Origin of the sequence: Streptococcus sp. 27098_8_66, from assembly GCF_041431945.1 — a bacterium.
Lineage (GTDB): Bacteria > Bacillota > Bacilli > Lactobacillales > Streptococcaceae > Streptococcus > Streptococcus dentalis.
In genome coordinates this window covers 230,687-346,029 of record NZ_JAPVYS010000001.1, presented here as the reverse complement: position 1 = coordinate 346,029, position 115,343 = coordinate 230,687, and the positions used below count along the sequence as shown (strand labels likewise).

Here is a 115,343-nt window from a genome sequence, read left to right as displayed (position 1 = left end):
TCATCGTAAGTTAAATGATGGCGTTGGAAATAGTGATGACACAGATGAAGACTACAGGTAAAAAAGTATCCATTATTCGTAATCGCAAGCGTCAAAGTGAAGAGGTTTTTCAGCAGTTGCGCTATAAGCTTCGAAAAAATAATTTTATTTTGACGGAGAAGCATCCGGATATTGTGATTTCAATTGGTGGTGATGGGATGTTGCTATCAGCCTTTCACAAGTATGAACAGCAGTTGGATCGCGTGCGCTTCATCGGCGTCCATACTGGACACTTAGGATTTTATACGGATTACTTAGACAGTGAAATCGATAAGCTGGTTGAGAATTTAAAATATGATACAGGTGCCAAGGTTTCTTACCCTATTTTGAATGTTAAAATTACTTTTGATAATGGGGAAACCCGTACTATGAGAGCGTTGAACGAAGCGACGATTAAGAGAAGCGACCGGACCATGGTTGCCGATCTCACGATTAATGGAGTGGATTTTGAGCGCTTCAGAGGAGACGGGATTACCGTTTCGACTCCTACAGGAAGTACGGCTTACAACAAATCCTTAGGAGGAGCAGTCCTTCACCCAACTATTGAGGCGCTGCAGATTGCTGAGATCGCCAGTCTCAACAACCGTGTCTATCGTACCTTGGGTTCTTCTGTCATTGTCCCTAAAAAGGATAAGATCCAGATTACACCGACGAGACCTGACTTCCACATTATCTCTGTCGACAATTCAACCTATTCTTACCGCAATATTGCAAAGGTAGAATACCAGATTGACAACCATAAGATTAATTTTGTGGCAAGCTCCAGTCATACCAGTTTCTGGAATCGGGTCAAGGATGCCTTTATCGGAGATGATAGAGAATGAGATTTGAATTCATTGTCGATGAGCATGTCAAGGTCAAGACCTTCCTGAAAAAGCATGAGGTTTCTAAGGGTCTCTTAGCAAAGATTAAGTTTCGTGGTGGCCAGATCCTTGTCAATGGACGTCCGGAGAATGCAATTTATTTATTGGATATTGGGGATCGCTTGGTCATTGATATTCCAGCAGAAGAAGGGTTCGAAACTCTGAAACCCATGGATCGATCTTTGGATATTTTGTTTGAAGATGATCATTTTTTGATCTTAAACAAACCCTTTGGGATTGCTTCTATTCCAAGTGCGATTCATTCCAATACCTTAGCCAATTTTGTAAAAGGCTATTATGTGAAACAAGGCTACGAGAACCAGCAGGTTCACATTATCACTCGCTTGGACAAGGATACAAGTGGCGTCATGCTCTTTGCCAAACATGGCTATGCCCATGCCCGCTTGGATAAGCAATTGCAGTCTAAAACGATTCAGAAACGCTATTATGCCTTGGTCAAGGGATCTGGGAAGCTTGATCCTGTCGGAGAGATTATTGCTCCGATTGCGCGTGATGAAGATTCAATTATCACCCGAAAGGTAGCTAAAGGTGGCAAGTATGCTCATACAAGCTACCAGGTTGTTCAATCTTTTGGTGATATCCACCTTGTGGATATTCAGTTACACACAGGTCGAACCCATCAGATCCGCGTTCATTTTTCCCATATTGGTTTTCCGCTCTTGGGAGATGATCTCTATGGCGGCAGTTTAGAAGACGGCATTGAGCGCCAAGCCCTTCATTGTCATCGTCTATCCTATTATCATCCATTTCTAGAGGAAGAATTGGTCATAGAAAGTCCACTACCTCCAGATTTCCAAGCTGTATTAACACAGCTTCAAACAAGTTATTAATTATTAAAAGGAGTAAGACTCATGGAAGTTTTCGAAAATCTCAAAGCCAACCTCGTTGGTAAGAATGCACGTATTGTATTACCAGAAGGTGAAGAACCTCGTATTCTCCAAGCGACAAAACGTATTGTAAACGAGACAGAGGTAACCCCTGTCTTGCTTGGTAATCCGGATAAAATTAGGATTTATCTTGAAATTGAAGGGGTTTTGGATGGATATGAAGTCATCGATCCTCATTCTTATCCAGGTTTTGAAGAAATGGTAGCTTCCTTGGTAGAACGTCGTAAGGGCAAAATGACAGAAGAAGAAGCGCGTCAAGTCTTGAAAGACGACGTTAACTATTTCGGTGTGATGATGGTTCACATGGGAATCGTTGATGGGATGGTATCTGGTGCGATTCATTCGACTGCCGCAACTGTTCGTCCGGCCTTGCAAATTATCAAAACTCGTCCAAATGTCAAACGGACTTCAGGGGCTTTCCTCATGGTTCGTGGATCTGAACGCTACTTGTTCGGGGACTGTGCCATCAACATCAATCCAGATACTGAAGGCTTGGCTGAAATTGCTATCAACTCTGCTATCACAGCCAAGATGTTTGGGATTGATCCTAAAATCGCCATGTTGAGCTATTCAACAAAAGGTTCTGGTTTCGGTGAAAGTGTTGATAAAGTAGTGGAAGCGACTAAACTCGCTCATGAACTTCGTCCAGACCTTGAAATTGATGGGGAATTGCAATTTGATGCAGCCTTTGTCCCAGCAACTGCAGCCTTGAAGGCTCCAGGAAGCAAGGTGGCAGGACAAGCCAATGTCTTTATCTTCCCTGGTATTGAGGCAGGTAACATTGGATACAAGATGGCAGAACGTCTTGGTGGCTTTGCGGCGGTAGGTCCAGTTTTGCAAGGTTTGAACAAACCAGTCAACGACCTTTCTCGTGGATGTAATGCAGATGACGTTTACAAATTGACCCTGATTACAGCAGCTCAAGCTGTGGAACAATAAGAAATACATTTAGAGCGTGGGACAGAAATCGGTAATTCGTTAGAATTCGATTTCGTCGTCCCACCTCCGCACAGTTGAGTAGGGCTGTAAAAGCTGATAAAATCAGCGTAGTAGAGCCCACTCAACCACTGCATCTTGCTCGACAATCTAAAAATAATTGAGAGGCTAGGACTTTTGTCCCAGCCTCTTTTTCTTTATAAAAACAGAATTTCTAAACTCTAACTCATTATATAGTATACTAGGAATATGTTAGATTTAAAAGATTACGGGATTACCATGTGGGAGGAGGAAAAAATCGCCTCTTTCCGAGAAAAGTTATTAGCCTGGTATGATGCCCATAAACGGAATCTCCCCTGGAGAAGGACCCAGGATCCTTATAAAATTTGGATCTCAGAAATTATGCTCCAGCAGACACGTGTCGATACGGTTATTCCTTATTATGATCGCTTTTTAGATTGGTTTCCGACGGTCGCTGATTTGGCTCAAGCCCCTGAAGAAAAACTCTTAAAAGCTTGGGAAGGCTTGGGGTATTACTCACGTGTCCGAAATATGCAGAAAGCTGCCCAGCAGATAATGGAAAATCACGGAGGAGTGTTTCCATCAAGCTATGAAGCTATTTCTCAACTGAAGGGAATTGGGCCTTATACAGCTGGTGCCATTGCTAGTATTGCCTTTGGATTAGCAGAGCCAGCAGTAGATGGCAATGTCATGCGTGTTCTAGCCCGCTTGTTTGAGGTGGACTACGATATCGGAGTTCCAACTAATCGCAAGATTTTTCAAGCCATGATGGAAATCTTGATCGATCCGGTTCGTCCTGGTGATTTCAATCAGGCTTTGATGGATTTGGGCTCCGATATTGAATCACCAGTCAATCCACGTCCCGAAGAGAGTCCTGTTAAGGAATTTAGCGCGGCTTACCAACATGGGACCATGGATCGCTATCCCATTAAGGCTCCTAAGAAGAAACCGCTACCTGTCTATCTCACAGCCTTTATTATCAAGGATAGTCAAGGGCGCTATTTGCTGGAGAAAAATGAGAGAGAAGGGCTTTTATCAGGTTTCTGGCATTTCCCCTTGATCGAAGTGGATAGCCTGTCTGAGAACCTAGGCCAATTATCTCTATTGGATGGGAAGGGGGAAGCAGAGAGTAACCCAGAAATTATTTCTTTTGAACAGGACTATGACTTGGCCATTGATTGGCAGGATAGATCTTATCCTATCGTCCAGCATGTCTTTTCGCATCGCAAGTGGCAGGTTCAGATTCGATACGGTCTAGTAAAAGAAGGAGAGCAGCCAGCAAGTGAATCGACTATTTGGTTAACACCAGAAGAATTTTCGGACTATCCGTTTGCTAAACCCCAGCAGAAGATTTGGACGACTTTTTCGGAAAATGAAAATTGAGAGTGGGACAGAAATCGGTAATTCGTTAGAATTCGATTTCGTCGTCCCACCTCCTCACAGTTGAGTAGGGCTGTAAAAGCTGATGAAATCAGCGTAGTAGAGCCCACTCAACCACTGCGTCTTGCTCGACAATCCAAAAACAATTGAGAGGCTAGGACTTTTGTCCCAGCCTCAATTTTTTTATAAATGAGCGAATGCTTTGATTTCTTCTTTAGACATGGATGAGTCGCAACGAACAGTGACTTCACCGGATTCGATATGTAAAAATCCAGGGACAGTTGGAATACCGTAAGTTGAGCGGAAGGCTTGTAATGTATCTAGCTGACTTGGTTCTTCACTATTGATGAAGTAGATATGAGCTTTTGTTTCAGCTACGACAGTTGCTAACTTAGCAGCAAACTTCCGGCAGTAAGGACAAGTCTTGCGTCCGATAAAGAAGGTTGCTGTTTCTTTTTGATCGATCGCTTCTTGCGCACGCGCGACAGTTGTCACTTCAAGATCTTTAATATCTTCTAAAAATTGTTCCATGAGATTACCTCGCTTTCTTCTATGTCTAGTATGCCATATTTTCTATAAAATCGCTGGTATTTGCTACGAAAGAAAGAGAGAGTGGGACAGAAATCGGTTATTCGTTAGAATTCGATTTTGTCGTCCCACCTCCGCACAGTTGAGTAGGGCTGTAAAAGCTGATGAAATCAGCGTAGTAGAGCCCACTCAACCACTGCGTCTTGCTCAACAATCAAAAAAATAATTGAGAGGCTAGGACTTTTGTCCCAGCCTCGTGTTTTAGCCTACAAATGCATTAATTTCTGCTTCGATATTCGCAATTTTTTCTTTAGCATCTGCTTCAGATTCACCAACTGTAGCGATGTAGAATTTGATTTTTGGTTCTGTACCTGAAGGACGAACGGCAAACCATGAATCATCAGCCAAGATGTATTTAAGCACGTTGCTTGGAGGAGTTGTCAATTTTTCAACGCCGTCAGCAGTAGTAGCTGTTTGTTCCAAGAAGTCTTCTGTCTTAGCAATGTCTGTCTTGTTAAATTGTTTAGGAGCATTGCCACGGAATTTATCCATGATTTTCTTGATTTCAGCAGCTCCGTCCACACCTGAAAGGGTAACAGAGATTGTTTTTTCTGCGAAGTAGCCGTATTGTTTGTAAATTTCTTCGATACCATCTGCCAAAGTCATGCCACGTGAGCGGTAGTAAGCTGCGATTTCAGCAACGATAAGAACAGCTTGGATAGCGTCTTTGTCACGTACGAATGGTTTGATGAGGTAACCGAAGCTTTCTTCGAAACCAAGCATGTAAGTGTGGTTGTGTTGTGTTTCAAATTCATGAATTTTTTCACCGATAAATTTGAAACCAGTCAAGACGTTAAACATGGTTGCGCCGTAGCTTTCTGCAATCTTAGTCACCAACTCAGTTGATACGATTGATTTACAGAGGGCAGCATTTGCAGGAAGGGTACCAGCTGTTTTGTGAGCTTCAAGAATATATTTAGCAATGATCGCTCCGATTTGGTTACCAGAAAGGTTGAGGTAAGAACCATCTGGTTGGCGGATTTCAACACCAAGGCGGTCAGCATCTGGGTCAGTTGCAACCAATACATCAGCGTCTACTTTACGACCAAGCTCTTCAGCAAGAGCAAAGGCAGCTTGGTTTTCAGGGTTTGGAGATTTAACAGTTGAGAAGTCAGCATCTGGAACAGCTTGAGCTTCAACAACTTGAACAGCTTCAAATCCAGCTTGGGCAAGAGCACGACGAGCCAACATTTCACCAGTACCATGAAGTGGAGTGTAGACAATCTTCATGTCGCGTCCGTATTCATTGATCAAGTCTTGGTTGATGTTAACGCCTTTCACTTCTTTCAAGTATTCAGCGTCGACGTTTTCACCGATAACTTCAATCAAGCCGTTAGCTTTGCTTTCTTCAAGGTCAGCCAATTGTACAGTGAAAGGATTTTCGATAGCACGGATGTAATCTGTCAATGCATCAGCATCTGCTGGAGGCATTTGTCCACCGTCTTCACCGTATACTTTGTATCCGTTAAATGGAGCTGGGTTGTGGCTAGCTGTTACCATGATCCCAGCAAATGTGTGGAGGTGACGAACAGCAAATGACAATTCAGGTGTTGGACGAAGGCTTTCAAATACATAAGATTTGATGCCATGAGCAGCCAAAACTTGAGCTGATTCAAAAGCAAACTCAGGAGAGAAGTGACGGCTGTCGTAGGCGATCGCAACACCGCGTTTCTTCGCTTCCTCACCTTTTGAGTCGATTAATTGGGCCAATCCTTCAGTTGCTTGGCGAACAACATAGATATTAATACGGTTGGTACCAGCACCGATTAATCCACGCATACCAGCTGTACCGAATTCAAGGTTAGTATAGAAGGCATCTTCTTTCGTTTTTTCATCCATTGCGACCAACTCATCACGAAGGTAAGCTGGTAATTCAGCAAAGTCGAGCCATTTTTGGTAGTTTTCTTGATAGGTCATGCAAGCGTCTCCTTTTTGCTTATAATTTAATCGCTTACATTATAGCAAATTTTTTCAGAAAATTCTAGCGATAATTGTAAATCTTTTCAAAAAAATAGAGCTAATTCACCATCAAAAAAAGCCAAGATAAATTGGTCTTGGCTTGAAAGGTTATTTTAATTTTTCAAGAGATGGAACGACTGCACTGGTAATGAGTACTGTCGCAATGACTTCGATGAGAGAGTTAGTAGAGACAATCAAGGCTAGGAAATGTTGAATCCCCCCTCCAAAACTGTTACCAAAGAAGAAGTAAATCCCACTTAGAACGAAAATAGTATTGGTCATAGAGCCAACAATTCCAGCGATCACAAGTCCTGTACGATTGCGGATCCAGCGATAGACGAAATAAGGGGTTACTCCGATGAGAATCCGAGGAACTATGGCAATGAGAAGGGAGTAGAGGTTCCCGTGAGGGACAAAGGGACTAAAGAGATAGCTGGCGGGTGTTATAACCAGGGTATTCATGGTGAGACTAAAGAGTCCCATGAGGAGTCCTAAGATAGCTCCAGTCCGTGGACCGTATATGATAGAGGCGATCACGACAGGAATATGAACCAAGGTTGGTTGAATTCCTGAAGGAACAAATTGCAGAATGAAGGACGTCACAAAGTGAATGGTAATCATCACCGCAAAAAAGATGGCAATTCGTGAAATAGAAGATGATTTTCTCATAAACAATTCTCCTTAACAGTTTCTACAATAGTTTCTACAGGCGCTAGAGCTCCAGCACCTTTGTCCCCACAAGCAAGAACAGCATCACGAGGTTGGATCATCTGGTAACCATAGTCTTGTAAGAGCTTTAGATTTCGTTGGGTAGCGGGATGTTCTAGCATTTTTGTATTCATAGCAGGGGCCAGTAATTTTTTTGTCCTTTGAGGCAAGGCTAGAGCTGTGCTTGTGACCATATTATCTGCAAGTCCCATAGCCAATTTAGCAATGGTATTGGCACTGGCCGGCGCTACAAGAAAGAGGTCAGTTTCTTTCCCAATGTCGATGTGCTCGATCCGCTGTGGATCGTCTTCCATCATAACATCAAGCCCCACTTGATTCTTTGAAAGAACTTGCAAGGTTAAAGGGGTAATAAATTTTTGGGCTGAAGGAGTCATGAGGACCTTCACTTCAAAGCCCAATTTGGTTAGTTGGCTGGTAATATCAGCAGCTTTATAGGCGGAAATACTACCGGTAACCGCTAAAGTAATGTGTGTCATATGTTCCTTTTTATTTGATATAACGTAGGATAGCCTCTGCGATTTCTGTTTTCGTAGAAGCTTCTAGGACCTGATCATCTGTCACTAGATAGGCTTGATGCTGACCATTCTGAATCTTGGTCATATCATTGGCAACGATCATGCTGGCATGATTTTTAACCAGGCTTTCACGCGCTACCTGGATCAACTCTTCAGAAGAAACGTCGACTAATAGCTTAAAGCCGATCAGTTGAATAGCAGGGTTCCATTCTTTGACGAGCGAGATAATCTTGGGATTTTTCTTTAGAAAGAGCACTTGGTATTCTTCTTTGGAAGAGATTTTCGCTTCCTGATTTTCGCGATGGATAAAGGTATGAAGGTCTTGAGCCTTCTCAACTTCCTCAAGGCCTGTCATGTAAACAGGTGTGTAGTCTGAAACAGCCATAGCGTGAATCAAAACCTGATGTTGAGGGACTTCCGTTTTCATTTGTGTGAGAAGTTCTTCGACATTCTTGACCAATAGAAGACGAAGGTGTGGGTGAGGATCGGGTTTAAGCGCAGTAGGCGTTGTGATCAAGGTCACCTGATATCCCTTTGCAAGAGCCGTTTCTGCAAGAATTTTCCCTAGGTTCCCGGTGGAATGATTGGTGATCGAACGAACGCTATCAATGGCTTCCCTCGTCCCGCCAGATGTAATTAAAATATGCATATGCTTATTTTACACAAAAAAGATACGTAAGTAAAGTTCTGAAGCTATTAGGATTAGCTATGTGTAGCCATAAAATTTAGATAAAAAACGAACGTTCGATTCAAAAGGTGGAAAAACTATGTTATTTTCGCGAATTTTAGGTATAATAGATCTATCAAATATAAAGGAGTCCCTTATGAAAACAGATATCGAAATTGCTCAAAGCATTGAACTCCGACCGATTGTGGACGTTGTGAAGAAGATTGGTTTGGTTGACGATGATCTTGAATTGTATGGAAAATACAAGGCGAAATTGAGCTTTGATAAGATTCGTGAAGTTGAGAAAAATCCAGTAGGAAAACTTATCTTAGTCACTGCGATCAACCCAACTCCAGCTGGAGAAGGGAAATCAACCATTACCATTGGTCTAGCAGATGCTTTGAATAAAATCGGTAAAAAAACCATGATTGCCATTCGCGAACCTTCTTTAGGTCCAGTTATGGGGATTAAAGGTGGTGCTGCTGGTGGTGGCTATGCCCAAGTTCTACCGATGGAAGACATCAACCTTCATTTCACAGGGGATATGCATGCGATCACAACGGCTAATAACGCTCTCTCGGCATTGATTGATAATCATTTGCACCAAGGAAATGAGCTAGGAATTGACCAACGTCGGATTATCTGGAAACGGGTAGTGGACTTGAATGACCGCGCTCTTCGTCATGTTTCTGTCGGTCTTGGCGGTCCTTTAAATGGGATTCCGCGTGAAGACGGTTTTGATATTACCGTTGCTTCTGAGATCATGGCTATCCTTTGCTTAGCGACAGATATTGAAGATTTGAAACGTCGTTTGGCCAACATCGTGATCGGTTACCGTTATGATCGTAGCCCAGTCTATGTCCGTGATTTGGAAGTGGAAGGGGCACTTGCCTTGATCCTCAAAGATGCGATTAAGCCAAACTTGGTTCAAACCATCTATGGAACGCCTGCCTTTGTTCACGGTGGTCCATTTGCCAATATTGCCCATGGATGTAACTCTGTGTTGGCAACGACGACAGCTCTTCATTTAGCTGATTATACGATTACAGAAGCTGGTTTTGGGGCTGATCTTGGTGCTGAAAAATTCCTTGATATTAAAACTCCAAACTTGCCTACATCACCAGATGCGGTTGTGATTGTAGCGACTCTCCGTGCTCTTAAGATGAACGGTGGAGTGACCAAGGATGCTTTGACTGAAGAGAATGTAGAAGCTGTTCGTGCTGGTTTTGCCAACTTGAAACGTCACGTTGAAAATATCCGTAAGTTTGGCATTCCTGCAGTGGTTGCCATCAATGAATTTATCACTGATACAGAAGCAGAAATTGCTGCTTTGAAAGAATTGTGTGCTGAAATTGAGGTGCCAGTTGAGCTTGCGAGTGTATGGGCGAATGGTGCGGACGGTGGAGTTGACCTTGCTGAAACCTTGGTTAAAACCATCGAAACAAGTCCAGCTAACTACACACGCTTGTATGATAACAACCTTTCTGTTGAAGAAAAAATTGAAAAGATTGTTACAGAAATTTACCGCGGTACGAAGGTGAATTTTGAGAAGAAAGCTAAGACACAAATTGCTCAAATCGTGAAAAATGGTTGGGATAAGTTGCCAATCTGTATGGCTAAAACACAATATAGCTTCTCTGATAATCCAAATGCTTTGGGAGCTCCTGAAAACTTTGAAATCACTATTCGTGAAGTGGTTCCAAAATTGGGAGCAGGCTTTATTGTCGCTTTGACTGGGGATGTGATGACCATGCCTGGTTTACCAAAACGTCCAGCTGCTTTAAATATGGATGTTGGTGCTGATGGAACAGCTATTGGTTTGTTCTAATCATAAAAATACAAAAAACTTCTGTTCAAATGAGCAGAAGTTCTTTTGTTATGGACTCGTCGAGGTTGATGATGCAAGAAGTTGATGACTGGCTTTATGATAGGTAAACCATAGTTGAAGGGTCATAGGAACCCAAATCAAGGGCTCACACAGAATGACTCCTATATAGCCTGTATGTGGAATAATCAGGAGAACAAAGAGAATTTTTCCTGTTAACTCGATAAAGCTCGAAATCAAAGGGGTTAATTTTCGGCCGATGCCTTGGAGGGAATTCCCTAGAATCAAGAGACATCCTAAGACCGGATAGAAGCAGGAGCTGATTTGCAGATAAAGACTGGCATTTGCAATCAAGTTAGGATTGGTTGATCCAGAAATCAGGCTCGTTAAGAATGGGCTTGCAAAGAAGAGGAGGATGGCAACAAAGACAGACCAAAGGAGGGAGAGCAGACAAGCCTGTTTGACGCCTTGTTGAATCCGTCGGAATTGCTTGGCACCAAAGTTTTGAGAGGTGAAAGTGGTCATACTAGAAGAAATAGCGGTCATTGGCAGGAGGGCAAAGGACATGATCCGACGAGCTGAGATTTGGGCACTAATGATGGCCATTCCAAGCTTATTAATAGCTGATTGTAAGATGACGGTTCCGATAGAGACGATCGAAGACATGAGACCCATGGTCAGTCCTTGACTGATCAAGTCCTGATAGAGCTTTTGATCCCACACAAAATCGGTGCGACTGGGTAGAAGAAAAGGCACTTTTTTACGGATATAAAAGAAACAAAGAAGGGCGGAAAAACTTTGCGCAATAATGGTCGCGATTCCAGCGGATTGGACTCCAAGATGAAGTTGGGTAATAAAATAAAGATCGAGAAGAATATTGAGAATAGCGGCGATAATCAAGAAATAGAGGGCCGCTAGGCTATCGCCAACCGCTCGAAGAAGTCCGGCACAAAGATTATAGGCAAAGGTCACAGCCACACCATTAACAATGGTAGCGATATAGAGATAAGACTGAGACACAATTGCTGATGGGGTCCCTAAAAACTGGAGCAGGGGATAAAGTCCGACAGCGCCAATGAAGATCATGAAGAGACTGAGGATGCCACCAATAATAGCAGTTGCGGCGACTGATTTTCGTAATTGATCTTCGTTTTTGGCTCCATAATTTCTCGCGATAATAATCCCCATCCCATTGCCAACACCGACAGCAAATCCAACGATCAAATCAAATATAGCAGAGGTTGCTCCAACGGCAGCCAATGATTTTTGACCTAAAAAACGCCCAACAATCATAACATCCGAGGTATTGTAGAGTTGTTGAAAGATATTGGACAAAAGAATAGGAAAGGCGAAACTCAAAAGAGCAGGTAAAATAGGACCATCTATGAGGTCCACACGTTGAATTCTTTTCATAGTGCCATTATACCAACTTCAGGAACCAGCGACAAGCGTCGATAGTTGAAGGCCCTTACATTTTTTGGTATAATCAGGGCAGAAAAGGAGGCTTTTATGAGCTTAACCAGCCAATTAATCACTGAAACGTTCCCAGATCTGGACAAGGTCGATAGGCTGAATATCGAGGCATTTCCGGAAGAAGAGCGAGTTCCTTTGTCGGAATTCCTGCGTTACACAGACAATGACGATGCTAATTTTTTTGCTTTTTATAACGAAGAAGAATTTGTAGGATTTGCTTTTTCTATCTATAATCAGAAAGCTTTTTATGTTAGCTTCTTTGCCATTATGCCCCACCTACGTAGCCACGGTTATGGTCAAGAAATCATTGAAAAATTGGTAGAATTTTACCAAAGAACCATGATACTTGAAGTGGAACGTTTAGATGAAGAATGTGACAATCTAGAGCAACGTCAGTCTCGGATGGATTTCTATAAGCGAAATGGATTTAAAACTGCAAATGCCTTTTTAGAATACGAAGGACTGAGCTTTGAAATTCTCTATCGGGGTGATCACTTTGATGAAGAGGCTTATCGCGATATTTTCCGTAAATTGCAGGAAGAAAATTATTTTGACTTCCGTATTAAATATAGACGCTTTAGTGACCACTAGACAAGAAATGGAGTGGGAAAGAACTCTTAGGAATTAAAAAAGGTTGAAAAGGTTCCCCAAACCTTTTCAATTTTCCCACCCCTGCATAGCTTCAACAGTCTGGGAGACTGTTGAAGGTTGCGGATAAAGGAAACGTTGTTTCCCTCATTAGGTCATCTTTGTAGCTTGAAAAGCGAACAAAGATGCCAATCAATCACTGCGTCATATAGTTACTTCCATCAAGCATAGAAGGCTGGACAGTTTTTGCCCAGCCTCTTTTAGTTTAGATATTTAATGAAGAACTCAATCAGTTTCATGATTTGTGTAAAGATCCAAGGCAGAAACAGAAGAGCTAGGAAGGTAACATGCCATTTCCAATAGAGTGAAACCAAGCCAACGGTTTCTCGAATCCAAGCGGATGGGAGATAGTAAAAGGCTGTTTTCGAACCGATACTTCGACCAGGTATTTTCAATCGTCTCATAAAGACACCTGCACGGAGCGCGTGAAAAGAATTGGTTACCACAAGGACTCGCTTGCCAAGACCCTCTTCTTCAAGGATACGCTTGCTAAAGGTCAGGTTTTCAAAAGTAGTACGAGAGCGATTCTCGATGAGAATGGCGTCTTCTGGAACCCCGTGTTCTATCAAGTATCCGGCCATAGCTTCCGCCTCAGCGATCAGCTCATCTGACCCTTGACCACCAGAAACAATCAGCTTTGGTCGTCTCTCAAACTGCTCATAGATGGCCTTTCCCTTCTCAAGACGCTGGGCCAAGAGTGGGGGAACCTTGTCTCCGATCAAACCTGAGCCAAGGATGATGATAGCGTCTGGCTCTTTGCGAACTGGAAAGAGATTGCAAAAAGTCCCATAGGATACATAAGAGAGGTAGAGAAAGGTCATGTAAAACAGGGTGAAGTCAGTCAGATAAATGAGGATGTCATTCCCTGGGAAATAGGGTAGAAAATGTAGTGCCAAAGCTCCGATAATAAACAGTCCATAAAGCAGAGAGAGGAGGTTGGCCAGTCTTTTTCCTTCAAAAAGCATCATTTGACGGCCGTTAAAAAGGAGAAAGATAGATGAGAAAATAATGCTGAGAAAAACGAGTATGGAAATCACTACAAAGACAATCATTGCAATTTGTTGATTAAACCATAGCTCAGTTCGAACGACTAGTAGAAATGCAGAAATCAGTAGAAGAAGCCCCAGGTTTATCGAAAAGAGATAAGCATTGAAAAGCCTTCTGCGATCACTCATAAAGAACAATAAAAAAATAAGAGCTGGAAATAACCAGAATAGATATAGATACATGTTTTGCACCTCGTAAAATCTTACATCCATTGTACCATAATGACTGATAGAAATAGCGGATTGTTCATGCAAATAAGTTGCATTCTTCAAATGAATTTGATAAAGTTAAGATTATCGTTTTTTTAAGGAGATAGTATGTTACGAAAAGGTTCCCTGACAGGTTTATTACTGTTCGGTATTTTTTTTGGTGCTGGAAACCTGATTTTCCCACCGGCTCTTGGTGCTTTATCGGGTAATCAATTTTGGCCAGCTATTGCTGGGTTTGTTCTTTCAGGCGTGGGAATTGCCATTGTGACCTTGATTATCGGGACACTCAATCCCAAAGGATATATTCATGAGATTTCTCGTAAGATTTCACCTGTTTTTGCGATAGTATACTTAGTTGCGCTGTATCTTTCGATTGGTCCTTTCTTTGCCATTCCAAGAACGGCGACGGTATCTTTCGAAGTGGGGACAGCCCCCTTATTAGGTGGAATGAATGCCAGTTTAGCACTTTTCATTTTTACCCTGGTCTACTTTTTGCTAGCCTTTCTGATTGCCTTGAATCCATCTAAGATTCTAGATCGGATCGGTCGTATATTGACCCCGATCTTTGCGATTCTCATTTTGATCTTGGTCGTTCTTGGGGCTCTGAAATACAGTGGACATGCTCCAATAGTGGCCACAAAAGCCTATCAGGCATCTGCCTTTGGGCAAGGATTTTTAGAGGGCTACAATACCTTGGATGCCTTGGCTTCTGTTGCCTTTAGTGTGATCGCAGTGACTACCCTGAATCAACTTGGATTTTCAAGTAAGAAAGAATATATAAAGACCATTTGGTTGGTTGGGATTGTCGTAGCGCTTGGTTTTAGTGTGCTGTATATCGGTTTAGGATATCTGGGGAATCATTTTCCAATTCCTGCTTCTGTTATGGCATCTGATACCAATAAAGGGGTGTATGTATTATCAGAAGCGACTAAAGCGATCTTTGGTCCGACTGCTCAGATTTTCCTAGCAGGAATGGTGACGGTAACTTGCTTTACCACAACTGCTGGTTTAATCGTCTCTACCAGTGAATTTTTCCATAGCACCTTCCCTAAGGTTACTTACAAGGTCTATGCAAGTGTCTTCACTTTGATTGGTTTTGCGATTGCCAACCTAGGCTTGAATGCCATTATTGCCTTCTCATTGCCAGTCTTGATGATTCTTTACCCAATCACCATTACCATTGTATTGATTGTGATAGTGAATAAATTTGTGGCTCTTTCAAAACCAGGAATGCAACTGACTATTTTCTTGGCCAGCGTGGTCTCTCTTGCAAGTGTTCTGGCAAGTACCTTTAAAATTTCACTAGTAGAAAAGGGGATTGCTTTGCTTCCATTTGCAGCTCAATCTCTTCCATGGTTGGTTCCAGTAGTTATCGGGATTCTTTTATCGCTCGTATTACCAAATAAACAAACGGCAGAAGAATAAGTTATATTAAAAACTCTAAAGTTTTGTGCTTTAGGGTTTTTCTTTTGAAACTAGTATCTAAATCCAAACTTTAGTAAAAAAACGTAGCAGAAATTTTTATTTTAGGTCAGTCAATGTTATACTGAATGTAGCATATCAATATACGGAGTGAACTATGAATCCAATCATTTTTTCATTGACAGTTTTTCTTGCGGGTATTCTGTCTTTCTTTTCTCCCTGTGTCTTTCCTTTGCTACCGGTTTATATTGGAATCTTACTAGGAAGTGATCAGGAAAAGGCTATCCGATTGTTCGGGAAAAAAATTCGCTGGCATGGCTTGCTGAAAACCCTTTGTTTTATTGCAGGTATTTCTGTTATTTTCCTCCTCATTGGTTTTGGAGCGGGCTTGCTTGGAAAGATCATGTACACCAATTGGTTTCGTTATCTGATGGGAGCCCTCATCATTATCCTTGGTCTTCATCAAATGGAAGTCTTTCATTTTCATTTCCTTGAAAAGCAAAAATCAGTAGATTTTGGAGCCAACAAACAGAAGAATGAATTGTTTTCAGCTTTTCTCCTTGGTCTTGGCTTTAGTTTTGGTTGGACGCCTTGTATTGGTCCGGTATTAGGATCAGTTCTTGCTTTAGCAGCATCAGATGGACAAGATGCTCTTATGGGAGCTATTTATCTCCTTGTTTATACCTTGGGAATGGCTCTTCCGTTTTTACTGTTGGCCTTAGCATCTAGTCTGGTCCTACCTTACTTTAATCGTCTCAAACCCCATTTGTTATTGCTGAAGAAAATCGGCGGAGCCATCATTATTCTGATGGGAATTCTCTTACTTTTGGGACAATTGAACAGTTTGTCATCTATCTTTTCATAAAATAATCCGGAGGTTTAACGCATGATGAAAGGTTTTAAATACGCTTGTTTCTCAGTTCTCTCTTTAGCTTTGCTGTCAGCTTGTTCCATGAATCAATCCAGTGAGAGTAGTATGGACAATCAGCCAACAATGAATACAACAACGAATAAGAATCCTTTGGTAGGAAAAGACGCTAGTGACTTTGAACTAAAGGATATGAAGGGGAATACGGTCAAACTTTCAGACTATAGAGGCAAAAAAGTCTATTTGAAATTTTGGGCAACCTGGTGTGGCCCTTGCCGGCAAAGTATGCCTGAATTAGAGAAATTGGTCAAGGATTCGGATAGAGACTTTGAAATTCTAACCATTATGGCACCAGGACTCCAAGGTGAAAAAACAGAAGAAGAATTCGTTAAATGGTTTGATCAACAAGATTACAAGTCCGTACCGGTCTTGTACAATCCAGACGGTTCTGCATTTGCAGATTATCAGGTTCGCTCTATTCCTACAGAAGTCTTTATAGACAGTCATGGGAAAATTGGACATGTCCAATTAGGGGTTATTTCAAACGACGATGCTAAGAAGATCATTAAAGAGTTACAATAAAAAAATGAAGCACGAAGCTTCATTTTTTTCTAGTTTCTTAGTTGCTTGCACCAGATGTAGCATCAGCAGCTCCATCACTGTGTCCTCCAGCATCGGAAGCACCTGAAGTTGCATCTGCATCACCATGACCACCAGCAGGAGCAAATGGTCCGCTTCCGCCAACTAGACGTTGTCCTGTTGTTTGTAGGTACCAGTCCAACCATGGTTTGAAGTTGAAGACAATCTCATTGATACCAGCGTATGAACCATCTTCATAGTACATAGCTTGGTAGTTGTGAGTATTGATCACGCCTTCAGGAGACCCTGGAACAATGGTCCGAACATAGTCTTGGTTACCGTTACGAAGGGTACCAATCACCCATTCCACGTTTTTCATACGTGCTGGTGGTAGGGAGCCATGAACGGTTGACATCCGGCTACCTGATTGAGGTGGCACGCGTTTCGCAAACATGGTATCTGGATCTTGGTGGGCATTGTTGTAGTAGAGGAATTGGTTGTTGTCATCAGCGTACGTCAATTCGAAAGGCATAGCCTTTAAGAACATATCAATTTGGTTAACGGTTAGGATACCGTGGTCGAGTTTGACATAGGTATCGCCAGAAACAGCACCGGTGATTTCAGCTACCTTTTCTACCCAATCTGGATCGTCAGGATCGACTTCAGTAACAGTTGTAGCGATTGGATGATTACAATCCAAGTCTTCTGGTTCAATTGGTTTTGGTTTTTTCAATTTAGACACAACCTCAACGTATTTTATAAAATTATCCAAGCAGGTTTCGAGGAATTTGACGGTTCCCTCGTTGATGATATTGCCGTCTTCGTCAAAAGCTTCTTTCGCTTTTCCAAGAAGGAATTCATTTCCTGGAAGAGTATAAGCATTGACACCTGGAGCATCGAGGATCTTACGGAGGTGAACTTGTGCACGTGAAGTCCCTTGATCGTAGTAAGAAGCACCAACGATCATAACGGGTTTATTTTCAAATGGATGCACCTCGAAAGATAGCCATTCAAGAACAGACTTGAGAGCAGCAGAGATCGTATGGTTGTGCTCTGGAGTGGCAATGATGACACCATCTGCACGAGTGATTTTGTTATATAAGAGACGTAATTGGAAACTTTCGTCCCATTTTTCATCTTGGTTAAACATTGGAACTTCGTCGATTTCAAGAACTTCCAATTCAAATTTGATCTTAAATTGGCGGCGAATGAATTCCAAAAGTTTACGGTTATATGATTGATCGTAGTTCGATCCTACAAGTCCAACAAATTTCATTCTTTTCTGTCTCCTATCTTACAAGTTTTCCCAGTCAAATTCTTCAGCGTCTTTGCGAAGCAATTCTTGGGCGTTGCGCAATTTGTCTGTGATTTTTACAAACACACGGAAATCATTAAAGACGGCATCTAATTTTTGAATAACATCCAAATCTACCAAGTCTCCATTTTGATCAAAGGCTTGCAATGAATGAGAGAGCAAGAATTCATCTGGCAAGACATTCGCTTTGATTTCTGGAGCATTTAAGATTTGGCGAAGTTGAAGTTGGGCGCGTGAAGATCCCAACGTACCGTATGATGCCCCAGTAATCATGACCGGTTTGTTCAACAATGGGAAGACTCCGTATGAGAGCCAAGCGAGTGCACTCATCAAGACTGCTGGAATAGAGTGGTCGTATTCTGGAGTTCCAATAATGACCCCATCAGCTTCTTCAATTTTTGCAACAATCTCTAAGACAGCTTCAGGCACTTGTTTGTCAGCTGGTTTGTTAAAGACAGGGATATCTTTAATTTCGACCAATTCGATCTCAGCCTTATCAGCAAAATGTTTTTGCATGTATTGAAGCAGTTGACGGTTTGTTGAACGTTTGGAGTTTGTTCCAACGATCGCAATAAGTTTTGTCATGGAAAATTCCTTTCTGATAGGAGAATTATAAATAAGATTGAAGCCCACTTGTATAGGCAATCTTGCCTGATTGAGAAACCAATAAGGTGTCTATACCAGGAAGTGATTCAACAGTGTTGAGGATAGAAGCAGGAGCTTCCCCGAACAAGCGGGTAGTCCATATCTCCCCGTCTACGGATCGATCAGATATGATGGTGATACTGGCTAAGTCTGTCTCGACCGGATAGCCCGTCGCGCTATCAAAGATGTGATGAAAAGACTGGCCGTCAACTTCTAAATGACGCTCGTAGATACCAGAGGTGACAACAGATTTATCCTTGACTGAGAGGACCAGTAGGTGCTGGCCTCTTTTTTCGACTGGATTTTGAATACCAATCCGCCAAGGCTGTTGTTTGATGGGGTGTTGACCGACAGTGAGGATATTGCCTCCCAGATCAATCAAGGCATCTGTTACTCCCTGGCTCTTTAAAAAGGTCGCAATACAGTCCGCACTATAGCCCTTAGCCAAGGCTCCTAAATCAATCTTCATTCCAGGACGCATCAGAAAGACCGTATGGTTTTCAGGGACTAGCTGGATTTGGTGAGGATCGATCTTGGTCAGAGCTTGATCAATTTCCCCTTGCTGGGGACGTCTAGCATCTGAAAATCCAATTCGCCAGGTCTGTACAAGAGGACCAATGGCAATGTTTAAATGGCTGTTTTGAGCTTGACTATGTAAGGTTCCTAAAGCAATCAGTTCAAAAAGATCTGGATGCACCTGAACTGGCGCAATACCAGCTTGGTGATTGACCTCCATGAGTTCAGAACTTGCATCATTGGCACTGAAGCGATGTTCGTAGGAGCGAAGAAGTTCAAAGCAGCGGGCTAAGAGTTCATTCGCTTGTGGGTGACAGATTGAAACAGTGATGGTTGTTCCCATCAAACGTTCGGATCGACTACTTAGGTCCACTAAAAATCTATCCTTTCCTATTTTCACTTATTTATAGTATATCAGAAAGAGACCGTTTTCACAATCCTTTCAGTCAAATTATTTGACATTTTTTGAAACATGTGAAATGTGATTTTCTGGAAAATTGAAAAAAAGATCACAAATTCTGAGCAAAATAATTGTAACCGATATCATTTTTATGATATACTCAAGAAGTAAATTAAATTAAAGGTAGGATTTATTCTATGAGTAAAATCGTTGTTGTAGGGGCAAACCATGCCGGAACAGCTTGTATCAACACTATGTTAGATAATTTTGGAAATGAAAATGAAATTGTGGTTTTTGACCAAAACTCAAACATTTCATTCCTTGGATGTGGGATGGCGCTTTGGATCGGTGAACAAATCGATGGTCCTGAAGGTCTTTTCTACTCTGACAAAGAAAAATTGGAAGCAAAAGGTGCGAAAGTCTACATGAACTCTCCTGTTCTTTCAATTGACTATGACAACAAAGTGGTGACTGCGGAAGTTGATGGGAAAGAACACAAAGAATCTTACGAAAAATTGATCTTTGCGACTGGATCAACACCAATCATTCCTCCAATTAAAGGAGTTGAAATCGTACCTGGTAACCGCGAATTCAAAGCAACTCTTGAAAATCTTCAATTCGTTAAATTGTACCAAAACGCTGAAGAAGTGATCGAAAAATTGAAAGATAACAGCAAACACTTGAACCGTATCGCCGTAGTTGGTGGTGGTTACATCGGTGTTGAACTTGCTGAAGCTTTCGAACGTCTTGGTAAAGATGTTGTCTTGGTGGATATCGTGGACACTGTCTTGAATGGTTACTACGACAAAGACTTCACAGACATCATGGCGAAAAACTTGGAAGACCACAACATCCGTTTGGCACTTGGACAAACGGTTCAAGCGGTTGAAGGAGATGGTAAGGTAGAACGTCTCGTAACTGATAAAGAAACCTTTGATGTAGATATGGTCATCTTGGCTGTTGGTTTCCGTCCTAATACAGCTCTTGCTGATGGTAAGATCGAACTCTTCCGCAACGGTGCTTTCCTTGTTGATAAGAAACAAGAAACTTCACTTCCAGGTGTATACGCAGTTGGTGACTGTGCGACTATCTTTGATAACGCTCGTAACGAAATGAGCTACATCGCTCTTGCATCTAATGCGGTTCGTTCAGGTATTGTCGGTGCCTACAATGCGACTGGTCATGAATTAGAAGGAATCGGTGTTCAAGGTTCTAACGGTATCTCTATCTACGGCCTTCACATGGTTTCAACTGGTTTGACGCTTGAAAAAGCGAAAGCTGCAGGCTTCAATGCCACTGAAACTGGCTTCAATGACCTTCAAAAACCTGAATTTATCAAACACGATAACTACGAAGTTGGTATCAAGATCGTCTATGATAAAGACACTCGTCAAATCCTTGGAGCTCAAATGGTATCACGTGATAGCGCCATTTCAATGGCTATCCACATGTTCTCACTTGCGATTCAAGAACATGTGACGATTGATAAATTGGCTTTGACGGACTTGTTCTTCTTGCCACACTTCAACAAACCATACAACTACATCACAATGGCAGCTTTAACTGCTGAATAATAGCTAAAGTTCTATTAAAAACTTTCCTTAGGTGAGTACGGACGTCAGCGAACTTCATAGAAGTTCCATGACTAATTATTGAGCCTAAGGTCTCAATAATTCCGAGTGCCTGAAACAATACAGTTTCAGGCACTTTTCTCACAGCGGAAAGTCTTGACTTTTCTTTATTCGTTCCATAAATAGAACATATTTATATTTCTATGTAGAATTTCTTAACTTATTTTACTTGATAAAATGGTTTGTCTACATTCTAAACAAAACTAACAAGGGGAGTTTTGTTTTTTTCTGTCTTTCCATGTATTCAGAGGCAGTGAAATAAGGTATAATGAATAGGATAATAGTTTGAAGGAGTTAGGGAATGTCTGCTAAAGAAGAATCTTTTAAAAATGAATTTCAATTTGCCTCTAGTTCAATTGTGGCCCATATTGTCAGAGGTGTTCTGGTTGGGATCGTTGTGGGCTGCATCGTCTCGAGTTTTCGTTTTTTGATCGAACATATTTTTCATTTTGTTCAAGGCGTTTACAAGGAGATGCCAACTCAACCACTTTATTTGCTGGCGATGCTGTTAGGGTATGCTTTAATTGTTCTGATTGCTGGTCGCCTCATTCGCACCAATCGGGATATCAAGGGATCAGGAATTCCACAAGTCGAAGCGGAACTTAAGGGCCTCTTGGCGGTGAGCTGGTGGGATACCTTGTGGAAGAAGTATATTCTAGGTGTCTTGGCCATCGGAAGTGGCTTGATGCTTGGTCGTGAAGGTCCTAGTATTCAATTAGGGGCAATGGGTGGAAAAGGAGTGGCCCGTCATTTGAAGGTCAGCCCGGTTGAGGAGCGGTCTTTGATTGCGAGTGGGGCTGCTGCTGGCCTTGCTGCTGCCTTTAATGCACCTATAGCGGGGCTCTTATTTGTGGTTGAAGAGGTCTACCATCATTTTTCACGTTTCTTTTGGATTTCGACCTTGGCTGCTAGTTTGACGGCTAATTTTATTTCACTCAATGTCTTTGGTCAAACACCAGTGCTTCATATGCCACAAAATATTCCACCGCTCCATCTGTCTCAGTACTGGATTTACCTTTTTCTTGGAGTCTTTTTAGGGGCAGCGGGTTATGTCTACGAAATAGTGGTCCTCAATATCGGTCGCCTGTATCGTTTGCTAGAGAAGATTTTCCATGTTCCTTCTCATTATTCTTCTTTATTTGCCTTTGTCTTGATTCTTCCAATCGGCTATTTCCTTCCTCAAATTCTTGGTGGTGGGAATCAATTGGTCTTGGATTTGGCTCGAGTACCATATCCAGTGCTGACTATCCTTCTCTATTTTGCAATCCGTTTCATCTGGAGTATGTTGAGCTATGGTAGTGGCTTGCCAGGTGGCATCTTCCTGCCCATACTAGCATTAGGGTCACTTTTAGGGGCCATCGTTGGAACCTTCCTCCAAAACATTGGCTTTATCTCTCAAAATCAGCTGCCTCTTTTCATCATTTTAGGAATGAGTGGGTATTTTGGGGCTATTTCAAAAGCGCCTTTAACAGCAATGATCTTGGTAACAGAGATGGTCGGTGATATTCGTAGTTTAATGCCACTAGGCATGGTTACCTTGCTAGCTTATATGATCATGGATCTCTTCCATGGAGCGCCAGTCTATGAAGCCATGTTAGAGCAATTGTTGCCGGATAAGGCGCAAGAAGAAGGAGAGTTGACTTTAATTGAGATCCCTGTATCAGAAAAGATCGCAGGAAAGCAAGTCCATGAACTGCACCTCCCTCAAGATATCTTGATCACCACGCAAATGCGAAGTGGTAAGAGCTATACGGTCAATGGCGCAACCCGCTTGTATCTAGGTGATAGTATCTTTGTGGTGGTTAAAGAATCTGAAATCGGACGAGTCAAAGATATTCTTTTGTAAAAGACTGATTCTCAGAAAAGTTTTTCTATTATTAAATTTTCAGACAATTATTGAAAAATGAGAAAATATCTGGTAAAATAAGGGCAAGAACAAATGAGGAGAAGTCTTTCATGAAAAAATATAGTCTACTCTTATTAAGTGTTGCTCTTTTAGCAGGGTGTGCAAATTCTACTAGCAAACAGTCCAGTCAGAAGACGCAAACTAGCTCAACAGTGCAGTTGTCAAAGGCTGACCAGAAGACCTTGGATAATGCGACAGCTGAATACAAAGACTTTGTTGAAATGCAAATTGACCAATTGCTCAAGGATACAGAAGGATTCCGAGCTACGTTAAAAGACGGGAATTTGGAAGAAGCAAAAAAGCAATACCCCTTGATCCGCATGGCCTATGAACGTTCTGAACCGATTGCTGAAACCTTCGGGGAATCGGATGTCAAAATCGACTACCGCTTGGTGGATTATGTGGATGAAAATAAATCAGAAGATGGCTGGTCAGGTTTCCACCGGATTGAGCGTATCCTTTGGGAAAACAATACCACAGATGGAACAGACAAATACGCTGACCAACTGGTGAACGATATCAAGGAGTTGAAAGCTAAAATTGCTACAGTAGAAGTAACACCGGATATCATGTTGACTGGAGCTGTCGATTTGCTCAATGAAGTGGCAACGCAAAAGATTACGGGTGAAGAAGAAGTCTTCTCTCATACAGATCTTTACGACTTCCGTGCCAATATTGAAGGGGCTGAAAAGATCTTCTCTCTCTTTAAACCCTTGATTGAGAAAAATGATGCCAAATTGGTTAAAACCTTGGAATCAGAATTCAAGAATGTTAATGCTTTATTGGACAAACATATGACAGATGATTCAAATTATAAGTCTTACACAGATTTATCCAAGGAAGATACCAAGGAATTGGCAGAAGCTGTGACCAAACTTGGTGAACCTTTGTCTCAAATGGGTGTGATTTTAGATGGGAAATAAGAAAAATGGCTGACGACAAATTTTTAGATAAAAAAATGGACCGTCGTGAATTTCTTAAAAAAGCAGGTATTGGAGGGGCTGGTCTAGCGCTGGGCCTCTCTGGTGCATCTGCTTTTTTCGCTAATCAAGACAGTTCCAGCAAAAAAGCTTATGATGGAGATGAAGATATCTCCTTTTATGGCAAGCACCAAGCAGGGATTACAACGCCCATGCAGAAGGCTTGTTACTTGGTTGTGTTAGATCTTCACACGACGGACAAAAAAGAAGTCATCCAGCTCTTTAAAGATTGGACTGATTATAGTAGTAAATTAGTCGAAGGAGAGTTGGTCAAAAAAGATGGGGCCAATGCCCTCTTGCCACCAACAGATACAGGTGAAACAGTGGGACTCAACCCCTATCGCTTGAGCCTGACTTTTGGGGTTTCGGCTTCCTTTCTAAAGAAACTGGGCTTGGAGGCCAAACGTCCGAAACTCTTTCGTGATTTGCCTCCATTTCCAAAGGAGCAGTTGCAGGACAAATACACAGGTGGCGATATCGTCATTCAGGCCTGTGCAGATGATGAGCAAGTAGCCTTTCATGCGGTGCGAAATCTGATTCGTAAGGGTCGCAATACCATTACCATGAAGTGGAGTAAATCAGGATTTGCAGCTATTGGTGACCGAAAAGAAACGCCCCGCAACCTCTTTGGTTTCAAGGATGGTACAGCAAATGTCACGACTGAGAAGGATTTTGACAAGGTCGTCTGGACTGACAGCAAGGACTGGATGAAGGGTGGTTCTTATATGGCTCTTCGCCTAGTGCAAATGCACTTGGAAACTTGGGACCGAACCAATTTGCAGGAGCAAGAAAACACCTTTGGTCGCTACAAGGAGTCCGGTGCTCCATTTGGTAAAACCAACGAATTTGATGAAGTAGATTTATCTAAACTACCAGTTGATTCACATGTCCGTTTGGCCAAAGAAGTCGATCGACCGATTTTACGCCGGTCATATTCCTATTCGGATGGCATCAATGAACAGACTGGGCAATTTGATGCTGGCTTGATCTTTATCGCCTTTCAAAAGAATCCGAACAGCTTTGTCAAAATCCAAACCAACTTGGGCGCAGTAGACAAAATGAACGAGTATATCACCCATATCGGAAGTGGACTATTTGCTTGCTTTGCAGGCGTTGAGAAAGGAGGGTATCTTGGTCAAGCACTCTTTGAATAAATTCTTGATCTTGTTAGGCCTTCTTGCCTTGTTCTGGACTCATCCAGTAGCTGCGGAATCTTATAGCGATCTCTTTATCAAGATCACAGATGCAACAACTGCTGTAGAAAATAAGAATCAGGATAAGGCCAAGGAATTGATCGCTGAGATTCAGGCTGATTTTGAATCCAAAGACCACCATGATTCCAAGGCAGGGAAAAAAGTTAGCCAAGCCCTGGCTATAAAAGGGGAGGCAACCAAAGAGGATCTCACCAAGATCTCATCAGCCTTGCTCGCTTTTGAAAAAGAGCAAAATCCGGTCGATTTAGAGGCGGAAAAAGACAAACTCGTGAGTCGGCTCGCACCTTCTTTTAAGAACCTACAAAATGCCATTACAGCTAAGGATCTGGATAAAACCCGTCAAACCTATGCCGATCTCAATAATACCTGGACGCGAAACGAAGCAGTGGTAAGAGATCACAGCACAGCCTACTATGGCAAAATCGAGACGGCCATTTCCCTCTTGCGCAGTAGTATTGAAACAGAACCTACCGATTTTACCAACATCCAGTCCTCTTATGACGACCTCAAAAATGGGATTGATGCCTTTGTAAAAGGAGAGGCCATTAGCAGTGCCAGTACGGATTTGACGCTGAACGATGGGATCAAGCTTTTGGAGAAGGCGCAAAGCCAATTCCAATCCGGAGACGATAAGTCTGCTGCAGCGACTATGAAGCAGTTCATCACGATCTGGCCAACTATCGAAGGGGATGTTAGCACGACCAATCCCAGTCTCTACACGCGCGTAGAAAGCGAATCCCCGGTTATTATGGTCAAGGGGAAAGAAAAGGCTTATCAAGAGAAATTACAAGCCTTGATCAAGGACCTGTCTGCGATCGATACGACAGCTTCTTACAACGTCTTTGATGCCATGTTGATTCTTCTGCGTGAAGGAGTAGAAGCCCTTCTGATCGTCATGGCGCTTGTGACGACCCTTAAGGCTGCTAAGATGAGGAAAGGTCTCAAATGGGTCTACGGAGGGGCTGTTGCTGGTGTTCTTGCCAGTGCAGCGATCGCTCTTGTTTTGCAAGTAGCATTTCCAGCCGTTATTTCGGGCTCTAACCGGGAAATCATTGAAGGTGGCGTTGGGATTTTCGCTGTGGTCATGATGATCCTCATCGGAATTTGGCTCCACAGTAAGTCCTCTGTCAAACAGTGGAATGCCTTTATGGACCGTCAAATGAAGACAGTGACAGCTACAGAAAGCTTTGTCTCTATGTTTGCCCTCAGTTTCTTAGCAGTCTTTCGTGAAGGGGCTGAGACCATTCTCTTTTATGTCGGGATCATTCCGCGGATTACAACCGCGAATTTCTTACTGGGAATCGGGCTTGCTATAGCTATTCTCATCATCATTGCAGTGGCTATGACCAAGGCTAGTCAAGCTATCCAACCTCATCGAATCTTTTTCATTCTGACTTGGTTGATTTACGCCTTGGCCTTCAAGATGCTCGGTGTCAGCATTCACGCCCTTCAGTTGACCAATATCCTCCCTAGCCATTTGGTCAATGGACTTCCAACCATCGATTGGGCGGGGATCTATCCAAGCTGGGAAGTTCTTCTTCCTCAGTTAATGTTTGTGGCTCTGATTGCTCTCGTTACGGTGAGACAACATGGCAAAGAGTAGAGCAGATGAAATGACCTTTGTCGAGCACTTGGTCGAATTTCGAAAACGATTGATCGCAGTGGTCTTGTGTTATATTATCGTCTTTCTGGTGGCTTTTGTATTTGGTGGAGAACTCTACCAAGCCTTGACGGCTAGCCTCCATCAAAAACTGCTGGTATTGGGGCCGAATGATATCCTCTGGATCTATGTATCGCTGGCTAATCTCACAGCTTTTAGCCTGACCTTGCCCTTTATTGTCTACCAGATTTGGCAGTTTGTAAGGCCGGCTCTGAAGGAGAAGGAGGCGCGTGCAGTTTTTGCCTACATCCCAGCTAGCTTTATTTGCTTTGTGCTGGGGCTTGCATTTGGTTATTTCTTTGTCAGCCCAGCTATTTTAGAGGTCTTGATGCGGTTGGGAGATGGGCTGTTTGATACCCAATTGACGGCACAAAATTATTTAACCTTCTTATGGCACACCACCTTGCCTTTAGGGGTTTTGTTCGAGTTACCAGTTTTGGTCGCTTTTCTGACTTCGATTGGACTTTTGACACCACAGTTTTTAATAACCTACCGACGTTACGCTTACTTTGTTCTGCTGGTCTTAGCTGTCGTGCTAACCCCTGCAGACTTTATCAGTGACTTGGCCATGACACTCCCTTTGATCCTCTTATTTGAAGTCAGTGTCGCCATCAGTAAAGTCATCTATTCAAGAAAAAGGAGAAACTAATGGGAATTTTACGTGATATTGGAGCACCAGGTTTGATCATCATCATCCTGGGCGCCCTCTTGATTTTTGGACCAAAACGCCTGCCAGAGTTGGGTCAGTCCATCGGCAAAATGTTTGCTGAATTTAAGACTGCTGTCAATAAAGGCAGTGAAGAAGCCGATCAAGACGCCAAAGAAGCTAAAGAAGAAAAAGAATAATCAGACAATTTTCAAAATTCTATTGAGTTCGATTGCATAAAAAGGTATAATAAGACAAGTACTTGCAATCGACGAAGGAGGAAACCATGATTATTACGATTTTGTCACTCATTTTCTATTTCAGCTATATCGGATTCTTATGCTGGTTGGTCGTAAAAATTGTCGAAAAATTGTTCAATTTCTTGTTGAACCGTTAATAAAGAAACAATCCATTTCACCCTGTGTGAGTGGATTTTTTGTATCTAATTCAGTCAGAAAGATTAAAACAAAGAGGCCTTAACGGTCTCAGATTGAAGATAAAGTCATATAAAAAACTTTCCTTAAGTGAGTACGGACGTCAAGATACAAAGGGCGTCTGCAGATGAAGTCAAAATGGGAATTTAGAAAGCAAGTGAAACAACACAACAAAACAAAACCATCGTTTTACTGACTGTTTTGTTTATTGCTATGCTTTCCATTTCAATGCTTTTATATCTTTCAACTTCTAGTATTTCTGGTTACTAGTGATGGACTATATCGTTTGTTTTTCTTATCTATTTTATAAGAAAGTTAAGCTTAATAGAAATATAGTAATTACAATTTCTGTTATAGCTTTATGTGGCATGGGTATAAATTGATATGACTTTTATTATCTATGGTATAATGAGATAAATTTGGAGTTGTAGAGGTGAGCATTTGGAAGAACATAGACCTGATTTTAGAGATATAAAATCATTTGAAGAATTTAACAGATACTACTGGTATCGAGAAGAGCTTTCACAAATTTGTAAGTACCTTGGATTAGAATACAGATGTACAAAAAAAGAATTAAATCATATTATAGAACAATATTTTAAGGGAAATAGAGTAGAAAAATTTTTGAGGAAAAGAAACAAAAATCAAACTGAAATAATAACCCTAAATACATCATTACTTGAATGTGGGTTTTCCTTTAATCAGAAATTTCGTGATTATTTTTCAGCTGTAACAGGTGTTAATCCGTTTAAGTTTAATGCTGATATGGCAACTGCTTGGCGAAAAGTAAAACGGGACAACAACATAAATTTTACAATCCAAGATATGATTAAAATATACTATGGAGAGTCAGACTACGCCAAGTATGATAATTCAACTTGCCAATGGAATCAATTTCTAAAAGACTTTTGTGCAGATGAATTTAGCAATCATTACTCCAACAAGTTAAAAGTTGCGGCTATCCTTTGGAAAGAAGTTAGAGATTCAAAAAATAAAAAAATTTATTCACGGGGACTTCTAAAAGAATATAGCTACAAAATAGAGGAGTACTGTAAGTAAACAACTTCAAGTTTGTCGAATCAGGCATACCAGGAAGCAGGTCTGGATGTTGATTTCTCCTATTTACCTGAGATTCAACAGAATCTTCATGTGATTACAAAAAGCAATCTTGAGAGCTACTTAGAAATGTATAAAGAAGATTGGCTGAAGGTGACGGTTGAAGAATTGATCGAAATGATCAAACGCTCAATGGATTGTGAGGACTTACATTCAGAGATTATTTTTGAAGGAAAAGGTTTACTCCCGAATCTTTTAATCGATTTTGATAAAGAGGAGTTTTATTCAAACCATCTGGGAATGAAAAACTACGAAAGATATGTGCCGAACGGATGGAAGATTTTTTCAGGGAAATTCGATCATTTGATCCCCAAAGAGGAGCAATATTGGATTGAAAAGACTAGCGCGAACCAATTAAGGAATTAATTATAAAATATAAAGGAAGAGACAAAATACATGCAGTTTTATTTTATCGGTGGCCTAGGTAGCAATAGCTACTATCTGGCTCCACTTATTGATGAGCTAGGCTTTCCTGTGACCTTTCTAGATCCCTATAGGGAAATGATTCAGAAAGAAAACGATCTTCGTGCTTGGTTTCAAGGTCAGATCAGCCAGGCGAATGAAATCTGTTTATTGGGGCATTCCTTGGGTGGAGATTTGGCCCGTTATCTGGCTGCAGAGTTTCCTCAGATTCTAGCTCTGATTCTCTTGGATGGGGGCTACCTGGATATGGAAAAGATTCTGCCTTTGGAGGAAGAACTCGAGGGCACATCGTCCTTCATGCAGCAGCAAGTCTTTGCAACTTTAGAAGAAGCTGTGTTATCAGAACTTGGAGACGGAGCAGATCCTACTCCTATAGCTCGAAAAGCAGTAGAGGCTAGCTATCGCTGGAATCCAGCAAGTGAACGATATGAATTAAATCTGGATCTCGAAAAGGTCTTGACCTTATTGCGTCTACGGCGTCAGATCAAGACTTACCAGATTCCACTGGCAGACCTGCCTGTCCTCTTTATCGGGCCTCGATACCAAGAAGAACCTGAATGGAGAAAAGATGCTCTGAAGCAACTAGATCCCCAGATCAAGCAAGTCTTGCTAGAAGGTTTGGGGCACGAACTGTATACAGAGGCGCCTGAAATTGTAGCTAGAGAAGTGAACAATTGGCTCCAAAATGTTCATAAATAAAACCTGTTTCTCTTTTTGAAACGGGTTTTATTCTTGTAATTTCCGAACGTTATTTCCTATAAAATCATTCCCATTGCATTAGGTCCGTATCTTTGGTATAATCTATCAAGGAAACGTCAAGAGACGTAGCGATGCGCTTGCGCATAGGTAGGTCAGTTTTTAGAAAAGAGATTTTTCAATCTATGTTAAATGAATTTCCTATTTTTGACTATGAAGATATTCAGTTGATTCCCAACAAATGTATCATCAATAGCCGCTCAGAAGCAGACACAACCGTCCAATTTGGAAAGCATACCTTCAAACTTCCTGTTGTACCTGCCAATATGCAGACGATCTTGGATGAGAATGTAGCAGAGCAGTTGGCGCGTGGTGGTTACTTCTACATCATGCACCGTTTCGATGAAGCGGGTCGGATTCCTTTTGTCAAACGCATGCATGATCAAGGTTTGATCGCTTCCATTTCGGTTGGTGTTAAGGAATACGAATACGACTTTGTGAGTCAATTAAAGGCAGATGCGCCTGAGTACATCACTATTGATATCGCACACGGTCACGCAGATAGTGTCATTCGGATGATTCAACACATCAAGAAAGAACTACCAGATACCTTTGTCATTGCTGGAAATGTTGGAACTCCTGAAGCTGTTCGTGAATTGGAAAATGCAGGAGCTGATGCGACTAAGGTCGGGATCGGCCCTGGTAAGGTTTGTATCACCAAAGTGAAGACTGGATTTGGTACAGGTGGTTGGCAATTGGCTGCGCTTCGCTGGTGCTCAAAAGCAGCGCGTAAGCCAATCATTGCGGACGGTGGTATTCGGACACATGGTGATATTGCCAAATCGATTCGTTTCGGGGCATCTATGGTCATGATCGGTTCTCTCTTTGCAGGACATATCGAAAGTCCTGGTAAAACAATAGAGATTGATGGAGAGTCTTTCAAAGAGTACTATGGATCTGCTTCAGAGTACCAAAAAGGCGCTTATAAGAACGTCGAAGGTAAGAAGATTTTATTGCCTGCCAAGGGTCATTTGCAAGACACCTTAACAGAAATGGAACAAGATTTGCAAAGTTCGATCTCTTATGCAGGAGGCCGAAAATTAGCAGATTTGAAACATGTTGACTATGTGATCGTTAAGAATTCTATCTGGAATGGCGATGCACACTAATTGAATTACTTATTTATTTCACGAATGGGCGTGATGTTTCTACAAGGTGCCGGAACACCTAACAATAAGTAAGTCGGGATTATTTCTCTTTCTAGAGAGATTTCAAGGCTTGCTTAGCAGGCCTTTTTGTGTTTTATGCATGAAGTAGAGGATTTTTTAAAAAGTAGGAGGAAGTATGAAATTACTTGAAGAACGCATCTTAAAAGATGGTAACGTTTTAGGTGAGAATATCCTCAAGGTGGATTCCTTTTTGACCCACCAAGTGGATTTTAAATTGATGAAAGAAATTGGTCAGACTTTTGCGGAGCGGTTCAAAGATGCTGGTGTGACGAAAGTCGTGACCATTGAAGCATCTGGGATTGCACCAGCCCTTTATGTAGCTGAAGCCTTGGATGTTCCCATGATCTTTGCTAAGAAGGCGAAAAACATCACGATGAATGAGGGCATCTTGACGGCTGAGGTTTATTCCTTTACCAAGCAAGTGACCAGCACCGTTTCGATTGCGGGTAAATTTTTGGATCCATCAGATAAGGTTTTGATCATTGACGATTTTCTCGCAAATGGTCAAGCAGCCAAAGGATTGATTCAAATCATCGAACAAGCTGGTGCTCAAGTGGAAGCGATTGGGATCGTGATTGAAAAATCCTTCCAAGATGGACGGGGATTGTTAGAAGAGTTGGGATATCCAGTTGTATCCCTCGCACGTTTGGACCGTTTTGAAAATGGTCAGGTTGTATTTAAGGAGGCAGACATCTAATGCAAAAACAAGAAAGCCATTCACAGGCGGCCATTCTAGGCTTGCAACACCTTTTAGCCATGTATTCGGGATCTATTTTGGTGCCGATCATGATCGCAGGAGCTTTGGGCTATAATGCTCATCAACTAACCTATCTCATCTCTACAGATATCTTCATGTGCGGGGTAGCAACTTTCCTTCAAGTGCAGCTCAATAAATACTTTGGGATCGGACTTCCGGTAGTCCTTGGGGTTGCCTTCCAGTCTGTGGCACCTCTCAGCATGATCGGGGCTAGCCATGGTAGTGGTGCCATGTTTGGTGCCTTGATTGTCTCAGGGATTTATGTCATCCTTGTCTCTGGTTTCTTCTCTAAGATTGCCAATCTCTTCCCATCTATTGTAACGGGATCTGTTATTACAACCATTGGTTTGACTTTGATTCCAGTAGCGATTGGAAATATGGGAAATAATGCGCCAAAACCAACCGTTCAAAGCTTGATTTTGGCTGTGGTGACCATTCTCATCATTTTAGTTGTTAATATCTATACGACTGGGTTTATTAAATCCATTTCAATTTTGATTGGTTTGATCGTAGGTACTGCTATTGCGGCTTCTATGGGTTTGGTTGACTTCACACCTGTGGCTCAAGCACCAGTCGTTCACGTTCCAACACCTTTCTTCTTTGGAGCTCCTAAGTTTGAAATCACCTCAATCGTCATGATGTGTATCATCGCGACAGTTTCTATGGTTGAATCAACAGGTGTCTATCTTGCACTTTCTGATATTACTAAAGATCCAATTAATAGCACGCGCCTTCGCAATGGTTACCGTGCTGAAGGGTTGGCTGTTCTCCTCGGTGGTATCTTTAATACCTTCCCTTACACTGGATTCTCACAAAACGTTGGCTTGGTGAAATTGTCTGGTATCAAGACTCGTCTTCCAATCTACTATGCGGCTGGTTTCCTTGTTCTTCTTGGTCTCCTTCCTAAGTTTGGAGCTTTAGCACAAATCATTCCAAGTCCAGTTCTTGGGGGAGCGATGCTAGTGATGTTTGGTTTTGTATCGATTCAAGGGATGCAGATTCTTGCGCGTGTTGATTTTGAACACAATGAGCACAACTTCTTGATCGCTGCTGTATCGATTGCTGCAGGGGTTGGTTTGAACAACAGCACCCTCTTCAATGGCCTTCCAACAGGATTCCAAATGTTCTTTGCGAACGGAATTGTCGTTGCAAGTGTCTTAGCGATCGTTCTCAACGCTATTTTAAACCGCAATAAACACTAATTACAGATGCACCGGAGGTCCTTGGATCTTCGGTTTTTTTGACTTTTAAGGAAACATATAGTAGAGTGGAAGAGGAGAAAATCTTATTTCTTATTTGATGAGAAGAGAGTTAGAATCATGTATGTAACCTATCACTTTAAAGAGCGCTTGCGCTTGTTTTTGAGTCTATTTTTGCCGATTTTAATCTACCAATTGGCCAATTATTCAGCCAGTTTCGTCGATACAGCCATGACTGGTCAGTACCGAACCCTTGATTTGGCTGGTGTTTCTACAGCTACCAGTCTGTGGAATCCATTTTTTACTTTCCTGACAGGGATTGTCTCTGCGCTGACACCGATTGTTGGGCATCATTTAGGCAAGGGAAATAAAGAACGGATTGCTGGCGATTTTTACCAATTCCTCTATATGTCATTTGGTATGGCCATTCTCTTAATAGGCTTTGTTTGGGGGATTGCGCCCATGATTCTCAAGCAGATAGGTTTAGAAAACGTTGTTTCCCAAATAGCTATTCGCTATTTATATTTCCTTTCTCTGGGAATCTTACCCTTGTTGCTCTTTAGTATCGTGCGGACCTTCCTCGATACCTTGGGCATGACGCGTCTATCCATGTACTTGATGCTCTTGCTTTTGCCTCTCAATGCTTGTTTTAACTATATCCTGATCTATGGGGCATTTGGTTTTCCTGAGATGGGAGGAGCAGGAGCGGGACTTGGAACCTCTCTGGCCTACTGGGTCCTGCTGGTGATTGCAGTTTTGATCTTGTGCAAACACCCTAAGGTAGCACCTTTCCAATTGTGGAAGCCGCAACCTTATGATTTTAAAGGGATGAAAGAAGTATTGCGACTTGGGCTTCCAATCGGTGGAATTGTCTTTGCAGAAGTTATCATCTTTTCGCTCGTTGGTTTGTTAATGGCAAAATTCCCATCACTTACCATCGCGAGCCACCAATCGGCCATGAATTTTTCTACCCTGATGTATGCTTTCCCGGTTAGTATCTCTAGTACCATGGCGATTATCGTATCTTACGAACTGGGAGCAGGAAGACCAGAAGTCGTCAAACAATACTGCCGTTTGGGCCGGCTGACAGCATTTGGTTTTGCGATTGTCACCCTCGTCTTTCTCTATACATTCCGCTTCCAACTGGCAGGACTATATGGCAAGGATCCAATCTTTGTGCAACAAACAGCGATTTTCATGACCTATAGCCTCTTTTTCCAAGTAGCTGATACTTTTGCGGCACCCCTACAAGGGATTTTGCGAGGCTATAAGGATACAACCGTTCCATTCTTATTAGGTGTCTTTAGTTATTGGTGTATCTCTATCCCACTAGGGATTTTCCTTGATCATGTGACCAACTTGGGTCCCTATGCTTATTGGATAGGCCTTATTTCTAGCCTTGTCGTGAGTGGAATTTGTTACCAGCTTCGGCTCTGGCAGATCGAAAAAAAGCAAACAAACTAAAAAGAAGTCTGGGAAACCAGGCTTTTTATGTACCGTGAATATTATAAATTTTCTGAAAGTTCTTGACAATTGATGTCAAAGTGGTAAGATTAGGAGGTAGAAATGAAGAACTAGAAGGAGAACAAGATGAGAAGTGATATGATCAAAATGGGGATCGACCGAGCACCAGCGCGTGGTCTCCTCTATGCGACAGGGCAAGTAAAATCAGCAAAGGATATGCAAAAGCCCTTTATTGCTATTTGTAACTCCTATATTGATATCGTTCCAGGGCATGTTCACCTGCGTGAGTTAGCAGATGTTGCTAAGGAAGCTATCCGCGAGGCTGGTGGGATTCCTTTTGAATTTAATACCATCGGGGTAGATGATGGAATTGCTATGGGCCATATCGGGATGCGTTATAGTTTGCCATCTCGCGAGTTGATCGCAGATGCTGCTGAAACAGTCATCAATGCCCACTGGTTTGATGGTGTTTTCTATATTCCAAACTGTGATAAGATTACACCAGGAATGATTTTAGCTGCCATGCGGACCAATGTGCCTGCCGTATTTTGTTCTGGTGGACCCATGAAGGGTGGCGTTGACATGACGGGGCATCAAGCGACGCTCTCAAGTTTGTTTGAAGCTGTAGGTACTTATCAAGCTGGTGATATGAGCATGGATGAGCTCGATTTCTTGGAAAAAAATGCCTGCCCAACCTGTGGCTCTTGCTCTGGTATGTTTACTGCCAATTCCATGAACTGTTTGATGGAAGTATTAGGCCTTGCTCTTCCTGGAAATGGTACCATCCTAGCGGTTTCAGATGAACGTCGTGAATTGGTTCGCCAAGCGGCTAAACAATTGGTAGAGAATATTAAAAAGGATATCCGTCCACGGGATATTGTGACCAAAGAAGCCATCGACGATGCGTTTGCGCTCGATATGGCCATGGGTGGTTCTACCAATACGGTGCTTCATACGCTCGCTATTGCGCGTGAAGCAGGGATTGACTATGATCTCAAAGATATCAACGAGATTGCCAAGAAGACACCTTATCTTTCTAAAATTGCACCTTCAAGTGTTTACACCATGCATGATGTGCATGAAGCTGGTGGTGTTCCAGCCATTATCAATCAGTTGATCAAAAAAGGTGCCATTAAGGGTGATCGTATTACAGTTACTGGTAAAACCTTGAAAGAAAACGTAGCTGGTGCCGAAATTAAAAATGAAGAAATTATCCATCCAATTGAGCATCCTATTTCACCTGTAGGTGGTTTGTCGATCCTTTACGGAAATATTGCTCAGGATGGAGCTGTTATCAAGGTCGGTGGGGTAGATCCATCTGTGACCACATTCCGTGGGAAGGCCATCTGCTGCGATTCACAAGATCAAGCCCTTGAGTTGATTGACAATGGAACAGTCAAGAAGGGACATGTCGTTGTTATTCGTTACGAGGGTCCTCAGGGTGGACCTGGTATGCCAGAAATGTTGGCACCAACCTCTAAGATTGTCGGACGCGGTCTTGGTAAGGATGTGGCACTGATTACGGATGGTCGTTTCTCAGGAGCTACTCGTGGGATTGCTATTGGTCACGTTTCTCCAGAAGCAGCAGAAGGTGGGAATATCGCCTTAATTGAAGATGGGGATGAAATCGTGATTGACCTACCAAATCGTACCCTTGATCTACTTGTCGATGATGCAACTCTTGCAGAACGTCGCAAACATTTGAAACCTTTCAAATCAAAAATTTCCAGCGGTTGGTTGCGTCGCTATACAGCCTTTGCTAAATCAGCTAATGTCGGCGGAACCTTGATGAGTGACGAAGAATTCGAAGAACGGAAAGCAGAACGTCAAGCCCAAGAAAAATAAGAAAAACCTTTCCTGCTATGTGATATCACAAGCAAGAAAGGCTTTTTTAGTGGAACCATTATTTGGTGCGCATTTCACCTTGAGGGAAGTAGGTTCCTTCAGGCATATCATTAATAATAACGTGAACAGCTGACTGAGGAGCGCCAGTATTGCGGACAACAGCTTCGGTTACTTCCTTGGCCAAGGCTTTCTTTTGTTCCAAGGTGCGTCCTTCAAAAAGGTCAATTCGTACAAATGGCATATGGCCACCTCCTAAATTTTTTATAGGACTATTTTATCACATTTTGGGATACAAAGCTTAGCAAAATTATGGTAAAATGATAATGAAACACATTTTAGAGAGAACAGAAGGAAAATGGCACAATTATATTATAAATATGGGACCATGAACTCGGGGAAAACCATTGAGATTTTGAAGGTAGCCCATAATTATGAAGAGCAAGGCAAGAGCGTTGTCATCATGACCTCAGCAATCGACACCAGAGATGGAGTAGGAGTGGTTTCTAGCCGGATCGGTATGAAACGGGAAGCTGTTGCGATTGAAGACGATACGGATATCTTTGGCTTTATTAAAAACCAAACAATCAAACCTTACTGTGTCTTAATCGATGAAGCTCAGTTTTTGAAACGCCACCATGTCTATGATTTAGCAAGGGTCGTGGATGAACTGGATGTGCCGGTGATGGCTTTTGGCCTCAAAAATGATTTCCGAAATGAACTATTTGAAGGTTCCAAACATCTCCTCTTGTTAGCCGACAAGATCGAGGAGATCAAAACCATCTGCCAATACTGTTCCCGGAAGGCGACCATGGTCTTGCGTACCCAAGCGGGTAAACCTGTCTATGATGGAGAGCAGATCCAGATCGGTGGACACGAGACCTATATCTCTGTTTGCCGCAAGCATTATTTTAATCCAGACATACCAACCGAAAGCGTCTAGAACGTTTTAGAGAGGATAATAATGTCTATTTGTTTAAAAGATATTACGATAGAGAATTATTTTGACGTTTTAAATCTAGAAGTTCATCCAAATCAAAGGAATTTTATTGCATCCAATTCCATTAGCTTAGCTGAAGCCTATGTATATGATAAAAATGGTGATTTTATAGCTCCCTTAGCAGTTTATGATAAGGAAGTATTAGTTGGTTTTGTTATTATTGCCTATGACCAGAAAATTGGGATCAGCAAGGGAAATTACTTGTTATTTCGCTTTATGATCGATAAACGATTTCAAGGTTTAGGCTATTTTAAACCGACTATGGATGCAGTCATTGACTTTGTTCGAACAGAGCCAGCTGGAAAAGCAACAAGTCTTTGGCTATCTTATGAACCGGAAAATAATCAAGCGAGATCTTGCTATCTCCATTATGGATTTAAAGAAACTGGCGAAGTCATAGAAAACGAAATTGTAGCAATCTATGATCTAACAACCAAGAATTAAGGAGCAAACATGAATATCTATGATCAACTACAAGCTGTAGAAGACCGTTATGAAGAGTTAGGAGAGTTATTGAGTGACCCAGATGTGGTCTCTGATACCAAACGCTTTATGGAGCTTTCAAAAGAAGAGGCTTCCACTCGTGATACGGTGACAGCATACCGAGAGTACAAGCAAGTCCTTCAAAACATTGTTGACGCTGAGGAAATGATTAAGGAAGCAGGCGGCGATGCGGACTTGGAAGAAATGGCCAAGCAAGAACTTAAGGATGCTAAGGCTGAAAAAGAAGAGTACGAAGAAAAACTGAAGATCTTACTTCTTCCAAAAGATCCAAACGATGACAAGAACATTATCTTGGAAATCCGTGGAGCAGCTGGAGGAGACGAAGCCCAGTTGTTTGCTGGCGACCTCTTACAAATGTACCAAAAATACTCGGAAAGCCAAGGCTGGCGCTTTGAAGTCATGGAAGCTTCCTACAATGGCGTTGGTGGGATCAAAGAAGTCGTAGCCATGGTTTCTGGTCAATCAGTTTATTCAAAACTCAAGTATGAATCTGGTGCCCACCGGGTTCAACGGGTTCCTGTGACAGAAAGCCAAGGTCGTGTTCATACCTCTACAGCAACCGTTCTGGTCATGCCAGAAATCGAAGAAGTCGAGTACGACATTGATCCAAAAGACCTTCGGATTGACATCTATCACGCATCTGGTGCGGGTGGACAGAACGTCAACAAGGTCGCAACAGCTGTTCGTATCGTCCACTTACCAACCAATATCAAGGTCGAGATGCAAGAAGAACGGACCCAACAGAAGAACCGCGAAAAAGCCATGAAGATCATCCGTGCGCGTGTGGCTGACCACTTTGCTCAGATTGCCCAAGACGAGCAAGACGCTGAACGGAAGTCAACCATCGGTACTGGTGATCGTTCAGAGCGGATCCGGACTTATAACTTCCCTCAAAACCGTGTGACTGATCACCGGATTGGCTTGACCCTTCAAAAACTGGATACCATCTTATCTGGTAAATTGGACGAAGTGGTCGATGCTTTGGTCTTGTATGATCAAACACAAAAACTAGAAGAGTTGAACAAATAATGTTGTTGGGACCATTATTAGCTCAGTATGAAGAAGCATTAATAGCCGTTGGAGAGGAAGCAGAAAGCCTCTCCTTCGCGTATCGAGCTTTAAAAAACTGGACCTTTACAGACTTTGTCCTTGCCTTGCAAAAAGAAGTGGAAGTAGAGGATCAGGCCTTGCTTCTATCCATCTTTGAGCGGTTGAAACATCACGTCCCTGCCCAATATATTATTGGGAGTGCGGAATTCTATGGCCATGTTTTTACAGTTGATGAGCGCGTGCTGATCCCACGACCTGAAACGGAAGAATTGGTTGCTCTTATTCTGGAAGAAAATGATGGGGAGACCTTACGAGTTCTGGATATTGGAACAGGAAGTGGGGCCATTGCCATTAGCCTAGCCCTCACTAGACCTACCTGGCAGGTTCAAGCTAGTGATGTCTCAGAAGAGGCTTTAGCCCTGGCTCAAGAAAATGCCAAGCAATTAGAAGCTGTCCTTGAATTCAAGTCGTCAGATGTACTGGACGAACTAGAAGGTCCTTATGACCTGATAGTGTCCAACCCTCCCTATATCTCTCGGGATGATGTAGAAGAGGTTGGAGCCAATGTTTTAGCCTCTGAACCCCACTTAGCTCTTTTTGCGGAACGTGATGGATATGCCATCTACGAAAAGATTGCCCAGCAAGCACCAAGTGTTTTAACACCAGACGGAAAGATCTATCTAGAAATTGGCTATAAGCAAGGAAATAAAGTAAAAGAGCTCTTTCAAGAGGCATTTCCCGACAAACGCGTTCACGTTCTGAAAGACCAATTTGGACAAGATAGAATGGTAGTAGTAGACAATGGATCACATTGAGAAAGAATTAGAAGCAGGACGTGCGGTTATTTTGCCAACTGAAACAGTCTATGGTATTTTTGCCAAAGCTTTGGATCAAGAGTCAGTTGATTATATATACGAGTTAAAACGTAGACCTAGAGACAAGGCTCTGAATTTAAATGTAGCCGGCGAAGAAGATATACGACTTTATTCGAAAAGTCAACCTAACTATTTAACAAAACTGATTGATTCATTTTTACCAGGGCCTCTCACTATTATTCTTCAGGCGAATGACAAGGTACCTGGCTGGATTCATTCAGGATTGGACACAGTTGGCTTCCGTATTCCGGCTCACCCAAAAACATTGGAATTAATTCGTAAATACGGTCCTTTGGTTGGTCCTTCGGCTAATCTTTCAGGTCATGCAAGTGGAATAAAGTATAAGGCTATTGTAAGCGAGTTTGATCAAGTGGTTCCTGGTATAGAGGATGATGACTTCTTGACTGGACAAGATTCAACTATTTTGGATATCTCTGGTTCCAAGGCCAGGATTTTGCGGCAAGGTTCTATAACGAAAGCTGACTTGCTTGCACAAGTTCCAGAGCTTACTTTTGAGGAAGATGAACTTCCTCAGTGATAATGTACATAAATAATTTTTTATAAAGGAGTAGACCGATGATTTTTGATAAAGAAGATTACAAAGCCTATGATGCAGACCTATGGAATGCGATCGCTAAAGAAGAAGAGCGTCAACAAAACAATATTGAGTTGATTGCTTCTGAAAATGTTGTCTCTAAGGCAGTGATGGCTGCTCAAGGGTCTATTCTGACCAATAAATATGCCGAAGGCTACCCTGGCCGTCGTTACTATGGAGGGACAGATGTGGTCGATGTGGTCGAAAGTCTGGCCATCGAACGCGCTAAGGAAATTTTTGGGGCTGAGTTTGCCAATGTTCAACCCCACTCAGGTAGTCAGGCCAACTGTGCTGCCTATATGGCCTTGATTGAACCTGGTGACACTGTCATGGGGATGGATCTAGCTGCCGGTGGGCATTTGACGCACGGAGCTTCTGTGAGTTTCTCTGGTCAAACCTATAACTTTGTGTCCTATAGTGTAGATCCGGAAACAGAACTCTTGAATTTTGATGCCATCTTAAAACAAGCCCAAGAAGTCAAACCAAAACTCATTGTTGCTGGTGCCTCAGCATACTCTCACATCATTGATTTCTCAAAATTCCGTGAAATTGCAGATGCAGTAGGAGCCAAGCTCATGGTTGATATGGCCCATATTGCTGGTCTCGTGGCAGCAGGTCTTCACCCAAGTCCAGTTCCTTATGCCCATATCACGACAACAACGACTCACAAGACCCTTCGTGGCCCTCGTGGAGGCCTGATCTTGACTAATGATGAGGAGTTAGCTAAGAAAATTAACTCTGCTATTTTCCCTGGTATTCAAGGAGGACCGTTGGAGCATGTCGTTGCAGCCAAAGCTGTCGCATTCAAAGAAGCGCTGGATCCTGCCTTTAAAGAGTATGCAGCTAACGTGATTAAGAACAGTCAGGCCATGGCTGATGTCTTCTTGCAAGATCCTGATTTCCGCGTCATCTCAGGCGGAACAGAGAACCACCTTTTCCTTGTCGACGTCACTAAAGTCGTTGAAAACGGAAAAGTGGCGCAAAACTTGTTGGATGAAGTCAATATTACCCTCAACAAGAACTCTATTCCTTATGAAACCTTGTCTCCATTTAAGACAAGTGGGATTCGGATTGGTGCAGCAGCTATCACCGCTCGTGGTTTTGGTGAAAAAGAAAGTCGCACCGTTGCTGAACTCATGATCAAAGCGCTGAAAAATGCGGACAAGCAAGAAGTATTAGACGAAGTGCGTAGCCAAGTCAAAGCCTTGACAGACGCCTTTCCACTTTACGAGGACTAAACCATCTTATGGATATTTACGTAAAAAAAGCCATCATTCATCAATTTAGCCCAGACGATACCGATCTCTATCTGGCAGATAAATTTCTCAATATCACGCCTAAAATCGAGGAATACTTGCGTAAGAAGATTGAAAGGGTTTATTCTGATGAAGCCAGGACTGGTATTTTCGAAGAGGACAATCCTTTTCTTGAGTTGATTTCAGATGACCTATTAGAAACTTCAGTCGCAGTAGCGAATCGTTGGAAGGAAGAATTTGTCGTCTCTGAGAATCAAAAGACCAATGATTTGGTGTTCATTCAATTCTCAAAAGAAGGGGTGGACCATTTTGCCTTTCTTCGGATCGCTTTACGAGAAACCTTGACGCATCTTGGCGGTGAAGTGGACAATCCGATTAAGCTGACGCAAAATAATCTGCCTGGTTTTGGGACTGGTGCAGATGAAGCTTTGGTTATCAATCTTCAAAGTCGCAAATACCACTTGATTGAAAAACGGATCAAGTACAATGGGACGTTCTTGAACTATTTTTCTGAGAATTTGTTGCAGGCGCAACCCAAGATCTCTCCTAAAAAATCGATCAAGGCACTAGAAAAAACAGCCCAAAAGATTGCGGAAAGCTTTAATACAGATGATTTTCAATTTCAATCAAAGGTTAAATCAGCTATTTTTAACCATATTGAGGAAGAAAATAAACTCTCTCCAGAGAAATTAGCGGATGATCTCTTCGACGACAATCTGACAGCTCGCCTCAGTTTTATTGACCAAGTCAAAGAAGCTGTACCAGAGCCTGTCACCTTTGAAGAGATTGATGCAAGTCGCCAGTTGAAGAAGTTCGAAAATCAGAAATTGTCATTGTCAAATGGAATTGAACTGATCGTTCCGAATAATGTCTATGAAGATGCCGAATCTGTTGAATTTATTCTAAACGAGAACGGAACCTATTCTATTTTGATCAAAAATATTGAGGATATACAGAGTAAATAATGATTAAACGTATAGTGAAGATCTTCTTATTCATCTTACTAATATTTGGAATCTACAAGGGAATTCAGATCCATCATGACGTCAAACAAGTCATGCAGTACCGCTCCCTAGTTAGAGAAGTCCTTGCTGAAGAGGACACCACGGCCAATGAAAATCTCATTCTTGCTATGATCTATACGGAGACCAAAGGCCGTGAGGACGATGTCATGCAGGCGAGTGAGAGTGCAAGTGGTGAGACCAATACTATTAGTGATAATAAGGCCAGCATTCGCCAAGGAATTCAAACTCTTTCAGATGAGTTAAAAGAAGCCAAGAAAAAAGGCGTTGATGGCTGGACTGCGGTTCAAGCCTATAATTTCGGGAAAGACTACATTGATTACGTCGCCAAACACGGTGGAACAAATTCCCTAGAGTTGGCCCGCGCTTATTCACGGGATGTAGTAGCACCAAGTCTTGGCAATGTAACCGGTGAAACTTATCTTTACCTCCACCCTATCTCTCTTTTGAACGGGATGGAACTCTACATTAATGGGGGGAACATTTATTATTCTCGTTTAGTAGAAACCAATATGACGATTATGAAGTTATTTTCATGGTTTTAATCAATCAATTCAGAGGTCGGACAAGTAGTCCGGCCTCTTATCTTTCTCCTTAGTCGTACGATCTTTTGTGTATTTTGGCTCTTTCATTCTCAATATTTTGAAATCATTGAATAGCTATGATAAAATACTAGTTAGTTTTAAATTATCTTGAGGAGTTCCTATTGAACAAAAAATCATTCTACGGACTGCTTTTGGGGTTGATTCTCCTATGTATCGCATTTTTTGGGAAGTATCAACAAAAAACGCAGCTGGACCACACGAATTACCTACAAAGTAGTCGTCCTACCTTATTTTTTCATGGTTATGGATCGAGTGCCAATGCAGAAAAACACATGACAGATGCGGCAAAAAAAGCAGGGGTGACACAAACCGTCATCACTGCAAACGTGGCTGATGATGGGCAGGTAAGGCTGACAGGGACCATTCCAAAAGGCGCAGTCAATCCAATAATCAAAGTGGAATACCAAAACAATCGCACGCCAGATCCAAAAGTCATCAGCAATTATGCCTATCAGGTGGTCAAAAAGCTTCAAGAGACCTATCATTTTAAAGAGATGAACCTTGTCGCTCATTCTATGGGAAATATGTCTGTCTTATATTATCTTCTGGAACATGGAAGTGATGAGAATTTACCAAAAATTATTAAGCAGGTCGCCATTGCAAACCATGTTGCTGGAATCGAAGGGATGAACCTACCCCAGGGGTTGACTCTAGATACGCAAACTGGTAAACCCTCCGCAATGAATGAGCAGTACCAGCATCTTTTAGCTCTTCGGGAAGTCTATCCTGAAAATCAAATCGATGTGCTGAATATCTATGGTGATATCGGTGGAGAGACGGATGGATCGGTTCTCAATGTTTCTTCGAAAGCCCTTCGTTACCTAGTAGCAGAGCGCGCAAAAAGCTACCGTGAAGAAAAGATTGATGGCAAAGGTGCCCAGCACAGCCAACTTCATGAAAATCCAATAGTAGATAAGCTGTTGATCCAGTTTCTTTGGGGAAAATAAAAATGTCATGCATTCTTAAAAAAACTGTAAGCTAGTTTTAAGAAATCAACTGTATAATGAAAATCGAAGTGGGTAATCTCTTTATTTACTTCTTTTTTCATCCCTAATGAGGTGAGAAAGGTAATAAGAGATGCCCAGAGTTTATTTGAATTAGAAAGAAGAAAAAGATGAAATTAAAGAAGATTGCATTGTTTGTAACGACGACTTTGGCCTTGTTTACAGCTATCCCACTTGTTTTTGCAGATAGCAATGTGCAGAAAGTCATTGATGAAACCTATGTCAAGCCAGACTATGTTTTGGGCTATTCGCTGGACCAAAGTCAAATCGAACAAACCTTGAGTCTCTTGAACTACGATGGTTCAAAAGATAAAGAGGAATGGAAGACCATGACACCAGAGGTTTATTCTTCGATTATGAACGTTGCCAACGATGATAGTTTGGAACTTTATTCCTCTGTTAAAATTCAAAAATTAGGTAAAAATAAGCCACTAGAAGTCAATATCGTGACACCTCAAAACATCACCAAGGTCACTGCAGATATGTATCGTAATGCAGCCGTTACACTTGGATTAGAGCATGCTCAAATTACAGTAGCTTCTCCTATACAGGTGACTGGTGAAAGTGCCTTGGCTGGTATGTATTATTCGCTTGAGAAAAATGGTGCTAAAGTTTCTCAAGAAAGCAAAAATCTGGCCCAAGAAGAGTTAACGACTCTATCCGGGATCAATGAAGAGAACGCGGGAAAGAAAAACTTCGATGCGGATAAGTTAAACGTCGCATTGACAGACATTAAAACAGCAGTAGCCAATGCCAAACAGAACAATCAGGATTTAAGCAAAGATGATATTCGAAAGATCGTCGAAGAAACCCTGAAAAATTATAAGCTGGATACAACTATGACGGGTAACCAGATCAATTTAATCGTGAATTTCGCAGTGAACCTTTCAAAGAGTAGCGTTATCAGTAGCAAAAGCTTTACCAAAACCTTGTCGGATCTGAAAGATAGTATCGTAGATAAGGCAGGCGATACCTTTAACAATATCAATCTGAATTTTCATACCAATGCTATTTTAAAAGATAGTGGTAACTTCTTTACAAATGCGTGGAATGCCATTGCCGGCTTCTTCGGAGCCATCTGGAATGCCATTGTCAAATTCTTTAGTGGTTTAGTTGGCTAAAAATAGCAGGAAAGCACTCCTGACAAGAAGTCAGAGTGCTTTTTTTGTGTGGTTTCCTATTTTTATACTCAATTAGAAATTTTATGTTAAGCTCATAAAAAAAGGTCCACTGGACCTTTTTTTTATTCCCACTCTACAGTTGCAGGTGGTTTACTTGTGATATCGTAGACGATGCGGTTGACGTGGTCAACTTCATTTACGATACGAACTGAGATTTTTTGGAGAACTTCCCAAGGAATCTTAGCGAAGTCAGCTGTCATTCCATCGATAGAAGTGATAGCACGGATGGCGATTGTGTAGTCGTAGGTACGGCCATCTCCCATAACACCCACGGAACGAACGCCTGTGTTGACTGTGAAGTATTGCCAGATATCACGGTCAAGACCAGCTTTGGCGATTTCTTCACGGAGGATAGCGTCTGATTCACGAACGGTTTCGAGTTTTTCTTCAGTGATTTCTCCCATAACACGGATGGCAAGACCTGGGCCTGGGAATGGTTGGCGCCATACGATGTGGTCTGGCATACCAAGCTCAGTACCAAGCGCACGAACTTCATCTTTATAAAGAGTGTTCAGTGGCTCGATCAGTTCAAACTGCATATCTTCTGGAAGTCCACCAACGTTGTGGTGAGACTTGATGGTTTGAGCAGTATCCGTACCAGACTCGATCACGTCAGTGTAGAGAGTTCCTTGTGCCAAGAATTTCACATCTTTGAGCTTACTTGCTTCGTCATCAAAGACATAAACAAACTCGTTACCGATGATCTTCCGTTTTTTCTCAGGATCAGATACACCAGCTAACTTATCAAGGAAACGTTTTGCAGCATCTGCTTTAACGATGTTCAAACCAAACTTACCACCAAGCATATCCATCACTTGATCAGCTTCGCCTTTACGAAGAAGACCGTGGTCTACAAAGATACAGATCAATTGATCGCCGATGGCTTTTTGAAGGAGAACCCCAACAACGGAAGAGTCAACACCACCTGAAAGACCAAGAAGGACACGTTTGTCTCCGACGGTTTCACGGATTTTTTTGATCTGCATGTCAATGAAGTTGTCCATGGTCCAGTCACCTTTAGCCCCACAGATGTTCAAGGCAAAGTTACGCAAGATGTCATAACCGTGAACAGAGTGACGAACCTCAGGGTGGAATTGGATTCCGTAGATTTTCTTGTCTGGATTTTCAATCGATGCAAATGGACAGTCAGCAGAAGTACCAGTGCGGATAAAGTCAGCCGGAATTTCTGTAACAGCATCCCCGTGGCTCATCAAGACCAATTGTTTGTCTGGTGTGCCGGCAAAAAGAGCAGAAGATTCTGTCAAAGTCAGTTCAGATTGACCATATTCGCGGTTACCAGCATCACCTGCAGGAACGACCTTCCCACCCAATTTATGGGTTAACAATTGCATCCCGTAACAGATTCCAAGGATTGGAATACCGAGTTCAAAAATTTCAGGATCGATATCAAAAGAACCTTCCTCGTATACAGAGTTTGGTCCACCTGAAAGAACGATCCCAACTGGATTGATTGCACGAACTTCATCAGCAGAAATCTTGTGGCTCTTCAACTCTGAGAAGACTCCAATTTCACGAATCCGACGTGAAATAAGCTGATTGTATTGGCTACCGTAGTCAAGCACGATGATTTTTTCAACATCATGCAAATCAGTTGATAGGTTTGTCATCTTATCCCCTTCTTAAAGAAATTTACTTTCCTCTATTCTAACACAAAAGCCTTGTCTTTACCAATCTCTGATTGAAGAATTAGGAATTTTACGCTACAATAGAGATAACACAGAGAAAGAGCAAGGTTATGATTCCAGCTTACATTCAAATTCATGATCAGATTAAGTCTGAGATTGATCAAAAAATATGGAAAATCGGGGAGCGTCTTCCCAGCGAACGCGATCTAGCGGAGAAATTTCAGGTGAGTCGGATGACTCTTAGACAGGCCATTACCCTTCTGGTTGAAGAAGGAGTGCTTGAAAGACGGGTAGGAAGTGGCACCTTTATCACTAGCACGCGCGTCCAAGAAAAAATGCGGGGAACAACCAGTTTTACAGAAATTATGAAATCGCAAGGCAAGGAACCTTCTAGCCAAGTGATTTCTTATCGGAAAACCATTCCTAGCCTCCAAGAAGTGGACAAATTGGGCATTGATAAGACAGAGACCATCATTCGGATGGAACGGGTCCGGTATGCTGATGGGATCCCTGTTGTTTATGAAGTGGCCTCTATTCCACAGAAATTTATTAAGAATTTCAATCGCGAAGAGGTTACCAGCCATTTCTTCCAAACCTTGGAGCGTCATGGTTATAAGATTGGAAAGTCGCACCAGATCATCTATGCACGATTGGCCAAAGATAAGATTGCGGACTATTTACAGATTTCAAAAGGACAAGCTATTTTAGGTCTGACACAGGTTTCCTATTTTGAAGATGGAACGGCTTTTGAGTATGTAAAAAGTCAGTATGTCGGCGAGCGGTTCGAATTTTATTTGGAAAATAACTAAGCTCGCAAATCGTAAAATAAAAATAGAAAACTCTTCAAATGTTTGAGAGACTCAATCTCTTTGGCATTTGGGAGCTTTTTTAGGTTGAAGACATTCTTTCTAAATAGTGATAGTAAAGGCAACATTGAAAATTTAAAAAAATTAAAAAAAATTTTATTTTTTCTTCAATTTTTGATTTTTTTTACGAATTAATCGATAGAAGCAGGTTTTAAAGCTTAAATTAAGAGATATAAGGCAGGAATAAATGAAAAAAATTAAAATCGATGTGGTAGCTGTTCCCTTGAGCGGGCATCTGTACCCAACTTTAAATCTCGTTAAACCCTTGTTAGATGATCCTTCGATGGAGATCCGGGTTTTCACGGGACCTCAGAAAAAGACCGTTGCAGAAAGTCTTGGCTTCACTGTCGTTCCAATTCTAGAGGACAAAGTAGAAGAGTTTGAACGTGCGGCGAATAACGATAAAAAACTCAATCTATTTTCAGCTTATCGGCAATTGTCCAAGAGTCTCGATTTGATTAATCATGTGTCAGATCAATTGCTAGAGGAGTGGCGCGTCAATCGTCCGGATATTGTCATTGCTGATTTTATCACTCTATCAGCGGGCTTTGTAGCAGAAGAGTTAGAAATCCCTTGGATCACCACCATGGCAACCCAATTTGCAATCGAAACTCCTTATGGCTCTCCTTGCTTCTTCGGAGGGATGGGAATCGCGCGCACGAAGAAGGAAGAGAAGATCCAAGCACTATGTCGTAAACTGACACGTATTGGGAAATACTGCGTGGCTTTCCTCTTACGCAAACGCTTAAAACGTTACAATTTCAAGTTGTACAATCAAAATGGAGTAGAATCTATTTACTCTCCTTATGCCATCTTTGGAATTGGTATGATGGAGCTAGAGTTGAAGACACATTTCCCTCATCAATATGCTTGGATGGGCCCTTTAGGAACCTCTCTTGAGAAAGCTGAAGATTATCCAGTAGATCTCAGTCCTTACGAGGACAAGACAAAGGTCCTTGTGACTTGTGGAACCCAGTTGCCTTGGGCAAAAGAGAACTTGCTAGAGCAAACTAAACAATTGGCCAAAGAGCATCCAGAATGTCACTTTTTTGTTACTCTAGGAGATGGGGCAAAGGAATTCTCTGAAGAAGAAGTAGCACCAAATGTGACGGTCGTTTCTTATCTGCCATACAAGGAATACATTCCACAGATGGACTATGTTATTCACCATGGAGGAGCTGGAATCTTTTATCAGTGTATCGAATTTAAGAAACCAGCCTTGATCTTGCCACATGATTATGACCAATTTGACTATGCGATTCGAGGAGTAGAAGCAGGAATTGCTTTTCAAGCACATCGCAATCGCACTGAAGAGATTCAAGCAGGTTTTAATGCCCTATTAGAAAAAGAATCTTGGGAAAAGTTAGAAAGACTAAACAAACTTTCAAAAACCTACAAGCCGTTGGATACCTTGGAGTTTGAGATTCAACGATTATTAAGACGTGGAACGGATGGGAAACTATGAAAATTCTTGTAACAGGTGCGACTGGCTTCCTTGGAAAATATGTGATCGATGAGTTGTTGGCTCACGATTATTCCATTGTAGCCTTTGGCCGAAAAGAAAAAATCGGGAAGGCTCTGGAAGGTGAGCGCGTCCAATTTATCAAAGGGGATTTGAGCTCTATTGTGGAATTAAGACAAGCCTTTCAGTCTGTTGATGCTGTAGTTCATGCAGGAGCTTTATCCACTGCCTGGGGACCTTGGAAAGCCTTCTATCAGGCGAATGTAGTTGGCACTCAAAATGTCCTTGAATTGTGCCGTGAATATGCGGTAAAACGCTTGGTTTACGTATCTTCTCCCAGTATTTACGCAGCTGGAAAAGACCAATTAAACATCAAGGAAAGCGATGCTCCCAAAAAAAATCACCTCAACAATTACATCCGAAGTAAATTGGCGTCTGAAAAACTTTTTTCTGACTATTCAGATGTGCCAAGTATCATCTTGCGTCCTAGAGGATTATTTGGTGTGGGGGATACCAGTATTTTGCCTCGTGTCTTACGCCTCAGTCGAAAAATTGGAATTCCTTTGATTCGAGGAGGAGAGCAGCTCATGGATATGACCTGTGTGGAAAATGTTGCCCTAGCCATTCGCTTGGCTCTGGAAGCAAAAGAAGCTCACGGACAAGTTTATAATATTACAAATGGGGAACCAAAGACCTTTAAGTATTTGATCGAAACAACATTAAAGGGATTGGGAGAACCGATTCGCTATCGGAAAATTCCGGCAGGTCTTGTAGCAGGTGCTGCCTATAGCCTTGAAGGAGTGTATCGATTATTCCATCTGAAAGCTGAGCCCCCCTTGACTCGCTACACCTATTATCTCCTTCGATATAGCCAAACCCTCGATATCCAAAAGGCTCAAACCGAACTTGGCTACTATCCAAAAATGACCATTGAAGAAGGGATTGACAACTATGTCCAACATGATCAAGCGCATTGATTATTTTCCAGCTGGCTATTGTAGCAGTCATTCTGGTCTCTTATTCAAAGGGATTCCGAATGAAAAAATGCAATTTCCAGCAGGTGTCTTTTTGATTCACCACCGTGAAAAAGGCTATATTTTGTACGATACCGGCTATCACTACGAGATTAAGAAAAGAGCTCGGTATTTCTGGTACCGTCTAGCCACACCAATGCAGATGAAAAAAGAAGACCAGATCGATTATTTATTGCAAGAGCGTGGGATTGATCCTGCAGAGATTACTTATGTCATTCTTTCGCATCTGCACCCTGACCATCTCGGCGGAGCAGCACTCTTCCCAAATGCTCATTTCTTTGTCACACAGGAAGTCTATGAGGTGTACCAAAAACCGAAATTAAAAGATCTGATTTTTAAAGAGTTTCTTCCAGCTGATTTCAAAGATCGGGTGACTTGTCTCAAAGCAGATCGAATACATCCTGCCTTTTCTTACCGCCCAACTGCTGATCTATTTGAGGATGGGAGCATTCTTGTTTCGTCCATCGATGGGCATGCGAGAGGGCAAGGTTGTCTTTATCTGGATGAGTTCAAACTCTTTATCGGAGCAGATCTTTCTTGGGGAGTAGACCTCTTGCCTTACACAGGGCAAATGCGTCTCATTCCTTCCTTGGTTCAGGATGATAAGAAGGCTTATTTAAAAGGAGCTGATTTGCTGGAAACACTCTTGCAAGATGGCATTCAAGTTGTGGTCAGCCACGACCCGCAAGATCGGATTGAAAGGATTTTAAATGAAAAAAACAGTCTTTCTGAAAACCTTTATTGAAACCAGATGGTGTCACCGATTCCGTTCAAAAGAGGCCTTGAAGCGATACCAAGATAAGCATTTGGCACGCTACCATGCTTTTATCACTTCTCAGTCCCCCTATTTTCAAACCCATTCTCCCGAATCCTTTGGGACCATGGATAAAACCTTCATGATGACACATTTCAATGAGCTCAATACCCTAGGGGTGGATCGTGATCAGGCTTTAGAGATGGCGATTCGCGGAGAACAGACGCGAGATTTTACTGAGATGAATGGAGAAGTAGCAGTAGGCTTATCTTCTGGAACTTCCGGCCACCGAGGAGTCTTTGTCACCACAGAAAAAGAGAGAAGTATGTGGGCTGCAGCGATTCTAGCCAAGATGCTACCGAAAGGAAAACTGTTTGGTCATCGCATTGCATTTTTCTTACGAGCGGACAATGAACTTTATCAAACCATTAATTCAGGCCTTATTCGCTTGGAATATTTTGATATTTTCAAGGATAGCAAGGAGCATTTAGAGCGTCTCAAAGACTATCAACCAACCATTGTGGTCGCACCAGCTTCGACCTTGATTGAGTTAGCCAACTATGTCAGCAATCAGCAACTTGCGATCCAACCTGTCAAGGTTGTTTCTGTCGCAGAGATTCTAGAAGATCGAGATGCACAGACTATCGCCAAAGCTTTTCAACTAGACAAGGTTGATCAGGTCTACCAAGCGACAGAGGGATTTTTAGCTTGTACCTGTTCAGAAGGCAATCTACATCTCAACGAAGATATTTTGTATGTCGAAAAAGAGTATCTTGATGATAGCCGCTTTTATCCGATTATTACGGATTTCAAACGGACCAGTCAACCGATCTATCGCTACCGACTCAATGATATTTTGGTGGAAGAAAAGTCTCCTTGCCCTTGTGGTTCGATCTTTACTCGAATCGCAAAGATCGAAGGACGATCAGATGATATCTTTTATTTCAAAAAAGAAGATGGCAGTAGCCAGATGATCTATCCGGATTTTATTCGACGGTGCATTCTCTTTGTCGAAAATATTCAGGACTATCAAGTAACTCAGTTGGCAGATGGATCCATTACCATTGCCTTGAGTCACCGGACAGAGTCTATGGAGCAAGCGATTTTTGCTCAATTTAAACTCTTAGCTCAGCAAAAACAATTCATTCTCCCAAGTATTCAATTTATCGATTACCAATGGGACCCAACACGTAAATTAAAACGTGTTCAACGACTTCAATAAAAGGAGAATCCTATGACTACTGTAAAAAGACATTTGCAAATTAAAGGCTATGGAACAGCGCTCCCAGCTCATACCGTAACTTTCAAAGACCAGACTCGTTACCGCGTGAAAGAAGGAGAAGAAACACAGATTGATCTAGCAGCGCGTGCGATTGAAGCGGCTTTAAACCATGCGGGGCTTGAAATGGCAGACATCGACTGCCTCGTTTCGGCTAGTGCAGTTGGTGTTCAGCCCATTCCTTGTACAGCAGCTTTGATCCATGAGCGCGTGGCCAAGGGACTAACGCTTCCTGCTATGGATATCAATACCACCTGTACCAGTTTTGTATCTGCTTTGAGCACTGTTTCTTATCTGATTGAAGGTGGAGAATACCGTCGGGTTCTGATTGTATCTAGTGAAGTAGGAAGTCTAGGGCTGAATCCCAAACAAAAAGAAAGCTTTGAATTGTTTAGTGATGGAGCTGCAGCCTTTATCTTTGAAGCAACAAAGGAAGATAAAGGAATCATTGCTAGCATGCAACGTACCTGGTCTGAGGGGGCCCATGATACCGAGATTCGTGGTGGTTTGACAGCATATCATCCGAAATTGTACTCTGAAGCAACCAAGACTGATTTCATGTTTGATATGAAAGGGAAGAAGATTCTTTTGCTTTCTGCCCGTGTTATTCCAGAAATGTTCCAAGAATTCCAAGAGAAATCAGGCATTTCTAAAGATGCTGTAGACTATATTATTCCTCACCAAGCAAGCCGTGCCTTACCACTTGTCATGGACAAATTGGGCGTTGGCAAAGACAAGTACCTCAATATTGTCAGTGATTATGGAAATATGGTTTCGGTAGCCGTGCCTTTCGGCCTAGCCTATGCACTGGATCATGGCTATGTGAAGGAAGGAGATACCATCTTTTTGATGGGAACTGCAGCAGGGATGACGGTCAATATGTTGGCACTTAAACTCTAATGATAGATACTCTTATTTCAAGCTCAAAAAGCATCAAGTCCCGCTAGTCTTTAGCGGGCTTTTTTGATATAATGAAAGGTATGGAAATTGAGAAAACCAACCGAATGAATGCGCTCTTTGAGTTTTATGCAGCGCTCTTGACGGACAAGCAGATGAACTACATCGAGCTCTACTACGCAGATGACTACAGCTTGGCTGAGATTGCAGAAGAGTTTGGAGTGAGCCGTCAAGCGGTCTATGACAATATTAAACGTACAGAAAAGATTTTGGAAGATTACGAAATGAAACTCCATATGTATTCCGATTACATTGTACGCAGCCAGATTTTTGATCAGATTTTAGAACGCTATCCGGAAGATACTTTTCTACAAGAGCAGGTTGAAATTTTATCAAGCATTGACAATCGGGAGTGATTATGGGCAGTCTCGTCATTTATCAAGGAATACCTTGCAAACTATTAGTCGCAGAGGAAGTATTTCCTACTCGACTACAGATTATCTCGCCCAATGATATCTCCAAAGCTATGCAAATAGGTTTTAGCTGTTGGGGATATCCAAATGAAATCATGAAAGAAGTCACACCCGAAGAACTAGAATGTTTGCAACATTTCGGACGATATCCACTGAATTGAAAAAATAGGAGAAAATAATGGCATTTGAAAGTTTAACCGAACGTTTACAAAACGTCTTTAAAAATCTTCGTAAGAAAGGGAAAATCTCTGAAGCGGATGTCCAAGAGGCAACCAAAGAGATTCGTCTTGCCCTCTTAGAGGCCGACGTTGCCCTTCCTGTTGTAAAAGACTTCATCAAACGGGTCCGCGAACGGGCTGTAGGTCATGAAGTCATCGAAACCTTGAACCCTGCCCAACAAATCGTGAAGATTGTTGATGAAGAATTGACAGCGATTTTGGGTTCAGAAACAGCAGAAATTATCAAATCTCCAAAGATTCCAACCATTATCATGATGGTCGGTCTTCAAGGGGCTGGTAAAACAACTTTTGCGGGTAAATTGGCCAACAAATTGGTCAAGGAAGAAAACGCACGTCCTTTGATGATTGCGGCCGATATCTATCGTCCAGCAGCCATTGACCAGTTGAAGACTCTTGGTCAGCAGATCAATGTCCCTGTCTTCTCACTTGGTACAGAAGTCCCTGCAGTAGAGATCGTTCGTCAAGGTTTGGAGCAGGCGAGAGCCAACCACAATGACTATGTCTTGATCGATACAGCCGGTCGTCTGCAAATCGATGAAAAACTCATGGCTGAGTTGCGTGATGTCAAAGCCCTTGCTGAGCCAAATGAAATCCTCTTGGTTGTCGATGCTATGATTGGTCAAGAAGCAGCCAATGTGGCGCGTGAGTTTAACGAACAACTCGAAGTGACCGGGGTCATCTTAACCAAGATCGATGGGGATACCCGTGGTGGTGCGGCCCTTTCTGTTCGTCAGATTACTGGGAAGCCAATCAAGTTCACTGGTACTGGTGAAAAAATCACTGATATCGAAACCTTCCACCCAGACCGTATGTCTGGTCGGATCCTCGGTATGGGGGATATGCTGACACTGATTGAGAAGGCTTCTCAAGAATACGATGAGAAACGCTCCCTTGAACTCGCTGAGAAAATGCGGGAAAATACCTTCGATTTCAACGATTTCATTGATCAATTAGACCAAGTACAAAATATGGGACCAATGGAAGATCTGCTCAAGATGCTTCCAGGGATGGCCAACAACCCAGCTATGAAGAACCTCAAGGTCGACGAACGAGAAATTGCTCGCAAACGTGCGATCGTATCATCCATGACACCAGCTGAACGGGAAAATCCAGATCTCTTGAATCCAAGCCGTCGTCGTCGGATTGCTGCTGGATCAGGGAACACCTTTGTCGAAGTCAACAAATTCATCAAGGACTTTAACCAAGCCAAACAGATGATGCAAGGTGTCCTCTCTGGCGATATGAACAAGATGATGAAACAAATGGGGCTTAATCCAAATAATTTGCCGAAAAACATGCCTGGTGGAATGCCTGATATGTCTGCCCTCGAAGGCATGATGGGACAAGGTGGCATGCCTGACTTGTCAGCTCTTGGTGGAGGCGCTGGAATGCCTGATATGAGCCAAATGTTTGGTGGTGGTCTCAAAGGAAAAGCCGGAGAATTTATGATGAAACGGGCAATGAACAAGATGGCTAAACAAATGCGCAAAAATAAGAAAAAACGGAAATAATCGTTTCTAAGAGGGCCTGGAACACACTGTTCTGGGTTCTTTTAGAAACTACTACTAGAGGAAAGATGTTAAAAAAACTATTTCAACAAGTCATTCGTTTCTTTGCAAGATTGTTTTCTTCGCACAGCAAGCCCTTTGAATTTCCAAAAGGGTCGAAGAAACCACCGATCAGACCGATTATCTTTGTACCTGGAAGTTCAGCCAGTATCCAGCGATTCAACGGAACCATCCGCATGCTCCATCGATTTTCTAGAAAAAAGCAAAGTCTTTTAAAAATAAAAGTTAACAAAGATGATTCTATAGAGATGGAGGGAAGACTGAATACGAAAGAGCCGAATCCGATGATTGTGATTGGCTTCGAGAACAATCGAGACGGCTACAGCAATATCAAGCAGCAAATCGAATCCCTTAAGATCGCCATCACCTACCTCCTTGATCACTATTATTTTACAGAGTTCAAGGCAGTCGGGCACTCCAATGGTGGACTAGTTTTGACTGGCTTATTGGAAAGTGGCTTTTTAGAAAAGAAAAAACTGACCGTAAGCAAGCTCGCTATTATTGGCAGTCCTTACCAATTCAATCAAGAGATGTATGATGATTTTCAAACATGGAAGCATCGCCTAGGAAAAGAAGTAGAGGTTCTTAACTTTGTCGGTAGCTTTGCTGGAAAATCAGACGGAATCGTCCCCCTTTCTAGTGCCCAAGCAGCACAATCTATTTTTGAGAAACAAGCCTATACAGAAGTAAATTTAAAAGGACGCAAGGCTCATCATTCAGCTTTACCCACTAATCCAGATCTAGTGAAACAATTAAGTCTATTTTTGAATCTATAAGTAAATTACATAATTTCGGTTATGTAATTTTTATTTGTCTCTTGCAATCCTTAAGTAAATATGGTACATTTTTGGTAGCGATTACACATACTTAAGGAGGATTTTATGAAAGATCCCAAATTATTAGAAACAATGAAAGATTACAAGGGACGGGATGAGCTTCCAGCAGATTTTGATAGCTTTTGGAATCAAGCCCTAGCAAAGATGACTGAACTGCCTGAATATAAGCTCGAAGAACGAGATTTCAGCATTCCAAATGTTCGATGTTATGAATTAACCTTTAAAGGAACACGAGATGGGCTTGTTTATTCAAGAATGATCCTTCCAAAAACGGATCAAAAGGTTCCAGTTATTTTCCATTTTCATGGCTATATGGGCCGTTGTTGGGATTGGTCTGACATGCTGCCTTATACAGTAGCCGGCTATGGTGTTGTGACTATGGATGTAAGAGGTCAGTCAGGCTTTTCAACCGACGGAGATCGTTCACCACTTGGAAATACTGTTAAAGGACAGATTATCCGCGGAGCCGTGGAAGGTCCAGATGAGCTCTTTTATAAGGATATCTACTTAGATCTTTACCAGTTAATTGAAATTGTAGCCAAACTTCCTCAAGTAGATGACAGCAAACTTGCCAGCTACGGAGCATCTCAAGGCGGTGCCCTTGCTCTGGTTGCTGCTGGATTGAATTCCCGAATCCAACGAACGGTAGCCATTTATCCATTCTTATCGGATTTTAGACGGGTATTAGAGATCGGGAACACCAGCGAGGCCTATGACGAGCTTTTCCGTTATTTCAAGTTCCATGATCCATTTCATAAAACCGAGGATCGTTTGATGCAGACTTTGGCCTATATTGATGTGAAAAATTTCGCCCATCGTATTAAAGGACAGGTTCACATGATTACTGGGCTAGATGATGATGTCTGTTATCCTGAAACGCAGTTTGCCATTTATAATCGATTAGAATGTCCAAAAGAGCATTTAATCATGCCAGAATATGCTCATGAAGCTATGAACGTTCAGGTCAATGATCGAGTCTATAATTGGCTCTGTGGTAGCAAGATTCCATTTCGATATGTAGAAAAATAAGTCACAGAAGAAAACAATCAGTAGATCCATGAGATTTGCTGATTTTATTGTGTTTAAAAGGGATCTAGTATAGAAAGAGATACAAAAAAAACTAAAATTTTTTGTACTTTACCCTAGACAGTGGATAAACCCTTGACACGACTGAGTTTAAGGCGTAATGTACACTTTTTGAAAAATGTACTTTATAATCGAAATGTACTTTATTTTAATGCTGGATAAAGTACATTTTTTGATTGAGTAGCTTAGATGCGTAATGCATCAAAATAGTCCCTTTTAACCCCCTTGTAGGTCTAGAAACTTTGATTTAATCAGTTTTTTGAATTTAGTAAAGTACATTTTCACTAAAATTCAGGTTTGAAAATTTTCCAGTTTTCACTTTTATAAAGTATAAAATTGACTATTTTCTTGATGAAAAAAATTTCCAGTTATAGGTACCAGACCTATATAACCCCTATGACATCTTTCCGAAAAACTATAATTTTCTTGAAAAATACATCTGGCTATGTTATACTACTAGTATAGAAAGATTTGGAGAAAAAGATGAAACGCGAGATCTTATTAGAACGGATTGATAAACTCAAACAAGTCATGCCCTGGTATGTATTGGAATATTATCAATCGAAACTGGCCGTTCCCTACAGTTTTACGACCTTGTACGAATACTTAAAGGAATACGATCGATTTTTCACCTGGGTTTTGGAATCTGGGATATCGGATGCTGACACCATAGCCGAGATCCCTTTAGACGTTCTGGAGCATATGACCAAGAAAGATATGGAATCCTTTATTCTTTACTTACGTGAACGTCCTCTGCTCAATGCCAATACAACGAAAAACGGGGTTTCCCAAACAACGATTAACCGTACCCTTTCTGCACTGTCTAGTCTTTATAAGTATTTGACTGAGGAGGTTGAAAATGAGCAAGGGGAACCTTATTTCTACCGTAATGTCATGAAGAAGGTTGCTACCAAGAAAAAGAAAGAAACCTTGGCTGCTCGAGCTGAGAATATCAAACAAAAGCTCTTTTTAGGCGATGAAACAGAAGGTTTTCTTAACTATATCGACCAGGAGTACCCTCAAACACTCTCAAATCGCGCCTTATCCTCCTTTAATAAGAATAAAGAGCGAGATTTAGCCATTATCGCACTCCTTCTTGCCTCTGGTGTCCGTCTCTCTGAAGCCGTTAACCTAGATCTTCGTGACCTCAATCTTAAGATGATGGTCATTGACGTCACCCGAAAAGGTGGAAAACGTGACTCGGTCAATGTTGCTGCCTTTGCGAAGCCTTATCTGGAGCAATATCTTGCTATAAGAGACAAACGTTACAAGACAGAAAAAACTGATACAGCCCTCTTTCTGACCTTGTATCGAGGTGTTCCAAATCGGATTGATGCTTCTAGCGTTGAAAAGATGGTGGCCAAGTATTCAGAAGACTTCAAAGTCCGCGTGACACCCCACAAGCTTCGCCATACATTAGCAACGCGTCTCTATGATGCAACCAAATCACAGGTTTTGGTTAGCCATCAGCTGGGACATGCTAGCACACAAGTTACCGACTTGTATACGCATATCGTTAATGATGAACAGAAAAATGCCTTGGATAGTTTGTGATATTACATAACGTAAATTATGTAAATGATTTTTGTGTTAGAAAAAGAGCGTAGATTTTTATATGGAATCTTACGCTCTTTTATTCTTTCTATAAAAATTCAATCCAATAATTACGGTGTGGCTCAATAATGACTGGTTTTCCCCAAAATGATTTTAGATAAGCCAGATTTGCTGGGGTGACCGGTCTTTTTTCACCATTATACTTTTCTGCACTTTCTTCCGTTAAAAAGCATTTCACTGCTTCATATGGTGTTCCGTCACTTGCTATTCGATCAATACCCATATAAGCAATTTCATCACCTGCTTTTGGAAAATCTGTAAATAGTTTACCAATAAAATAAACCGTCTTATCTTTCATTAATTCATAAGCCTTACTATTTTCCAGTCTGTTATTCGCTGCAGCGTACATAATACAAAAACTATCCACGATATCTTTCAAAGGCATTAATTCTTCTTTGCTAACGATAATTTCGTCAGGAGCAAGACCTCCAATGATTAAGTTTTCATAATGAGGTTGCTGGATGACGTTATCTAAAGCCATTCCTAATGGTAGTTGGACAGCTTGATAGCCTAATGGTTCTAGCTCCTGCTTTTTCTGGTCAACATGTTCTTGTGTAATACTGACATACAAATCATAAGGACTTGAAGATTGTTGCTTTCTAAAAAAAGCCACTACTATACGATCTAACTGTTCAAATAGACCAAGATTTTCCACTGGAACTTTCATCATCGAATATGATCCCCTTTTTTGTTCAGATTTCCTCTATATTGTACACTCATGGTTTTCGAATATCAAGTTTAAGATAAAAGATATCCATGTTAAATGGATATCTTTTACTTTATTCCACCACTGCTTCAGCAATTTCTTCTGCAGTGATACCTGCGAAGTAACGCCCTAGGTTAATGGTTTGAAGGGCTTTGAGGACGTCTTCACGTTCGTATTTGACACCACGAAGAACCTCTTCTACTGCTGCAACGTCCTCGATACCGAAGAAGTCACCGTAGATCTTGATGTCTTGGATTTTTGATTCAATGACATTAGCGAAGATTTCCACCTTACCGCTTGGGAATTTTGTGCCACGACGTACATTGTATTCAGGAGACTTTCCATAGTTCCAATCCCAGGTACCGAACTTGGTTTCCTTGATACGATTGATTTCAGCCAATTCTTCATCCGAGAAGACATATTCTGTCATCTCAGGGTATTCTTTCTTCATGTAGTCCAAAAGTAGGTCCCAGAACTCTTCAACCGTGATTTTTTCTGGCAACTCATCGATGATATTGGTCACACGTGCACGAACCGATTTAACCCCTTTAGACTCAAACTTGTCTTTAGAGACCTTGAGAGCATTAGCAAGGACAGACAAATCAACGTCAAAGAGAAGGCAACCATGGTGCATGATCCGACCATTGATATAAGCTTGGGCATTTCCACAGAATTTCTTGCCATCAATCTCTAAGTCGTTACGTCCTGTAAATTCAGCCTTAACCCCAAGTTGAGCCAAGGTGTTGATCACGGGAGTTGAAAAGCTCTTAAAGTCAAAGGCCTTGTTTTCATCTTCTTTTGAAATGATGGTGTAGTTGAGGTTGTTTAAATCATGGTAAACAGCCCCACCACCACTGATCCGACGAACCACTTCAATCCCATGCTCTCGAACATAGTCACGGTTGATTTCTTCGATGGTATTTTGGTGACGACCAACGATAATCGAAGGTTTGTTAATCCAAAGAAGGAAGATTTGATCCTCATCTAAAAGGTGTTTAAAGGCATATTCTTCCAAAGCAATATTAAAAGCAGTATCATTTGAATAATTAATAATGTATTTCATAAGGTTCCTTTATATACGATAGAGACTGGTCCAGCATTTGCTGTCCAGCCATTCTATCATTTCAAATATTATTTCTTCTTAGGTGAGTGAACTGCCAAGCCTAGTACATCCGCAAAGGCTTCGTACATCACTTCTGAGAAGGTTGGGTGACCATGAATGGTCTTGAGCATTTCTTCCACAGTGATTTCCATCTCAATGATGGTTGAAGCTTCGTTGATCAATTCAGCTGCTGCCGGACCAATGATATGAACCCCAAGAACTTCACCGTATTTCTTGTCTGCAATAACCTTAACAAAACCTTGAGCTGCATCTGATGCAATCGCACGTCCGTTCGCCGCAAAGTTAAACTTACCAATTTGAACATCGTATTTCTCACGAGCTTGTTCTTCGGTCAAACCAACAGCCGCCACTTCTGGAAGTGTGTAGATGGCTGCAGGCGTCAAATTCAATTTGGCAACAGCATGATTTCCCTTAAGGGCATTTTCAGCTGCCACTTCACCCATACGGAAGGCAGCGTGGGCCAACATCTTAGTACCGTTGATATCACCTGGCGCATAGATACCTGGAACAGACGTTTCCATGTATTCATTAACCTTGATCCGACCACGATCCAATTCAAACTCAACTTCACCGATTCCTTCAAGATCTGGAACACGACCGATTGATAGAAGGGCTTTGTTGGCGATGATATCATCTTTTCCTTCAACCTTGATACGGAGTTTGCCATCTTCTTCAATGATTTCTTGCAGTTTTGTATCCGTCAAGATGGTCATCCCTTTACGTTCAAGGATCAAGCGAAGGTTCTTAGATACTTCCGCATCCATAGCTGGAACGATGCGATCCATCATTTCGATGACTGTTACTTTTGAACCAAAGGTCATGAAGGCTTGACCAAGTTCAATACCGACAACACCACCACCAATGATCACAAGGCTTTCTGGTACTTCGTTCATTTCAAGGATGTCATCACTGGTCATGACAAGGGATGATTCCATACCAGGAACGTTAATCTTGCTGACTTTAGAACCACCAGCAAGGATGATTTTCTTGGTTTCAAGCAATTCAGAACCATTGACCAAGACATTCTTATCCTTAGTGATAGTACCGATACCCTTATGAACATCCACTCCGTAGCTACGAAGAAGTCCTGCAACTCCACCGACGAGGGTATTTACGACCTTGTTCTTGGTTTCAAGAACTTTATCCATATCTACTGAGAAACTTGGATTTTCAATGATAATACCACGGTTTGCCGCATGACCAATATTTTCGATAATTTCAGCGTTGTGGAGGTAAGTCTTAGTTGGGATACATCCGCGGTTCAAGCACGTTCCACCAAGTTCAGATTTCTCAACAAGAGCAACCTTACCACCTAATTGAGCTGCCTTAATAGCAGATACGTAACCAGCAGGACCCCCACCGATCACTACGATATCATAAGCGTCATCACTCTTATTGTCATCGTTTGAAGCACTTGCTGCAGCTGGTGCTGGACTTGCTTCTGGTGTTGCTGCTCCAGCTGTAGGGATGTTTTCCCCTTCTTCACCAAGATAACCGATTACTTCTGTTACAGGAACAGTTTCTCCATCCCCTTTCAGGATAGCGATCAAGTAGCCATCTTCTTCCGCTTCCAACTCCATGCTGACTTTGTCTGTCATGATTTCAAGGAGAACTTCTCCTTCTTTTACAAATTCGCCGACTTTCTTATTCCACTGAACGATTTGTCCTTCGGTCATATCTACGCCGGCTTTTGGCATAATTACTTCTAAGGCCATTTTATTTCCCTCATTTTCTTGTTTCTATTCTCTCGTTGATTAGACCAACATTGAAATCGGGTCTTCAATCAAGGCTTTCAAGTCTTTCATGAATTTGGCACCAGCCATTCCATCGACAACGCGGTGGTCAATGGTCAAGCCCAAGCTCATGATTGGACGAATGACAATTTCACCATTCACAACAACTGGTTTTTCAACCGTTGAACTAACCCCTAGGATAGCAGAGTTTGGTTGGTTGATAATCGGTCCAAATGATTGAACGCCAAACATCCCCAAGTTACTGATGGTAAAGGTTGAATTTTGCAATTCACTTGGAGCAAGCTTACCATCCAAGGTACGTCCGATAACGTCCTTGAAGGCTACGACCAACTCTGACAAGGTCATCTTTTCAGCATTATAGACAACCGGGGTCATGAGACCATTGTCCATCCCAACTGCCATTGCCAAATTGACATAGTTGTGAGTGATGATGGTTTTGCCATCATCTGTCAATGACGCATTGATGTATGGATGTTTCATCAAGGTCTTAACCACTGCTAGAGAAAGCAAATCAGTTACAGTGACTTTCTTGCCAGTTGCTTCCATGATTGGATCCAATACCTTCTTACGAAGTGTCAACATTTGAGACATATCAACGTCATAGTTCAAAGTAAAGGTTGGTGCTGTCAAGTAAGATTCTACCATCCGTTGAGCAATCACCTTACGCATTGGTGTCATCGGAATTCGCTCGATTTCACCATAAGGTGTTACATTATCAGGAGCCTCTTCTACCTTCTCAATTTGAGCAGGTGACTTAATGGTATCCTTCTCAATATTCTCAGGAAGGAAAGCAAGGACATCCTTCTTCATGATCTTACCACGATGACCAGTTCCTTGGATTTCTTGCCAAGCAATATTGTGTTCTAAAGCAATTCGTTTTGCAAGTGGTGAAATGCGAACCACATTTGTGTCTTTATATGTTTCCACGTCTTCTTTGTGGACACGACCGTTTGCGCCTGAACCAGAAACATCATAGAGGTTGATCCCTAGATCATCCGCTAATTTTCTAGCCGCAGGAGTCGCTCTTAGCTTATCATCAGCCATGACCTCTCCTATTCTATACTAAGATATCAAGGACGTAGAGGACAAAGAAAAAATAGGAGATTGACGATGTGTTCGATAAACACAAGGAAATCTATCTTTTTTTCACAGGCCTCCGTCCGGATTCAATTATAAGATACTAAGGGCGTCAAAAGTCAAAGTGAAAATAGGAAACTTGACGAAGAAACTTTAGTTTCTAGGTAAGTTTATCTTTTTCACACAGACTTTAGCCCGTGCTCTAATCTAAGATATTAAGGACGCAGAGAACTTTGTACCTAAAAAGATACAAAGTTTCCTCGTCTAATTCAAATGACATTACATAATTTATGTTATGTATTATTCTTTGTTATATGTTTTACGAATGGCATCTTTGATGCTTTCAACTGTTGGAATCATTGCATTTTCAAGGTTTTGTGCGTAAGGCATTGGCACATCTTCCCCCGCACAACGACGGATGGGTGCATCCAAGTAATCAAATGCTTCTGATTCAGAAATAATAGCTGAAATTTCACCAATATAGCCACTTGTTTTGTGGGCATCATTGACAAGGACTACTTTTCCTGTTTTCTTGACAGAGTTAATGATGATCTCTTTATCGAGTGGAACCAAGGTCCGTGGATCTACTACTTCTACTGAGATGCCTTCTTCTGCTAATTCTTCAGCAGCTTGCATCACGCGACGAAGCATTTTTCCGTAGGTTACGACAGTGACGTCAGTTCCTTCACGTTTGATTTCTCCGACACCAAGTGGAATCGTGTAGTCTGGATCAACTGGCACTTCCCCTTTTTGGTTGAATTCTGATTTATATTCGAGAATGATAACGGGATTGTTGTCGCGAATAGAAGACTTAAGCAGTCCCTTCATATCCGCTGGGGTTCCAGGAGCAACAACTTTCAAACCAGGAATATGAGTAAACCATGATTCCAAAGATTGGGAGTGTTGAGCTGCAGATCCAACTCCATTACCAGCAGCACAGCGAATGGTCATCGGTACTTGCCCTTTACCACCAAACATGTAGCGAGTTTTAGCAGCTTGGTTGACAATAGCATCCATGGCAATTACTGAGAAATCCATGAAGGTCATATCAACGATTGGGCGAAGTCCGGTCATGGCTGCACCTGCTGCTGCACCTGAAATTGCAGCCTCAGAAATCGGACAGTCACGGACACGTTCTGGACCGAATTCCTCAAGCATTCCTACTGAAGTTCCGAAGTCTCCACCGAAAACTCCGACATCTTCCCCCATCAACAATACATTTTCGTCGCGACGCATTTCCTCAGACATAGCAAGGATAATGGTATCGCGGAAAGACATTAATTTTGTTTCCATAATTCTCTACTCCCCCTTAGTCTGCGTAAATATCTTCGAAAGCTGATTCGAGTGGAGGGAATGGGCTTTCTTCCGCAAATTTCACTGAAGCTTCAACGGCTTCTTTCACTTCTTCTTGAATCTGATCCAATTCTTCTGCGCTCGCAATTTCATTTTCAAGGAGATACTTGCGAAGATTTTCAATCGGATCTTTCTTCTTCCACTCTTCGACTTCTTCACGAGTCCGGTATTTACCAGGGTCAGATGAAGAGTGACCAAGCCAACGATAGGTGACACTTTCGATCAAGACAGGACCTTTTCCAGAGCGGACGTGTTCAACAGCTTTTTGGAATCCTTCATAGACATCAATGACGTTGTTACCATCAGGAATAAACATTCCTGGAATGCCATAAGCAGCACTACGCTCATGAATGTGCTGGATATTGGTCATTTTCTTGATGTCAGCAGAGATTCCATAACCATTATTAATACAGTAGAAAATTACTGGTAGGTTCCAGATGGAAGCCATATTGACCGCTTCGTGGAAGACACCTTCATTGGTTGCACCATCCCCAAAGAAGCAGACAACAATCTTACCAGTCTTATGCATTTGTTGAGTAAGGGCAGCCCCTACAGCAATCCCCATACCACCACCAACGATCCCATTGGCACCGAGGTTACCAGCATCAAGGTCAGCGATATGCATAGAGCCTCCCTTCCCTTTACAAGTACCAGTATACTTGCCAAGGATTTCAGCCATCATACCATTCAGGTCGATCCCTTTAGCGATCGCTTGACCGTGACCACGGTGGTTAGATGTCAGCAAATCGTCATCATTTAAAGCTAGCATCGCTCCAACGTTTGCTGCTTCTTCCCCAACAGAAAAGTGCGTCATTCCTGGCACTTTCCCTTTTTTTACTAACTGTGCAATTTTTAAGTCCATGCGACGGATTTCTTCCATTTTACGGAACATTTCCAATAAGAGACTTTTATCCAATGTTGCCATCTTTTCGCCTTTCTTAACATTTATTCATACTCTTTTATTATAGCCAAAAATGAAAGCACTGTCAAAAATAATGCTCAAATGATTTCACAAACTTTATTCCTTGGGAGAGGGTTTTATAAGCTTTTTTTAATATAAATTCAATATTTCACAAACTTATTTCTCACAGTTTTGCTATACATATAAAAAAACCGATAGGATCCTATCCTACCGGTCGTCATCTTATGATTGGCGTTGACCAAAGTCGTGAATCATTTGTTCTAACTCTTCACGACTAGGTGTTGTAAGCATATAGAGGAAATCTCCCTGAAGTTCTGCAAAAGCAGCAGGCATGTCTTTCTTGACACGGAATTGATCACGGTATTTAGCCAGAACTTCTTCCTCTGAAAGGACATAGGCTGCATTGGCACGGCGAGAAGTTGCCAAGCAATAAAGGGGCTCAAACTCAGAAGCTGGAAAAGGTTCTCCTGCTACGATGGCAGCATAGCCACGGTACAAATCAATCGAGTGAGCGTAGTTGTAGACATCGATGGTAAAGCCACCTGCAGGGCGATTATTGTACTCGATCGCAATATAGTCATCCCCATCGCGGAAGAACTCAATGTGGAAGAAACGTTCCTTCATGCCAAAGGCTTTGACAATCGCTTCCCCGTATTGACGCAATTTTGGATCCATCTCTTTGAGGACATAATAAGAGTTGTCCATCTTGTAGAGCATCAAATCGAGTGGCGTATAAGCATAGTCAAATGTAGTGGAGAAGACAATGTTGCCATCACGATCAACCAGACCATCAAAGGTACAAATCTCACTAGAAGTGACAAATTTCTCAAAGAAATACTCGGTATGGCCATCCCATTCTGCCTTGAAATGGTCCACATCTTCTGGCGTTTCGATCTTGAAGGTCGCTGCTGCTCCTACCCCATTGTCAGGCTTAGCAATCAAAGGCAACCCAATCTTCTTCACAGCTTTATCAATGTCTTTTTCTGTTTTAACCACAGCACCCGGAACAACTGGGACTCCAGCTTTCTTAAAGAGTTTCTTCATTTCAGATTTGAACTTGGTTTTCTTCAGATCTTTTGGTTTGGCACCAAAGACATTGAATTGCTCACGAAGTGCAGCATCCAATTCCAACCAGTACTCATTGTGGGATTCGATACGATCGATTGGACCATGTTTGTAAAAGAGAAAGGCTACCGCACGCTTCACTTCATCCAGATTTTCCAAATTTTCAACACGGAAATATTCTGTTAAGCTGTTGCGCAAAGGGTCATCTAACTGTTCATATGGCTCTTGACCAATTCCTAAAACAGTGATCCCTTTATTAGCTAGTTCGATTGTAAATTGTTGGAAGTTTTGTGGGTAATATGGTGAAATAACGATATAATTCATTGAGGTCTCCTCCCTTTTTACTTATAAATGCATTTGGCCTAGGAAATAGGGCATTTGTTTGCGCCACCATTCCCAATCGTGGGCTACATCATGTCCCCATTCAGCGAACCATGCAGGAATATTTTTGTGATCAAAGGCTTCTTTCAGTTTGTAGAAAGATGGAAGTCCATCTTGTTCCCAAGCTCCTAAACCAGTACAAATAACGATTTCGGCCTGACGGTAACGATCGATAAACCAGCCATCATTTTGGTTCCAAATATAGTCAGATGGAGAGTTTTGATAAATGGCTTCATCGCCTCCAAAATCACCAACAAAGAAACGAGCGTCATAGACACCACTCAAGGCAATCACTTTGTTGAAGACATCTGGATGTTGCAAGAAGAAATTGAGCGCGTGGTAGGCTCCCATAGAGCAACCAGTTGTCATCATCGGATCAAACCAGCCTGTTTTATGTTTGATAAAAGGAATGGCTTCTTCAATCACATAGCGTTCATAAGCTCGGTGCATTTCTGCTCGATCGTGAGGATTCTTCCAATTACAAAGCCAGCTATCACTATCCACACTAGAAAGGGTGAAGAATTGAACCCGACCTTCTTCGATAAACTGAGCACAAGCATCAATCATACCAAAGTCATAGTACTCGTTATGGCTCCCACCTGATGAAGCAAAGACCACAACAGGAATCCCTGCATGTCCATAGCGGTTCAAATACATTTCACGGTTGAGTTGGCCACTCCAGTGGCTTAGATGTTCAATATTCATAGGTTCCCTCTTTCTCTCTATTGATTTGTTCTGAGTCCATTAATCCCAATTTTCTGCCAAAAAACGAAGGCATTCTGGTAAATGTTCAGCCCAAGCTTCTTCGTGGTGAATAGCTCCAGATTGAATCCGAATGGCAATATGATTGAGATCCACCCCTTGTTGGATGACGTCATGATAATAACGAAGAGATGAATCAATATAGGCTTGCTTGATGTTCCCTGCCATTAGGGTTTTATCCGTTTCATCAGCTTCTTCAGTTCCCACATAAATGTAGATCCGTTGGTCTGCATATAATTTTTTGCGTTCAATATAGTGATTGAAGGCATCTTGGTGTAGCCAGTTAGCGGATGAAAAGACCCCTAAACAACCGATTTGATCTTGGTACTCTAAGCCCAAAAATTGGGTAATATTTCCCCCCAAGGAAGAACCAATCATGGCCGTATGTTCTCTGTCAGCAAAGGTCCGGTATTCTTGATCGATAAAAGGTTTCACTACCTCCATAACAAATTCGCCGTACTCAACTCCCTTGCCACCAAATTGCATTCCAGGAATATTAGATTCCTTGTATTTCCAGGCAGAGTATTCATTCATGCGTTGGAAACCATCATTATCGATCGCAACGACAATCATGCGACTAATATCGGGATTCCGCTTAATGGCTGGAATGACTTTCCAGGAATGACCCGCATAAGCTTCCTTGCTGTACAAAACGTTTTGTCCATCGTGGAAATAAACCACAGGGTAACGTCTATCTGTATCCGTTTCATAATTCTTAGGTAATAAGACTCGCACACGACGGAGTTTTCCGGTATAAGGCACTTTCAACTCGTGTGTCTTCATATCTAAATAAAAATAGGATTTGTTCATTGTCAGAAAACTCTCTATATTCTAAATTTTATTCATTATACCATTTTTAGAAGAAAAAGTCTGGATTTTCTCCAAACTTTTTCCTTTCTTGGGTTATTTTTCCATAAACTGAGCCAAATCTTGTAAAGAACGTTCGGCAATTTTCTCATAACGTTCCTTTTTATCCCGAATGCGTGGTCCTTCTAGCTCTTTGATAATCCCGAAGTTGACATTCATGGGTTGGAAATGCTTGCTATCTGCATGAGTGATATAGTGAGCCAGGCTTCCGATAGCTGTCGTTTCAGGGAAAATCGCTGCTTCTTCTCCTTTGAAAAGGCGAGCGGCATTGATTCCAGCTACCAAACCTGAGGCCGCTGACTCAACATAGCCTTCTACACCTGTCATTTGACCTGCAAAGAAGAGATTTGGTTGTTTCTTCGAGCGGTAGGTTTGTTCCAGCAGATTTGGAGAATCCATGTAGGAATTGCGGTGCATGACTCCGTATCTCACAAACTCCGCATGTTCCAAACCTGGAATCATTTGGAAGACCCGTTTTTGTTCGCCCCATTTAAGGTGCGTTTGGAAGCCAACGATATTGTAAAGGCTGGCAGCCGCATTGTCTTGACGTAACTGAACAACTGCATAGGGTGTCTTAAACTCCCCATCACGTGGCCCTTTGTAGTCATCTGGATACTCGAGTCCAACTGGCTTCATAGGACCATAGAGCATGGTTTTGATGCCTCGTTTGGCCATGACTTCAATGGGCATACAGCCTTCGAAATACTTTTCTTTTTCAAAAGAGTTGAGCGGGGCTTCTTCAGCATTGACCAAGGCCTCGTGGAAATCCATAAATTCTTGTTTGGTCATTGGGCAGTTGAGATACGCTGCTTCTCCCTTGTCATAGCGTGACTTGAGATAGACCTTGTTCATATCGACAGTATTGACATCGATGATTGGAGCTGCTGCATCATAGAAATAGAAACCGTCGCCACCATTAAGGGCGTGAATCTTTTCTGCCAAGGCATCGCTGGTTAGAGGCCCCGTTGCGACCACTGTGATGGCATCTGTCGGCAATTCCGTAATTTCATCACGAATGACTTCGATGAGCGGATGTTGGGACACCTTCTCCGTCACCCGGCTAGCAAAACCTTCTCGGTCCACAGCAAGTGCTCCACCGGCTGGTACACGAGTCGCTTCCGCTGCTTCAAGGATGACAGAACCCAGACGACGCATTTCTTCTTTGAGGAGCCCGACAGCATTGGTGAGAGAATCCCCACGAAGAGAGTTGGAACACACTAACTCAGCAAAGTTGTCTGTTTTGTGTTGCGGAGTGGATTTGACTCCACGCATTTCATAAAGCTTGACCGGAATTCCCTGTTGGGCAATCTGGTAAGCTGCTTCAGAGCCAGCAAGGCCCGCACCGATCACATTGATATAAGATTGAGACATGACACTAATACCTCTTTGGGTATCAAAACACCCCACTGGACTGTTAGACACCCACAAATCTTTCTAATTTTCTACTTGGTCCATTATACCAAAAAGCCAAATAAAAAGACAGGAAGGCTTTTCCTTCCTGTATAACGAATGTCTATTATAACAGACATTTATAAAAATTGCCGTTATAATAGACATTGAATCATTTAAAAGCTTATTTCACTTTTTCTTCTTCGTAGTCGCCATTGCTACATACGACTTGTTTGCCGCCACCACGAACTTTTTTCTCAACTAAGTAGTGGCCACATTTTGGACAATCCCGACCGATCGGCTTATCCCAAGAGGTAAATTCACACTCTGGATAGCGATTGCATCCATAGAAGATACGGTTGCGCTTGGTTTTACGCTCGATGATTTGTCCCTGATGACAGTCAGGACATTCCACCCCGATTTCTTTGACAATGGCTTGCGTATGACGACAATCTGGGAAATTACTACAAGCATAGAACTTACCAAAACGTCCTAATTTAATCACCATCGGGCTACCACAGACTTCACAATCAAAACCAGCTGGTTCGTCTTTGATTTGGATTTTTTCCATCTCTTCTTCAGCCTTTGCGACCTCTTTAGAGAATGGTTTGTAGAAGGCATCAATGACTTTTTGCCACTCTTCCTTTCCAAGTTCGACATCATCAAGTTTCCCTTCCATCTCTGCTGTGAAGGTCACATTGACAATATCTGGGAAGAATTCAACGATCAGTTTATTGACGATTTCCCCTAATTCTGTTGGTTCAAAGCGTTTGGCTACCAGCTTCACATAATAGCGTTTTTGAATAGTCTCAATCGTCGGTGCATAGGTTGAAGGACGTCCAACACCGTTCTCTTCCAAGGTCTTAATCAAGGTTGCTTCAGAATAACGAGCTGGTGGTTGGGTAAAGTGTTGCTCAGGTTTGCTATTGACTTGCTTAACGATATCGCCTTCTACCATATCCGGCAACATCTTGTTCTTATCTGAGTCGTTATAAATAGCCAAATAACCATCAAACTTCACCTGGCTCCCGTTTGCCGTATACTGAACCCCATTTTGACCTAAACGGACATTCATGGTATCAAAGACAGCTGCTGTCATTTGACTAGCTACAAAGCGGTTCCAAATTAAGGTGTAGAGTTTTAATTGGTCTTTGTCTAAGTATTTAGCAATGCTCTCAGGAGTATTGAAGACGCTAGACGGACGAATTGCTTCGTGGGCATCTTGGGCACCAGAAGCATTCTTCACACGGCTTCCATGCTTGGAATATTTCTCACCGAAGCGATCCACGATAAAGTTCGCTGCCTCATTTTGCGCAACCGGACTAATCCGTGTAGAATCGGTACGCATATAGGTAATCAAACCTTGAACACCAGAGCCAATATTGATTCCTTCGTACAATTGCTGAGCGACCATCATGGTCTTGCGTGTACGGAAGTTGATCTTATTGGCAGCATCCATCTGCATAGAAGAGGTGGTGTATGGAAGTGGCGCATTCCGACGACGCTCTTTCTTTTCCACCTTCTCAACGGTAAAATCTTTGCCCTCTAAGCGTTCAAGAACAGCTTTCACCTCTTCATTGGTGTTGAGCTTCATCTTCTTGCCATCAATCCCATAGAAGCTGGCTTGGAATTGTTTGGTCCCTTTTTTGAAGACACCATCAATGGTCCAGTATTCTTCCGGCTTGAAATCATTAATTTCGTTTTCACGATCAATGATTAGTTTGAGGGCAACTGATTGCACGCGCCCTGCAGAAAGTCCTTTTTTGACCTTTTTCCAAAGAATAGGCGAGATAGAATACCCTACAATCCGGTCCAAGACACGACGTGCTTGTTGGGCATCGACCAAGTCCATATCGATTTGGCGCGGTTCTTTAAAGGCATTTTTAACGGCATCTTTGGTAATTTCGTTAAAGACCACGCGGTTCTTTTCTTTGGCATCCAAGTTCAAAATATGCGCTAAATGCCAAGAAATAGCTTCTCCTTCTCGGTCCGGGTCACTTGCGAGAAAGACTTGTTTGGCTTTTTTAGCTTCTTTTTTCAAATCATTGATCAAGGGACCTTTTCCGCGAATATTGATATACTCCGGTTCATAGTTATTGTCGAAGTCAATCGACATGGTTGATTTTTTCAGGTCCCGAATATGGCCAACACTAGCCATGACTTTGTAGTTACGACCAAGGTATTTTTCGATTGTTTTGGCCTTCGCAGGAGACTCCACAATCACCAAATTTTTCTTGGTTGTACTGCTTTTCTTTTTTGTTACCACGTTTTATCCCTCTGTATTGTATAAATCTCATTGAGTTTAATACATTTTAAGAAAGATGTCAACTAGGAACTTCTCCTATAGGAAAATCACAATTCGTATTTCAATTCATCAAGAATGTCCTGGCCTGATGTGATAAGCTTTGCTCCTTCTTGAATTAGGTGATGGCAGCCTGCAGATTTTCCATCTAAAATATTTCCTGGAATAGCGAAAACGTCTCGGCCTTCTTCCATAGCACGCTCACAAGTAATCAAACTTCCTGAACGGAGTCGCGCCTCTGCCACAATCACTGCCTGACAGAGACCTGCAATGATGCGGTTGCGCTCAGGAAAATGAAACTTAAGTGGTGCCTGCCCTGGACCATACTCGCTCAAGATCAGATGGTGTTCTCCCATATGCGATTGCAGCCTTTGATTGCTCTTTGGATAAAAGACATCCAGTCCCGTTCCTATCACCCCGATGGTCTTGCCACCATTGCGGATACTGGCATAATGAGCGGTCGCATCAATCCCCTTAGCAAGTCCACTAACAACGACCAATTCATTCCCAAGTTCCTTAATAATCTTCTCTACAGTACGAACCCCTTCTCGCGTCGTCTCCCGAGCTCCAACAACTGCGATCTTCGGTTTGCTTAACAGCTCCAAATCCCCTTGGTAAAAAAGGAGTACAGGAGGATTGTAGATCTGTAGCAATTCCTCAGGGTATTCAGGATCAAAAATGGATAGAGATGGGAACCGTTCAAACTCCTTGTGTAAATGGTCTTCATCCAGTTGCCTGTATTTGTCTACAAAATGAAGGATACTGCGACAGCGAGCGATCCTTGCTATCTCTTCTAAGCTTGGTAAGACTTGCTCTTTCCTACAGTAGTCCAAGACTCTCAAGACTTGCTCATTTGATAAACCGGCTTCTTTTAATTTAAAGATTTCAAATTTCTCCATGGTCACCTTCTACTTCCTCTCACTTATTTATTCGAAAAAGAAAAGAAAAAAGCTCTATTTCTAGAACTTTTTTTGATATGTCGAAGAATAAAAGTAAGATGCGGCACCAATCAAGTTGCTTTCATTATGGAAGCGAGCAGCTTGGATGGGCAAGGCCTCAAATTGTTTATGACCTTTTTGAGAGAGTAGCTCATGGTATTGTCGACTGATCTCATCGATCAATAGTGGTTGACTACTAATGCCCCCTCCAATCGTCACCTTCTCAAGCAGAAGCAAAGATTGAAGATTAAAAATCAGAATAGCAATATCATGACAATACTCCTGAAACAAGGATGTCAGCTCCTCATGGCCCCCTTGATCAAGAGCTTTGAAAACAGCAATACCATCTGCCTTTTCTAGGTTCAAGATGTGACTAGCCTTCTCAACAAATTGAACAGCTGAACCGGTGTTTTCCAAAAGATTGGAAATGCCTTGCAAAAAGAGTTCGCGATGAAAGCGGCGATTTTCTGGTGTTCTTTCTGCCTTATCAATAGACCGAATGTATTCTGTCAGTTGCCATCCTCTCAACAGGTCACCGTTAGAAAGAAGAGCGAGGCCGACTCCTGTCCCTAAGACCAAGGTCGCACCGCAAGGACAAGCTTTTAGGTTACCAATCCTTGCTTCCGCTAGACCAGCGGCTTCTCCATCATTGAGAACAGTGACAGGGACTTGAAATGTTTGTTGCAATCTACTTGCTAGAGGAATGCCGCGCAAATATGGAATGAGACCACCTCGAAAGACAAAGCCAAGGCTCTTTTGGATCTCACCAGGGCATGAAATGGCGATCCCCTCGATTTCTTCCCTTACGGGTGTAATGATTTCTTCTAATCCTTGCCAAAACTCCTCAATCGTAGGTGGTGTTGGGATCTTGTCTGTACGGATCAATTGATAGTCCGCATCCATCAGACCGTACTTTATAAAGGTCCCTCCGATATCGATGGTAAATAGCATAGCCTAATCCTCACACATTGATTTGATAGGTTCAAATGAACGCCGATGGATAGGCGTCACTCCCAGTTGGTCGAGGCCAGCCAGATGGTTTGCCGTCCCATAGCCAGCGTTCTTCGCAAAATCATAACCCGGATATTCTTTATCAAACTCTTCCATCATCTGATCCCGAGTCACCTTGGCTACGATGGATGCTGCAGCAATGGATAAGGAGTTAGCATCCCCTTTGATGATACTAGTTTGGGAAATAGGAAGATCTAACTTCATAGCATCAATCAAAAGATGCTGGGGTTGAGGATCTAGCTGATCAATGGCCTCCATCATGGCTAGCTTCGTAGCTTCATAGATATTAACCTGATCAATCACGTGATTGTCCTTGACGCCAATGCCGATCGCAATAGCTTCTTGGAGCACAGCCTCATAGATTTCCTTGTGCTTGAATTTTGGAATCTTTTTACTATCGTTGAGTCCTGGAATCTTACAAGCTTTCGGCAAGATCACAGCAGCTGCAACAACTGGACCCGCTAATGGGCCGCGTCCCACTTCATCCACACCTGCAATGAGCTTAATGCCACGTGCATAACATTCTTTTTCATAGGCCAGCATTCCTTCCAAGCGCTCATCTTCATCTATCCGTTTTTGGATGTCTCTTTTTCGCTTTGCGATCGCTTGGATCACACCAGATCGGCTATCCTGTTCCAATTCAGCCAATAAAGGATCGTCTAACCGCTGGATGTTTGCTAATTGTTCTTTAATTTCCTTAATGGTTGCCATCAATTTCCCCTACGCGATCTAGCGTATACCGTCCCAATTTCCCATCGCGAACATCTTTGACAAAGAGTTGGTAAAAACGGTCGTAATCTTCACGAAATCCTAATTTCTGGGTCATTTCCATAATGATTTCAGGAGCTTCTTGTTCCAGATCCATTTGTTTAAAACGTTCCTGCAAAACAGCTGGATAATGCTCTTTAAAATAGTTAAGGCCAAAGATGGTCACTTCATCCATTGGAAGCAACTGATCCTTGATGGCGCCTGTTAAAGCGAGCTTTAAAGCCACTTCTTCATCTTCAAACTTAGGCCAAAGAATCCCTGGAGTATCCAAGATTTCAAGATCCTTATTGGTTTTCAACCATTGTTGCCCCTTGGTCACCCCTGGTTTATTTCCAACAACAGCAATCTTTTTCCCTGCTAAGCGGTTCATCAAAGTTGATTTCCCAGCATTAGGAATCCCGATGATCATGGTCCGAAGGGTTTCAATCTGAATCCCCCGTTCCTTTTGACGGGCAATTTTATCGGCCATCAAGCTCTTAGCAGCATCTGTGACCTTCTTAACCGTAGATTGCTCTTTGGAGTTGATCGCCAAGGTTTTGATCCCTTGTGACTCAAAATAGTCCTGCCATTCTTTTGTGGCGACAGGATCGGCTAGGTCTACCTTGTTTAAAATCATTAATTTAGGCTTATCACCAACAATTTTTGTTAACATAGGATTTTGGCTTGATAGGGGCAAACGAGCATCTACCAAAACCGTCACAAAATCCACGAATTTTAAATTTTCTTGTACTTGTCTTCTAGCTTTGGACATGTGTCCAGGAAACCATTGAATAGTTGCCATAATCTCACTTCCTTTCCAGTTCAATCTCCTCTATTATACCATGTTTTCTGGAATCACTGTGATTAATAAAATACTAAAAAGAAGCTACCGAAGTAACTTCTTTTTCTTCTATTCTGTCCAATTTATCAACGATTTCAATTGATCGTCCATTGTATAGGTATAGGTGTCGATATTTCTAGTAAAGTAGTTCTTCAAGTCATTCTCATCAGACATGCTTTTGAAGTCGTACTTCTTAGCATTTTTCTCAAAAGTTTGAATGGTTTTTCCAGTTTTTTTATGAACGTTGGCTTTTCCATGATTTTCGACCTGTTCAATAACCGCTATCTTTGAAATGACAAAATAACTTGTTTTTGATTTACCATAAGATGTATTGGTAATAGAGTATACATAGACCATTTGTGGAATTTTGGAATCAAATGTCCCTCCCCAATCAACTCCATCTTTGATTGCAGCAAAAGCCATCCCTTCAAATTTTGGAAGGTCTTTATAATTGCGGTCAGCCGCATAAGCCTTTGCTGCATCCTCTACATTTTTAGAGATGGCTTCTTGTGTATCCTCATCCACTTTTGACAAGGAAGTCACATAAGCTCCTTCCTCAAAATCAGCCAAGGTGACCTTGTATTTCTTGCTGTCTTTTCCTTTCTCAACAGTTTGACCTTCTTTTTTCAATGCATTTTTACCACTTTCATTGAGACGAATTTCGATTTCATCTCCAACTGCAATGGGATCATTACTTGAAACTTCTTTACCGTTCAGATAATAATCAAATGGGAAGCCATAGTTAGCAGTTGCTTTTGCAATAATTTCTAGATCTTTTCCTTCAAATTTAGATGGTTTTGATAACCTTCCATTTGGAGAAATGCCCTTGATTTTTGGATAAAAACCCTTAAAGGGGTCAATCCCTACAAGCGGGATAAGATCTGCCTCCTGAGTTACAGATGTACCAGTAAAGTGAAGGCCAGGTATCATGTCTTCAAGATCGCTTTTATCGTAAAGTAATTTGACCGTAATTTTATCATGATTGTTTAGGTTCTTGCGATCTTTTACCTTGATCAGTTCATCCCCTTTATAAACACTAAATTCTACTTTTGAAACAAGCTGATCGATATTGTAGTTTGAACTCTCAGTATTCAAGCCTTCTGCTTCTATCTTTTTCTTGATATCTCGATCTAAATTTTCCTTGTTCAAACTAACTGACTTCTCAACAATATAGCCTTCACCATCATTCCCCTCAAATTTTAGCTTTACATAGTCCTCTAAATTAATGGTGTCACTACTACCACGGTTTAAAAAGAAATAACCTGCAACAGTAATGATAGCAAGAAGTACAAAAATCCCTGCTAAAATTCCTTTCATGTTTCTTTTGTTTTTTTTAGGTGCAGGGGCTTGAGTGGGAGTTGGCCCTAATTGCACTGTCTTTGGTTGAAACGCAACAGCTTTTGGTTCAGCTTGGGCAGCTACTTGAACTTTAGCTCCACACTTAGAACAAAAGGCATCACCAGTATTGATAGGTGCCTGGCAATTGGTACAGTTTTTCATAAATCATCTCCTTATTTATTATCGAGCGTCCTTACGGACAGAAGTCAATACGAGGGAAGTTGCGACTATAAATAGAGCTGCAAAAGCAAGCAAGACTCCCCAATTTCCAAGAATCGCAAGTAGATCAAAAGCATAGGTTCCTACCCCATCTTTTTGATAAACTTGCCAGTCAGTATGACCTTGAGACGGGACCATATTGTTCATGTTTGAAATCCGAAAGAAGGCCGTTGTTCCCCATCTCGTAATGGTCGCATGTGAGATCCAGACTAAAAATGGAATTTTCTCATCTAAGGATTGGAGAAAATTGGAAAACAGCAATTGAACCATCAATACTAGCGGCATGGCTGTCATCGCTTGGGATGATTTTTTAACAAAGGCTGAAATCAATAAGGCCAACATATCTGATGTAAAGATCACCAAAAACAAAGTGATCCCAAAAAGGAATATCTGGCTACTGTTTCCTTGGATACGTGGATAGCGCACAACAATGGTTCCAATCATTAAGATCGCTTCCGCGAAACAAAGCACCAACTCTGTTAGCACGCGCGCCGTCACATAAGAAGGCAAGGACAAGCCTTTAATTTGGTACTCAAACTTGATAACTTTACGCTCATTACAAATACTGGTCACTGAATTAAAGAGACCAATCCAGAGCGCTGCAGAAATAAACATAATGGAACAAGTTCTCGTAATATGGTATTTATCAAAAACTTCATTGGCATCAAAAGCGATCGAAATAATGAAAGGAAGAAGAATCGCTTCTAAGACAAAAAATAGAGATTTCTTGTTGATGAGGAGTCGAAGGAATTTTCTAAAATAAATCGAGACTTGCTTCTTATCCAGCATGGCCACCTCTCCTTTCATTTTCAAACCATTGAACATATTGGTCAACAAGAGGTGCATTTTCAGCACCTGAAATTTTATGGACGATTTCTTCTAAACTCTGAGCAGCAAAGACTGTTAGCGCATTGTCTACGGAGCCAAAGTAACACAGTCTACCACAGCCTTCCGAACTCTTTCCGACCACCATGACCTTGTCAAAGAGATGACGAATACGATCAGGCGTATGCGTGATGACACATAAGATTTTTCCTTCATCTGTAATCTCTCTCAGTGTGGTCATAACCTCCATAACCATACTTCCATCGACACCGGAATCCGGCTCATCCATAAAGAGGATTTCAGGGCGCGTGATGTATTCCATGGCTATCGTGAGTTTTTTCTTTTGTCCGCCAGATAGAGAAGAACACTTAGACCCTTTCACAGATTCCAAATCCAACTTTTTCAGAACAGATAACACTTCTTCTTTACGAAGTTCAGGATTGTCTGCTAATTCGGATGGGCCATAGAGTTTTGCTGCATCTTCGAGATTCTTATAGACCGTGTCTTCCATGCGGTAATGCTCATCAGGAGATTGAGGAGCCAGCGTGATGACACCTTGTTTTTTCCCATCATTTAACAGATCTACCCCATTAAAATAAGCACTGGTATTTGAATGAACAAGTCCTGTCACGGCTTCCATAAAGGTTGATTTTCCAGCACCAGAACCACCCAGAATTAAAATCATTTCCTTGGGTTTAAATTCTACCTGAATATCCTTGAGGATGGCCTTACGATTTAAGAGATTTCCGACTGTTACATCTTGAATAGCAATCGTTAGTGATGAATGAGAAAAGTCCTGACGCTCCCTCGGTGAAACGGATGGATCTGCAGTTGCTGCCTGAAGATCTTGGTAAATGATCTGATCTCCTAGTCGGACAACCACCTGATTCGATAAGACTGTACAATCAATCCTAGCAAGCGAGGACAGATCCATCGGAAAAGCATCTTTTGCAATGGTCTTCCATTCTAGAGATTGCATTTCAACAATGATGAATTTTGAGCGAAAAACATGGCCGTCGGCGTCACAAAGATGAATAATGGAACGATGATTCAATAAAACACGTTGGTTTTTCGGATAGGTGACACCATCCACCTCGATCATCCCAGACAAACATTCAAGAAACCATTGACCGTTTAGAAAATGGAAAACTGCTTTAGAAGGGGACTGAAAATCATCAGCCAGATGCAAATCTGCCTGACTTCCTTGAGAAATACCATCGACGCTCAATCCATCAAAAAGTGGAATGGCTGTAAAATCCTGATTGAGATAGGTATAGATGGTTGGGTTTTGCATACATGTAAACCTTTCGAAATAAACTAATTGGCTAGACAGTCAAAACCACCCTATAAGGGTGGTTCAAACACGATGGCGTTACCTCGCGAGCACTATCTAGCTTATCGAATTTGCTCAAAATGCAAATGCACGGCGATGTGATCACCATAACCACTCCGTTCCAAATCACGTTGTAAGCGATAAGAAATGTAGTGTTCTGCAATGGTAATATAACCTGCTCCCAGCAAGCGTTGTTCCACTAATGATTGGATCATACTGATAGTTGCGCGTTCTACTTGTGCTTCATCCAAATCCATGGCAACTTTCTTGGTCACTTGAGCTAGGTTTTGTCGCAAATCATCTGTCAAAACATAGACAACTTGCGCAGCTTTCAAAATAGCTTGGTAAATTTTATCTGGGTTGAATTCAACCACTTCTCCACTACGTTTAATGACTTCCATCGGAGTCTCCTTTATTTTAATTTTTCATGAATACTCCATTTCCTTTATAAAGAAATGAAGACCTACTACTTTATTATATAATTTTTTTGCTAAGAATCAAAGGTCTTTCAAAAAATAGATTCATTCATTGGGATGTTAATTTATTCATGTTCAAACAAAAAATCCTGCAATTACACATTAATAATCCGGTCTTAAAACTCCCGTAATGATCTCTCTGGTAGCATGGTAATCCCCATCTACTACGACCTTGATAATGCGCTTCGCTTCTTCTGTCGGTGCTGGCACCAATGGCAAACGAGTTGGCCCTGCTTCAAAGCCCATATAGTTTAAGACAGCTTTGACAGGAGCTGGACTCGGATAAGAGAAGAGAGCGTTGACTTTAGGGATAAATTGACGTTGGATAGCCGCAGCCTTTTTAATATCGTTGTGTTCAATCGCTTGGAACATCTCATGCATTTCATCTCCATTGGTATGAGAAGCCACCGAGATCACTCCATCAGCCCCAAGGTTCATCGCATGGAAAGCATCCCCATCTTCTCCTGTATAGACGAGAAATTCTTCTGGCTTGTGTTCAATCAAATAGGCCATATTAGCCAGGGTTGTACACTCTTTGACCCCAATGATATTTGGGTGTTCTGCCAAACGAAGCATGGTTTCAGGTGTCATTTCTACTACCACGCGCCCTGGAATATTGTAGATAATAATCGGAAGATTGGATGCATCCGCAATCGCTTTAAAGTGTTGATACATTCCTTCTTGGGATGGTTTGTTGTAGTAAGGGACGATAGCCAATCCTGCTGCAAAGCCACCAAAAGCATCCACTTCTTTAACGAACTCAATCGAGTCGCGGGTTTCATTGGTTCCGACACCAGCGATCAAAGGGACCCGTCCATTTACAATCTTTTGAACGGCCGCAAAGAGTTGCAATTCCTCATCGTGGGTCAGAGTTGGGCTTTCTGCAGTCGTTCCAGCTAAGAGAATCCCATCTGTATGATGTGCCAAGAGGTGCTCGATCAAGGCAGGAAGAGCATCAAAATTAATGGTTCCATCTTCATGGAAGGGAGTGATAAATGCAGTGATGATTTTACAATCTTTCAAATCATTATAAGACATAGAAAAAACCTTTCTCTATATAAGAAAGAGGCTGGGGCCTGCTTGCCTTTGCCTCATGATCTGTTTATAAAACAAGTTGATTTGCTAGTTAGCTAAGGAGAAATCAAACTCTTCGAGTTACTGATTTCTGTTTTGCTCCCTATTTCAATTCAAACTTCAATTCAGCTGTTGGTCGTACGAGTCCACGTTCATGAAGGGTTTCTGCGATTTGGACTGAGTTCCAAGCAGCTCCTTTAAGAAGGTTATCTGAAACCACCCACATGTGAATTCCTTTTTCAGCATCCAAGTCTTTACGAATCCGTCCAACGAAAGTATCGCGTGAACCGACCGCATTAACGGCTTGTGGGTAGATTTGGTGAGCAACATCGTCTTCAAGGACTGCACCTGGGAAGGCAGCAATAGCAGCTTTCACTTCGTCAATTGGTGCCACTTCTTTTGTTTCAATGTAGACTGACTCTGAGTGAGCTGACAAGACTGGAATCCGCACACAAGTTGCTGAAACGGCAATGCTATCATCTTCCATGATTTTCTTGGTTTCATTCGTCATCTTCATTTCTTCGTAAGTATAGTCATTTTCTGTGAAGACGTCGATTTGTGGAAGAGCGTTGAAAGCAATTGGGTAATGTTTTTTATCACCACCGCATGGCAAGATTTCCGCTTGGACATCGCGTGGGTTGACACCATCATTCAAAACTTCCTTCAACTCACGTTGGGTTTCAAGAATAGCTCCCATACCAGCCCCTGATACAGCTTGGTAAGTAGACACGATGATACGGTCCAAGCCCCATTTTTGACGAACCGGCTCAAGAGCGACCATCATTTGGATGGTTGAACAGTTTGGACAAGAGATAATTCCGTTATGAGCATCAAGCGCATGTGCATTCACTTCAGGAACAACCAATGGGACATCCGGATTTTGACGGAAATATGAAGTGTTATCGACCACTACTGCGCCTGCTTTCACCGCATAAGGTGCATATTTGGCAGATGTTGAACCACCAGCTGAGAAAAGGGCAATATCAACCCCTTCAAAAGCATCTTCAGTCGTTTCTTCAATGGTCACGTCTTGCCCTTTAAATTGCAAAACTTTTCCTGCAGAACGTGCAGACGCAAGGTAGCGAATCTTATCGATTGGAAGAGTAGATTCTTCCAACATTTTGATCATTTGAGCACCAACGGCACCTGTAGCACCGACAACAGCAACTGTGTATCCCATAGTAAATCCTCTTTCAAAATTTTCTAAAAATTGAGTATTTGTACTATTATACAATTTTTTGTCATAAATGAAAAGTACCAACAGTAGGAAAAAATCCTGATTCTAAGACCAGGATTTTTGATGGTTAATTATAATAAATATCTATTTAGTCAAGGTCATAATTCAAATCACTTAAATCCTTCTTACCTTGAGTATCTTCCAATAGAAACTGGACCTGTTGCATCCCTTTGATACCCGCAACTACTGAAGTTGGGAAGGTTACAATGGCTTGGTTGATTTGGCTAATATTGCTATTGACAATGCGTTTAGAAGCTGCCAAATCTTCATTTTCGTCTGCAATTTCTTTTTGCAAGGCCAAGAATTGGTTAGAAGATAAGAGCTCCGGATAATTCTCACCCACTGCTCGGATTTGTGCCAAAACATCATTTTGATTGGCAATAACTTGATTGGATTCTTGGATAGAGGCACCTTGGCGAAGGGCTACCAATTCGCTAAAGACTTTCTCTTCATGTTTGGCATAAGCCTTAGCAACCTTCAACATTTCCGAAATGGTGTCGTAGCGTTTAACCAAGGTGATATCAACCGTCCTCTTTGATTCTTCAATCATGACCTGATAACGGTTCAAGCGATTGCTTTCTCCGATAAACCACATAACAACTACTAGTGCAAAAACAATAAGTGCAATAATGAAACCTGACATCGTCATTCTCCTTTAAAAATATTGGTTAATTCATCAATGATATCAATCTCCATACAGAGTTTTTGATACTCTGCAGCTAAGGAAAGATTCTCAACAGCTTGTTTCTTTCTTGGTGTTGGAAAAATATAGCGATTGGTATACAAGGAAATATAGAGACGATCCTCTACCAAGTAGACACACATCGCATTTTGAGCAATCTGCTTGTCGAACCAATCTAACACCTTAGGCTTCAAAAATTTTCGAGCAGCAAATTCATCCGTACAATAGATATTGTAATTCTCGTTGTTCTGGATATCTTCTGTTTCAATTTGTACCTCATTTTTTCCAGGACCTGGATAGGCTCCTTTGACTTCTCTTTTGAAAAAGAGGGATTTCTTGGTCGGAACTACCCGCATATGTCCTGGGAAGGGACTCGGAGCCTTTAGAGAAAAGAGTTGACCAACGAAATCCGTCACTTCTTCTTGGACGGTTCTGGTGTGTCCATTTGAGTCTGTTTCATACCTGGTCTCTGTATGGTGAGCATAAAGGTTGGCGACTGTGAGATTACTTTCATCATGGAAGGACAGTTGATTAAAGAGATTAAACTTGGTTGACCGAGGACTAACTACCTGTAAAGCATCCATAGCATAGTTAGCTGTCAAGGTTAACTCTGCTTGAGGAAAGACTTCTTTCAGAATAGGACAGAGAAAATCGTTAATATAAATTTCATCATTGGACCTAACATTATCCCCGAATAAAGCCTGCCTTTTTTTGTATTGAGGTAAATAATAGAAAACGAGAACAGGAAGAATGATAATAACTGCTCGCAATCTAAAAAGTAGGAAAGATAGTATAGCTAAAATAATACCAAGAATGGTGACGGCCCTCCAATGAAGATTGCTCTTCATCTGTTCCTTCATAAGAAACAGCCGGTCTTGATACTCTTTTGAATTTTCCAGCTCACTAATTCGCTGAAATTTTTCTTGCGACCATCTAGTCTTTGACTGGTTTTGTTCAACTTCCATAGACATCTCCTTTCCATGGGTGGTATGAAAGATAGGGCTATATCTTTTCACCTATTATACCACTGTGATAAAATTAGAGCAAACATACTATGGTAGTCTCTTCTTTTTTAGAAGGGTTTATTGGACAACAGATTAGATAACCAATCTAATCGAAAAGCTCCTCAGCTAAGGAACAAACAAAAAAATCCCCTACCAAATGGTAAGGGATTCGAGGCACCTTTCGATGAGAACAGCCGGTTCACACAACTGCTCAAGGTCCGCTCCTGCGTTACAATTGAATGTAGACCTCCTCAGCGCAAAAGGCTCCTAAGAGCCAATCGACTCATCGCATAAAACTAGTTTACCATGAACGGCCAAAAAATGTCAAGAGGGTAGGTACTTGCTTCCTTCTCGAATGCTCAAAGGAGACAACTGATCTCGATAGCGGTAAATAAAGGCCCCTACCCAATCCGGATTAACCTTGGAATAATTGCGTAAACTCCAGCCAATTGCCTTATTTATAAAGAACTCGCTTTGACCTAGATTATTGAGGATCACTTTTTCTAACAAATCCGTATCTGTTTTTTCTTTCCTCATAAGCTGGTGGTCAATGGCAATCCGCCTCAACCAAAAGTCCTGATCCTTACTCCAATCCAGCATAACCTGCTTAGTTTCTGGATAGTGCAAAGTAATCTCTCCGATGATAAGGTCCAATTGATCTATACTGTCCCACCATGATTTGGTTTGAGCCAATTCCTTTAGCTTTGGAAAATCTTCAGGTCTAAGCTCCTTCTTCTTTTTATCCAGATAATCCATAGCAATATATTGAAACTCTCGGTAAGGTTGCTGCCAACACTCTTCCACAAAAGTCCAATCAATTGGATCCTTTATGAAAGGTTTAAAAAACTCTCTTTCAATCTTTTTGAGAATTGGTTTTTGAACGCCAAGAAAGCTGAATTTATTTTTCATATAAGCTTCCATTGCTGGGACTTTCGCTGGATCAGCTTGGTCTTCTAACAATTTCAAAAGAATTTTTGTATCCATATGATTCCTCCTTTTTTACATCAAAGGTCCAATCAAAGAAAAAAGATAGCCACCCAGACGATGAGCCATAGCCATTTTAGATAAACTTTCTAGAGTGACTTCCTCTGAGAGCGCCTGGGTTCTCTCAAAATCTTGTTCAATATGAAGCACTTCTAGATTTTTGTAGAGAAAAACCCCATCTTCAAAATTTTGATAGAGACTTCGGTAGTCTGTATTAATGGTTCCTACCACAGCTTGTTGGCTATCAGAAACATAAACTTTAGCATGGACAAAGCCTGGGGTATAACGGAAAATACGGACGCCAGCATCCAAGAGCGCTTTAAAATAGGTCGTCGCAATATCAAAGGCGTACTGTTTATCTGGAATCCCTGACATAATGATCCGAACATCTACTCCTCGTTTGGCCGCAAAAGTCATGGCTCTAACCAATTCGTCATCCAAAATCAGATAAGGCGTCATAATGTGAACATAATCGGTCGATGTATTCAGTAAATGAAGATAAACATCCTCAGCCACTTTGTGATAGGTCAATGGTGAATTTCCATAAGGAAGAACCAAGCCTTGACCCTCTCTTTTTTGAGGTTTTTCTTGTAGATAGTGCTCCATATCCCTTTTATCCTCTATTCCAGTCACTGTCCACATGGTCAAAAAGAGAGCTTTCAGTGTTTGAACTGCTGAACCATCTAAGCGAAGGGCCGTGTCCTTCCAATGACCAAAGCGTTCTCGTTTATTGACATACTCATCAGCGATATTTACACCACCAGTATAAGCAACTTGACCATCAATCACTGTAATCTTTCGATGGTCTCGGTAATTGTAATAGGTTGATAGAATAGGCTTGACTGGTGAGAAGGCCTGAGCTTTTATCCCAACCTTGTGCAAGCGCTCAATATAATCATAGGACAAGGTAGTCATCTCATTCATCCCATCAAACATGACACGAACGTCCAGACCTGCATTGGCCTTCTCCTCTAAAATGGCTAAAATCTCACCCCACATGATCCCTTCGTCAATGATGAAATATTCCATGAAGATATAACGCTCGGCCTTTTTCAAATCCTCCAACAAGGATGGAACCATGTCATCTCCAAGCGGAAAATAGGTAACCTCTGTGTTGCTGTAGATAGGAAACTGGGCTGGACTATGCTCCAAAAAATAAGCTAATTTCTGTAATTGGCGATCACTTTGGGATAAATAATCAGCAACTTCTGGATCGGTGCTTAGATAGTCAGAAGCCTGCACTGTAGCATCCTCAAGCCGCTTCTTCAAGCGTCTCACACCCAAATCAGCTAACGAAAAGTAAAGCAGAGCAGTCCCAAAAATTGGAAAGAGGGCAATGATAATCACCCAGGACAGTTTGGAACGAGAATCCATGGAACGATTGAGCAAGTAAAAGAAGGTAAAGACACTCAACAAGTGTTCCCATAAGATAATGGATGGAAAATGCTTTTGTAGGCTGAGATATGAAATGACAAGAAAGGCCAATTCCAGTAAGAAGAACAGGAAAATAGGAACCTTTCGGTTAAGTAGAATTTTAGCCCATCCGGAGGGCTTTTGGGGTAACAGTCTAGCACTTTGTTCTTGAGTCATAAAAACCTCTTTCGTATAAAAACATCTTCTATGCTGAATAATTTATGGATTGTTTAAAGTGATATGGAGCGTTCATTTCATTTAGCTACTACTCCTTAACAGCTCTTACTTGATTTTTCTCACAGGCCCTTCGATCGTCTTTTGCATCCAGACGATATCATGCCATTTGTTAAACTTATAGCCAATCTTTGGGAAATGAGCCACTTGGACATAGCCTCGCTTTTCATGCATGGAAATGCTCGCTTCGTTCGGGACTGCGATACAGGCCAGAAACCGTAAGTAGCCTCGTGCTTGCAACTCCTCTTCTAAGGCAGTATAAAGGTCCGATCCAATCCCTTGTCCACGCGCTTCTTTTGATACATAAATAGACAATTCAGTGGTCCAATCATAGGCAGCGCGTGCATAATAGGTGGAGGCATAGGCATACCCCACAACTTTCCCATCCACTTCTGCTACCAAATAAGGAAATTGGGGCAGCGTTTTTGTGATGCGGCTTTCAAATTCCTGGACAGTCGGCACATCAACCTCAAAGGTAATGGCTGTCTCTGTCACATAAGGTTGGTAAATCGCTCGGATAGCTGCTGCATCGCTGAGCTGAACGGGTCGAATCATCATGATGGCCTCCTAATTAGATTATACCTAGTATACCGATATGCCTTCTCACTGTCAATGAAGAGAGGCAATGATCTAATAGTTTCATTTTTTGCAAAAGGACTTATAGAAAATAGGTTGAGAAATCTATCTCAACCTATTTAGCTTATTCCGCTTTTTTATTTGAAAATTGGCTATTGTAGAGCTCATAGTAGAATCCTTTATCTGCTAACAAGGATTGGTGATTTCCTTGCTCGATGATTTGGCCATCTTTGAGGACAAGGATTTTATCTGCTTCTTGAATGGTAGACAAGCGGTGAGCAATGATAAAGCTAGTCCGCCCTTTCATCAAATTCTTCATCGCTTTTTGAATCAAGAGTTCTAAACGCGTATCGACAGAAGACGTCGCTTCATCCAAAATCAAGATTTTAGGATCCGCTAGGAGCGCACGCGCAATGGTTAGGAGTTGCTTTTGCCCTAGAGAAATATTGCTAGACTCCTGGTTCATTTCCATATTGTAACCACCAGGAAGCGTCCGGATAAAGTGATCGACATTGGCCGCCTTTGCGGCTTCAACAATTTCTTCATCCGTTGCCTCGAGATTACCAAAGCGAAGGTTTTCTTTGATGGTTCCTTCATATAACCAAGCATCCTGAAGCACCATTCCGAATTGTTTGCGGTAATCTTGGCGAGATAGATGACGAATATCATGACCATCCACCGTAATCGATCCCGCAGTCACATCGTAAAAGCGCATGAGCAGATTAATCAGAGTTGTTTTCCCTGCTCCGGTCGGTCCGACAATGGCCACCATTTCACCTGGTTTGACTTCTAGGTTGAAATCACGAATCAAGGGTTTGTCCGCTACATATTGGAAATCAACGTTTTTAAAGCTGACCTGACCTGTCAAATCACCAGAGAGAGTTTCTGTTACATCTGCTACTTCATCTGGTTCATCCATGACTTGGAAAATCCGATCTAGAGACGACTTGGCACTTTGTAGCTGCCCTGCCAATTGGGTTAAGTTTTGAATCGGTTGGTTGATCTGCCAAACATATTGAACGAAGGCCTGCATATTCCCCACAGTCAAACGACCTGCTATCACTTGCAAGCCACCAAACAAAGCGATAATGAGATAAGTCAAATCTGAAATCCCATTTAAAATCGGCATCATTAAGCCGGAAATGAAATTAGCCTTGAATCCTACCTTTTGAAGGTGATGGGTAATATCATGAAACTCTTCCTGGGAAGATTTTTCCCGAACGTAGAGCTTAAGGACGTTAAAGCCTGTTAAATTTTCTTGCACAAAGCCGTTCATTGCCCCCAAAACATCTGCCTGCTCTTTAAAGTAAGGCTGAGATTTTTTCATGATAAATCGAGCACTGAAATAAGTGATCGGAATGGACAAAATGACCACTAGCCCTAGCTGGATGTTTAAGTACAAGACCATGCTGATGACAAAGAGCAAGGTAAAGATAGCATTAACGATTTGTAAGAATGACTGTTGCAAGGCATTCGAGACGGTTTCGACATCGCTAGTAAAACGTCCTAGCAAATCTCCGAACTGATGCCGGTCAAAATAAGAAACGGGAATGTGATTGATTTTATGAGACAAATCATTTCTCATGTCCTGAACAGTCTTTTGAACAGCATTGGTCATGAAATAGTTAGAATAATAAGATCCCAACTCATAGAGGACCCCACGGAATAGATAGAGCGTCATAATGATCGCGATATAGGAGGTGTTAAGACCAGCTCCCACAAGGCCTTTTGCCATATCCATGAGATTTTTTGTCAACTCAGTAATCGCAAGCCCCAAAACAAAGGGTTCGACAACACTCATGACGACACTCAGAATTTTTAAGAAAATGGACAAGCAAACTTCCAATCGATAGGCTCTCAAATAAGTCCATAGTCTACTAAAACTGTTTTGTTCTTGTTTCATCTGCTTCTCCTTTCTATTCTTCTGTTAATGACGGACTATCGAGCTGCGAATTGGCAATTTCACGATAGATCTCATTGCTTTCCATCAATTCATCGTGGGTTCCTCGACCGACGATTTCCCCTTGGTCCAAGACAATAATTTGATCCGCATCCATAATGGTTCCCACGCGTTGCGCTACGATTAAGACGGTCGCATCTCCTGTGACTTCTTTGAGACGCTTCCGCAAAGTGGCATCCGTCTTGTAGTCTAGGGCTGAGAAGGAATCATCAAAGATAAAAATATCAGGATCTTTGACAACGGCACGAGCGATGGACAAGCGTTGTTTTTGGCCACCTGAAAGGTTGCTACCACCTTCTGCCAAATGCGTGTCAAAGCGTTCCTCGCGACTGTCAATAAATTCTTTGGCTTGGGAAATTTCAGCCGCTTGTTCTAGCTCTTGTACAGAGGCATCTTCTTTTCCATAACGAAGGTTTTCAGCAATGGTTCCTGTAAAGAGCAAGGCCTTTTGCGGAATAAAACCAATCTTTTGGCGAAGGGCTTTCAGATTGTAGTCACGGACATCCACGCCATCCACCAAAATCTTTCCTAAGGTGACATCATAGAATCGAGGAATCAACTGCACAAGCGAAGATTTCCCAGAACCAGTCGAGCCGATAAAGGCAATCGTTTCACCAGGTTTGGCTTGAAAGGAAATGTTGTGAAGAACCGGACTTTCTGTCTCACCTGGATAAGCAAAGGTGACATTGTCAAATTCCAAATAGCCACGAGACGCTGTTTCTGTTACACCATTCTCATTTGGATCAATCGAAATGGGCATGTCCATGATTTCCTTGAGACGACGGCTAGAAACCGCAGTCCGAGGATACATAGTAAAGAGATTGGCTAAAAAGAGGAAAGATAAGAGCGCGTGGAAGCTATACTCAATAAAGGCAACCAGATCCCCAATTTTCAAACTACCGTCATGAAGAGGATCCAAAGCAAACCAGACAATCGCCACAATCATAGCTATGATGATCTGCACAAATAGGGGTTCTGTCAAACCAGTTAGTTTGAACAATTTATTCGAGTTTTCTGCGTAGACTTCATTTTCAGCCGCAAATTTATCCTCTTGGAATTCTTCACGGGCAAAGGCACGAATCACACGAAGTCCAGTCAAATTTTCACGCGCAAATTGATTGAGATGGTCGAGGGTCTTTTGTTGTTTCTCAGAAAGAGGACGTGTCTTAACTGCCACATACCAGACGACGACCGCAAGAAATGGTACAGAAACCGCTACAATCCACGCTAAAGAAGGACTGGTTGTCAAAATCAAGAGAACACTGGAAACCATCATCAAGGGTGTGATGACCCCCATCTTCAACATAGAATCCGCAAACTGCATCAAAACAAAGGCATCCGAAGTCAAGCGAGTGACCAATGACGATACCCCAATTTGCTCATACTCGCGATGCGAGTACTCCTGTAACTTAGCATAGAGGTCATTGCGCATATCGCGGACCATGGTGGTCGTTAGCTGACCAACCGCGTAAGACAAGATAATCCGCCCCACAATCCCAAGCAAAATAATCGCAAACATGACCCAGCCCCAGAAATACAGCCGGTCCACATCACGCGGGTTAATCCCTTCATCAATCATGCGAGCTAGAACCGTTGGCAAGCCCAAATTGACAATAACAAACAGGACCGCCGAAAATAGATTCAGGGCTAGCCACTTGGGATACTTTTTCAAGTAAGACCAAATATAAAGCATAGATGATTCTCCTTTTCCATAAATAATAACCTTGATCACACAGAAAAGAGGGAGCGAGACGAAATCATTTTCAAAGAAAATCATTCCTGCCCCAGTCCCATCTGTAGTCTCATTCATTATACCAAACTAGGCATAAAAGTAAAGCAAAAGAGCAGGTTTCCCCCGCTCTTCACTTGCATTATTTCGTGCGTTTGAATTTAGCGTTTTTAAGAAGAGACGACGCAAATTGATTCGTCGATTCTTGATCTTTTGTAAAGTTCAATGTCAGGGTGTCCCCTTTAATCTTATATCTAACCTTCTCCCCCTTGTCTTCTAACGCACCGATTGTTTTAGTCTTTTGATTAACTTTAATTTCTGTTGAATCTACAGTTTTATGACCGGGTCTTTCAGTTTTAATATTTAAATATCCTTTTGAATCGTTAATATCAATGGACAACTCCAAGGAATATTTATTGTTTAGAGAATCAATATCTGAACTGGAAGCTCCTTGATCTTTGAGAATTTTTTTCATCTCTGCTTTAGTCGGTTTATAAACATAAGTTCCATTATCGCCTTTTGCACCACAGGCTACCAGGAGTATCGCTGCAAAAATTGCAACGAAAGCCAAAATAATCTGTTTAACGTTTTTCATAAGTGCTCCTTATTACATAGAATAACCCTATTATAGCAACAATTCCATTGCATCGCAATGAATTGTTAACGTGTCTCTTTTAACTATGTTCATACTATACGATATTTGCTAAAATATTCAAAATTAGTTAGAATCCTAGTATAAAATCATCATAAATACATATAAAAAGGCAGGATATAAACCCTGCCTTACTTATTATTTAACTTTTTTGAACTTAGCAACTTTCAAGTAATTGCTGAAAAAATCATTATCGCTAACGACAGAGTTTTTAACTTTCTTTATCGTCAGTACATCATTAGAAATTTCATAAGAAAGCTCTACTTTCATGCCTTGTGCTTCATATTTCATAGTTTTTGCCTTTTGGTCGACTTTATACTCATACTTACTTTCTTTTTTATTGCCAGCAAATTCAGTTTCACTCTTGTATTCAGCCTTATCCCCCTGAATAGCAATCGAAATTTTTACATTGATACCATCACCAGCCAATCCCTGAAGCTCTTCTGGAAGCATTTTAACAGCCTCTTCTTTGCTTGGCTCAAAAACATAAGTTCCATTATCGCTTTTATCACCACAAGCTACAAGAAGGACTGCTGCAAAGACAGCTACAAGCGCTAACAAAATACGGTTAAAATTTTTCATCATCTTCTCCTTAATGATATGATTTACCGCCATTATAGCAACAAATCAACAAACTCTCAAGAATATTTTGCAAATGTAAAATGATTGTAATATATTTTACGGATCATATTTGTATGTTTAAAAAGGCAGGATCCGTACCTATCTTCGCTAAATTATTTAACTTTTTTAAACTTAGCCATTTTTATATAGTTTATAAAAATATCAGACCCACTCGATTTTGATTCTTTTACATCCATAAAGGTTAGGGTATGATTAGAAATTTGATACGCCATCTTTGTCACACTGTAGTCATTCTTCATAACAAATATTTTGTTTTTTTGGTCAACCTTAAAATCATAGGATTGATTGATATTTTGAATATTTGATTTTATTCGAACCTTCATAAGGCCTTCTTTATCCTTAATGATAATCGAAACCTTAAATTTATAATCATCTGAAATGATATAAGCAAGTTCACTTGGTAGCCTCTCCCTCGCTTCATCTGTTGTGGGTTCGAATACATAAGTCCCATTATCACTTTTTGGACCACAGGCTACCAAAAGGACTGCTGCAAAAACAGCAACTAAAGCCAAAAGAATCTGTTTAAAATTTTTCATACCTTCTCCTTATTTCATCGAATAACCCTATTATAGCAACAATCTTGTCGTATCTCAATGAAATATTTGATGATACAGGGCTTGTAAAAGTCACGAAAGAAAGAATGCACAAAAAAACCGAGGCCTAAACCTCGGTTTTCATTTTGATTGGAAACTCTATTATTTAAGAGTAACTGAAGCGTCGTTGCTTTAGTTGTTCTCACACAGCTATTTTTTACTTGGTTTCTCCACTTGGCGGGATTGTGGCGGGATTTGCAGTTAATCCCAGCTCTCCTAAAACCTCTGTTATCTCAGCACCACCAGAAACAACTTGTCTATCATAGAAATGAGAATAGGTGTTTAGTGTTGTAGCCTTGTCCGTTCTTCCTGAGCGAGCCGAGACATACAAAACATCTTTTTTTAGAACATTTATCATAAATGAATCATGACTATGACGTAATCCTTTCCCAGTAATAACGGGAACCTTAGCCGCTAGTGCATGCCTTTTTAACATTCGACTTAAGGTACATTTGTTCATCGGAGAGTTAAACCGTGCTAACACGAAATTATCTTCTCTATTATACACTTGTACAGTTCTCCAATTTTGCAACACTTTAACAGTTTCGTCATCTATTTCTAAGAAACGCATTCCTGCTCTAGTTTTTGTCTGCTCTTTTCGAACGTATTTCCCATTCCCTTGATATTCTAAGGTAGACTGAATATGAATAACCTTATTTTTAAGATCTATGTCTGACCACTTTAAACTAAGACCCTCAGAGACTCGCATCCCCGTCATAAAATAAAGCCAGATAGCCGTATAAAACTGCTTCTCTTCATAAACTGTCTGATCAAAAGTTTTTAATACCTTATGTAGTTCCTCTACAGTCCAAAATTCAGTTTTCGGTTTTTCTCCTTTAGGATTGTCTAACTTTCGACAAGGATTATTCTCGATGTATTCCAAGCGTTCTGCATAATTTAAACACTTCTTCAGTTTACACCAAAGTCCTTTTGCGTAGTTTGGAGAGTAGTCTTCCATTAAAGATAATCTAAAATCTTCGCATTCCCGAACATTGATTTCAGACAATTTCTTGTCAGCAAAAACTTCAATAAAAGTCTTATACTGAGGATAAGCAGTTTGATAGGTTACGGGCTGAACAGTTTTCTTATAATAAGGCAAATAAACATCTTCCATAAATTTTGAAAATGGAATATCTAATTGTGGCCTATTTGCACTGGCACTAGCTATTTTAGCATTGTATTCAGTTCTTATCCTACAGACTTCGTCAAAGGCTTGCTTTTCTGTTTTAAAATCAATTCCAAATTGATCTTTATAAGATTTAACCCTAAACCTCTTTCGGTCACCCGTAGACGGATCTACACTGAATTCAACCTCATAGTAAATTTTTCCTTTCTTATTTCGACTTACGCATTTATATTTTTTACTCATTTTGTTCCTTTCTTTCAGAAAGCAACTTAAAGCCGAGTAATTCTTCTACAATATACGTAGGAGCTAAATTAAGACGAGAATTATCAAATGGTGATTTACTTAATTCTACCACATTATTCGATAAAGCTCTAGATTCTTCAAATTGACGAACAGCAATTAACTTGGCTTGTCTTATAATATCCCGTGCCGTATGTTCAGGAAAACCTAATTTCATTAATTCTGTATGATTTATTGTTTGCATTATCTCTTCCTTCTAATTCTTAATTACAGAGATTTCCATCTTTTGATAAGGCTTAGAGTAATTCAACAAATTAGATCATTAACCAAAAGCCTTATACTACTTTTCTTTAAAATAATTGTACATCGCATAATAGTCAAATTCCATCTTAATGCCAGTTCTTCCATTACGATTTTTTAAAACCACTAGTTCAATTTCTCTAGGATTTCTCGACTTAGCTTCATTAACATCAAAATTTGCTGGTCCAGTCCCCTTAAGTTGTAGTCCAATCAAAACATCGCTAGAATACTCGATTGCTCCGCTCTCCTTGAAAGACTGCATACTGACAACAGATTTGTAGTTTTCTCTATTAAAAGAAGAAATAGCAATTACTGGTGTTTTAAAGTCTCGGCTAATCCTTTTCAATTCTATTACCGATCTATCTGTGTTTTGTTTTTCAGTTAATCGGTCATCCACTGGATATAGAATTTGTAAGTAATCAATAATTACAACGGGTACTTTTCCAGTATATTTGAGATGATTTTTAACATTTCTCCGAATTAGTTCCACACCAATAGGTCCTGTACCTTCGATAATGTAAATATTTTTGCAGTATTGAGAGTAATTTTCTCTAGCTTTTTTAATCAAATCAATCTCTGGGGTGCTGTAACCTGAATATCTACTCCCCTCAGTAATTCCTCGTGCTGTTTTTGCATTTCTGATATCACTATTAGAGGCAATAGATTCGATAACAGTGTGACGACTAATACTTTTACTAATTATTTCCCACCTAGACATTTCAATACTAAAAATCAAAACATCTGTTCCCTGTGCTGCAATTTGATCAGCAATCTGAGTTACAAATGTTGTCTTTCCAAGGGAGGAAATTGCACCAACACAATACAAGCCTTCGTAAAGACCACCTTCTAACAGATCATCTAAACCTTCAAAATTTGTTTTAATACATGAAGTATTTGAACCATTCGTAATATCATTAAAAAACTTCGAAAGATGATTAGCTGTTGAATATTCAAGATACCGCTCTTTTTCACTTTTTGTTTGATTGATTGCATTTTCTACCATTTTGTTAAATACTCCTTTATTTTTCACTAACATATCGTTAGGATCTTTTACATCATCAATAGTTAATTTGCAAGAAATAAATTTAATTTTCTTACTTCTAAATTGCTCTGCTAATTTTAGTTCAGCCTCTCTCCCCTTTTCGTCTTGGTCCAATGAAAGAATGAATGTACGATCAATTTTTAGATCAGAAATAAGATTAATTAATTTATTTATATTTCCAATACTGCCAAGTGCTACTGCCTTTCCACCAACTTCAACGATGCTCATGGCATCTATTTCGCCTTCTACAATAAAAATGGGATCCGTAGATTTTTTGAAGAGTTCGCTTTTATTAAAAATATCGCTCCCTCCCACCTTCTGCTTAATATAGTTCAATTGAGGTTCGGGTACAATATCTCTTGTATCACGAGCAAAATAACAACTTTCACTTAAAGGAATAATTAACCGAGGTGTTTCAGGAACATTAGGATTAGTCACTTTGGGATGCTTCCATTTTTTTACGTAACCAACTTTAAACCGTTGGACTGTTGAAAAACTCAACCCTCGTTTAAGAAAATAGTCAGTTTCACAGAGATGCTTTGTGGCCTCATTATAAAAGCTTAAATAATTATCTTTTTTCTCTTCTTCCTTTAAAGGAAAAACAGCATTGGAATTCAAATATTCACTCCTCTGGTTCTTTAATTCATCACATTCAGTTGATAGATTAAACAATTCTCTGACACGCTTCAATTGATCCTTAAATTTATCAATTCCTTCTACATAGCCGATAAGATCAAAGATATCTCCACCTCTATCGCAAGAGAAACATTTCCACTGGATTTCATCGTAAATGTGAAAAGCACCAGTTCTGTTTCTTCCTTCACCACTGTGGCAGAGGGGGCAAATATATGCTCCCTTACCACCTTTACGACTTGGTTCAGAGATTTGTTCAATGTATGCTTTCAAATAAGATTTTTCTTCTTCAAACATTTTTTTCTCCTTTTGTAGTTTCCAGTAAAAAAATAAATCCGGACTTTTTTTCTTACAGGCAAAATTATAGCATTGCCTTCAATATGAAAATTGAAGGCATATGCTGCTTATTAATATTATTAGTATTGAAAATCAGAAATACTAATAATATCAGTGATACCAAGGATCAAAATTTTTTTAGCAAATTCAACATACCCCAAATTCTAATTCAACATACCCCAATTTCTAATTCAACATACCTCATAAATCCTGATTTAATCGAAGCAAATCGATAAATCAGTGAATTTAAATCCCTGAAACTTTAAAATAAATTCTAAATTTCTGAAATTCAAAAAATGAGTTCATTCCTAACTGTTCATCTGATAAAGGTTCACAATTTGGATTACAGTATTCCCAACTAACTAGGATTTTATAATCGATTAGTTTATCAAGTGAATTAGCAAAGCTCTCTTCAATTCTTGAACGCCAACCACCTTTTTTTAATCTTACCTCTTCTATAGGAGGAATTTGGGGACATACATTTAATAAAGCTTCAACGGAAATAATTTCATTAGTCTTTTTTCTTCGATTATTTTTGTTACTTTGATGATAGACTAATTTCTTTGCAAGAGAATAAACATTTTTACTACGTTCATCAATTTTAAAAAGTTCGAGAGGAAAATTTGTCACATAAGATGTGATTAAATATCTAACGAATTTTTCAGTCAATTGAACTGTAAAAATTCCATTTTCGCATTTGAATTCCTCAATAAATTTTATATCATTGAATACAACATGATGTGCACCTCTCTTTTCTTTAGTACTGATAGAAAGATCCTTGAGCAAGCATAATGCTTCATCAATGATACAACGTACATTCTTTTTCGTTGAGATACTTGCTGGTTTAGATTTCCCTAGCAGTTCTGAATACTGTTTAATTGAAAATTCAACCAAGCAGTTAACAGCATCTTCTTCACTTAGTCTATATTTATTCTTCTTACCAATAAGAAAAATCAATAAATCCAACATCTTCAATACTCGAAGCTTGAAATAATCTTTGTTATCGTCAAAGTTTTCAATATGAATCGTACCAGTCCCTAAATGAATAGAAGTTCGATTAGTGATCGGATCCCTCACTTTGTCAACTGTTTTCGAATTAACAGAAGGTAGCAAATTCAAAGTCGGTGTATTTAAAATCTTCTCGATTTTCTTGTTTTTATCAACAGGCATTATATAACCTCTTTTTTTATTTATTTGAAAAGATTATTGAGGGCACAAAAAAAGAGTTGTAGCGATGAAGCTACAACTCTCTTGCACTCAATAAATTTTCTTTTCATACTTATAGTCTGCCATTTTTTGATGAAAGTAAAAAAAAGAAAAATCAAAAAAAGTCGCTTTTTCTACCAAAAATTGCTCAATTTTCTACTAAAATTTAAAAAGGACACTTTACAAAGTGCCCTTTAAAATAGCGGAAATAGTGATATTTTAAGGATTTTAATACACATTATAAGATCTTCCATATAGGATTAAAATTTTTTTGAAAAAATTTTTTAATTAATTTTATCTAATGACCTTAGATAGGTTATAACCCTAAACGGTCAGAATCCCAATTTCCATAATCATCGTATCCAAAACCATCAGGATCCATTGCATCAATTCCAGCCTGCTCTAGTGAATTACTGCAGAAATTACAATAATAGAAACCAGTTTCTGGATCGCTAAATTCCCAATCAATATCATCTTCATCAAAGTCGTTTCCACATTCAGTACAAACATATTGTCCTACAAATCGATGCATCTCTCTAAATTGCTGCTTTTGTTCATCCGTTCCTCCTCGAACGAAGATTTTACCATTTTTACTATGGCAAAAATGACAGTCTGGAGATTTTCTGTTTTGGGGATAATTAATATTATTTTTTATTTGTGATTCCTGCAACATAAATTGTTCATCATTTATAGCACTTATATAACTCGACTCATTTATATTAGATTCAAAGCTTTCATTATAATCATACTCATCCTCATATATTTCTTTCCTATTCCTATCTTCATTTAGAACTTCAACAACACTTTTTAGGATAGTAATAGCTGCATATTCTATAATCACTTCACGATTATCTTTAACCCACTTAAAACTTTTTTGACTCACATCAACTGTTTTATCTACTATCGCTTGTGATAAATCCTTCATCCCATTTATAAATTTCATCTTTCTCCAAACCCTTCTTAATATAAAATTTTAACGAAATAGGATATTCCTTAAGACTTTTCATTTTATATTTTTTAACTTTTCACTTTTCACTGTTCAACATCTTTATCATTTAAAGAATTAATAATGACATACGCGTTTATTTTCCCAATTCTATACTTTTTATTTAGTATTTTTACAGATTCATAAAAACTCAAACCGTGCAAAAATGAATTATTTTTGTCACTTTTGTTATTATCAATTATGTATTGCGTAAATTTTTTCCTGAGAATAAAGTTCTTACAAAATAAAATCAAAACCAATAATGACAATGTTATGATTATATAAAACTGATAGTTCATGGTATCTCCTCTAATATCGTATAATTTTCATTCGAAAGAATTTACAGACTTTCTTAATTTATCGTATAGCTCGAATTAACTTTGGCATATACTTTGTTATAGTTGTACCAACTAATGCTCCAGAAAGAGCATCTAATATTCTTGTCTTTAAGTTTATCTCGTGTGTATCATGATAATAAAGTCCAATAATCTTAATTTCCTTCAACTTATTATTCACGATATTAAAATTATCTTCTAATTTTGTCTTTCCTTTATGCAACAATCCATCTTGAGAAATGTAGCAAACAGATATTTTCGCTCCTAAACAGGAATTCAAATTATTTAAATTATATACATCAACACTTAGTTTTTTATCATTAGTTATAAGAAGCTGGCGATGTTTTATTTTTTCTTTAGTAATACGTGATAATAGTTCTGAATCAGCAAATGCACGTTCTGCCTCGGTATCATTCAAATTTTCATCTTCAAAAATAAATATTTCTTTATACTGTTTAAGTACCTCGATAACTTTTTGTGACTTATACTGTTTCGTTTCTACTTTTGAAATTAAGTGTCTATAAATTTCTAAACATACTTCTCTAGTCACAATTATTCTTTTGTTATTGTCAACAAAAATTTGGTAATAGCTTTCTAAAAATTTCCTTAGTTCCATTACATTCATAAGTGACGATGTATCAATGTATATCATGTCATTAGAACGAATTATTGAATTTACATATTCTAAATTTGTCATTAGAGGGAACCTCCTTCAGTTAATAAAATCATTATATTTTATTAATCTAAAGAGATCAACATCATTTGGGACTTCTTGGTCCCAAATGATTATTTTTCATAAATTGTTTCAAAATCTAAAATTTGACTTTTAAGATTCAATACATCTTCGATGTTGTTTAAACCAAGTTCAAAAGCAGTAATTAAATCTTCTCTTGTTAAAATTACTTTTTTATTTTTAAATTCAAATACCGCTTCTTTCTTTTTAGAAACTCTTTCAATATATTTTTCTTCTCCTAGATAGGAACCAATCTCTTTATCATCACTCAATCCTAAATCTTCTTCAAAGGGATTATATTCTTTAAATACAGGCTTCGTAATTTCTTCTTCAATACACTCAAACTCATCTTGGACATTAAAAAAGTAATAAATTTCATATGGGTCATCCCCTGGCAACACATTGAAATCTCGAATCAATTCCTTCTTGTTTTTTATGTTAATGAGCAAATTCTCAAGTTGTTCTTTCATTATTTCAAAGTATGAAATATAACTATATCTAACATCAAAAAAATTATTTGGTAATTTTTCACAGTATTCCTTTATTTCATTAATAGAATAAAATGTTTGAACTTCTGCTTGGTGTTCTTTTCTTTTTTTAGAATAAAAACTTTTAAATTCATCTTTCGTCAAATATTCCCTCATAAACATAGTAGTCTTAAAAACAGAAAAACTAAATTTTCCATTTTTAATTTCAGCATAGAAATACTCATTCCTATCTGGGATATAGTAATTAAATTGTTCTCCATAGACAACTATTGAAGCATCTTTGATTTTTGCACTTTTTCTAAATCCCCAATTTCTTGTGTCATACAATACCTCATAACACTTTTTTAATTCTTGTAAGTTCACATTATCTATTATTGGTGAAAACTCTTTAAACATTTCAGTTTCCTTATCTAAAACTTTTATAGAAAAACCATTTTTACTCTTTATGTATACTTCGTTTCTATCACTATTTTTTCTTATATATTGACTTTCCCCATGGTAATCAACCTCTATTGTTGTTCCAACACTATAATTATATGGTTTATAAAATTCACCTAATGATGAGTTAAATTTCTCACGTTCAGAATATTTTTCTGACGATATATGTTTTATCTTATTTTTAACGTTCTCATTTGATTTTACACTTTTAATCTTATTAGATAGTCGTAACTTTGAAAAATTATTGTCATCTAATATTTTGTTTACTAATTCCACTCCTTTATATGCATAGTCGAAATGAGTTGATTTATCCTCACTCGCTTCTAATGCCGATCTTATAAAATAATCTCTATATCCTTCTGAAGGATCTAGGCTAGGCATATCATCATAATAAAATAACGCTTTATTTGTTTCTTCAACTGAGCAAAATAATGCTGCACAAATAGCGATTATACAATCCCGAGGTTGATTTGGTTTTCGTTTATTGAGAATTTTTCTAAACATTTCATAGTCTATACCTACCCTCTTAGCCAACTCTCTTGTGGTTAATCGTTCTCCAAAATCTTTTTCTTTTGAAAGTTCTTTAATGTAATTCTTAAAAGACTTATCATGCTTTTGTCTCTTAATAATTGTTGGCTTTTCAATTTGCTTTTTCCACATCGCAATTCCCTTTCAGTTCGATATATAAATTATAACTCACTTCCACGTATTAAGTAATCATTTTTGGGATCTTTAGGTCCCGAAAATAAATTTAAAATTTGTAAGCTAGTATTATATTCGGTACTCAAAAGATAAAATCCTATCCATAATTTTGGATAGGATTGATAAATTCATAACTTAACTATATTAAATAATATATATAAGACAGACATTTGGAAAAAATTTATTAAAGTATTATTGATGCTATCATCTGATTTTGATAATTAATTTTTTAGTGTTTGATATTCTTAAAAATATCGGTTAGTCCTTTCAAGAACTTCATGATAGTATCTCTACTGTTTTTTAAGCCATCCATAATCATCTTTTTTAATACTGTGGACCAAAGAATACCTCCTGCAATTGTAACAACACCCGTTGTAACAATCCCGGCTATAACACTTCCTAGTATACCGAGAGACATACCAAATAACTTAGCAATGCTACTTCCAATATCAGAAAGAATATCTACTAAAGCATTAAAAATCTTGTGTATTAAACCAAAAGTAATCCCCAAAAAAGTTTCAGACTCTCTATCATTTTTATATTCAGCTTTATAATCCTTAACATCTTTAACAAAATCTGTATCGTCTTCATCATGTTTTACTCGAGTTCCTGTAATATCACCTGAAATAACGTCACCTAATAAACTAGTTGCATCTTTTGTTAGATCAAGAACATCTTTTATTGCAATTACTGTTTTTGCAGCGGGAACAACATTTTTTAAAATATTACTTGGATATTTCTGTGTACTATTTTTTTCTAATTTTTTTAAGGAATCACCAATATCATCCCTTGCATCTTCAATAGTATTAATTCCGACAACCCTTTTTCCTACTTCTTTAACTGATTTAGCTTTTCCTATTGAATTTGATATTTCTTTTTTTAATTCCTTTTTCTCTTTATCGAATCGATGTTTTTTAGTAAACTCATCAATTGGTTCGATGAAATTTTTGATGTTAGAATCTTTTCCTGGATTTATTGTTTCATCTAAAATTTTTTTTACATAATTCTTTTTGTAATTATTCTTGTACAACAATCGATATTCTTCATTTAATAATTCATCCGGAATTCTCAGAGCTATTGCATTTTGATTTCCGCCTGCTCCGCCTACTCCTCCAGTCATAATAAAAATTCCTGCACCCGTAATAAGTATATCAGAATATTCATCAGATAATTTTCTAACAGGTAACGTCTTATAAAAAATTGATTTAGGATCAGAAATACTATTATATTGACCAATAATCAACCGGTCTCTAGATTTGTCAGATTTATCTACAAAATTAACATCAGAAAAATCCTTACCAGCTGGAATAAATTCCACAAAAAAATGTCCCACAGGTGAATTTTTTACTGTTATCTCAGCTCTAATATAGTTATCATTGATTTTGCTTGGCTTAGTAATGTAGTCTCCTATTAACCCATTCTTAGAAAAAGAAAATGATCGACCATAGCCATTCTTCCAAGTACCTCTGACTGAGCTATAATCTCCAGATTTGATCTTTTCAATATTTCCTTGAATGCTCCTAGTCCGAGAAAATTCTAAAGGATTATCTGCTAAATTTGAGTATAATAAAGGTATATTTGAATAAATTGCTGCAGCTTTAATATAACTCTCTACAGAAAGTACATCATCTGTAACATCTTTTAAAACAATTCGTTTATTATTCTTAAGACTATGAAAGCTCCATGCATTAGTATAATCTAACGAATATACATTATATCCATGCCCTCTTACTCCAGCTGTCAGAAAGCTAACAATATTATTATTGTTATATGTTATCTTTGGTTGAAATAATTTTCGAGCATCACTTAAAGATTCTCTTAAAGAATCAAAGTTTGAAGAGCCATCCCCTTTAAATTTATAGACTGAATTAACAACATACTCACCATCATTGTTTTTTGAAACAATATTAAATTCGTGCAAAATTTTATCTAATTTTGAATATGCCACTTTATCGAAGTTATCGATTAGTCTAATAAATTTTTCACTATCTTCTGAAATGCTTTTAGTTATTCTTGTAACCTCTAAGCCCTGAGAGTCGTCTGGGTTCTTATTAGTTAAATAAGGTAATACAAGCCCATCAGCTAACTCATAATCACTGTTTTCTAAGATTGTGTCTACATCAATAAAGTTAATTGACTTTATGTTCTTATTTTTTAGAACCTGGTCAGTCCAAGCTGGAAACTTATAATTTGAATCATAAGTTATTGCAGACGGATTTTTAAATTCTTTAAAATATGTAATTAAATCCTCTTTATCTTGATCACTTAAATTTGATAGATTAGAGTCTAAATTATGAATATTTTTTTCTATGTTAACTGGTGATTCGTTACTCGATCTAGTTTCAGCTAAATTATTATTTACTTGATCAACATTAACTGTCTCTATTGTACTATTTAAGGAATCATGAGGTTTTAGTAATTCTGAAGATTCATTGTTATTACTTAAAGATTCTTCTAAAGTGTTACTTCCTAAATCAGAAGCTAAAATAGTATTATTTGATTTATTATCATCTATTTCAGATGCTAAAACATTGTTATTAATACAAATTAACATTATTGTTGAAGTAACAACTATCCAAAATTTCCCTGATTTAATCATTTTTTTCTTAACTTTTTCCATAAAAATCTCCAATATATTTAAATATATATAAATAGTATTACTAATTAGTTATTTTGTCAATGTTAAATTAATTTTGAATATAAATATTAAGAATGGATTAAACAATTTGCAGTAACCTTTTAAGTGAATAAAATATCAAAAAGGTATCTAATATCAAATTAACATTTCTCAATATTTTTAACTTTATCTCAAAAGAATCAATTTAATACCAGAAATTTTTAAAAATTTTTACCGAATAGTTTATTTTTTCTACCAAATAGTTTTGACATGACATTTTATTTTCATATTGTAATAAAATTTAATCATGAATAATTTAAAAAAAGAAAATATTGAGAAATGCATTTGGCATATACAACGACATTATGATAAGCTTCTAAATTCTGAAGACGATGAATTTAGAGAATACGAAATTTTTCATATACAAGCTAGCATAGAATGTTTAATTCGTGTTTTAAACAATAAAAAGCCCTATCCGAATTTAGATAGGGATGAAGTATTTTAATTATATTTAGACAGATTTAAATGTAGAAAATTTTATAATTTATTACTCAATAATCGTATAATCATCACTGTTCAACAAGTTTAAAACCTTTTTAACAAATGGAACTGAAAGTAAATCCTCAATTTTTCTACCATAAGTATTAAAATTCTCATCGATTTCAACTATACTAAGGCCTGAGTTGTTTGCTTCTGCTTCACTGATTGGTTTATGGAAACTAAATCCACCGATCTCATAATAAAAGAAATAAAGATTATTTTCAGTTTAATAATCAAAAAAATGAATTTTTGTATATCGCTCGTTGTCAAAGTAATTACTTTTCCAAATAATATCGCCTTCTTTTTCAACTAAGATTTTTTGATAATCTTCTTCATAACTGTAAACACGTTTCGTATTTTTCACAAATTGTTTATGAATTACTGTTGGAACAAACGGCTTTAATAGTTCCTCTTTCATTCCGTAATATTCAACCTTTTTTTCTATCGCATTGTCAATGTTATCTTGTAAATGCGTATGATACGGTGATTTTCTATATTCCATAACTTTATCACGATAATTTTTTGCTCGTTTATTAACGGAATAGATACATTCAGCAATCATTTCAGTAGTTAATTGCTTCTTTTTTAACAAATCAGAATACAATTTGGGAGTTTTCATAATTTTTAACCTTACTAAATTTGAAATTTCTAGTAAACATTAACTAGATTCACATTGTTTAAATGGAAATAAATTTTTTAGTTCACTTTCTCTTCATACATCTCAAACAATCTTGCAACTGTTTCACTTTCGGTTAACCAAGTCTTCTTTCCATCGACTATTTTTGTCATACCGTAGACTTCCATAACAGCTCTGTCATTTTTTTGGTGAGCTTTTCTTAACTCAACAGGCATAGTTAATTCATCATAGAGATCAGCTAACGAGCTATCCGGATACAGTGCACGCGCATCAAGAATGGCCTTAGCAGTTTCAGAAATTTTTGCTTTTTGCGCATCAGTTACTTCTGGCCAAGGGAAGTTATTATAAACTGCTGGCGAGTAACTATATCGTTCTTCTAAACGACCTGCAACTATACGAGTCCAAGCCATGTGAACATTTGAAATAAGCACACCAAAAATGTACAAGTTGCTCTCAGGTATAATATATAATTTATTGCTAGCGATAGTTTCAGAGTCCAAAAAACCAATTGGAATATAACGTCGATGTTCTGAAGAAACTTCAGGAACTGCAATATAGTTCACATTTGGTTGGCGAATTTGAGTAAAAAGTTGAGGTGTTAGAGATTGCTCCTGTACAGATTTAGTAGGACTTGCTATACGACTCTCTTTAACTGCTTCTAAACGGGCTCGTAATTCAGGTACTTTCTTGATAAGGGAAGGAGCAACATCTACTAACCAAAAACAATACCGTTCTTTTTTGTTAATTAGCTCATTACTACCTATATAAGGTTTTATGATTTCTGAAAGTTCAGAAGTTCTCTCTAAAAATTTTATCCTTTCACTAGCTGAAAGTACGAGGTGTCCACCATCTGTTGGTTGGCTTCCTTTGGTCATGACAGGCATAGCTGGGTTAAGTGGTTTGCCTCTAGATTGGATAAAGTAGTTGTCTCCTTTGACTAGATAGGCGTTAATGTTATTACATATCTCTTTATTTTCACCATAGAAAAGGAGTTTTGGTGTTTTAGTTTCAAATACAGTAAAACCAATTATAACGACAGAAACACCCGCTTTTTCCCTAGCTTCACTCAACCATTTGAAAGATTGATGAGCAAACTGAATTTCAACACCCTTATTAAAAAGGTATTCCCAAAGTATTCGAACTGACTCTCCTTGTACAATAGAGTTTGTTGCAACAAAGGCAGTGGTTATATCAGTTCCCTGCATGAATTGTGCAGCTTTTGCAAACCATGATGTTACAAAATCCAGTTTTCCATGTTTTTTAAGGTCCGAGAACACATGAGACATATCTTTTTTTTGCTCAGAACTCTGCCATTGATGTCCTACAAAAGGAGGATTACCTATTATATAGTCGAGCTTACTTTTATTAACTATTGTCTCCCAGTTAGTTGTTAATGCATTTCCATTTACAATATGAGTGTATGATTTGAGAGGTAGAAAATCAAACTCTCTAAATACGATATCCTTGGTTTCTTCCAACATTTGGCTTTCAGCAATCCAAAGAGCAGTTTTAGCAACAGATACTGCAAAGTCATTAATCTCAATACCATAGAATTGATTTAGTCTAACTTTAACAAGGTCTTGTCCTAAATCCAATGCTACTGCATCCCCCATATAGAGCTTAATCGCTTCATTTTCTAAGCGTCTGAGAGATATATATGTTTCTGTAAGGAAGTTACCTGAACCACAAGCTGGGTCGAAGAATACAAGACTAGATAATTTAGATTGAAACTGTTTGGCTTTTTGTTCAACCGTTTTAAATTGCTTAAACTGGCGAATCTCGTTTAGTTCAGCTTTTAAATCGTCTAGGAAGAGTGGATCAATAACTTTATGAATATTTTCAATAGAAGTGTAATGCATTCCACCACTTCGACGTGTATCTGGGTTAAGGGTTGATTCAAATACCGCTCCGAAAATAGTAGGACTAATTTCTGACCAATCAAAGCTAGACGATGCATGCTCCAGAATTAACTCACGAAGCTCCTCCGTAAAGTTTGGAATTTCCAACTTATTCTCGGCAAACATCCCCCCATTAACGTAAGGGAAAGCCAGTAGTTCATCATCTAAGTATGGGTCACGTTCCTCAATCGGCGTATCCAAGATTGAGAAAAGATCTATTAAAGCTCTACGGAAATCACGACTACTGAAACGAGCCAGGTAATCATGGAACATCATGTGATGACCAAATATCCCTGCATCCTCAGCATAAAGACAGAATACTAAACGAACAACCAATTGGTTAATAGCATGGAGACTATCTGGGCTGTCAGGATTGATGTACTGTTTAAGAAGCCCCTCGTAAATCTCTCCCACGATCGCTCCAGCTTCAATAGAAACCTTCATCTCACGTTCTAGATGTTCATTTGTTTTATCAATCAAAAATTCTAAGCGATAGGCTTCCTTATCTAAATCAGCCAGTTTAATGACCTTTGGTTCACCATTTGGTTGCTCCATGTCATAGACATAGAACTCTTTGAAATTACAAGTTACAATCCAACGAGGACGTTTAGAGTATGGAAGATTGGCTGAATATCGTTTAGCTTGCTGAAAAGGTGTTAATAAGGTGTTGTCTGATTGTCTAATTGCCTGGTTTAAGTTCTTATCTGCACCCTTCTGCTCAATTAACACCTTAGTAGTATCAATAAATCCGTCGATAAAACTTGTGTGGTCCATCTTAACCTTGTCTTCAAATGTAATGTATTCTGTAGGTTTTTCTACACCATACACAGATTGAAGCAAATCAAGCCAAAATGATTGACTGTCCTGGCGTTCATTTCCGCGATTCTCCCAGCATTTAATAAATTCCTTCGCTTTTTTCTTTTGTTCAGTTATATTCATATTAAAAAATACTTCCTTAATTTATAACGTTATTATACCATATTTTGTTATTAATTTTGCTACTAGATATTAATTAAATCAGCTGCTCTTTCTGTAAATATAAAAATAAAGCCTCGCAAGAAAGCTTCTATTATGAAGTTTCTTGCAGGGCTTCTTTTTTTACAAAGTTTCCTCTCTATATTATAAATCTAATCACAATAATCAATAAAAAGTATAGACTAACGTTTAATATTACTTCTTTTAATAATTATCAAGAGAATAACGAAAACAACAGAAAACATTACAATAATGAAGAAAGGAAATTCTATTATATTTCCATTCGTTTTTATGTTATTAATAGTTTCTTTTCCACCTGCTTTATTTTCACTTTCTTTGCTAGTTTTTGGTTTTGTTGAATCATTTTTATCATTATCACTATCTTTTTTAATGTCTTTATCATTATCATTTTTACTACTTTGACTAGAACCTAGCATTCCAGTCTGAGATCCTATTGCTTCTTGATAGTATTGATTCATTTCATCTTCGCTAAAATTTCCTTTAAGGAAACTACCGTCTTTTCTTTGAAAATCAACTAATCCATAATATGCTGATAAAAATTTTTCGTCTCCTTCCATAACAACAAAACAAGGTATTTCTCTCTTTGATGGATTCTTAGTAACCCTTTTTACCATATAAGTTGCTTTTTGTTTTGTCGTGGCTCTAGGACTTAAATTTTCAATATAGGTTCTTATTTTATATTCACCCTCTGGAACACTTGTTTCTTGCATCCAATGATTTTCAGGATTAATTTTTAATGTTTTAACAACCTCTTCGGTATCTGCTTTTACTACAAGAACGACTACTTCTAACTTATAACCTTCTTGGACAATCCCTTGCACGACAAGAGGTCCTGTTTCTTCAGCGTACACATTAGATATCTGAAATGAAAAAAATAATCCTAATATCGTTATTATTATCTTTAATAATTTTTTCATCATATCAATCCTTATTTATTGCGAATTCTTCATATTTTGAATCAAGATATCGACTTCTTTTATCTCGTTTATTAACTCTGAAAAAGGATCATCTATAGTATTTTTTCTACTTTCATAATAGGCATTTCCTAGTGTTAAAATTAATTTTTCACGTTTTTTATTTTCTTTATACAATTGAGTATTGGTTTGAATTGATTGAGTTAATTCCTTTGTTTTCTTTCCAGCTTTAGAACTAACTTCAAAAAATTTTTCTGAGATATCAGATAAAAAGGATTTTTGAAGATTATTACTGTTAATTTTTGAGCCGCAGGAAATACAGTATTCACTTGTTTTGAAGTTTTTGGTGCCACATTTAGCACAAAAGTTATATTCTTCCCTGACCTCACTATTGTATGGTGGGACATATTCTTCACCGTGACTATTATTTTTTGGTGATACATAATCTCCATCAGGGATAATATTTTCTGAAGTTTCTATTTTTACTTCAACTTCATCATTCATCTGTTCTTCTGGTTCTCCGATACTATTAACGACGCCTTCTGAAATAGGAATAGTTTCAGCATTTATATTTTCTACTTCAAATTCATTATTTTTTTTTGCAGTAAAAAATTCCACTGGACTTGGTTTCCGTTTAAATTTTTCTTCAAATTGAGATAGCCATTCTTCTTTATTCATAATCTCATACTCCTGTATATCTTACATGATAATTATTTTGTAAAATACTAATACGTTTATCTTTGGACGGATATCCTAACTCGCAAAATCCTTTGGCCAAAGATCCATCTTCCTCAGATACAGTATCGATATAATAACAATGAATTTCCCCAAATCCAATCGCAGCCATATACTGGTCTGAAAGATATACGTCACGTTTAACAATTGATTTTACAAACAATAAAAAGATACTTATTAATCCAACTATTAATATTATTGAACCATAAAATAGAATAGCTCCTTCTTTTGTTTCAGAACTACCTGACCAAAATGAGTTTCTGCTGTCTCCATAATTTTTTTTAAAGCCTCCAAATAGTGTTGTTATTAATAAAATTAGTAAGACAATAATTAAAATGATATTTGAACCAACTACCACAGGTAAAAGATTTGGAGCCATATTATGGATTCGATGGAGTTCAAACATAATTTTTGGTTCTAAAAAATATGGATTTTCCAGTAAGCTATCAGTAACGATAATTTTGTTCATACCTATTGCGTAGGCAGCAGGCACATCATTATGAATCATGCGGATTTCAATATTATCTGGTAAGTTTAAACCTTTTTGACGCGCCTTTTGAATAATCTCATTAACAGGTTGTTGAACTTTTTCTTGATAATCACTTCTATCTATTCTCTTCGCTCCAACAATCCAACAAATTAATGATTGACCCTTCTCAGATAAAAGGAATATTAAAAAAGGTATACTAAATAAAGATATAACAGTTTGTACTAACGTTACTAAACAAAAATAAATCAAAATGTTCCATCTTTGTGTATCGTAACAATACTTTAAATATTTGTACAATCTTGATTTCTTAATATAAGACATATTTTCATCTTGATCATCCTGTTCAAAATATTTCCCACAACCACTACATTGCTTACTATTTCCAAAATTCTTTGTACCACATGAGTTACAAAATTTAACATTTTGATCATTTTGTATTTCCGCAACATTTTGTGAAACGTATTCGTTCAACTCTACTTGTGGCTGAACATGTGGCGTAGCATTACTTTCACTGTCATTAACTTTAGAAATAGCCGATAAATCTGATACTATTATTTCTCCTGATTGAACACCAGCTTGAATCTCTTCTTCTGTTGGTACACGGTCGTTAATCTCTTTAAAAATTTCAATCCATTGCTCTTTATCCATCATATACTCCTAATTTTATTATTAAAGTAAAAGGCTGAGGGAGATCACCTTAAAAGGTTCTATTTCCTCCAGCCTATAAATCTATTTATAGATTACTCTTAATTTTACTCACTCTTTCTGCGCAATTTTATTCCAGATAATCCCATGAGGATCGCTCCTAAGCCAAGTAATACTAATCCACTTTGAGAACCAGTATTTGGTAACGAACGTTGAGGGTTATATCCGGTTACTGAACCTCGATAGTTATAGTGATCAGATTGAGAACCAACCTCATTTTTAGGATCAAAAATTTTATGATCTTCATTTTGGATTCCAATTGATTTAGTTTCACTTGATAACTTCGTATATTGCGTCAGTTGTTTATGAGCGTTTTGGTAAGCAAGCTGTACAGCTTCATATTGTGCAGTTGCATCCAATTGATCTTGTAGAAGTGATTTAAGTTTAGCTTCCTCTCTTGCTACATTTTCAAGTGCTAAACGATGCTCTTCAACTGCATTGTCATAAGCTTCTTTTGCTTTTTTCAAATATGCATCGGCATTTTCAAGACGATCCAAAAGTGTTTCTAAAGTGACTAACTTAGTCTTTAATTTAGAAATTTCATCCTTAATTTGATTTTCTTTAGCTTTTAACTCTTCAACTTTATTCTGACGGTTTCTGAGTTCTGCTTCGTCCTTGGCTTTTTCAGCTTTCAGATCTGAAAGAACTTTAAGTTCTTTATCCAATTCTGCACGCGCATCTGCTAAAACTTTTTGTTTTGTTTGAATATCTGCATTTAGATTTTCAACTGCTGATTGTGCTTTTGCATAACGAGTCTTGGCAGCAATCAATTGTTTAGAAGCTTCATCTAAATTCTTTTGTGCAAGAGGTGTCTTATCAGAAATTGAGTTTAATCTTGCAATCATTTGACGTGTATCATTTAAGGCTGCCAAATGTTTTTCATGAATTTTTGTTGCTTCATCTAAATTGTTTCTTGCAGTCTTATCTGTTGCTTTTGCTTTCTCAAGCTCCTCTTTTGCAGTTTCTAATGCTTTTTGCTTAACTTGAAGGTCTGCATTTAAGTTATCCAGAGCTGTTTGGGCTTTGATATATCTTGTTTCAACTTCTTCTTTTTGTTGTTTCGCATTGTCGTATTTCTTCTGTGCACCTGGAGTTTGATCAGGAACTGACATTAATTCTGCTACAAGTTTTTGAGTTTGTTTCAGATTTTGATTTGCATTTTGATTTTCTTGTTTTGCTTTTTCAAGATCAGATGTAGCTTTTACTTCTGATCTTGTAGCCTGGTCTAAATTATCTTTTGCATTTACTAAAGATTGACGCTTGCTTTGAATATCAGCGTTTAATTGATCAAGTGCACCTTGAGCCTTATTAAATTGGGTTTGTGCTTCATTATAATTTCGTGTAGCGGTTTCCAATTTAGTAGTAGCTAAAGGTGTTTGGTCAGGAGTAGCTTTCAAAGCATCTAATTTTGCTGTCGTTTCTTTGAGAGCTTTTGTACTTGAATCGTTTTCTGATTTAGCTTTTACCAAACGTTTCTGTGCAGAATCATTTGCCGTATTTGCTGCAGTCTGTTTAGCTTTTGCAGTTGTTAATTCATCTTCCATTTTTGAAATATCAAATGGAGTAGCTAGAGGTTTAGCAATTCCTTTATCATAATAGTCGTCAACAGTTACAAAATGGTATTCACCAGTTTGTTCATCTTTAACATATTCAAGATGTGCATCTTGACCTTTGAATTCAATAAAGTGCATGCGTCCAACACCACTTGGTGTGAAACTATTTGCAGCTCCAATTGCCCGAATATTTGTAGGAGCTTTCTGCCCAATCATAAGTTTCATGTGTCCAAAATAAGCATGAACATCATTTGTCATAAAACTAATTACAGCATCATATACCTCACGATACAATTGAGACATTGTTGCTTTACGAGTTTCTTTAGCTTCTGAATAATACGCACCATAACCCAGCAAAGTATTATCATAGCTCATGTTTTCTCCAGTCCATACGATGGAATCTAATCCATCTTTCGCTAGAGCAGTATCACTGTGACTTGTGCTATATGGTTTATTTTCTTCAGCATAGGCTTTTGCAATGTTTTTGACACCCTGAACAGATTCTTCAGTGACAATATAATGATGACTACCCCAAACTTGGTCTTGCAGATTGTTGGCGAGAAGTGCATAATATTGGCTCAAAGCTTCAATTTGCTTGTCAGTTAAATTGTCTAAATCTACGACTGAATCATCGATAGGCAAAACAATATCCTTGTTTGACCATTCCTTTATAAATATATTTTGGTGTTCAGGGGAATATTCTGTTAATGCAGTTCCAAAATCATATTTGCTATCTTTGAACCATTTTTGAATAACGTCGTTTAAGGCATTTTTATTTGCGTCTGAATCATCAGCGAGATAAGTCTTGTAAGCATCAATGACATCTTGAGGCAATTGAGGAATAGTGAGATTTTTAATTGCTGCAATTTGTTTATTGAGGGTTTCAACTGCTTGATCAGCCTTCTCTTTATTCCCTTTTGCTTCCTGAGCTGCTGATGTAGCACTCGCTAGCTCATTTGAAGTTTCATTTACTTTTGCCTCTTCTTGGTTTTTCTTAGTAGTTAAAGCTGAAATTTCTGAAGCTTTCTTCGCATCATTTTCCTTAGCTGTTTTGAGCTCTTCTTCTGCACTTATCTTACTATTTTGTTTATTCGCTAAATCATTTGATTTGCTATCACGATTTGCGATTGTTGGGGCAAGTTGCGATTCAGAAGCATCAAGATTACTTTGCGCTGAAACCTTATTTTCTTGAGCTTTCTTTAGATTCTCTTGTGCTTGTTTTTGTTTATCTTCAGCAGAGGACAAGTTTGCTGCCGTTTCTTGACTTTTCTTTATTTGATCCGCTTCAACAGACTTTGCATTTTTTAGTGCAGTTGCTTTTTTATCATCGGCTTCTTTGGCACGATCAAGTTCTTGTTTCGCTGTATTTTCAGTTGCTGTTTTAGCATCTAAATTTTCCTTAGCAGCATCACGTTCTGCTACAATTTCTTCAACGCCAGTACCATCTAATACCTTCTGGGCAGTTTCTTTCTCTTTTTGAGCCTTCACTAATGCATTTGCTGCTTCTTCTGCAACTTTTTTAGCATCTGCTAATTGTTTAGCAGAAAGTTGACTAGCACTAAGTTGCGCTTTTTCATCAGCAGAAGCTTTACTGAGTTCTTCAGCTTTATTTTTGTCTTCATTAATGGCAGTTTCCAAAGCCTTTTTCGCTGCTGATTCTGCTGATTCTTTTTCAGCTACATCACGTTTTGCTTTGTCTCTTTCAGCAATGATTTCCGATGCTCCAGTACCATCAAGATTTTTTTGTGCAGTTGCTACTGCTTCCTCAGCTGTCGAAACTTTCTTTTCTTGCTCTGAAATTTTATCTTGTTCTTTTTTAATAATATCTGATTGCTGATTACGTTCTTTCTCAGCTTCTAGAACTTTATCAGATGCATCTTTTTGTGATGT

General features: G+C 39.8%; 105 protein-coding genes and 1 riboswitch (2 of these 106 running past the window's edge). Of the genes, 48 read left to right on the top strand and 57 right to left on the bottom strand.

Translation table 11 applies throughout. The features are described 5' to 3' along the window. The 5 genes from O3642_RS01660 to mutY all read left to right on the top strand — a co-directional run. Positions 1-61, top strand: the 3' portion of a protein-coding gene (locus O3642_RS01660; protein WP_023918039.1) for a GTP pyrophosphokinase family protein. Its footprint begins 611 nt before the window's first position; the window shows 61 of its 672 coding nt (coding positions 612-672); its start codon lies off the left edge, out of view; the stop codon is at positions 59-61. Continuing rightward, positions 45-863 (top strand): NAD kinase, encoded by an 819-nt coding sequence (locus O3642_RS01655; protein WP_371605280.1) that lies wholly within the window; start codon positions 45-47, stop codon positions 861-863. The genes O3642_RS01660 and O3642_RS01655 overlap by 17 nt, the downstream gene beginning before the upstream one ends. Beyond that, positions 860-1,753, top strand: coding sequence for an RluA family pseudouridine synthase (locus tag O3642_RS01650; RefSeq protein WP_371605251.1), 894 nt, complete (start codon positions 860-862; stop codon positions 1,751-1,753). Before O3642_RS01655 ends, O3642_RS01650 begins: the two co-directional genes overlap by 4 nt. A 21-nt stretch (positions 1,754-1,774) precedes the next feature. Further along, a complete protein-coding gene (gene pta / locus O3642_RS01645; RefSeq protein ID WP_371605250.1) occupies positions 1,775-2,749 on the top strand; it encodes a phosphate acetyltransferase in 975 nt (324 codons plus the stop codon). A 246-nt stretch (positions 2,750-2,995) separates the two neighbouring features. After that, positions 2,996-4,150, top strand: coding sequence for an A/G-specific adenine glycosylase (gene mutY / locus O3642_RS01640; protein ID WP_371605249.1), 1,155 nt, complete (start codon positions 2,996-2,998; stop codon positions 4,148-4,150). A 180-nt stretch (positions 4,151-4,330) separates the two neighbouring features. On the opposite strand, the gene O3642_RS01635 is transcribed toward mutY, so the two are convergent. From O3642_RS01635 to O3642_RS01615, 5 genes are all read right to left on the bottom strand, one after another. Further along, entirely contained in the window at positions 4,331-4,678 is a 348-nt protein-coding gene (locus O3642_RS01635) for a thioredoxin (RefSeq protein ID WP_371605248.1), read from the bottom strand. A gap of 258 nt (positions 4,679-4,936) precedes the next feature. After that, on the bottom strand, positions 4,937-6,652 hold the full coding sequence (locus tag O3642_RS01630) for a phospho-sugar mutase (protein ID WP_151379070.1): 1,716 nt from the start codon (positions 6,650-6,652) through the stop codon (positions 4,937-4,939). 150 nt (positions 6,653-6,802) lie between these two features. Continuing rightward, entirely contained in the window at positions 6,803-7,363 is a 561-nt protein-coding gene (locus O3642_RS01625) for an ECF transporter S component (protein WP_003014432.1), read from the bottom strand. Beyond that, on the bottom strand, positions 7,360-7,899 hold the full coding sequence (gene coaC, locus O3642_RS01620; protein WP_155126819.1) for a phosphopantothenoylcysteine decarboxylase: 540 nt from the start codon (positions 7,897-7,899) through the stop codon (positions 7,360-7,362). The genes O3642_RS01625 and coaC overlap by 4 nt, the downstream gene beginning before the upstream one ends. 10 nt (positions 7,900-7,909) lie before the next feature. Continuing rightward, the gene (locus O3642_RS01615) at positions 7,910-8,587 is read right to left on the bottom strand and encodes a phosphopantothenate--cysteine ligase (RefSeq protein WP_371605247.1); all 678 of its coding nucleotides are present in this window, start codon (positions 8,585-8,587) and stop codon (positions 7,910-7,912) included. Positions 8,588-8,762: 175 nt separating this feature from the next. Here O3642_RS01615 and O3642_RS01610 point away from each other — a divergent pair, with 175 nt between their 5' ends. After that, positions 8,763-10,433 (top strand): formate--tetrahydrofolate ligase, encoded by a 1,671-nt coding sequence (locus O3642_RS01610; RefSeq protein ID WP_371605246.1) that lies wholly within the window; start codon positions 8,763-8,765, stop codon positions 10,431-10,433. Between the two features lie 48 nt (positions 10,434-10,481). On the opposite strand, the gene O3642_RS01605 is transcribed toward O3642_RS01610, so the two are convergent. Next, positions 10,482-11,843 (bottom strand): MATE family efflux transporter, encoded by a 1,362-nt coding sequence (locus O3642_RS01605; RefSeq protein WP_371605245.1) that lies wholly within the window; start codon positions 11,841-11,843, stop codon positions 10,482-10,484. A gap of 96 nt (positions 11,844-11,939) precedes the next feature. Between O3642_RS01605 and O3642_RS01600 the strand changes: the two genes are divergently transcribed. Continuing rightward, on the top strand, positions 11,940-12,494 hold the full coding sequence (locus O3642_RS01600) for a GNAT family N-acetyltransferase (protein WP_003001387.1): 555 nt from the start codon (positions 11,940-11,942) through the stop codon (positions 12,492-12,494). A gap of 257 nt (positions 12,495-12,751) precedes the next feature. On the opposite strand, the gene O3642_RS01595 is transcribed toward O3642_RS01600, so the two are convergent. Further along, a complete protein-coding gene (locus tag O3642_RS01595) occupies positions 12,752-13,780 on the bottom strand; it encodes a YdcF family protein (RefSeq protein WP_371605244.1) in 1,029 nt (342 codons plus the stop codon). A gap of 135 nt (positions 13,781-13,915) precedes the next feature. On the opposite strand from O3642_RS01595, the gene brnQ reads away from it, so the two are divergent. The 3 genes from brnQ to O3642_RS01580 all read left to right on the top strand — a co-directional run bounded on the left by brnQ (position 13,916) and on the right by O3642_RS01580 (position 16,679). After that, positions 13,916-15,232 carry a branched-chain amino acid transport system II carrier protein gene (brnQ, locus tag O3642_RS01590; protein WP_371605243.1) on the top strand — a complete coding sequence of 439 codons (1,317 nt, stop codon included), beginning with the start codon at positions 13,916-13,918 and terminating at the stop codon, positions 15,230-15,232. A gap of 154 nt (positions 15,233-15,386) precedes the next feature. After that, positions 15,387-16,094 (top strand): thiol-disulfide oxidoreductase-associated membrane protein CcdA2, encoded by a 708-nt coding sequence (gene ccdA2 / locus O3642_RS01585; protein WP_003007221.1) that lies wholly within the window; start codon positions 15,387-15,389, stop codon positions 16,092-16,094. A gap of 21 nt (positions 16,095-16,115) precedes the next feature. Further along, positions 16,116-16,679: a TlpA disulfide reductase family protein gene (locus O3642_RS01580; protein WP_024055504.1), complete on the top strand. Its 564-nt coding sequence runs from the start codon at positions 16,116-16,118 to the stop codon at positions 16,677-16,679. A gap of 37 nt (positions 16,680-16,716) precedes the next feature. Here O3642_RS01580 and O3642_RS01575 read toward each other — a convergent pair whose 3' ends face one another. Genes O3642_RS01575 through O3642_RS01565 form a run of 3 tightly spaced genes read right to left on the bottom strand, consistent with a single transcriptional unit; the run spans position 16,717 to position 19,525 of the window. After that, positions 16,717-17,952 (bottom strand): NAD(P)H-dependent oxidoreductase, encoded by a 1,236-nt coding sequence (locus O3642_RS01575; protein WP_155124919.1) that lies wholly within the window; start codon positions 17,950-17,952, stop codon positions 16,717-16,719. Positions 17,953-17,970: 18 nt separating this feature from the next. Continuing rightward, a complete protein-coding gene (locus O3642_RS01570; RefSeq protein ID WP_371605241.1) occupies positions 17,971-18,576 on the bottom strand; it encodes an NADPH-dependent FMN reductase in 606 nt (201 codons plus the stop codon). A gap of 25 nt (positions 18,577-18,601) precedes the next feature. Continuing rightward, the gene (locus tag O3642_RS01565; RefSeq protein WP_371605279.1) at positions 18,602-19,525 is read right to left on the bottom strand and encodes an FAD:protein FMN transferase; all 924 of its coding nucleotides are present in this window, start codon (positions 19,523-19,525) and stop codon (positions 18,602-18,604) included. Between the two features lie 224 nt (positions 19,526-19,749). Between O3642_RS01565 and nox the strand changes: the two genes are divergently transcribed. From nox to ilvD, 15 genes are all read left to right on the top strand, one after another. Then, positions 19,750-21,126: a H2O-forming NADH oxidase gene (nox, locus tag O3642_RS01560; RefSeq protein WP_003001563.1), complete on the top strand. Its 1,377-nt coding sequence runs from the start codon at positions 19,750-19,752 to the stop codon at positions 21,124-21,126. A gap of 358 nt (positions 21,127-21,484) precedes the next feature. Further along, entirely contained in the window at positions 21,485-23,029 is a 1,545-nt protein-coding gene (locus tag O3642_RS01555) for a ClC family H(+)/Cl(-) exchange transporter (RefSeq protein ID WP_155124918.1), read from the top strand. A 110-nt stretch (positions 23,030-23,139) separates the two neighbouring features. Next, a complete protein-coding gene (efeO, locus tag O3642_RS01550) occupies positions 23,140-24,012 on the top strand; it encodes an iron uptake system protein EfeO (protein WP_371605240.1) in 873 nt (290 codons plus the stop codon). A gap of 5 nt (positions 24,013-24,017) precedes the next feature. Beyond that, complete coding sequence (gene efeB / locus O3642_RS01545; protein WP_003001434.1) at positions 24,018-25,223, top strand: iron uptake transporter deferrochelatase/peroxidase subunit; 1,206 nt, start codon at positions 24,018-24,020, stop codon at positions 25,221-25,223. Then, positions 25,201-26,886: an FTR1 family protein gene (locus O3642_RS01540; protein WP_371605239.1), complete on the top strand. Its 1,686-nt coding sequence runs from the start codon at positions 25,201-25,203 to the stop codon at positions 26,884-26,886. Before efeB ends, O3642_RS01540 begins: the two co-directional genes overlap by 23 nt. Then, entirely contained in the window at positions 26,873-27,592 is a 720-nt protein-coding gene (gene tatC, locus O3642_RS01535; protein ID WP_371605238.1) for a twin-arginine translocase subunit TatC, read from the top strand. Before O3642_RS01540 ends, tatC begins: the two co-directional genes overlap by 14 nt. Continuing rightward, positions 27,592-27,789: a twin-arginine translocase TatA/TatE family subunit gene (locus O3642_RS01530; RefSeq protein ID WP_023918087.1), complete on the top strand. Its 198-nt coding sequence runs from the start codon at positions 27,592-27,594 to the stop codon at positions 27,787-27,789. The genes tatC and O3642_RS01530 overlap by 1 nt, the downstream gene beginning before the upstream one ends. A gap of 675 nt (positions 27,790-28,464) precedes the next feature. After that, the gene (locus tag O3642_RS01525) at positions 28,465-29,082 is read left to right on the top strand and encodes an SAP domain-containing protein (RefSeq protein ID WP_371605237.1); all 618 of its coding nucleotides are present in this window, start codon (positions 28,465-28,467) and stop codon (positions 29,080-29,082) included. A 126-nt stretch (positions 29,083-29,208) separates the two neighbouring features. Continuing rightward, on the top strand, positions 29,209-29,505 hold the full coding sequence (locus O3642_RS01520; RefSeq protein WP_371605236.1) for a hypothetical protein: 297 nt from the start codon (positions 29,209-29,211) through the stop codon (positions 29,503-29,505). Positions 29,506-29,535: 30 nt separating this feature from the next. Continuing rightward, entirely contained in the window at positions 29,536-30,261 is a 726-nt protein-coding gene (locus O3642_RS01515) for an alpha/beta fold hydrolase (RefSeq protein WP_371605235.1), read from the top strand. Positions 30,262-30,443: 182 nt separating this feature from the next. After that, entirely contained in the window at positions 30,444-31,427 is a 984-nt protein-coding gene (guaC, locus tag O3642_RS01510) for a GMP reductase (RefSeq protein ID WP_371467964.1), read from the top strand. Next, positions 31,417-31,512, top strand: a riboswitch (purine riboswitch). Its footprint overlaps the gene before it by 11 nt. A 90-nt stretch (positions 31,513-31,602) precedes the next feature. Then, complete coding sequence (locus tag O3642_RS01505; protein WP_155171812.1) at positions 31,603-32,184, top strand: xanthine phosphoribosyltransferase; 582 nt, start codon at positions 31,603-31,605, stop codon at positions 32,182-32,184. Further along, positions 32,184-33,446 carry a nucleobase:cation symporter-2 family protein gene (locus O3642_RS01500; protein ID WP_155171814.1) on the top strand — a complete coding sequence of 421 codons (1,263 nt, stop codon included), beginning with the start codon at positions 32,184-32,186 and terminating at the stop codon, positions 33,444-33,446. The genes O3642_RS01505 and O3642_RS01500 overlap by 1 nt, the downstream gene beginning before the upstream one ends. Positions 33,447-33,563: 117 nt before the next feature. Continuing rightward, a complete protein-coding gene (locus O3642_RS01495; protein ID WP_371605234.1) occupies positions 33,564-34,907 on the top strand; it encodes an MATE family efflux transporter in 1,344 nt (447 codons plus the stop codon). Positions 34,908-35,033: 126 nt separating this feature from the next. Next, complete coding sequence (gene ilvD / locus O3642_RS01490; RefSeq protein WP_014713305.1) at positions 35,034-36,752, top strand: dihydroxy-acid dehydratase; 1,719 nt, start codon at positions 35,034-35,036, stop codon at positions 36,750-36,752. A 58-nt stretch (positions 36,753-36,810) separates the two neighbouring features. Here the strand turns inward: ilvD and O3642_RS01485 are convergent, their stop codons facing one another. Next, positions 36,811-36,993 (bottom strand): 4-oxalocrotonate tautomerase, encoded by a 183-nt coding sequence (locus tag O3642_RS01485; protein WP_001117401.1) that lies wholly within the window; start codon positions 36,991-36,993, stop codon positions 36,811-36,813. Positions 36,994-37,107: 114 nt separating this feature from the next. Here O3642_RS01485 and O3642_RS01480 point away from each other — a divergent pair, with 114 nt between their 5' ends. The 10 genes from O3642_RS01480 to O3642_RS01435 all read left to right on the top strand — a co-directional run bounded on the left by O3642_RS01480 (position 37,108) and on the right by O3642_RS01435 (position 45,781). After that, entirely contained in the window at positions 37,108-37,692 is a 585-nt protein-coding gene (locus tag O3642_RS01480) for a thymidine kinase (RefSeq protein ID WP_003007269.1), read from the top strand. Positions 37,693-37,713: 21 nt separating this feature from the next. Beyond that, positions 37,714-38,193, top strand: a complete 480-nt coding sequence (locus O3642_RS01475) for a GNAT family N-acetyltransferase (protein WP_371605233.1) — start codon at positions 37,714-37,716, stop codon at positions 38,191-38,193. 9 nt (positions 38,194-38,202) lie between these two features. Continuing rightward, a complete protein-coding gene (gene prfA, locus O3642_RS01470; RefSeq protein WP_371605232.1) occupies positions 38,203-39,282 on the top strand; it encodes a peptide chain release factor 1 in 1,080 nt (359 codons plus the stop codon). Beyond that, positions 39,282-40,118: a peptide chain release factor N(5)-glutamine methyltransferase gene (gene prmC / locus O3642_RS01465; RefSeq protein ID WP_155171824.1), complete on the top strand. Its 837-nt coding sequence runs from the start codon at positions 39,282-39,284 to the stop codon at positions 40,116-40,118. Before prfA ends, prmC begins: the two co-directional genes overlap by 1 nt. Beyond that, positions 40,105-40,716 (top strand): L-threonylcarbamoyladenylate synthase, encoded by a 612-nt coding sequence (locus tag O3642_RS01460; protein ID WP_155171826.1) that lies wholly within the window; start codon positions 40,105-40,107, stop codon positions 40,714-40,716. Before prmC ends, O3642_RS01460 begins: the two co-directional genes overlap by 14 nt. A gap of 38 nt (positions 40,717-40,754) precedes the next feature. Next, positions 40,755-42,011 carry a serine hydroxymethyltransferase gene (glyA, locus tag O3642_RS01455; protein ID WP_371605231.1) on the top strand — a complete coding sequence of 419 codons (1,257 nt, stop codon included), beginning with the start codon at positions 40,755-40,757 and terminating at the stop codon, positions 42,009-42,011. Positions 42,012-42,019: 8 nt separating this feature from the next. After that, the gene (locus tag O3642_RS01450; protein ID WP_070450065.1) at positions 42,020-42,994 is read left to right on the top strand and encodes a nucleoid-associated protein; all 975 of its coding nucleotides are present in this window, start codon (positions 42,020-42,022) and stop codon (positions 42,992-42,994) included. Next, on the top strand, positions 42,994-43,596 hold the full coding sequence (locus O3642_RS01445) for a lysozyme family protein (RefSeq protein WP_003001568.1): 603 nt from the start codon (positions 42,994-42,996) through the stop codon (positions 43,594-43,596). The genes O3642_RS01450 and O3642_RS01445 overlap by 1 nt, the downstream gene beginning before the upstream one ends. A 212-nt stretch (positions 43,597-43,808) precedes the next feature. Then, the gene (locus tag O3642_RS01440) at positions 43,809-44,603 is read left to right on the top strand and encodes an alpha/beta hydrolase (RefSeq protein WP_371605278.1); all 795 of its coding nucleotides are present in this window, start codon (positions 43,809-43,811) and stop codon (positions 44,601-44,603) included. Between the two features lie 167 nt (positions 44,604-44,770). Further along, positions 44,771-45,781 carry a DUF1002 domain-containing protein gene (locus tag O3642_RS01435; protein WP_371605230.1) on the top strand — a complete coding sequence of 337 codons (1,011 nt, stop codon included), beginning with the start codon at positions 44,771-44,773 and terminating at the stop codon, positions 45,779-45,781. A gap of 122 nt (positions 45,782-45,903) precedes the next feature. On the opposite strand, the gene guaA is transcribed toward O3642_RS01435, so the two are convergent. Then, entirely contained in the window at positions 45,904-47,469 is a 1,566-nt protein-coding gene (guaA, locus tag O3642_RS01430; RefSeq protein ID WP_003012033.1) for a glutamine-hydrolyzing GMP synthase, read from the bottom strand. A gap of 128 nt (positions 47,470-47,597) precedes the next feature. On the opposite strand from guaA, the gene O3642_RS01425 reads away from it, so the two are divergent. The 12 genes from O3642_RS01425 (at position 47,598) to xerS (ending at position 59,535) form a co-directional block, all read left to right on the top strand. Further along, entirely contained in the window at positions 47,598-48,296 is a 699-nt protein-coding gene (locus tag O3642_RS01425) for a GntR family transcriptional regulator (protein WP_155171834.1), read from the top strand. Positions 48,297-48,540: 244 nt separating this feature from the next. Next, positions 48,541-49,818: a glycosyltransferase gene (locus tag O3642_RS01420; protein WP_371605229.1), complete on the top strand. Its 1,278-nt coding sequence runs from the start codon at positions 48,541-48,543 to the stop codon at positions 49,816-49,818. Then, entirely contained in the window at positions 49,815-50,792 is a 978-nt protein-coding gene (locus tag O3642_RS01415; protein ID WP_155171838.1) for an NAD(P)-dependent oxidoreductase, read from the top strand. The genes O3642_RS01420 and O3642_RS01415 overlap by 4 nt, the downstream gene beginning before the upstream one ends. Next, the gene (locus O3642_RS01410; protein ID WP_155171840.1) at positions 50,767-51,594 is read left to right on the top strand and encodes an MBL fold metallo-hydrolase; all 828 of its coding nucleotides are present in this window, start codon (positions 50,767-50,769) and stop codon (positions 51,592-51,594) included. The genes O3642_RS01415 and O3642_RS01410 overlap by 26 nt, the downstream gene beginning before the upstream one ends. Continuing rightward, positions 51,560-52,825, top strand: coding sequence for a F390 synthetase-related protein (locus O3642_RS01405; protein ID WP_371605228.1), 1,266 nt, complete (start codon positions 51,560-51,562; stop codon positions 52,823-52,825). Before O3642_RS01410 ends, O3642_RS01405 begins: the two co-directional genes overlap by 35 nt. A gap of 12 nt (positions 52,826-52,837) precedes the next feature. Continuing rightward, the gene (locus O3642_RS01400) at positions 52,838-53,782 is read left to right on the top strand and encodes a 3-oxoacyl-[acyl-carrier-protein] synthase III C-terminal domain-containing protein (protein WP_155171844.1); all 945 of its coding nucleotides are present in this window, start codon (positions 52,838-52,840) and stop codon (positions 53,780-53,782) included. 80 nt (positions 53,783-53,862) lie between these two features. Next, complete coding sequence (locus O3642_RS01395; RefSeq protein ID WP_003001435.1) at positions 53,863-54,195, top strand: putative DNA-binding protein; 333 nt, start codon at positions 53,863-53,865, stop codon at positions 54,193-54,195. A gap of 2 nt (positions 54,196-54,197) precedes the next feature. Then, positions 54,198-54,413: a hypothetical protein gene (locus O3642_RS01390; protein ID WP_037615282.1), complete on the top strand. Its 216-nt coding sequence runs from the start codon at positions 54,198-54,200 to the stop codon at positions 54,411-54,413. A gap of 17 nt (positions 54,414-54,430) precedes the next feature. Beyond that, positions 54,431-56,002 carry a signal recognition particle protein gene (gene ffh / locus O3642_RS01385; protein WP_155171846.1) on the top strand — a complete coding sequence of 524 codons (1,572 nt, stop codon included), beginning with the start codon at positions 54,431-54,433 and terminating at the stop codon, positions 56,000-56,002. Between the two features lie 65 nt (positions 56,003-56,067). Next, on the top strand, positions 56,068-56,835 hold the full coding sequence (locus O3642_RS01380) for an alpha/beta hydrolase (RefSeq protein ID WP_155171848.1): 768 nt from the start codon (positions 56,068-56,070) through the stop codon (positions 56,833-56,835). Between the two features lie 105 nt (positions 56,836-56,940). Then, entirely contained in the window at positions 56,941-57,924 is a 984-nt protein-coding gene (locus O3642_RS01375; RefSeq protein WP_155171850.1) for an acetylxylan esterase, read from the top strand. A gap of 540 nt (positions 57,925-58,464) precedes the next feature. Then, positions 58,465-59,535: a tyrosine recombinase XerS gene (gene xerS, locus O3642_RS01370; protein ID WP_049483475.1), complete on the top strand. Its 1,071-nt coding sequence runs from the start codon at positions 58,465-58,467 to the stop codon at positions 59,533-59,535. An 88-nt stretch (positions 59,536-59,623) separates the two neighbouring features. On the opposite strand, the gene O3642_RS01365 is transcribed toward xerS, so the two are convergent. From O3642_RS01365 to O3642_RS01175, 39 genes are all read right to left on the bottom strand, one after another. Next, the gene (locus O3642_RS01365) at positions 59,624-60,265 is read right to left on the bottom strand and encodes a hypothetical protein (RefSeq protein WP_195423236.1); all 642 of its coding nucleotides are present in this window, start codon (positions 60,263-60,265) and stop codon (positions 59,624-59,626) included. A 109-nt stretch (positions 60,266-60,374) separates the two neighbouring features. Continuing rightward, positions 60,375-61,364 carry a lipoate--protein ligase gene (locus O3642_RS01360; protein ID WP_049498822.1) on the bottom strand — a complete coding sequence of 330 codons (990 nt, stop codon included), beginning with the start codon at positions 61,362-61,364 and terminating at the stop codon, positions 60,375-60,377. Between the two features lie 68 nt (positions 61,365-61,432). Next, positions 61,433-63,139, bottom strand: a complete 1,707-nt coding sequence (gene lpdA, locus O3642_RS01355; RefSeq protein WP_021153221.1) for a dihydrolipoyl dehydrogenase — start codon at positions 63,137-63,139, stop codon at positions 61,433-61,435. Between the two features lie 39 nt (positions 63,140-63,178). Next, positions 63,179-64,222, bottom strand: coding sequence for a dihydrolipoamide acetyltransferase (locus O3642_RS01350; protein ID WP_371605227.1), 1,044 nt, complete (start codon positions 64,220-64,222; stop codon positions 63,179-63,181). A 333-nt stretch (positions 64,223-64,555) separates the two neighbouring features. Next, positions 64,556-65,548 carry an alpha-ketoacid dehydrogenase subunit beta gene (locus O3642_RS01345; RefSeq protein ID WP_003011072.1) on the bottom strand — a complete coding sequence of 331 codons (993 nt, stop codon included), beginning with the start codon at positions 65,546-65,548 and terminating at the stop codon, positions 64,556-64,558. 16 nt (positions 65,549-65,564) lie between these two features. Continuing rightward, positions 65,565-66,533 carry a thiamine pyrophosphate-dependent dehydrogenase E1 component subunit alpha gene (locus tag O3642_RS01340; protein ID WP_049497866.1) on the bottom strand — a complete coding sequence of 323 codons (969 nt, stop codon included), beginning with the start codon at positions 66,531-66,533 and terminating at the stop codon, positions 65,565-65,567. A gap of 219 nt (positions 66,534-66,752) precedes the next feature. Further along, the gene (locus tag O3642_RS01335; protein ID WP_155214305.1) at positions 66,753-67,919 is read right to left on the bottom strand and encodes an acetyl-CoA carboxylase biotin carboxylase subunit family protein; all 1,167 of its coding nucleotides are present in this window, start codon (positions 67,917-67,919) and stop codon (positions 66,753-66,755) included. A gap of 21 nt (positions 67,920-67,940) precedes the next feature. Further along, positions 67,941-68,681: an esterase family protein gene (locus tag O3642_RS01330; RefSeq protein WP_195423244.1), complete on the bottom strand. Its 741-nt coding sequence runs from the start codon at positions 68,679-68,681 to the stop codon at positions 67,941-67,943. 39 nt (positions 68,682-68,720) lie between these two features. Further along, positions 68,721-69,548: an alpha/beta hydrolase gene (locus O3642_RS01325; protein ID WP_049474955.1), complete on the bottom strand. Its 828-nt coding sequence runs from the start codon at positions 69,546-69,548 to the stop codon at positions 68,721-68,723. A gap of 93 nt (positions 69,549-69,641) precedes the next feature. Further along, positions 69,642-70,976 carry a methylenetetrahydrofolate--tRNA-(uracil(54)-C(5))-methyltransferase (FADH(2)-oxidizing) TrmFO gene (trmFO, locus tag O3642_RS01320; protein WP_031573201.1) on the bottom strand — a complete coding sequence of 445 codons (1,335 nt, stop codon included), beginning with the start codon at positions 70,974-70,976 and terminating at the stop codon, positions 69,642-69,644. A 202-nt stretch (positions 70,977-71,178) separates the two neighbouring features. After that, the gene (topA, locus tag O3642_RS01315; protein WP_049498817.1) at positions 71,179-73,260 is read right to left on the bottom strand and encodes a type I DNA topoisomerase; all 2,082 of its coding nucleotides are present in this window, start codon (positions 73,258-73,260) and stop codon (positions 71,179-71,181) included. An 86-nt stretch (positions 73,261-73,346) separates the two neighbouring features. Continuing rightward, on the bottom strand, positions 73,347-74,195 hold the full coding sequence (dprA, locus tag O3642_RS01310; protein ID WP_371605226.1) for a DNA-processing protein DprA: 849 nt from the start codon (positions 74,193-74,195) through the stop codon (positions 73,347-73,349). 60 nt (positions 74,196-74,255) lie between these two features. Beyond that, positions 74,256-75,185, bottom strand: a complete 930-nt coding sequence (locus O3642_RS01305) for an ROK family protein (RefSeq protein WP_371605225.1) — start codon at positions 75,183-75,185, stop codon at positions 74,256-74,258. Positions 75,186-75,188: 3 nt separating this feature from the next. After that, positions 75,189-75,956, bottom strand: a complete 768-nt coding sequence (locus O3642_RS01300) for a ribonuclease HII (protein ID WP_371605224.1) — start codon at positions 75,954-75,956, stop codon at positions 75,189-75,191. After that, positions 75,943-76,794 carry a ribosome biogenesis GTPase YlqF gene (gene ylqF, locus O3642_RS01295; RefSeq protein WP_049473186.1) on the bottom strand — a complete coding sequence of 284 codons (852 nt, stop codon included), beginning with the start codon at positions 76,792-76,794 and terminating at the stop codon, positions 75,943-75,945. The genes O3642_RS01300 and ylqF overlap by 14 nt, the downstream gene beginning before the upstream one ends. A 108-nt stretch (positions 76,795-76,902) precedes the next feature. After that, on the bottom strand, positions 76,903-78,333 hold the full coding sequence (locus tag O3642_RS01290) for a zinc-ribbon domain-containing protein (RefSeq protein WP_371605223.1): 1,431 nt from the start codon (positions 78,331-78,333) through the stop codon (positions 76,903-76,905). Positions 78,334-78,351: 18 nt separating this feature from the next. After that, positions 78,352-79,179 carry an ABC transporter permease gene (locus O3642_RS01285; RefSeq protein WP_371605222.1) on the bottom strand — a complete coding sequence of 276 codons (828 nt, stop codon included), beginning with the start codon at positions 79,177-79,179 and terminating at the stop codon, positions 78,352-78,354. Beyond that, complete coding sequence (locus tag O3642_RS01280) at positions 79,169-80,509, bottom strand: ATP-binding cassette domain-containing protein (RefSeq protein WP_371605221.1); 1,341 nt, start codon at positions 80,507-80,509, stop codon at positions 79,169-79,171. Before O3642_RS01280 ends, O3642_RS01285 begins: the two co-directional genes overlap by 11 nt. 101 nt (positions 80,510-80,610) lie before the next feature. Beyond that, positions 80,611-80,949: an ATP cone domain-containing protein gene (locus O3642_RS01275; RefSeq protein WP_003001449.1), complete on the bottom strand. Its 339-nt coding sequence runs from the start codon at positions 80,947-80,949 to the stop codon at positions 80,611-80,613. A gap of 177 nt (positions 80,950-81,126) precedes the next feature. Next, positions 81,127-82,062, bottom strand: a complete 936-nt coding sequence (dapA, locus tag O3642_RS01270) for a 4-hydroxy-tetrahydrodipicolinate synthase (RefSeq protein ID WP_371605220.1) — start codon at positions 82,060-82,062, stop codon at positions 81,127-81,129. Positions 82,063-82,201: 139 nt separating this feature from the next. Beyond that, complete coding sequence (locus tag O3642_RS01265; RefSeq protein WP_003001372.1) at positions 82,202-83,278, bottom strand: aspartate-semialdehyde dehydrogenase; 1,077 nt, start codon at positions 83,276-83,278, stop codon at positions 82,202-82,204. Positions 83,279-83,423: 145 nt separating this feature from the next. After that, complete coding sequence (locus O3642_RS01260; RefSeq protein ID WP_151379361.1) at positions 83,424-83,978, bottom strand: LemA family protein; 555 nt, start codon at positions 83,976-83,978, stop codon at positions 83,424-83,426. A gap of 2 nt (positions 83,979-83,980) precedes the next feature. Further along, positions 83,981-84,982, bottom strand: a complete 1,002-nt coding sequence (locus O3642_RS01255) for a DUF3137 domain-containing protein (RefSeq protein ID WP_151379362.1) — start codon at positions 84,980-84,982, stop codon at positions 83,981-83,983. Between the two features lie 363 nt (positions 84,983-85,345). After that, positions 85,346-86,005 (bottom strand): DNA alkylation repair protein, encoded by a 660-nt coding sequence (locus O3642_RS01250; RefSeq protein WP_371605219.1) that lies wholly within the window; start codon positions 86,003-86,005, stop codon positions 85,346-85,348. A 15-nt stretch (positions 86,006-86,020) separates the two neighbouring features. Next, complete coding sequence (gene cls / locus O3642_RS01245; RefSeq protein ID WP_371605218.1) at positions 86,021-87,595, bottom strand: cardiolipin synthase; 1,575 nt, start codon at positions 87,593-87,595, stop codon at positions 86,021-86,023. A 105-nt stretch (positions 87,596-87,700) separates the two neighbouring features. Next, positions 87,701-88,210: an N-acetyltransferase family protein gene (locus O3642_RS01240; protein ID WP_320910694.1), complete on the bottom strand. Its 510-nt coding sequence runs from the start codon at positions 88,208-88,210 to the stop codon at positions 87,701-87,703. A gap of 142 nt (positions 88,211-88,352) precedes the next feature. Beyond that, positions 88,353-90,131, bottom strand: a complete 1,779-nt coding sequence (locus O3642_RS01235; RefSeq protein ID WP_371605217.1) for an ABC transporter ATP-binding protein — start codon at positions 90,129-90,131, stop codon at positions 88,353-88,355. 13 nt (positions 90,132-90,144) lie between these two features. Further along, positions 90,145-91,881, bottom strand: a complete 1,737-nt coding sequence (locus O3642_RS01230; protein WP_037606372.1) for an ABC transporter ATP-binding protein — start codon at positions 91,879-91,881, stop codon at positions 90,145-90,147. Positions 91,882-92,059: 178 nt separating this feature from the next. Then, on the bottom strand, positions 92,060-92,512 hold the full coding sequence (locus O3642_RS01225; protein WP_155171905.1) for a hypothetical protein: 453 nt from the start codon (positions 92,510-92,512) through the stop codon (positions 92,060-92,062). A 195-nt stretch (positions 92,513-92,707) separates the two neighbouring features. Next, positions 92,708-93,151: a hypothetical protein gene (locus O3642_RS01220; protein ID WP_155171907.1), complete on the bottom strand. Its 444-nt coding sequence runs from the start codon at positions 93,149-93,151 to the stop codon at positions 92,708-92,710. A gap of 152 nt (positions 93,152-93,303) precedes the next feature. Then, complete coding sequence (locus tag O3642_RS01215) at positions 93,304-93,747, bottom strand: hypothetical protein (RefSeq protein ID WP_155171909.1); 444 nt, start codon at positions 93,745-93,747, stop codon at positions 93,304-93,306. Positions 93,748-93,961: 214 nt separating this feature from the next. Next, complete coding sequence (locus tag O3642_RS01210) at positions 93,962-95,173, bottom strand: tyrosine-type recombinase/integrase (protein ID WP_371605216.1); 1,212 nt, start codon at positions 95,171-95,173, stop codon at positions 93,962-93,964. Further along, positions 95,166-95,414: a DUF3173 family protein gene (locus O3642_RS01205; RefSeq protein ID WP_013903600.1), complete on the bottom strand. Its 249-nt coding sequence runs from the start codon at positions 95,412-95,414 to the stop codon at positions 95,166-95,168. The genes O3642_RS01210 and O3642_RS01205 overlap by 8 nt, the downstream gene beginning before the upstream one ends. 96 nt (positions 95,415-95,510) lie before the next feature. Beyond that, positions 95,511-97,442 (bottom strand): DnaB-like helicase C-terminal domain-containing protein, encoded by a 1,932-nt coding sequence (locus tag O3642_RS01200; RefSeq protein ID WP_371605215.1) that lies wholly within the window; start codon positions 97,440-97,442, stop codon positions 95,511-95,513. Between the two features lie 285 nt (positions 97,443-97,727). Next, positions 97,728-98,651, bottom strand: coding sequence for a hypothetical protein (locus O3642_RS01195; RefSeq protein ID WP_371605214.1), 924 nt, complete (start codon positions 98,649-98,651; stop codon positions 97,728-97,730). Between the two features lie 352 nt (positions 98,652-99,003). After that, positions 99,004-99,630, bottom strand: coding sequence for a hypothetical protein (locus O3642_RS01190; RefSeq protein ID WP_371605213.1), 627 nt, complete (start codon positions 99,628-99,630; stop codon positions 99,004-99,006). A gap of 399 nt (positions 99,631-100,029) precedes the next feature. Further along, on the bottom strand, positions 100,030-100,704 hold the full coding sequence (locus O3642_RS01185) for a hypothetical protein (RefSeq protein WP_371605212.1): 675 nt from the start codon (positions 100,702-100,704) through the stop codon (positions 100,030-100,032). Positions 100,705-100,793: 89 nt separating this feature from the next. Next, entirely contained in the window at positions 100,794-102,326 is a 1,533-nt protein-coding gene (locus tag O3642_RS01180; protein ID WP_371605211.1) for a hypothetical protein, read from the bottom strand. Positions 102,327-102,597: 271 nt separating this feature from the next. After that, positions 102,598-104,988 (bottom strand): DUF6287 domain-containing protein, encoded by a 2,391-nt coding sequence (locus O3642_RS01175; protein ID WP_371605210.1) that lies wholly within the window; start codon positions 104,986-104,988, stop codon positions 102,598-102,600. Between the two features lie 304 nt (positions 104,989-105,292). Between O3642_RS01175 and O3642_RS01170 the strand changes: the two genes are divergently transcribed. After that, complete coding sequence (locus tag O3642_RS01170) at positions 105,293-105,490, top strand: hypothetical protein (RefSeq protein WP_049483278.1); 198 nt, start codon at positions 105,293-105,295, stop codon at positions 105,488-105,490. A 261-nt stretch (positions 105,491-105,751) separates the two neighbouring features. Here the strand turns inward: O3642_RS01170 and O3642_RS01165 are convergent, their stop codons facing one another. The 6 genes from O3642_RS01165 to O3642_RS01140 all read right to left on the bottom strand — a co-directional run. Continuing rightward, positions 105,752-106,144 carry a hypothetical protein gene (locus O3642_RS01165; protein WP_371605209.1) on the bottom strand — a complete coding sequence of 131 codons (393 nt, stop codon included), beginning with the start codon at positions 106,142-106,144 and terminating at the stop codon, positions 105,752-105,754. Between the two features lie 77 nt (positions 106,145-106,221). Then, a complete protein-coding gene (locus O3642_RS01160; protein ID WP_371605208.1) occupies positions 106,222-108,999 on the bottom strand; it encodes a DNA methyltransferase in 2,778 nt (925 codons plus the stop codon). A gap of 218 nt (positions 109,000-109,217) precedes the next feature. After that, a complete protein-coding gene (locus O3642_RS01155) occupies positions 109,218-109,973 on the bottom strand; it encodes a hypothetical protein (protein WP_371605207.1) in 756 nt (251 codons plus the stop codon). Positions 109,974-109,988: 15 nt separating this feature from the next. Continuing rightward, positions 109,989-110,648 (bottom strand): hypothetical protein, encoded by a 660-nt coding sequence (locus tag O3642_RS01150; protein ID WP_371605206.1) that lies wholly within the window; start codon positions 110,646-110,648, stop codon positions 109,989-109,991. Positions 110,649-110,652: 4 nt separating this feature from the next. Then, positions 110,653-111,843, bottom strand: a complete 1,191-nt coding sequence (locus O3642_RS01145) for a hypothetical protein (protein ID WP_371605205.1) — start codon at positions 111,841-111,843, stop codon at positions 110,653-110,655. Positions 111,844-111,947: 104 nt separating this feature from the next. After that, positions 111,948-115,343: the 3' portion of an SEC10/PgrA surface exclusion domain-containing protein gene (locus tag O3642_RS01140; RefSeq protein WP_371605204.1), read on the bottom strand. 453 nt of this gene lie beyond the right edge of the window; the window shows 3,396 of its 3,849 coding nt (coding positions 454-3,849); the start codon falls outside the window, past its right edge — the gene reads right to left on this strand; the stop codon is at positions 111,948-111,950.

What these genes read in the sequence shown, in the direction of transcription:
- O3642_RS01655 (WP_371605280.1), top strand. Translation starts at nt 45, where the DNA reads ATGAAGACTACAGGTAAAAAAGTATCCATTATTCGTAATCGCAAGCGT.
- O3642_RS01650 (WP_371605251.1), top strand. Translation starts at nt 860, where the DNA reads ATGAGATTTGAATTCATTGTCGATGAGCATGTCAAGGTCAAGACCTTC.
- pta (WP_371605250.1), top strand. Translation starts at nt 1,775, where the DNA reads ATGGAAGTTTTCGAAAATCTCAAAGCCAACCTCGTTGGTAAGAATGCA.
- mutY (WP_371605249.1), top strand. Translation starts at nt 2,996, where the DNA reads ATGTTAGATTTAAAAGATTACGGGATTACCATGTGGGAGGAGGAAAAA.
- O3642_RS01635 (WP_371605248.1), bottom strand. Translation starts at nt 4,678, where the DNA reads ATGGAACAATTTTTAGAAGATATTAAAGATCTTGAAGTGACAACTGTC.
- O3642_RS01630 (WP_151379070.1), bottom strand. Translation starts at nt 6,652, where the DNA reads ATGACCTATCAAGAAAACTACCAAAAATGGCTCGACTTTGCTGAATTA.
- O3642_RS01625 (WP_003014432.1), bottom strand. Translation starts at nt 7,363, where the DNA reads ATGAGAAAATCATCTTCTATTTCACGAATTGCCATCTTTTTTGCGGTG.
- coaC (WP_155126819.1), bottom strand. Translation starts at nt 7,899, where the DNA reads ATGACACACATTACTTTAGCGGTTACCGGTAGTATTTCCGCCTATAAA.
- O3642_RS01615 (WP_371605247.1), bottom strand. Translation starts at nt 8,587, where the DNA reads ATGCATATTTTAATTACATCTGGCGGGACGAGGGAAGCCATTGATAGC.
- O3642_RS01610 (WP_371605246.1), top strand. Translation starts at nt 8,763, where the DNA reads ATGAAAACAGATATCGAAATTGCTCAAAGCATTGAACTCCGACCGATT.
- O3642_RS01605 (WP_371605245.1), bottom strand. Translation starts at nt 11,843, where the DNA reads ATGAAAAGAATTCAACGTGTGGACCTCATAGATGGTCCTATTTTACCT.
- O3642_RS01600 (WP_003001387.1), top strand. Translation starts at nt 11,940, where the DNA reads ATGAGCTTAACCAGCCAATTAATCACTGAAACGTTCCCAGATCTGGAC.
- O3642_RS01595 (WP_371605244.1), bottom strand. Translation starts at nt 13,780, where the DNA reads ATGTATCTATATCTATTCTGGTTATTTCCAGCTCTTATTTTTTTATTG.
- brnQ (WP_371605243.1), top strand. Translation starts at nt 13,916, where the DNA reads ATGTTACGAAAAGGTTCCCTGACAGGTTTATTACTGTTCGGTATTTTT.
- ccdA2 (WP_003007221.1), top strand. Translation starts at nt 15,387, where the DNA reads ATGAATCCAATCATTTTTTCATTGACAGTTTTTCTTGCGGGTATTCTG.
- O3642_RS01580 (WP_024055504.1), top strand. Translation starts at nt 16,116, where the DNA reads ATGATGAAAGGTTTTAAATACGCTTGTTTCTCAGTTCTCTCTTTAGCT.
- O3642_RS01575 (WP_155124919.1), bottom strand. Translation starts at nt 17,952, where the DNA reads ATGAAATTTGTTGGACTTGTAGGATCGAACTACGATCAATCATATAAC.
- O3642_RS01570 (WP_371605241.1), bottom strand. Translation starts at nt 18,576, where the DNA reads ATGACAAAACTTATTGCGATCGTTGGAACAAACTCCAAACGTTCAACA.
- nox (WP_003001563.1), top strand. Translation starts at nt 19,750, where the DNA reads ATGAGTAAAATCGTTGTTGTAGGGGCAAACCATGCCGGAACAGCTTGT.
- O3642_RS01555 (WP_155124918.1), top strand. Translation starts at nt 21,485, where the DNA reads ATGTCTGCTAAAGAAGAATCTTTTAAAAATGAATTTCAATTTGCCTCT.
- efeO (WP_371605240.1), top strand. Translation starts at nt 23,140, where the DNA reads ATGAAAAAATATAGTCTACTCTTATTAAGTGTTGCTCTTTTAGCAGGG.
- efeB (WP_003001434.1), top strand. Translation starts at nt 24,018, where the DNA reads ATGGCTGACGACAAATTTTTAGATAAAAAAATGGACCGTCGTGAATTT.
- tatC (WP_371605238.1), top strand. Translation starts at nt 26,873, where the DNA reads ATGGCAAAGAGTAGAGCAGATGAAATGACCTTTGTCGAGCACTTGGTC.
- O3642_RS01530 (WP_023918087.1), top strand. Translation starts at nt 27,592, where the DNA reads ATGGGAATTTTACGTGATATTGGAGCACCAGGTTTGATCATCATCATC.
- O3642_RS01520 (WP_371605236.1), top strand. Translation starts at nt 29,209, where the DNA reads ATGTATAAAGAAGATTGGCTGAAGGTGACGGTTGAAGAATTGATCGAA.
- O3642_RS01515 (WP_371605235.1), top strand. Translation starts at nt 29,536, where the DNA reads ATGCAGTTTTATTTTATCGGTGGCCTAGGTAGCAATAGCTACTATCTG.
- guaC (WP_371467964.1), top strand. Translation starts at nt 30,444, where the DNA reads ATGTTAAATGAATTTCCTATTTTTGACTATGAAGATATTCAGTTGATT.
- O3642_RS01505 (WP_155171812.1), top strand. Translation starts at nt 31,603, where the DNA reads ATGAAATTACTTGAAGAACGCATCTTAAAAGATGGTAACGTTTTAGGT.
- O3642_RS01500 (WP_155171814.1), top strand. Translation starts at nt 32,184, where the DNA reads ATGCAAAAACAAGAAAGCCATTCACAGGCGGCCATTCTAGGCTTGCAA.
- O3642_RS01495 (WP_371605234.1), top strand. Translation starts at nt 33,564, where the DNA reads ATGTATGTAACCTATCACTTTAAAGAGCGCTTGCGCTTGTTTTTGAGT.
- ilvD (WP_014713305.1), top strand. Translation starts at nt 35,034, where the DNA reads ATGAGAAGTGATATGATCAAAATGGGGATCGACCGAGCACCAGCGCGT.
- O3642_RS01485 (WP_001117401.1), bottom strand. Translation starts at nt 36,993, where the DNA reads ATGCCATTTGTACGAATTGACCTTTTTGAAGGACGCACCTTGGAACAA.
- O3642_RS01480 (WP_003007269.1), top strand. Translation starts at nt 37,108, where the DNA reads ATGGCACAATTATATTATAAATATGGGACCATGAACTCGGGGAAAACC.
- O3642_RS01475 (WP_371605233.1), top strand. Translation starts at nt 37,714, where the DNA reads ATGTCTATTTGTTTAAAAGATATTACGATAGAGAATTATTTTGACGTT.
- prfA (WP_371605232.1), top strand. Translation starts at nt 38,203, where the DNA reads ATGAATATCTATGATCAACTACAAGCTGTAGAAGACCGTTATGAAGAG.
- prmC (WP_155171824.1), top strand. Translation starts at nt 39,282, where the DNA reads ATGTTGTTGGGACCATTATTAGCTCAGTATGAAGAAGCATTAATAGCC.
- O3642_RS01460 (WP_155171826.1), top strand. Translation starts at nt 40,105, where the DNA reads ATGGATCACATTGAGAAAGAATTAGAAGCAGGACGTGCGGTTATTTTG.
- glyA (WP_371605231.1), top strand. Translation starts at nt 40,755, where the DNA reads ATGATTTTTGATAAAGAAGATTACAAAGCCTATGATGCAGACCTATGG.
- O3642_RS01450 (WP_070450065.1), top strand. Translation starts at nt 42,020, where the DNA reads ATGGATATTTACGTAAAAAAAGCCATCATTCATCAATTTAGCCCAGAC.
- O3642_RS01445 (WP_003001568.1), top strand. Translation starts at nt 42,994, where the DNA reads ATGATTAAACGTATAGTGAAGATCTTCTTATTCATCTTACTAATATTT.
- O3642_RS01435 (WP_371605230.1), top strand. Translation starts at nt 44,771, where the DNA reads ATGAAATTAAAGAAGATTGCATTGTTTGTAACGACGACTTTGGCCTTG.
- guaA (WP_003012033.1), bottom strand. Translation starts at nt 47,469, where the DNA reads ATGACAAACCTATCAACTGATTTGCATGATGTTGAAAAAATCATCGTG.
- O3642_RS01425 (WP_155171834.1), top strand. Translation starts at nt 47,598, where the DNA reads ATGATTCCAGCTTACATTCAAATTCATGATCAGATTAAGTCTGAGATT.
- O3642_RS01420 (WP_371605229.1), top strand. Translation starts at nt 48,541, where the DNA reads ATGAAAAAAATTAAAATCGATGTGGTAGCTGTTCCCTTGAGCGGGCAT.
- O3642_RS01415 (WP_155171838.1), top strand. Translation starts at nt 49,815, where the DNA reads ATGAAAATTCTTGTAACAGGTGCGACTGGCTTCCTTGGAAAATATGTG.
- O3642_RS01410 (WP_155171840.1), top strand. Translation starts at nt 50,767, where the DNA reads ATGTCCAACATGATCAAGCGCATTGATTATTTTCCAGCTGGCTATTGT.
- O3642_RS01405 (WP_371605228.1), top strand. Translation starts at nt 51,560, where the DNA reads ATGAAAAAAACAGTCTTTCTGAAAACCTTTATTGAAACCAGATGGTGT.
- O3642_RS01400 (WP_155171844.1), top strand. Translation starts at nt 52,838, where the DNA reads ATGACTACTGTAAAAAGACATTTGCAAATTAAAGGCTATGGAACAGCG.
- O3642_RS01395 (WP_003001435.1), top strand. Translation starts at nt 53,863, where the DNA reads ATGGAAATTGAGAAAACCAACCGAATGAATGCGCTCTTTGAGTTTTAT.
- O3642_RS01390 (WP_037615282.1), top strand. Translation starts at nt 54,198, where the DNA reads ATGGGCAGTCTCGTCATTTATCAAGGAATACCTTGCAAACTATTAGTC.
- ffh (WP_155171846.1), top strand. Translation starts at nt 54,431, where the DNA reads ATGGCATTTGAAAGTTTAACCGAACGTTTACAAAACGTCTTTAAAAAT.
- O3642_RS01380 (WP_155171848.1), top strand. Translation starts at nt 56,068, where the DNA reads ATGTTAAAAAAACTATTTCAACAAGTCATTCGTTTCTTTGCAAGATTG.
- O3642_RS01375 (WP_155171850.1), top strand. Translation starts at nt 56,941, where the DNA reads ATGAAAGATCCCAAATTATTAGAAACAATGAAAGATTACAAGGGACGG.
- xerS (WP_049483475.1), top strand. Translation starts at nt 58,465, where the DNA reads ATGAAACGCGAGATCTTATTAGAACGGATTGATAAACTCAAACAAGTC.
- O3642_RS01365 (WP_195423236.1), bottom strand. Translation starts at nt 60,265, where the DNA reads ATGATGAAAGTTCCAGTGGAAAATCTTGGTCTATTTGAACAGTTAGAT.
- O3642_RS01360 (WP_049498822.1), bottom strand. Translation starts at nt 61,364, where the DNA reads ATGAAATACATTATTAATTATTCAAATGATACTGCTTTTAATATTGCT.
- lpdA (WP_021153221.1), bottom strand. Translation starts at nt 63,139, where the DNA reads ATGGCCTTAGAAGTAATTATGCCAAAAGCCGGCGTAGATATGACCGAA.
- O3642_RS01350 (WP_371605227.1), bottom strand. Translation starts at nt 64,222, where the DNA reads ATGGCTGATGATAAGCTAAGAGCGACTCCTGCGGCTAGAAAATTAGCG.
- O3642_RS01345 (WP_003011072.1), bottom strand. Translation starts at nt 65,548, where the DNA reads ATGGAAACAAAATTAATGTCTTTCCGCGATACCATTATCCTTGCTATG.
- O3642_RS01340 (WP_049497866.1), bottom strand. Translation starts at nt 66,533, where the DNA reads ATGGCAACATTGGATAAAAGTCTCTTATTGGAAATGTTCCGTAAAATG.
- O3642_RS01335 (WP_155214305.1), bottom strand. Translation starts at nt 67,919, where the DNA reads ATGAATTATATCGTTATTTCACCATATTACCCACAAAACTTCCAACAA.
- O3642_RS01330 (WP_195423244.1), bottom strand. Translation starts at nt 68,681, where the DNA reads ATGAATATTGAACATCTAAGCCACTGGAGTGGCCAACTCAACCGTGAA.
- O3642_RS01325 (WP_049474955.1), bottom strand. Translation starts at nt 69,548, where the DNA reads ATGAACAAATCCTATTTTTATTTAGATATGAAGACACACGAGTTGAAA.
- trmFO (WP_031573201.1), bottom strand. Translation starts at nt 70,976, where the DNA reads ATGTCTCAATCTTATATCAATGTGATCGGTGCGGGCCTTGCTGGCTCT.
- dprA (WP_371605226.1), bottom strand. Translation starts at nt 74,195, where the DNA reads ATGGAGAAATTTGAAATCTTTAAATTAAAAGAAGCCGGTTTATCAAAT.
- O3642_RS01305 (WP_371605225.1), bottom strand. Translation starts at nt 75,185, where the DNA reads ATGCTATTTACCATCGATATCGGAGGGACCTTTATAAAGTACGGTCTG.
- O3642_RS01300 (WP_371605224.1), bottom strand. Translation starts at nt 75,956, where the DNA reads ATGGCAACCATTAAGGAAATTAAAGAACAATTAGCAAACATCCAGCGG.
- ylqF (WP_049473186.1), bottom strand. Translation starts at nt 76,794, where the DNA reads ATGGCAACTATTCAATGGTTTCCTGGACACATGTCCAAAGCTAGAAGA.
- O3642_RS01290 (WP_371605223.1), bottom strand. Translation starts at nt 78,333, where the DNA reads ATGAAAAACTGTACCAATTGCCAGGCACCTATCAATACTGGTGATGCC.
- O3642_RS01285 (WP_371605222.1), bottom strand. Translation starts at nt 79,179, where the DNA reads ATGCTGGATAAGAAGCAAGTCTCGATTTATTTTAGAAAATTCCTTCGA.
- O3642_RS01280 (WP_371605221.1), bottom strand. Translation starts at nt 80,509, where the DNA reads ATGCAAAACCCAACCATCTATACCTATCTCAATCAGGATTTTACAGCC.
- O3642_RS01275 (WP_003001449.1), bottom strand. Translation starts at nt 80,949, where the DNA reads ATGGAAGTCATTAAACGTAGTGGAGAAGTGGTTGAATTCAACCCAGAT.
- dapA (WP_371605220.1), bottom strand. Translation starts at nt 82,062, where the DNA reads ATGTCTTATAATGATTTGAAAGATTGTAAAATCATCACTGCATTTATC.
- O3642_RS01265 (WP_003001372.1), bottom strand. Translation starts at nt 83,278, where the DNA reads ATGGGATACACAGTTGCTGTTGTCGGTGCTACAGGTGCCGTTGGTGCT.
- O3642_RS01260 (WP_151379361.1), bottom strand. Translation starts at nt 83,978, where the DNA reads ATGTCAGGTTTCATTATTGCACTTATTGTTTTTGCACTAGTAGTTGTT.
- O3642_RS01255 (WP_151379362.1), bottom strand. Translation starts at nt 84,982, where the DNA reads ATGGAAGTTGAACAAAACCAGTCAAAGACTAGATGGTCGCAAGAAAAA.
- O3642_RS01250 (WP_371605219.1), bottom strand. Translation starts at nt 86,005, where the DNA reads ATGGATACAAAAATTCTTTTGAAATTGTTAGAAGACCAAGCTGATCCA.
- cls (WP_371605218.1), bottom strand. Translation starts at nt 87,595, where the DNA reads ATGACTCAAGAACAAAGTGCTAGACTGTTACCCCAAAAGCCCTCCGGA.
- O3642_RS01240 (WP_320910694.1), bottom strand. Translation starts at nt 88,210, where the DNA reads ATGATGATTCGACCCGTTCAGCTCAGCGATGCAGCAGCTATCCGAGCG.
- O3642_RS01235 (WP_371605217.1), bottom strand. Translation starts at nt 90,131, where the DNA reads ATGAAACAAGAACAAAACAGTTTTAGTAGACTATGGACTTATTTGAGA.
- O3642_RS01230 (WP_037606372.1), bottom strand. Translation starts at nt 91,881, where the DNA reads ATGCTTTATATTTGGTCTTACTTGAAAAAGTATCCCAAGTGGCTAGCC.
- O3642_RS01225 (WP_155171905.1), bottom strand. Translation starts at nt 92,512, where the DNA reads ATGAAAAACGTTAAACAGATTATTTTGGCTTTCGTTGCAATTTTTGCA.
- O3642_RS01220 (WP_155171907.1), bottom strand. Translation starts at nt 93,151, where the DNA reads ATGAAAAATTTTAACCGTATTTTGTTAGCGCTTGTAGCTGTCTTTGCA.
- O3642_RS01215 (WP_155171909.1), bottom strand. Translation starts at nt 93,747, where the DNA reads ATGAAAAATTTTAAACAGATTCTTTTGGCTTTAGTTGCTGTTTTTGCA.
- O3642_RS01210 (WP_371605216.1), bottom strand. Translation starts at nt 95,173, where the DNA reads ATGAGTAAAAAATATAAATGCGTAAGTCGAAATAAGAAAGGAAAAATT.
- O3642_RS01205 (WP_013903600.1), bottom strand. Translation starts at nt 95,414, where the DNA reads ATGCAAACAATAAATCATACAGAATTAATGAAATTAGGTTTTCCTGAA.
- O3642_RS01200 (WP_371605215.1), bottom strand. Translation starts at nt 97,442, where the DNA reads ATGTTTGAAGAAGAAAAATCTTATTTGAAAGCATACATTGAACAAATC.
- O3642_RS01195 (WP_371605214.1), bottom strand. Translation starts at nt 98,651, where the DNA reads ATGCCTGTTGATAAAAACAAGAAAATCGAGAAGATTTTAAATACACCG.
- O3642_RS01190 (WP_371605213.1), bottom strand. Translation starts at nt 99,630, where the DNA reads ATGAAATTTATAAATGGGATGAAGGATTTATCACAAGCGATAGTAGAT.
- O3642_RS01185 (WP_371605212.1), bottom strand. Translation starts at nt 100,704, where the DNA reads ATGACAAATTTAGAATATGTAAATTCAATAATTCGTTCTAATGACATG.
- O3642_RS01180 (WP_371605211.1), bottom strand. Translation starts at nt 102,326, where the DNA reads ATGTGGAAAAAGCAAATTGAAAAGCCAACAATTATTAAGAGACAAAAG.
- O3642_RS01175 (WP_371605210.1), bottom strand. Translation starts at nt 104,988, where the DNA reads ATGGAAAAAGTTAAGAAAAAAATGATTAAATCAGGGAAATTTTGGATA.
- O3642_RS01170 (WP_049483278.1), top strand. Translation starts at nt 105,293, where the DNA reads ATGAATAATTTAAAAAAAGAAAATATTGAGAAATGCATTTGGCATATA.
- O3642_RS01165 (WP_371605209.1), bottom strand. Translation starts at nt 106,144, where the DNA reads ATGAAAACTCCCAAATTGTATTCTGATTTGTTAAAAAAGAAGCAATTA.
- O3642_RS01160 (WP_371605208.1), bottom strand. Translation starts at nt 108,999, where the DNA reads ATGAATATAACTGAACAAAAGAAAAAAGCGAAGGAATTTATTAAATGC.
- O3642_RS01155 (WP_371605207.1), bottom strand. Translation starts at nt 109,973, where the DNA reads ATGAAAAAATTATTAAAGATAATAATAACGATATTAGGATTATTTTTT.
- O3642_RS01150 (WP_371605206.1), bottom strand. Translation starts at nt 110,648, where the DNA reads ATGAATAAAGAAGAATGGCTATCTCAATTTGAAGAAAAATTTAAACGG.
- O3642_RS01145 (WP_371605205.1), bottom strand. Translation starts at nt 111,843, where the DNA reads ATGGATAAAGAGCAATGGATTGAAATTTTTAAAGAGATTAACGACCGT.